The sequence below is a fragment of the Streptomyces sp. NPDC050549 genome (assembly GCF_040655035.1).
Classification (GTDB): Bacteria; Actinomycetota; Actinomycetes; order Streptomycetales; family Streptomycetaceae; genus Streptomyces.
The window spans coordinates 1-113526 of the sequence record NZ_JBFAJD010000018.1; the positions used below are offsets into that span (position 1 = coordinate 1).

The 113526-nt window shown below is 69.6% G+C and carries 103 protein-coding genes and 4 pseudogenes (1 of these 107 only partly in view); 65 read left to right on the top strand and 42 right to left on the bottom strand.

Going from position 1 to position 113526, the window contains the following annotated elements; translation table 11 throughout:
* Window positions 1–180: pseudogene (locus tag AB0I51_RS25165) on the top strand (glucose-6-phosphate isomerase); the annotation flags it as partial.
* Window positions 181–243: 63 nt separating this feature from the next.
* On the opposite strand, the gene pgl reads toward AB0I51_RS25165, so the two are convergent.
* Genes pgl through tkt form a run of 5 tightly spaced genes read right to left on the bottom strand, consistent with a single transcriptional unit; the run spans window position 244 to window position 6931 of the window.
* Window positions 244–1026, bottom strand: a complete 783-nt coding sequence (gene pgl / locus AB0I51_RS25170) for a 6-phosphogluconolactonase (RefSeq protein ID WP_362978686.1) — start codon at window positions 1024–1026, stop codon at window positions 244–246.
* A gap of 6 nt (window positions 1027–1032) precedes the next feature.
* Window positions 1033–2166, bottom strand: a complete 1134-nt coding sequence (gene opcA / locus AB0I51_RS25175; RefSeq protein ID WP_362978688.1) for a glucose-6-phosphate dehydrogenase assembly protein OpcA — start codon at window positions 2164–2166, stop codon at window positions 1033–1035.
* Window positions 2163–3686 (bottom strand): glucose-6-phosphate dehydrogenase, encoded by a 1524-nt coding sequence (zwf, locus tag AB0I51_RS25180; protein WP_362978690.1) that lies wholly within the window; start codon window positions 3684–3686, stop codon window positions 2163–2165. The genes opcA and zwf overlap by 4 nt, the downstream gene beginning before the upstream one ends.
* Window positions 3687–3690: 4 nt before the next feature.
* Window positions 3691–4809: a transaldolase gene (gene tal / locus AB0I51_RS25185; protein WP_362978692.1), complete on the bottom strand. Its 1119-nt coding sequence runs from the start codon at window positions 4807–4809 to the stop codon at window positions 3691–3693.
* Window positions 4810–4843: 34 nt separating this feature from the next.
* On the bottom strand, window positions 4844–6931 hold the full coding sequence (tkt, locus tag AB0I51_RS25190; RefSeq protein WP_362978694.1) for a transketolase: 2088 nt from the start codon (window positions 6929–6931) through the stop codon (window positions 4844–4846).
* A 356-nt stretch (window positions 6932–7287) separates the two neighbouring features.
* On the opposite strand from tkt, the gene AB0I51_RS25195 reads away from it, so the two are divergent.
* From AB0I51_RS25195 to AB0I51_RS25210, 4 genes are all read left to right on the top strand, one after another.
* Window positions 7288–8241 carry a heme o synthase gene (locus tag AB0I51_RS25195; RefSeq protein ID WP_200712143.1) on the top strand — a complete coding sequence of 318 codons (954 nt, stop codon included), beginning with the start codon at window positions 7288–7290 and terminating at the stop codon, window positions 8239–8241.
* A 78-nt stretch (window positions 8242–8319) separates the two neighbouring features.
* Window positions 8320–8652, top strand: coding sequence for a hypothetical protein (locus AB0I51_RS25200; RefSeq protein ID WP_362978696.1), 333 nt, complete (start codon window positions 8320–8322; stop codon window positions 8650–8652).
* 104 nt (window positions 8653–8756) lie between these two features.
* Window positions 8757–9863 (top strand): amidohydrolase family protein, encoded by a 1107-nt coding sequence (locus tag AB0I51_RS25205; RefSeq protein WP_362978698.1) that lies wholly within the window; start codon window positions 8757–8759, stop codon window positions 9861–9863.
* Window positions 9864–9881: 18 nt separating this feature from the next.
* A complete protein-coding gene (locus AB0I51_RS25210) occupies window positions 9882–10634 on the top strand; it encodes a nucleotidyltransferase domain-containing protein (RefSeq protein WP_362978700.1) in 753 nt (250 codons plus the stop codon).
* A gap of 1 nt (window position 10635) precedes the next feature.
* Here the strand turns inward: AB0I51_RS25210 and AB0I51_RS25215 are convergent, their stop codons facing one another.
* From AB0I51_RS25215 to AB0I51_RS25230, 4 genes are read right to left on the bottom strand one after another with little or no spacing between them, the layout of a single operon-like run.
* Window positions 10636–11646, bottom strand: coding sequence for a COX15/CtaA family protein (locus AB0I51_RS25215; RefSeq protein ID WP_362978702.1), 1011 nt, complete (start codon window positions 11644–11646; stop codon window positions 10636–10638).
* 46 nt (window positions 11647–11692) lie between these two features.
* Complete coding sequence (locus AB0I51_RS25220; protein WP_362979028.1) at window positions 11693–12409, bottom strand: ABC transporter permease; 717 nt, start codon at window positions 12407–12409, stop codon at window positions 11693–11695.
* A gap of 59 nt (window positions 12410–12468) precedes the next feature.
* Complete coding sequence (locus tag AB0I51_RS25225) at window positions 12469–13392, bottom strand: ABC transporter ATP-binding protein (RefSeq protein ID WP_362978704.1); 924 nt, start codon at window positions 13390–13392, stop codon at window positions 12469–12471.
* A gap of 30 nt (window positions 13393–13422) precedes the next feature.
* The gene (locus AB0I51_RS25230; protein ID WP_362978706.1) at window positions 13423–14271 is read right to left on the bottom strand and encodes an AAC(3) family N-acetyltransferase; all 849 of its coding nucleotides are present in this window, start codon (window positions 14269–14271) and stop codon (window positions 13423–13425) included.
* A 161-nt stretch (window positions 14272–14432) separates the two neighbouring features.
* Here AB0I51_RS25230 and AB0I51_RS25235 point away from each other — a divergent pair, with 161 nt between their 5' ends.
* The 9 genes from AB0I51_RS25235 to AB0I51_RS25275 are packed head-to-tail and all read left to right on the top strand — an operon-like array spanning window position 14433 to window position 21433.
* Window positions 14433–15146, top strand: a complete 714-nt coding sequence (locus AB0I51_RS25235) for a metalloregulator ArsR/SmtB family transcription factor (RefSeq protein WP_362978708.1) — start codon at window positions 14433–14435, stop codon at window positions 15144–15146.
* Window positions 15143–16567, top strand: coding sequence for a Fe-S cluster assembly protein SufB (gene sufB / locus AB0I51_RS25240; RefSeq protein WP_362978710.1), 1425 nt, complete (start codon window positions 15143–15145; stop codon window positions 16565–16567). Before AB0I51_RS25235 ends, sufB begins: the two co-directional genes overlap by 4 nt.
* 56 nt (window positions 16568–16623) lie before the next feature.
* Window positions 16624–17808: a Fe-S cluster assembly protein SufD gene (gene sufD, locus AB0I51_RS25245; protein WP_362978712.1), complete on the top strand. Its 1185-nt coding sequence runs from the start codon at window positions 16624–16626 to the stop codon at window positions 17806–17808.
* Window positions 17808–18143, top strand: a complete 336-nt coding sequence (locus tag AB0I51_RS25250) for a non-heme iron oxygenase ferredoxin subunit (RefSeq protein ID WP_362978714.1) — start codon at window positions 17808–17810, stop codon at window positions 18141–18143. Before sufD ends, AB0I51_RS25250 begins: the two co-directional genes overlap by 1 nt.
* 7 nt (window positions 18144–18150) lie before the next feature.
* Complete coding sequence (gene sufC / locus AB0I51_RS25255; protein WP_362978716.1) at window positions 18151–18918, top strand: Fe-S cluster assembly ATPase SufC; 768 nt, start codon at window positions 18151–18153, stop codon at window positions 18916–18918.
* Window positions 18915–20171, top strand: a complete 1257-nt coding sequence (locus AB0I51_RS25260) for a cysteine desulfurase (RefSeq protein ID WP_362978718.1) — start codon at window positions 18915–18917, stop codon at window positions 20169–20171. The genes sufC and AB0I51_RS25260 overlap by 4 nt, the downstream gene beginning before the upstream one ends.
* Window positions 20172–20189: 18 nt before the next feature.
* On the top strand, window positions 20190–20663 hold the full coding sequence (sufU, locus tag AB0I51_RS25265; protein ID WP_362978720.1) for a Fe-S cluster assembly sulfur transfer protein SufU: 474 nt from the start codon (window positions 20190–20192) through the stop codon (window positions 20661–20663).
* Entirely contained in the window at window positions 20660–20998 is a 339-nt protein-coding gene (locus AB0I51_RS25270) for a metal-sulfur cluster assembly factor (protein ID WP_280877144.1), read from the top strand. The genes sufU and AB0I51_RS25270 overlap by 4 nt, the downstream gene beginning before the upstream one ends.
* A 48-nt stretch (window positions 20999–21046) precedes the next feature.
* Entirely contained in the window at window positions 21047–21433 is a 387-nt protein-coding gene (locus AB0I51_RS25275) for a VOC family protein (protein WP_362978722.1), read from the top strand.
* On the opposite strand, the gene AB0I51_RS25280 is transcribed toward AB0I51_RS25275, so the two are convergent.
* A complete protein-coding gene (locus tag AB0I51_RS25280) occupies window positions 21426–22304 on the bottom strand; it encodes an AbfB domain-containing protein (protein ID WP_362978724.1) in 879 nt (292 codons plus the stop codon). The two genes, AB0I51_RS25275 and AB0I51_RS25280, sit on opposite strands and share 8 nt — an antisense overlap.
* A gap of 289 nt (window positions 22305–22593) precedes the next feature.
* Between AB0I51_RS25280 and AB0I51_RS25285 the strand changes: the two genes are divergently transcribed.
* From AB0I51_RS25285 to dapD, 3 genes are all read left to right on the top strand, one after another.
* Window positions 22594–22914 (top strand): multidrug efflux SMR transporter, encoded by a 321-nt coding sequence (locus tag AB0I51_RS25285; RefSeq protein ID WP_362978726.1) that lies wholly within the window; start codon window positions 22594–22596, stop codon window positions 22912–22914.
* Window positions 22914–23462, top strand: coding sequence for a TetR family transcriptional regulator (locus tag AB0I51_RS25290; RefSeq protein ID WP_362978727.1), 549 nt, complete (start codon window positions 22914–22916; stop codon window positions 23460–23462). Before AB0I51_RS25285 ends, AB0I51_RS25290 begins: the two co-directional genes overlap by 1 nt.
* Before the next feature lie 293 nt (window positions 23463–23755).
* Complete coding sequence (dapD, locus tag AB0I51_RS25295) at window positions 23756–24745, top strand: 2,3,4,5-tetrahydropyridine-2,6-dicarboxylate N-succinyltransferase (RefSeq protein ID WP_362978729.1); 990 nt, start codon at window positions 23756–23758, stop codon at window positions 24743–24745.
* 65 nt (window positions 24746–24810) lie between these two features.
* Here the strand turns inward: dapD and AB0I51_RS25300 are convergent, their stop codons facing one another.
* A complete protein-coding gene (locus AB0I51_RS25300) occupies window positions 24811–25317 on the bottom strand; it encodes a hypothetical protein (RefSeq protein WP_362978731.1) in 507 nt (168 codons plus the stop codon).
* A gap of 139 nt (window positions 25318–25456) precedes the next feature.
* Between AB0I51_RS25300 and AB0I51_RS25305 the strand changes: the two genes are divergently transcribed.
* Both AB0I51_RS25305 and AB0I51_RS25310 read left to right on the top strand, forming a co-directional pair.
* Entirely contained in the window at window positions 25457–26014 is a 558-nt protein-coding gene (locus tag AB0I51_RS25305) for a SigE family RNA polymerase sigma factor (RefSeq protein ID WP_362978733.1), read from the top strand.
* Window positions 26011–27243 (top strand): WD40 repeat domain-containing protein, encoded by a 1233-nt coding sequence (locus tag AB0I51_RS25310; RefSeq protein ID WP_362978735.1) that lies wholly within the window; start codon window positions 26011–26013, stop codon window positions 27241–27243. Before AB0I51_RS25305 ends, AB0I51_RS25310 begins: the two co-directional genes overlap by 4 nt.
* A 9-nt stretch (window positions 27244–27252) precedes the next feature.
* Here the strand turns inward: AB0I51_RS25310 and dapA are convergent, their stop codons facing one another.
* Window positions 27253–28158, bottom strand: a complete 906-nt coding sequence (gene dapA / locus AB0I51_RS25315; protein ID WP_362978737.1) for a 4-hydroxy-tetrahydrodipicolinate synthase — start codon at window positions 28156–28158, stop codon at window positions 27253–27255.
* Window positions 28159–28655: 497 nt separating this feature from the next.
* Between dapA and AB0I51_RS25320 the strand changes: the two genes are divergently transcribed.
* The 5 genes from AB0I51_RS25320 to AB0I51_RS25340 all read left to right on the top strand — a co-directional run bounded on the left by AB0I51_RS25320 (window position 28656) and on the right by AB0I51_RS25340 (window position 32197).
* Window positions 28656–28793 carry a hypothetical protein gene (locus AB0I51_RS25320; protein ID WP_362978739.1) on the top strand — a complete coding sequence of 46 codons (138 nt, stop codon included), beginning with the start codon at window positions 28656–28658 and terminating at the stop codon, window positions 28791–28793.
* Entirely contained in the window at window positions 28790–29470 is a 681-nt protein-coding gene (locus tag AB0I51_RS25325; RefSeq protein WP_362978741.1) for a hypothetical protein, read from the top strand. The genes AB0I51_RS25320 and AB0I51_RS25325 overlap by 4 nt, the downstream gene beginning before the upstream one ends.
* A gap of 78 nt (window positions 29471–29548) precedes the next feature.
* Complete coding sequence (locus AB0I51_RS25330; RefSeq protein ID WP_362978743.1) at window positions 29549–30262, top strand: antibiotic biosynthesis monooxygenase; 714 nt, start codon at window positions 29549–29551, stop codon at window positions 30260–30262.
* 575 nt (window positions 30263–30837) lie between these two features.
* Window positions 30838–31455 carry a helix-turn-helix domain-containing protein gene (locus AB0I51_RS25335; protein WP_362978745.1) on the top strand — a complete coding sequence of 206 codons (618 nt, stop codon included), beginning with the start codon at window positions 30838–30840 and terminating at the stop codon, window positions 31453–31455.
* 16 nt (window positions 31456–31471) lie between these two features.
* Window positions 31472–32197, top strand: a complete 726-nt coding sequence (locus AB0I51_RS25340) for an SRPBCC domain-containing protein (RefSeq protein WP_362978747.1) — start codon at window positions 31472–31474, stop codon at window positions 32195–32197.
* 48 nt (window positions 32198–32245) lie between these two features.
* On the opposite strand, the gene AB0I51_RS25345 is transcribed toward AB0I51_RS25340, so the two are convergent.
* The gene (locus tag AB0I51_RS25345; RefSeq protein ID WP_362978749.1) at window positions 32246–34069 is read right to left on the bottom strand and encodes an endonuclease/exonuclease/phosphatase family protein; all 1824 of its coding nucleotides are present in this window, start codon (window positions 34067–34069) and stop codon (window positions 32246–32248) included.
* A 312-nt stretch (window positions 34070–34381) separates the two neighbouring features.
* Between AB0I51_RS25345 and AB0I51_RS25350 the strand changes: the two genes are divergently transcribed.
* The 5 genes and pseudogenes from AB0I51_RS25350 (at window position 34382) to AB0I51_RS25370 (ending at window position 41124) form a co-directional block, all read left to right on the top strand.
* A complete protein-coding gene (locus tag AB0I51_RS25350; protein ID WP_362978751.1) occupies window positions 34382–35818 on the top strand; it encodes a hypothetical protein in 1437 nt (478 codons plus the stop codon).
* Between the two features lie 218 nt (window positions 35819–36036).
* Entirely contained in the window at window positions 36037–37491 is a 1455-nt protein-coding gene (locus AB0I51_RS25355) for an alkaline phosphatase PhoX (RefSeq protein ID WP_362978753.1), read from the top strand.
* 753 nt (window positions 37492–38244) lie between these two features.
* Window positions 38245–39414, top strand: a pseudogene (locus AB0I51_RS25360) (TROVE domain-containing protein); the annotation flags it as partial.
* Window positions 39415–39445: 31 nt separating this feature from the next.
* Window positions 39446–40093, top strand: coding sequence for a GntR family transcriptional regulator (locus AB0I51_RS25365; RefSeq protein WP_362978755.1), 648 nt, complete (start codon window positions 39446–39448; stop codon window positions 40091–40093).
* A gap of 14 nt (window positions 40094–40107) precedes the next feature.
* Entirely contained in the window at window positions 40108–41124 is a 1017-nt protein-coding gene (locus tag AB0I51_RS25370) for a 1-aminocyclopropane-1-carboxylate deaminase (protein WP_362978757.1), read from the top strand.
* 26 nt (window positions 41125–41150) lie between these two features.
* Here the strand turns inward: AB0I51_RS25370 and AB0I51_RS25375 are convergent, their stop codons facing one another.
* On the bottom strand, window positions 41151–42065 hold the full coding sequence (locus tag AB0I51_RS25375) for a LysR family transcriptional regulator (protein ID WP_362978759.1): 915 nt from the start codon (window positions 42063–42065) through the stop codon (window positions 41151–41153).
* Between the two features lie 90 nt (window positions 42066–42155).
* Here AB0I51_RS25375 and AB0I51_RS25380 point away from each other — a divergent pair, with 90 nt between their 5' ends.
* On the top strand, window positions 42156–43478 hold the full coding sequence (locus AB0I51_RS25380) for an aminotransferase class III-fold pyridoxal phosphate-dependent enzyme (protein WP_362978761.1): 1323 nt from the start codon (window positions 42156–42158) through the stop codon (window positions 43476–43478).
* Window positions 43479–43561: 83 nt separating this feature from the next.
* The gene (locus tag AB0I51_RS25385; RefSeq protein WP_362978763.1) at window positions 43562–45001 is read left to right on the top strand and encodes an APC family permease; all 1440 of its coding nucleotides are present in this window, start codon (window positions 43562–43564) and stop codon (window positions 44999–45001) included.
* Window positions 45002–45078: 77 nt separating this feature from the next.
* Here AB0I51_RS25385 and AB0I51_RS25390 read toward each other — a convergent pair.
* Window positions 45079–46137: pseudogene (locus AB0I51_RS25390) on the bottom strand (MFS transporter); the annotation flags it as partial.
* Between the two features lie 94 nt (window positions 46138–46231).
* On the opposite strand from AB0I51_RS25390, the gene AB0I51_RS25395 reads away from it, so the two are divergent.
* From AB0I51_RS25395 to AB0I51_RS25405, 3 genes are read left to right on the top strand one after another with little or no spacing between them, the layout of a single operon-like run.
* Window positions 46232–46978 carry a TnsA-like heteromeric transposase endonuclease subunit gene (locus tag AB0I51_RS25395; RefSeq protein ID WP_362978765.1) on the top strand — a complete coding sequence of 249 codons (747 nt, stop codon included), beginning with the start codon at window positions 46232–46234 and terminating at the stop codon, window positions 46976–46978.
* Window positions 46975–49056, top strand: coding sequence for a Mu transposase C-terminal domain-containing protein (locus tag AB0I51_RS25400; RefSeq protein ID WP_362978767.1), 2082 nt, complete (start codon window positions 46975–46977; stop codon window positions 49054–49056). The genes AB0I51_RS25395 and AB0I51_RS25400 overlap by 4 nt, the downstream gene beginning before the upstream one ends.
* Window positions 49053–50072, top strand: a complete 1020-nt coding sequence (locus tag AB0I51_RS25405; protein ID WP_362978769.1) for an ATP-binding protein — start codon at window positions 49053–49055, stop codon at window positions 50070–50072. The genes AB0I51_RS25400 and AB0I51_RS25405 overlap by 4 nt, the downstream gene beginning before the upstream one ends.
* A 1223-nt stretch (window positions 50073–51295) precedes the next feature.
* Here AB0I51_RS25405 and AB0I51_RS25410 read toward each other — a convergent pair.
* A complete protein-coding gene (locus AB0I51_RS25410; protein WP_362978771.1) occupies window positions 51296–51808 on the bottom strand; it encodes a MarR family transcriptional regulator in 513 nt (170 codons plus the stop codon).
* Window positions 51809–51925: 117 nt separating this feature from the next.
* Here AB0I51_RS25410 and AB0I51_RS25415 point away from each other — a divergent pair, with 117 nt between their 5' ends.
* Window positions 51926–52732, top strand: coding sequence for an oxidoreductase (locus AB0I51_RS25415; RefSeq protein ID WP_362978773.1), 807 nt, complete (start codon window positions 51926–51928; stop codon window positions 52730–52732).
* 212 nt (window positions 52733–52944) lie between these two features.
* On the opposite strand, the gene AB0I51_RS25420 is transcribed toward AB0I51_RS25415, so the two are convergent.
* From AB0I51_RS25420 to AB0I51_RS25455, 8 genes are all read right to left on the bottom strand, one after another.
* A complete protein-coding gene (locus AB0I51_RS25420; protein WP_362978775.1) occupies window positions 52945–53652 on the bottom strand; it encodes a hypothetical protein in 708 nt (235 codons plus the stop codon).
* A 297-nt stretch (window positions 53653–53949) separates the two neighbouring features.
* Window positions 53950–55146, bottom strand: a complete 1197-nt coding sequence (locus tag AB0I51_RS25425) for a TerD family protein (protein WP_362978777.1) — start codon at window positions 55144–55146, stop codon at window positions 53950–53952.
* A gap of 104 nt (window positions 55147–55250) precedes the next feature.
* Window positions 55251–56240, bottom strand: coding sequence for a zinc-dependent alcohol dehydrogenase family protein (locus AB0I51_RS25430; protein ID WP_362978779.1), 990 nt, complete (start codon window positions 56238–56240; stop codon window positions 55251–55253).
* Complete coding sequence (locus tag AB0I51_RS25435; RefSeq protein ID WP_362978781.1) at window positions 56237–57085, bottom strand: carbohydrate ABC transporter permease; 849 nt, start codon at window positions 57083–57085, stop codon at window positions 56237–56239. Before AB0I51_RS25435 ends, AB0I51_RS25430 begins: the two co-directional genes overlap by 4 nt.
* Complete coding sequence (locus AB0I51_RS25440) at window positions 57082–58020, bottom strand: sugar ABC transporter permease (protein ID WP_362978783.1); 939 nt, start codon at window positions 58018–58020, stop codon at window positions 57082–57084. Before AB0I51_RS25440 ends, AB0I51_RS25435 begins: the two co-directional genes overlap by 4 nt.
* Window positions 58017–59387: a sugar ABC transporter substrate-binding protein gene (locus AB0I51_RS25445; protein WP_362978785.1), complete on the bottom strand. Its 1371-nt coding sequence runs from the start codon at window positions 59385–59387 to the stop codon at window positions 58017–58019. Before AB0I51_RS25445 ends, AB0I51_RS25440 begins: the two co-directional genes overlap by 4 nt.
* Before the next feature lie 98 nt (window positions 59388–59485).
* Window positions 59486–60256, bottom strand: a complete 771-nt coding sequence (locus AB0I51_RS25450) for a DeoR/GlpR family DNA-binding transcription regulator (protein ID WP_362978787.1) — start codon at window positions 60254–60256, stop codon at window positions 59486–59488.
* Between the two features lie 301 nt (window positions 60257–60557).
* Entirely contained in the window at window positions 60558–61367 is an 810-nt protein-coding gene (locus tag AB0I51_RS25455) for an NAD(P)-dependent oxidoreductase (protein WP_362978789.1), read from the bottom strand.
* A 229-nt stretch (window positions 61368–61596) separates the two neighbouring features.
* Between AB0I51_RS25455 and AB0I51_RS25460 the strand changes: the two genes are divergently transcribed.
* On the top strand, window positions 61597–62574 hold the full coding sequence (locus AB0I51_RS25460) for a 5-dehydro-4-deoxyglucarate dehydratase (protein ID WP_362978791.1): 978 nt from the start codon (window positions 61597–61599) through the stop codon (window positions 62572–62574).
* Entirely contained in the window at window positions 62571–63734 is a 1164-nt protein-coding gene (locus AB0I51_RS25465; RefSeq protein WP_362978793.1) for a hypothetical protein, read from the top strand. The genes AB0I51_RS25460 and AB0I51_RS25465 overlap by 4 nt, the downstream gene beginning before the upstream one ends.
* Here AB0I51_RS25465 and AB0I51_RS25470 read toward each other — a convergent pair.
* Window positions 63671–64957, bottom strand: coding sequence for an MFS transporter (locus tag AB0I51_RS25470; RefSeq protein WP_362978795.1), 1287 nt, complete (start codon window positions 64955–64957; stop codon window positions 63671–63673). The genes AB0I51_RS25465 and AB0I51_RS25470 overlap by 64 nt on opposite strands.
* A 143-nt stretch (window positions 64958–65100) precedes the next feature.
* Between AB0I51_RS25470 and AB0I51_RS25475 the strand changes: the two are divergent.
* Window positions 65101–65520: pseudogene (locus tag AB0I51_RS25475) on the top strand (DUF6010 family protein).
* 24 nt (window positions 65521–65544) lie between these two features.
* Window positions 65545–66132, top strand: coding sequence for a TIGR03086 family metal-binding protein (locus AB0I51_RS25480; protein ID WP_362978797.1), 588 nt, complete (start codon window positions 65545–65547; stop codon window positions 66130–66132).
* A 10-nt stretch (window positions 66133–66142) separates the two neighbouring features.
* Here AB0I51_RS25480 and AB0I51_RS25485 read toward each other — a convergent pair whose 3' ends face one another.
* Window positions 66143–66736, bottom strand: a complete 594-nt coding sequence (locus tag AB0I51_RS25485; RefSeq protein ID WP_362979030.1) for an HD domain-containing protein — start codon at window positions 66734–66736, stop codon at window positions 66143–66145.
* A 114-nt stretch (window positions 66737–66850) separates the two neighbouring features.
* On the opposite strand from AB0I51_RS25485, the gene AB0I51_RS25490 reads away from it, so the two are divergent.
* The 15 genes from AB0I51_RS25490 to AB0I51_RS25560 all read left to right on the top strand — a co-directional run bounded on the left by AB0I51_RS25490 (window position 66851) and on the right by AB0I51_RS25560 (window position 83540).
* Window positions 66851–67600, top strand: a complete 750-nt coding sequence (locus AB0I51_RS25490; RefSeq protein WP_362978799.1) for an MBL fold metallo-hydrolase — start codon at window positions 66851–66853, stop codon at window positions 67598–67600.
* 119 nt (window positions 67601–67719) lie between these two features.
* The gene (locus AB0I51_RS25495) at window positions 67720–68388 is read left to right on the top strand and encodes a GntR family transcriptional regulator (RefSeq protein WP_362978801.1); all 669 of its coding nucleotides are present in this window, start codon (window positions 67720–67722) and stop codon (window positions 68386–68388) included.
* A complete protein-coding gene (locus AB0I51_RS25500) occupies window positions 68385–69293 on the top strand; it encodes a dihydrodipicolinate synthase family protein (protein WP_362978803.1) in 909 nt (302 codons plus the stop codon). Before AB0I51_RS25495 ends, AB0I51_RS25500 begins: the two co-directional genes overlap by 4 nt.
* On the top strand, window positions 69281–71011 hold the full coding sequence (araD, locus tag AB0I51_RS25505; RefSeq protein WP_362978805.1) for an L-arabinonate dehydratase: 1731 nt from the start codon (window positions 69281–69283) through the stop codon (window positions 71009–71011). Before AB0I51_RS25500 ends, araD begins: the two co-directional genes overlap by 13 nt.
* A 91-nt stretch (window positions 71012–71102) precedes the next feature.
* Complete coding sequence (locus AB0I51_RS25510; protein WP_362978807.1) at window positions 71103–72038, top strand: sugar ABC transporter permease; 936 nt, start codon at window positions 71103–71105, stop codon at window positions 72036–72038.
* Window positions 72035–72919 (top strand): carbohydrate ABC transporter permease, encoded by an 885-nt coding sequence (locus tag AB0I51_RS25515; protein ID WP_362978809.1) that lies wholly within the window; start codon window positions 72035–72037, stop codon window positions 72917–72919. Before AB0I51_RS25510 ends, AB0I51_RS25515 begins: the two co-directional genes overlap by 4 nt.
* Before the next feature lie 49 nt (window positions 72920–72968).
* A complete protein-coding gene (locus AB0I51_RS25520) occupies window positions 72969–74138 on the top strand; it encodes a Gfo/Idh/MocA family oxidoreductase (protein WP_362978811.1) in 1170 nt (389 codons plus the stop codon).
* Window positions 74138–74983 carry a PmoA family protein gene (locus AB0I51_RS25525; RefSeq protein WP_362978813.1) on the top strand — a complete coding sequence of 282 codons (846 nt, stop codon included), beginning with the start codon at window positions 74138–74140 and terminating at the stop codon, window positions 74981–74983. The genes AB0I51_RS25520 and AB0I51_RS25525 overlap by 1 nt, the downstream gene beginning before the upstream one ends.
* Entirely contained in the window at window positions 74980–76494 is a 1515-nt protein-coding gene (locus AB0I51_RS25530; RefSeq protein ID WP_362978815.1) for a family 43 glycosylhydrolase, read from the top strand. Before AB0I51_RS25525 ends, AB0I51_RS25530 begins: the two co-directional genes overlap by 4 nt.
* A gap of 117 nt (window positions 76495–76611) precedes the next feature.
* Window positions 76612–77949 (top strand): sugar ABC transporter substrate-binding protein, encoded by a 1338-nt coding sequence (locus AB0I51_RS25535; RefSeq protein WP_362978817.1) that lies wholly within the window; start codon window positions 76612–76614, stop codon window positions 77947–77949.
* Between the two features lie 106 nt (window positions 77950–78055).
* Window positions 78056–78841, top strand: coding sequence for a rhamnogalacturonan acetylesterase (locus AB0I51_RS25540; RefSeq protein ID WP_362978819.1), 786 nt, complete (start codon window positions 78056–78058; stop codon window positions 78839–78841).
* A gap of 17 nt (window positions 78842–78858) precedes the next feature.
* Complete coding sequence (locus tag AB0I51_RS25545; RefSeq protein ID WP_362978821.1) at window positions 78859–80169, top strand: pectate lyase; 1311 nt, start codon at window positions 78859–78861, stop codon at window positions 80167–80169.
* Window positions 80170–80201: 32 nt separating this feature from the next.
* The gene (locus AB0I51_RS25550) at window positions 80202–81368 is read left to right on the top strand and encodes a pectinesterase family protein (RefSeq protein ID WP_362978823.1); all 1167 of its coding nucleotides are present in this window, start codon (window positions 80202–80204) and stop codon (window positions 81366–81368) included.
* Window positions 81369–81370: 2 nt separating this feature from the next.
* Window positions 81371–82405 carry a pectinesterase family protein gene (locus tag AB0I51_RS25555; protein ID WP_362979032.1) on the top strand — a complete coding sequence of 345 codons (1035 nt, stop codon included), beginning with the start codon at window positions 81371–81373 and terminating at the stop codon, window positions 82403–82405.
* A 22-nt stretch (window positions 82406–82427) separates the two neighbouring features.
* Window positions 82428–83540, top strand: a complete 1113-nt coding sequence (locus AB0I51_RS25560; protein ID WP_362978825.1) for a chondroitinase-B domain-containing protein — start codon at window positions 82428–82430, stop codon at window positions 83538–83540.
* Between the two features lie 80 nt (window positions 83541–83620).
* Here AB0I51_RS25560 and AB0I51_RS25565 read toward each other — a convergent pair whose 3' ends face one another.
* The 3 genes from AB0I51_RS25565 to AB0I51_RS25575 are packed head-to-tail and all read right to left on the bottom strand — an operon-like array spanning window position 83621 to window position 89105.
* On the bottom strand, window positions 83621–84397 hold the full coding sequence (locus AB0I51_RS25565) for a hypothetical protein (RefSeq protein WP_362978827.1): 777 nt from the start codon (window positions 84395–84397) through the stop codon (window positions 83621–83623).
* A 9-nt stretch (window positions 84398–84406) separates the two neighbouring features.
* On the bottom strand, window positions 84407–88753 hold the full coding sequence (locus AB0I51_RS25570) for a DUF6531 domain-containing protein (RefSeq protein WP_362978828.1): 4347 nt from the start codon (window positions 88751–88753) through the stop codon (window positions 84407–84409).
* Window positions 88743–89105 carry a hypothetical protein gene (locus AB0I51_RS25575; RefSeq protein ID WP_362978830.1) on the bottom strand — a complete coding sequence of 121 codons (363 nt, stop codon included), beginning with the start codon at window positions 89103–89105 and terminating at the stop codon, window positions 88743–88745. Before AB0I51_RS25575 ends, AB0I51_RS25570 begins: the two co-directional genes overlap by 11 nt.
* Before the next feature lie 201 nt (window positions 89106–89306).
* Between AB0I51_RS25575 and AB0I51_RS25580 the strand changes: the two genes are divergently transcribed.
* On the top strand, window positions 89307–90098 hold the full coding sequence (locus tag AB0I51_RS25580) for an HAD family acid phosphatase (protein ID WP_362978832.1): 792 nt from the start codon (window positions 89307–89309) through the stop codon (window positions 90096–90098).
* On the opposite strand, the gene AB0I51_RS25585 is transcribed toward AB0I51_RS25580, so the two are convergent.
* Window positions 90091–92301 carry a family 43 glycosylhydrolase gene (locus AB0I51_RS25585; RefSeq protein WP_362978834.1) on the bottom strand — a complete coding sequence of 737 codons (2211 nt, stop codon included), beginning with the start codon at window positions 92299–92301 and terminating at the stop codon, window positions 90091–90093. The two genes, AB0I51_RS25580 and AB0I51_RS25585, sit on opposite strands and share 8 nt — an antisense overlap.
* A 237-nt stretch (window positions 92302–92538) precedes the next feature.
* On the opposite strand from AB0I51_RS25585, the gene AB0I51_RS25590 reads away from it, so the two are divergent.
* Window positions 92539–93693 carry a right-handed parallel beta-helix repeat-containing protein gene (locus AB0I51_RS25590; RefSeq protein WP_362978836.1) on the top strand — a complete coding sequence of 385 codons (1155 nt, stop codon included), beginning with the start codon at window positions 92539–92541 and terminating at the stop codon, window positions 93691–93693.
* 12 nt (window positions 93694–93705) lie between these two features.
* On the opposite strand, the gene AB0I51_RS25595 is transcribed toward AB0I51_RS25590, so the two are convergent.
* Window positions 93706–94092 carry a hypothetical protein gene (locus tag AB0I51_RS25595; RefSeq protein WP_362978838.1) on the bottom strand — a complete coding sequence of 129 codons (387 nt, stop codon included), beginning with the start codon at window positions 94090–94092 and terminating at the stop codon, window positions 93706–93708.
* 23 nt (window positions 94093–94115) lie between these two features.
* On the opposite strand from AB0I51_RS25595, the gene AB0I51_RS25600 reads away from it, so the two are divergent.
* The gene (locus AB0I51_RS25600) at window positions 94116–95054 is read left to right on the top strand and encodes a MerR family transcriptional regulator (RefSeq protein WP_362978840.1); all 939 of its coding nucleotides are present in this window, start codon (window positions 94116–94118) and stop codon (window positions 95052–95054) included.
* Window positions 95055–95125: 71 nt separating this feature from the next.
* Window positions 95126–95692: a GNAT family N-acetyltransferase gene (locus AB0I51_RS25605; protein WP_362978842.1), complete on the top strand. Its 567-nt coding sequence runs from the start codon at window positions 95126–95128 to the stop codon at window positions 95690–95692.
* Window positions 95693–95768: 76 nt separating this feature from the next.
* Here the strand turns inward: AB0I51_RS25605 and AB0I51_RS25610 are convergent, their stop codons facing one another.
* The 3 genes from AB0I51_RS25610 to AB0I51_RS25620 all read right to left on the bottom strand — a co-directional run bounded on the left by AB0I51_RS25610 (window position 95769) and on the right by AB0I51_RS25620 (window position 98975).
* A complete protein-coding gene (locus AB0I51_RS25610; protein WP_362978844.1) occupies window positions 95769–97451 on the bottom strand; it encodes a rhamnogalacturonan lyase B N-terminal domain-containing protein in 1683 nt (560 codons plus the stop codon).
* 106 nt (window positions 97452–97557) lie between these two features.
* A complete protein-coding gene (locus AB0I51_RS25615) occupies window positions 97558–98412 on the bottom strand; it encodes a hypothetical protein (protein WP_362978846.1) in 855 nt (284 codons plus the stop codon).
* On the bottom strand, window positions 98409–98975 hold the full coding sequence (locus AB0I51_RS25620) for a SigE family RNA polymerase sigma factor (RefSeq protein ID WP_362978848.1): 567 nt from the start codon (window positions 98973–98975) through the stop codon (window positions 98409–98411). The genes AB0I51_RS25615 and AB0I51_RS25620 overlap by 4 nt, the downstream gene beginning before the upstream one ends.
* A gap of 265 nt (window positions 98976–99240) precedes the next feature.
* Between AB0I51_RS25620 and AB0I51_RS25625 the strand changes: the two genes are divergently transcribed.
* On the top strand, window positions 99241–100692 hold the full coding sequence (locus AB0I51_RS25625) for an NCS2 family permease (protein ID WP_362978849.1): 1452 nt from the start codon (window positions 99241–99243) through the stop codon (window positions 100690–100692).
* Window positions 100693–100726: 34 nt separating this feature from the next.
* On the opposite strand, the gene AB0I51_RS25630 is transcribed toward AB0I51_RS25625, so the two are convergent.
* The 3 genes from AB0I51_RS25630 to AB0I51_RS25640 all read right to left on the bottom strand — a co-directional run bounded on the left by AB0I51_RS25630 (window position 100727) and on the right by AB0I51_RS25640 (window position 103526).
* On the bottom strand, window positions 100727–102187 hold the full coding sequence (locus tag AB0I51_RS25630) for a penicillin-binding transpeptidase domain-containing protein (protein ID WP_362978851.1): 1461 nt from the start codon (window positions 102185–102187) through the stop codon (window positions 100727–100729).
* 64 nt (window positions 102188–102251) lie between these two features.
* The gene (locus AB0I51_RS25635) at window positions 102252–102722 is read right to left on the bottom strand and encodes a GNAT family N-acetyltransferase (protein ID WP_362979034.1); all 471 of its coding nucleotides are present in this window, start codon (window positions 102720–102722) and stop codon (window positions 102252–102254) included.
* A gap of 30 nt (window positions 102723–102752) precedes the next feature.
* Window positions 102753–103526 carry an IclR family transcriptional regulator gene (locus AB0I51_RS25640; protein WP_019067473.1) on the bottom strand — a complete coding sequence of 258 codons (774 nt, stop codon included), beginning with the start codon at window positions 103524–103526 and terminating at the stop codon, window positions 102753–102755.
* A gap of 140 nt (window positions 103527–103666) precedes the next feature.
* Between AB0I51_RS25640 and AB0I51_RS25645 the strand changes: the two genes are divergently transcribed.
* Window positions 103667–105196, top strand: a complete 1530-nt coding sequence (locus AB0I51_RS25645) for an aldehyde dehydrogenase (NADP(+)) (protein WP_362978854.1) — start codon at window positions 103667–103669, stop codon at window positions 105194–105196.
* A gap of 105 nt (window positions 105197–105301) precedes the next feature.
* Entirely contained in the window at window positions 105302–105910 is a 609-nt protein-coding gene (locus AB0I51_RS25650) for a DUF1349 domain-containing protein (RefSeq protein WP_362978856.1), read from the top strand.
* Here the strand turns inward: AB0I51_RS25650 and AB0I51_RS25655 are convergent.
* On the bottom strand, window positions 105870–107240 hold the full coding sequence (locus AB0I51_RS25655; RefSeq protein ID WP_362978858.1) for an MFS transporter: 1371 nt from the start codon (window positions 107238–107240) through the stop codon (window positions 105870–105872). The two genes, AB0I51_RS25650 and AB0I51_RS25655, sit on opposite strands and share 41 nt — an antisense overlap.
* A gap of 70 nt (window positions 107241–107310) precedes the next feature.
* On the opposite strand from AB0I51_RS25655, the gene AB0I51_RS25660 reads away from it, so the two are divergent.
* The 4 genes from AB0I51_RS25660 to AB0I51_RS25675 all read left to right on the top strand — a co-directional run bounded on the left by AB0I51_RS25660 (window position 107311) and on the right by AB0I51_RS25675 (window position 110731).
* Window positions 107311–108306 (top strand): DJ-1/PfpI family protein, encoded by a 996-nt coding sequence (locus tag AB0I51_RS25660; RefSeq protein WP_362978860.1) that lies wholly within the window; start codon window positions 107311–107313, stop codon window positions 108304–108306.
* Entirely contained in the window at window positions 108303–108794 is a 492-nt protein-coding gene (locus AB0I51_RS25665) for a GNAT family N-acetyltransferase (RefSeq protein ID WP_362978862.1), read from the top strand. The genes AB0I51_RS25660 and AB0I51_RS25665 overlap by 4 nt, the downstream gene beginning before the upstream one ends.
* Before the next feature lie 77 nt (window positions 108795–108871).
* Window positions 108872–109585, top strand: coding sequence for a DsbA family oxidoreductase (locus AB0I51_RS25670; RefSeq protein ID WP_362978864.1), 714 nt, complete (start codon window positions 108872–108874; stop codon window positions 109583–109585).
* 96 nt (window positions 109586–109681) lie between these two features.
* Window positions 109682–110731: an aminotransferase class V-fold PLP-dependent enzyme gene (locus tag AB0I51_RS25675; protein ID WP_362978866.1), complete on the top strand. Its 1050-nt coding sequence runs from the start codon at window positions 109682–109684 to the stop codon at window positions 110729–110731.
* 31 nt (window positions 110732–110762) lie between these two features.
* Here AB0I51_RS25675 and thpD read toward each other — a convergent pair whose 3' ends face one another.
* The 4 genes from thpD to ectA all read right to left on the bottom strand — a co-directional run.
* A complete protein-coding gene (gene thpD, locus AB0I51_RS25680) occupies window positions 110763–111659 on the bottom strand; it encodes an ectoine hydroxylase (protein WP_362978868.1) in 897 nt (298 codons plus the stop codon).
* A gap of 5 nt (window positions 111660–111664) precedes the next feature.
* Complete coding sequence (locus AB0I51_RS25685) at window positions 111665–112069, bottom strand: ectoine synthase (RefSeq protein WP_362978870.1); 405 nt, start codon at window positions 112067–112069, stop codon at window positions 111665–111667.
* Between the two features lie 45 nt (window positions 112070–112114).
* Window positions 112115–113386, bottom strand: a complete 1272-nt coding sequence (ectB, locus tag AB0I51_RS25690) for a diaminobutyrate--2-oxoglutarate transaminase (protein ID WP_362978872.1) — start codon at window positions 113384–113386, stop codon at window positions 112115–112117.
* A gap of 64 nt (window positions 113387–113450) precedes the next feature.
* Window positions 113451–113526, bottom strand: the 3' end of a protein-coding gene (ectA, locus tag AB0I51_RS25695; protein ID WP_362978874.1) for a diaminobutyrate acetyltransferase. Its footprint extends 431 nt past the window's final position; 76 of the gene's 507 nt are visible here — the last part of the coding sequence; its start codon lies beyond the right edge, outside the window; it ends in the stop codon at window positions 113451–113453.

Here is a 113526-nt window from a genome sequence, read left to right on the forward strand (position 1 = left end):
AAGGTGTTCGTGCAGGGAGCGGTCTGGAACATCGACTCCTTCGACCAGTGGGGCGTCGAGCTGGGCAAGGTCCTCGCCAAGCGCGTGGAACCCGCTCTGACCGAAGGCGCCGACGTGCCGGGCCTGGACGCGTCGACGACGGCCCTGGTCGCCAAGTACCGCGAGCTGCGCGGGCGTTGAGACGGCGAAGAGCCCGTACGACAGACGTGACGTCGTACGGGCTCTTCGACAGGTTGCCGGTTGTCAGGCCGAAGCCGGCGGATACAGCGCGCGGGGCAGCTGCGAGGCCGCCGCCGCGTCCAGCAGCCACAGGGTGCGGGCGCGGCCCTGGGCACCGGCGGCCGGTGCCTGGATCTCGCCCGCGCCGGAGAGCGCGATCGCCGCCGCCTCCGCCTTGTCCACGCCCGCCGCGAGCAGCCACACCTCACGAGCGGAGCGGATCGCAGGCAGGGTCAGGGTGACCCGGGTCGGCGGCGGCTTGGGTGCGCCGTGCACGCCGACCACCGTGCGCTCGGTCTCTCGTACAGCGGGCAGCTCCGGGAAGAGCGACGCCACATGGGTGTCCGGGCCGACGCCCAGCATCAGGACGTCGAAGGTCGGCACGGCGCCGTGGTTCTCGGGACCGGCGGACCGGGCGAGTTCCTCGGCGTAACCGGCCGCCGCAGCGTCCACGTCGGCGCCGTAGAGACCGTCCGACGCGGGCATGGCGTGCACGCGCTTCGGGTCCAGCGGCACCGCGTCGAGCAGCGCCTCGCGGGCCTGGGTGACATTGCGTTCCGGGTCGCCCTCGGGCAGGAACCGCTCGTCGCCCCACCACAGGTCCAGCCGGCCCCAGTCGATGGCGTCCCGGGCGGGCTGTTCCGCGAGAGCCGCCAGCAGACCGTTGCCGTTGCGGCCACCGGTGAGCACGATCGAGGCGTTGCCGCGCGAGGCCTGCGCGTCCACGATCTTCGTGATCAGCCGGGCCGCGGCGGCCTGGGCCATCAGTTCCTTGTCGCGGTGGACGACGAGTTGGGGAGTGCTCACTGCGGATCAGCCTTCTTGCTTCTTGACCGGGGGCATCTTCGCGGGGGTCGGCCGGTCGGCGTCACTCTCGACCGCCGAAGCGGAAGCCGATGCCGGAGCCGACTTGGCAGCCGCTGCCGGAACCGACGCGGGCGCCGCCTCCGGTACCGCGCGCACCGGCAGCGCCGGCACGGGCTGGTCGGCAGCCGCCTCGGCCCGTTCCGCCGCCGACTGGATCCCGCCCAGCCGGTCCACGCCGAACCGCAGCGCGGACGCGTAGGTGTCGTCCGGGTCGAGCCTGCGCAGCTCCTCCGCGAGCAGCTCGGACGTCTCGCGGCGCTTGAGGGCCACCGCGCGGTCCGGCTGGCCGGGAAGCGCCAGCGTGGCCATCGCCCCGTCCGACCGGTGCAGCGTGATGGGGCCGCCGGTCGTCTCCAGGCGGACCTGGGTCAGACCGGGACCGGCCGAGATCGCCCGCCGGACATGCACATGGAGCCGGTCGGCGAGCCACATCGCGAGCAGTTCGACGCTCGGGTTGGACTCCTCGCCCGCCACCTCGACGGAGACGATCTCCGTGGAGACCTGGTCGAGTGCGGCGGCCAGCATCGAACGCCACGGGGTGATCCGGGCCCAGGCCAGGTCGGTGTCGCCCGGTTCGTAGCTCTCGGCGCGGGACCGCAGCTCATCGACGGGCTTCTCCGCCGCGTAGCTGTCGGTGACCCGGCGCTGGCTCAGGGCGCCCAGCGGGTCGTTCGCCGGGTCGCGGGGCGCGTCCACCGACCACCAGACGACCACCGGCGCGTCCGGCAGCAGCAGCGGCAGCACCACGGACTGGGCGTGGTCGGAGACCTCGCCGTACAGCCGCAGGACGACCGTCTCTCCGCTGCCCGCGTCCGTGCCCACCCGTACCTCGGCGTCGAGGCGGGACTGGGTGCGGTCCCGGGGCGAGCGCGAGACGCGCTTGATGACGACGAGCGTGCGCGAAGGGTGCTCGCGCGACGCGTCGTTCGCGGCCTTCAGAGCGTCGTAGGCGTTCTCCTCGTCCGTGACGACGACGAGGGTGAGCACCATGCCGACGGCCGGGGTGCCGATGGCACGGCGGGCCTTCACCAGCCCCTTGTTGATCTTGCTGGCAGTGGTGTCGGTGAGGTCTATCTTCATGGCCGGCGCCAGCTCCGTCCCTCTCGTGCGAGCATTTCGTCCGCCTCGACCGGACCCCAGGTGCCGGACTGGTACTGCGCGGGCTTGCCGTGCTTGTCCCAGTACTGCTCGATCGGGTCGAGGATCTTCCAGGACAGCTCGACCTCCTCGGTGCGCGGGAAGAGGTTCGAGTCGCCCAGGAGGACGTCGAGGATGAGGCGCTCGTACGCCTCCGGGCTGGACTCCGTGAACGACTCGCCGTAGGCGAAGTCCATGGAGACGTCCCGGATCTCCATCGAGGTGCCGGGGACCTTGGAGCCGAAGCGGACCGTGACGCCCTCGTCGGGCTGGACGCGGAAGACGATCGCGTTCTGGCCCAGCTCCTCCGTCGCCGTATGGTCGAAGGGGGAGTGCGGGGCGCGCTGGAAGACGACCGCGATCTCGGTGACGCGGCGGCCCAGGCGCTTGCCGGTGCGCAGGTAGAAGGGGACGCCCGCCCAGCGGCGGTTGTCGACCTCGACCTTGATGGCGGCGTAGGTGTCGGTCTTCGACTGCGGGTCGATGCCGTCTTCCTGGAGGTAGCCGACGGCCTTCTCGCCGCCCTGCCAGCCCTCGGCGTACTGCCCGCGGACCGTGTTCTTGCCCAGGTCCTTCGGCAGGCGTACCGCGCCGAGCACCTTCTCCTTCTCGGCGGCCAGCGCGTCGGCGGAGAAGGAGGACGGCTCCTCCATCGCGGTCAGCGCCATCAGCTGGAGCAGGTGGTTCTGGATGACGTCACGGGCGGCGCCGATGCCGTCGTAGTAGCCGGCCCGACCGCCGATGCCGATGTCCTCGGCCATGGTGATCTGCACGTGGTCCACGAAGGACCGGTTCCAGATCGGCTCGAACATCGTGTTGGCGAAGCGGAGCGCCAGGATGTTCTGGACGGTCTCCTTGCCGAGGTAGTGGTCGATGCGGAAGACCTGGTCGGCGGCGAAGACCTCGTGCACGACCTTGTTGAGGTCCTCGGCCGACTTGAGGTCGTGGCCGAAGGGCTTCTCGATGACCGCGCGGCGCCAGGAACCGTTGTCCTGGTCGGCGAGACCGTGCTTCTTCAGCTGCTGGATGACGACCGGGAAGGAGCGCGGCGGTACCGACAGGTAGAAGGCGAAGTTGCCGCCTGTGCCCTGGGCCTTGTCCAGTTCGTCGATCGTGGAGCGCAGCCGCTCGAACGCGTCGTCGTCGTCGAAGGTGCCCTGGACGAAGCGCATCCCCTGGACGAGCTGCTGCCAGACCTCCTCACGGAACGGCGTACGGGCGTGCTCCTTGACCGCGTCGTGGACCTCCTGCGCGAAGTCCTCGTGGGCCCACTCGCGCCGGGCGAAGCCGACGAGCGAGAAACCCGGCGGCAGCAGACCCCGGTTCGCGAGGTCGTACACGGCGGGCATCAGCTTTTTGCGTGACAAATCGCCTGTGACGCCGAAGATGACCAGGCCCGACGGCCCCGCGATACGCGGGAGCCGTCGGTCGGCGGGGTCACGCAGCGGGTTGCTGCTCGACAAGGTTTCAGCCCTCCGAGGGGGCGAGGCGGGAGAGCTCCGCCTCGGTCGACTTGAGCAGGTCGGTCCAGGCCGCCTCGAACTTCTCGACGCCCTCGTCCTCCAGCAGCTGCACCACCTCGTCGTAAGAGATCCCGAGCGCCTCTACGGCGTCGAGCTCGGCGCGCGACTGCTCGTATGTGCCGGCGATGGTGTTGCCGATGATCTGACCGTGGTCCTCGGTGGCCTCGAGAGTGGCCTCCGGCATGGTGTTCACCGTGTTCGGCGCCACCAGGTCGTCCACGTACAGGGTGTCCTTGTACGCCTTGTCCTTGACACCGGTCGAGGCCCACAGCGGACGCTGCTTGTTGGCCTGTGCCTTGTCCAGGGCCAGCCAGCGGTCGGAGGAGAAGACCTCCTCGTACGCCTGGTAGGCGAGCCGCGCGTTGGCGAGACCGGCCTTGCCGCGGGCGGCCTTGGCCGCGTCGGTGCCAAGTGCGTCGATCCGCTTGTCGATCTCGGTGTCCACGCGGGACACGAAGAAGGACGCCACCGAGTGGATCTTGGAGAGGTCCAGGCCGCGCTCCTTGGCCTTCTCCAGGCCGGTGATGAACGCGTCCATGACCTCGCGGTAACGCTCCAGCGAGAAGATCAGGGTGACGTTGACGCTGATACCGAGGCCGATGGTCTCGGTGATCGCCGGGAGGCCCGCCCTGGTGGCCGGGATCTTGATGAGGGTGTTGGGACGGTCCACCAGCCAGGCGAGCTGCTTGGCCTCGGCGATGGTCGCCGCCGTGTTGTGGGCCAGCCGCGGGTCGACCTCGATCGACACGCGTCCGTCCTGGCCGCCGCTCGCGTCGTAGACCGGGCGCAGGATGTCGGCGGCGTCACGGACGTCCGCCGTCGTGATCATGCGGATCGCCTCTTCGACGGTGACCTTGCGGGCGGCGAGGTCGGTGAGCTGCTGCTCGTAACCGTCGCCCGACGAGATGGCCTTCTGGAAGATCGACGGGTTGGTGGTGACGCCCACGACGTGCTGCTGGTCGATCAGTTCGGCGAGGTTGCCGGACGTGATCCGCTTGCGCGACAGGTCGTCCAGCCAGATCGCGACGCCTTCCTCGGAGAGGCGCTTGAGTGCGTCTGTCATGGAAAATGCATCTCCTACGTGTCGTTTGTCAGCGTCAGCTCTGGGCGGCGGCGATGGATTCCCGGGCCTTGGCGGCCACGTTCTCGGCAGTGAAGCCGAACTCCTGGAAGAGCACCTTGCCGTCGGCGGAAGCCCCGAAGTGCTCCAGGGAAACGATGCGGCCGGCGTCCCCGACGAACCGGTACCAGGTCAGACCGATGCCGGCCTCGACCGCGACCCGCGCCTTGACCGACGGCGGCAGCACGCTGTCCCGGTACTCCTGGTCCTGTGCCTCGAACCACTCCACACAGGGCATGGACACGACCCGCGTCGGCACCCCGGAGGCCTCCAGCTGCTCGCGCGCCTCGACGGCGAGGTGGACCTCGGAACCGGTACCGATGAGGATCACCTCGGGCGTACCCGTGGACGCCTCGAACAGGACGTAACCGCCCTTGGCGGTGCCCTCGTTGGCCTCGTACGTCGGCACACCCTGACGCGTCAGCGCGAAGCCGTGCGGGGCGCCCTTGCCGTAGACCTTGGTGTAGCGGCGCAGGACCTCGCGCCAGGCGATCGCGGTCTCGTTGGCGTCGGCCGGGCGGATCACGTTCAGGCCCGGGATGGCGCGCAGCGAGGCCAGGTGCTCGACCGGCTGGTGGGTCGGGCCGTCCTCGCCCAGACCGATGGAGTCGTGCGTCCACACGTACGTCACCGGCACGTGCATCAGCGCGGAGAGCCGCACGGCGTTGCGCATGTAGTCGGAGAAGACGAGGAACGTACCGCCGTAGACACGGGTGTTGCCGTGCAGCGTGATGCCGTTCATCTCCGCGGCCATGGAGTGCTCGCGGATGCCGAAGTGGATCGTGCGGCCGTACGGGTTCGCCTCCGGCAGCGGGTTGTCCGCCGGGAGGAACGACGAGGTCTTGTCGATCGTCGTGTTGTTCGAGCCCGCGAGGTCGGCCGAGCCGCCCCACAGCTCGGGGATGACCGCGCCGAGCGCCTGGAGCACCTTGCCTGACGCGGCACGGGTGGCGACCCCCTTGCCCGCCTCGAACACCGGGAGCTTGTCCTCCCAGCCGGCCGGCAGCTCGCCCGCGGAGATGCGGTCGTACTCGGCGGCGCGCTCCGGGTTGTTGGTCCGCCACTCCTGGTACGACGGCTCCCACGCGGCCTTCGCCTCGCGGCCCCGCTCCAGCGCCTGACGGGTGTGCTTGAGGACGTCGTCGGAGACGTCGAAGGACTTCTCCGGGTCGAAGCCGAGGACGCGCTTGGTGGCCGCGACCTCTTCGGCACCGAGCGCCGAGCCGTGCGCGGCCTCGGTGTTCTGCGCGTTCGGCGCGGGCCAGGCGATGATCGAGCGCATCGCGATGAACGACGGCTTGTTCGTCACCTTCTTCGCGGCCTCGATGGCGTTGTAGATGGCGTGCGGGTCCAGGTCGCCGTCCGGCTTCGGGGCGACGCGCTGGACGTGCCAGCCGTACGCCTCGTAGCGCTTGACGGTGTCCTCGGAGACCGCGGTCTCGGTGTCGCCCTCGATGGAGATGTGGTTGTCGTCCCACAGGAGGATCAGGTTGCCGAGCTCCTGGTGGCCGGCGAGCGAGGACGCCTCTCCGGAGATGCCCTCCTGGAGACAGCCGTCACCGGCGATCGCGAAGATGTAGTGGTCGAAGGGGGACTCGCCCTGCGGGGCGTCCGGGTCGAACAGACCGCGCTCGTAGCGGGCGGCCATGGCCATGCCCACGGCGTTGGCGACACCCTGGCCCAGCGGGCCGGTGGTGGTCTCCACTCCGGTCGTGTGGCCGTACTCGGGGTGCCCCGGAGTCTTCGAGCCCCAGGTGCGGAACGCTTCCAGGTCGGCCAGCTCCAGGCCGAAACCGGCCAGATAGAGCTGCGTGTAGAGAGTCAGGGACGAGTGGCCGGCGGACAGCACGAACCGGTCGCGCCCCACCCAGTCGGCGTCGGCGGGGTCGTGCCGCATCACCTTCTGGAAGAGGGTGTAGGCGGCGGGCGCGAGGCTCATGGCCGTACCGGGATGGCCGTTACCGACCTTCTGTACGGCATCGGCGGCCAGGACGCGGGCGGTGTCCACGGCCCGCTGGTCCAACTCGGTCCACTCGAGGTCTGTGGTGGTCGGCTTGGTGCTCACCCTGAGTCAGGGCTCCTCTCCACATGTCACGCATGTCGGATGCCGGTGCACTTGGCGCCCACCGGCCGTTGTCGAGCCTACCCCCGTGAGAACGTGCATTTTTTCGAGTCATTCCAGACTGCCGGGACTCTCGGGGATCCGCCTCCCGACTGGCTCGTTTCGTATTCGGCAACTGAATACGGAGGTGCTCGTTCGAGTGCTCAACAGAGTGCTGATCAGCTCTTCCGGGGGCGGTGCCCAACACGACCCCACCCCCGCGAATGTCCGGGTCTGGGCAACGTCTACAGTGGCGTGGTACGCGCGAGCCTTTACGGGGAGTTCACACCCGGAGGCTTGCTGGGATGTCTCTGTCAGGGGTGTGCGTGACGGCCGTTGAATCCCGTCCAGCGGGGATTGTCGGGGCGAGTCAGAGCCCGAGCCGGCGGCCGATCGGGGCCCGGGTCATGGCGTTCGTGGCGCTGACCAAGCCGCGGATCATCGAGCTGTTGCTGATCACCACCGTTCCGGTGATGTTCCTGGCCCAGCAGGGTGTGCCCGACCTCAAACTGGTCCTTCTCACCTGCCTCGGCGGCTATCTCTCCGCCGGTGGCGCGAACGCGCTCAACATGTACATCGACCGCGACATCGACGCGCTCATGGACCGCACCTCGCAGCGCCCCCTCGTCACCGGGATGGTCAGCCCCCGCGAGTGCCTCGCCTTCGGCATCACCCTCGCCGTCGTCTCGACACTCCTCTTCGGCCTGACCGTCAACTGGCTGTCCGCGTGGCTCGCGCTCGGAGCGCTCCTCTTCTACGTCGTCGTCTACACGATGATCCTCAAACGACGTACCTCGCAGAACATCGTGTGGGGCGGAATCGCCGGCTGCCTCCCGGTCCTCATCGGCTGGTCCGCGGTCAAGGACTCCATGTCCTGGGCCCCCATCATTCTTTTCCTCGTCATGTTCTTCTGGACGCCGCCGCACTACTGGCCGCTCTCCATGAAGGTCAGGGACGACTACGCGCGCGTGGGCGTGCCGATGCTCCCGGTCGTCGCCTCCAACAAGGTGGTCGCCCGGCAGATCGTGATCTACAGCTGGGTCATGGTCGCGGTCTCCCTGCTCCTCACGCCCCTCGGCTACACGGGCTGGTTCTACACCCTGGTCGCCCTGCTGGCCGGAGGCTTCTGGCTGTGGGAGGCGCACGGCCTCCAGAACCGCGCCAAGGCCGAGGTGACCGGCGGCAAGCTCAAGGAGATGCGCCTCTTCCACTGGTCGATCACCTATGTGTCGATCCTCTTCGTGGCGATCGCGGTGGACCCCTTCCTCAGGTAGTGCACCAGCTCCTCCTGAGGCAGGAGTCACTCCCCCCGCCCGTCGCCGTTCGACCTACCCGTCGGTAGCATCCTGGCCATGGCAGACACGCAGCAGGTTGACGCGAAGGCCGAGCGCCAGGTGGCCCGCCTCGCCAAGCAGATCGGCACCTTCTCCAAGGCGCACGGCGGGGCCGAGGGCCAGGTCGCGTACATCGGGGAACGCGGCGCCCGCATCGTCCTCGTGGGCGAGGACGGCGGCTGGGGCGACCTGGTGGCCACGACCTACGAGATCGCCCAGCAGGCCGTCGAGAAGTCCGGGATCACCGTCCACGAGGCCTTCGACGGCGAGTTCGCGGCGAAGGTGACCACCGGTCGGTACGAGTGGACCCGCATGGCGGGCATCCAGGTCGGCGGCCCGAGCAACGGTTGACGACCGGGGCCCCCTCACACGGGGTGCGTACGAGCAACACCTCACCCCCGTTTCACCCGTTAGGCCCCGTACAAGCGACGCAGTCACCGCCACGGGGAGCCCGGATGATCGAAACGCCGTCCCTCGTGGACCAGTACTGCCACGGCGTACTGAGAACGGAGCTGGGCCTCGGCACCTTCGAGGCCCAACTCGCCCGCACCGAGGGCCCACCCGCCCCCGGCACCACCCTCTTCGACACCCAGACCGGATTCGCCGTACGACGATGGTGCCCGCCCCTGCTCGGCCTGGAGCCGCACTGTCCGCCCGCCCGCTATCTCGCCCGGCGCCGTGAACTCGGCGTACTGGAAGCGGGCCGCAGGCTGCTGCGCGGCAGTGGCATCACCACGTATCTGATCGACACGGGCCTGCCCGGCGACCTCACCGGGCCCGCCGAGATGGCGACGGCCGGTCAGGCGGACGCGCGGGAGATCGTCCGCCTCGAACTCCTCGCCGAACAGGTCGCCGACACCTCCGGCACCGTCGAGTCCTTCCTCGCCAACCTCGCCGAGTCGGTGCACGGCGCCGCGGTCGGCGCGGTGGCCTTCACCTCAGTGGCGGGCGTACGGCACGGTCTCGCGCTCGCGCCCGAACCCCCCGGCCCGGGCGAGGTCAGGGGCGCGGCGGGCCGCTGGCTGGCCGGGCGAAGGGTCGGCGGGGCGCTGAGCGACCCCGTGCTCCTGCGACACCTGCTGTGGATCGCCGTGGCGTCCGGGCTACCCCTCCAACTCCACGCCGGACTGGGTGAACCGGGCCTGCGTATCGACCGCACCGACCCCGTCCTGCTCACCGACTTCGTGCGCGCGACCGCCGGGCTCGGCACCGACCTCGTGCTGCTGCACAGCTACCCGTACCACCGGCACGCGGCCCACCTCGCGGGCGTCTTCCCGCACGTCTACGCCGACTCCGGCGCCGCCCTCGTCCGCACCGGCGCTCGCGCGGCGACCGTGCTCGCCGAGATCCTGGAGCTGGCCCCCTTCGGCAAGATCCTGTTCTCCAGCGGGGCCCACGGGCTGCCCGAACTGCACGTCGTGGGCGCCCGGTTGTTCCGCGAGGCGCTCGGGCGGGTGCTCGGCAACTGGGTCGCCGAGGGGGCGTGGTCGCCGGCCGACGCGCAGCGGGTCGCGGGACTGATCGCGGTCGGCAACGCGAAACGGGTGTACGGGCTGGAGTGAGCTGTACAGACTGGGCCAATGCCGACCGACGCGTTGCTCGCCCGCTTCCTGAACGAACTGGCCCCTCTGAAGCCCGTCGCCGTGTGGGCCCACGGTTCGCTCGCCGGGGGCGATTACCAGGAGGGGCGCAGCGACCTGGACCTGATAGCCATCCTGGACCATCCCCTCAAGCCGAGCACCGCCCGCCAACTCGTCGCTCTGCACCGGGGGTTGCGCACCGACCCCCTCGCCACCCACCTGCACTGCAGCTACCTCGCCCCCGGTACCCAGGACGCCCCGAACCAACGGCACCTCACCTGGGCCCACGACCACGTCACCCGCCGGCCCGTCACGCCCGTCACCCGGCGTGAACTGCACGACTTCGGGCGGGTGTTGCAGGGCGGATCACCGAAGCAGCTGCTGCCGGCCGTGACGGACCAGGAGCTGGGCGAGTTCGTCGTACGGGACCAGCGGGAGTTCTGGCGGCCGGCCGTCGACAAGGCGGACCTCTGGCACCAGGACATCTGGGTCGACCTCGGCCTGACCACCTTCGCCCGCGCGACCGTCACCCGACGGGATGGCCGGCTCATCACCAAGCGCGAGGCGCTCGACGTACTGCCCGGCCTCGGGGCCCCGGTGGAGGTAGTGGAGGACGTCGTACGGCGGCGCTACGACGATCCGGTACCGTCCTCGGCCGGCTCCGGAGAGGGCGACCGGCTCGACCGCCGGGCGGAGCTGACCCGGGCCTATCTCGGCCCGGCGATAGACGAGTTGGTCACCCGCTACGGGTGACTCACGCGCGCGTGGGCAGCGACTGCTCCACCGACGGCCCCGGCAGGTCCGCCACGACCGCCGGCCGCTCGCGCAGCGACAGCAGCACCCGCAGCACCCCGATCCACACCAGGCAGGAGCCGAGCATGTGGACGGCGACCAGGGCCTCGGGGAGGTTCGTGAAGTACTGGACGTAACCGATGACGCCCTGGGAGAGCAGGATCAGGAACAGCTCGCGGGTGCGGTCCAGGGGGCCCTTGGGGGCGTCGACCGCCTTGAGGACGAACCACAGGGCGAACGTCAGCGTGACCACGATCCAGGCGAGCACCGCGTGCAGCTTGGCGACCGTCTCCCAGTCGATCGGGATCCGCTCGACCTCCTTGGAGTCGCCCGCGTGCGGGCCCGCGCCGGTCACCACCGTGCCGACCGCGATCAGCAGCACGGAGGCCGTGACCAGGAACCACACCAGTTGCTGCACGGCCTTGCCGACCAGCGGCTTGGGCTCGCCGTCGCCCTCCCGGCTGCGCTGCCACATCAGCGTCGCGACCGCGATCAGCGCCGAGGAGAGCAGGAAGTGGGCCGCGACCGTGTACGGGTTGAGGCCGACCAGCACCACGATCCCACCGAGGATCGCGTTGCTCATCACGATCCAGAACTGCGCCCAGCCCAGCCGGGTGAGACCGCGGCGGTACGGCTTCTCCGAGCGCGCGGCGATGATCGCCCAGCCGACGGCGGCGCACAGCACGTACGTCAGCATCCGGTTGCCGAACTCGATGGCACCGTGGAAGCCCATCGCGCTGGTCGTGGTCAGCGAGTCGTCCGTGCACTTGGGCCAGGTCGGGCAGCCGAGCCCCGACCCCGTCAGCCGCACGGCACCGCCGGTGACCACGATGACCACCGACATCACGAGCGCGGCGAGAGCCGCCCGCCGAACCGTCCGGGGATCCGGGGTCCAGCGCGCGGCGATGAAGGCGAGGGGGTTGCGCACGGCGGCTACGGCGTCGGCGTGGGTCACGTTTGGCACGGGGACCATCGTAGGGGGGTGCTTGTGCACGCTTTCACGAGGGTCCGGCTCAGGCCTACTCCCAGCGGAAGAACGCCCCCGCCGCCCCCAGCCCCACGACCGCCCACACACCCAGGATCCCCAGGTCGCCCCAAGGCATCCCGGCCCCGTGCTGCAACACATCCCGCAGCCCGTCCGAAAGTGCCGAGATCGGCAGCAGCCCCAGCACGTCCTGGACCCCCGACGGGTACTTGTCCATCGGCACGATCACCCCGCCGCCGACCAGGAGCAGCAGGAACACCAGGTTGGCGGCGGCGAGGGTGGCCTCCGCCTTCAGGGTGCCCGCCATCAGGAGGCCGAGGCCGGAGAAGGCCCCCGTGCCGAGGATCAGGAGGAGGAGTACGGCGAAGGGGTTGCCGTGCGGGGACCAGCCCAGTGCGAAGGCGATCGCCGTCAGCAGGATGATCTGGAGGATCTCCGTGACCAGGACCGACGCCGTCTTCGCGGTCATCAGGCCCCAGCGGGGGAGCGGGGAGGACGCGAGGCGCTTCAGGACGCCGTAGCGGCGCTCGAAGCCCGTCGCGATGGCCTGGCCCGTGAACGCCGTCGACATCACGGCGAGCGCGAGGATCCCGGGGGCGAGGAAGTCGACGGACTTGCCCTTGCCGGTGTCGACGATGTCCACCGAGCTGAAGAGGACCAGCAGGAGGGTGGGGATGACCACCGTGAGGAGGAGCTGTTCGCCGTTGCGCAGGAGCATCTTCGTTTCGAGGAGCGCCTGTGCCGCGATCATGCGAGGGAGGGGGGCCGCCCCCGGTGCCGGGGTGTACGTCCCCGGGTCGGTGGTCGTCGTCACGAGCGCAGCTCCTTGCCGGTGAGTCCCAGGAACACGTCCTCCAGGGTGTGCCGTTCGACCGAGATCTTCTCCGGCATCACCCCGTGCTGCGCGCACCACGAGGTGACCGTGGCGAGCAGTTGCGGGTCGACCTTGCCGCCGACGCGGTAGGAGCCCGGGGTCAGTTCGGCGGCCGTGGAGTCGGCCGGGAGGGCCTTCAGCAGGGAGCCGACGTCGAGGCCGGGGCGGCCGGTGAAGCGGAGGGTGTTCTCGGCGCCGCCCCGGCACAGTTCCTCGGGGGAGCCGTGCGCGATGACCTTGCCGGCGTCGATGATCGCGACGTCGTCGGCGAGTTGCTCGGCCTCGTCCATGTGGTGGGTCGTGAGGACGACGGAGACGCCGTCCGCGCGGAGGTCGCGGATCAGGTCCCAGGTGGCGCGGCGGGCCTGCGGGTCGAGGCCCGCGGTCGGCTCGTCCAGGAAGACCAGTTCGGGGCGGCCCACGACGGCCATCGCGAGCGCGAGGCGCTGCTGCTGGCCGCCGGAGAGACGGCGGTACGTCGTACGGCCGCAACTGCCGAGCCCCAGGCGCTCGATGAGCGCGTCCACGTCCAGCGGGTGCGCGTGCAGCTTGGCCACATGGCGGAGCATCTCGTCGGCGCGGGCGCCCGAGTAGACCCCGCCGGACTGGAGCATCACGCCGATTCTGGGGCGCAGTGCCGCGGACTCGCGGACCGGGTCGAGGCCCAGGACGCGCACCGTGCCGGAGTCCGGCTTCCGGTACCCCTCGCAGGTCTCGACCGTGGTCGTCTTGCCCGCCCCGTTGGGACCCAGTACCGCGGTGACACCCGCATCGGCCTCCAGGTCGAGGCCGTTCACCGCGGTCTTCGTGCCGTACCGCTTCACCAGGGCCTGGACCTGGAGCACGGGCTCGCTTCGCATGGGCCCGAGTCTAGGTAGGCCGGCCTCGCCTCAGAGATGGGGGTCCCCCCGCTCGAACGAAGTTGAGAGTGGGGGAGGGGGCAGGATCTCCTCCTCACGGGGGCGGTGCAGGGGCAGCCACCGCTCGGCGTAGGCCACGGCGTCGCCCACCGGGAACAGCCGCACGTCGGCCGCGCCCGCCTTTCCGCGGACGACGGGACGGTCCCGTTCGAAGTCGTGGCCCAGTTCGTCGAAGCGGTCGGAGGAGATCGACACCTCGGTCACCGTCTCCCAGCCGTCCGGGCCGGGCCGGCCGACCGCGACCAGCGGGGACGGGATGCGGTACTCGGCCAGGTGGAAGCTCGTGCAGGTGTCGTAGCCCGCGCCGAGCAGCAGCACGCGCGCGTGGAGGCCCTCCAGGCGGGCCAGCGGGCTGCGCTCGCCGAGCCGGCAGTCGGTGGCGTGGCCGTCGAGGATCTCGGCGGCGTGCGGACCGATCGCCGCGAACGAGGTCTGCGGGTGCGCGGAGCGCCGGGCGCCGGGCCAGGTGCGGACGGTCTCCGGGACGACGCCCACGCCGCGCGAGGGCGTGACGAGGGGGTCGTAGGAGGGCATGGAGGTGCGGATGGTGTCCCACCATTCGCGGGGGACCGGCGGATTTACCCAGAGCGCCGGGTCCGAGAGGTCGCCGGTCTGGGTGGGGACCACCAGCGTGCCGGTCGGGCCGATGGCGTCGAGGAGGCCCTGGACGACCGAAACGGCGCCTCCGCAGACCCATCCGAGGGAGCTCAGGGAGGTGTGTACGAGGAGGATCTCGCCGGGGCGCACGCCTGCCTCGCGCAGGTCGGCGGCGAGCGTGTCCCGAGTGGCAAGTGGGCCGGTGGGAGGGGGTGTGGACATGGGTGGGGAGTCTCCCGGAAGGGGGTCGGCGGCGCCACCCGATTGATCGATCAAAGATCGTTTCCGCAGGTCGGATTAGGTATACCTAAGTGACGCACCGCACCGCCGGGTGGCCGGGACGCGGGTTGCCTGCCTCTGAGGAATTACGCAACAATGGCGTTGTGAAAAACGTTGGCGAGGCTCCGCAGGAGGAACTCGCGACCGGTGAGCGGTCCACCCGCAACCGTGTCGCGCGCTCCATCCTGGACCACGGCCCGTCGACCGTGGCCGACCTCGCCGGCCGGCTGGGGCTGACCCAGGCCGCCGTACGCCGTCATCTCGACGCACTCGTCGCCGACGACGTCGTGGAAGCACGTGAGCAGCGGGTCTACGGAGCGCGCACGCGCGGCCGGCCCGCCAAGGTGTTCGCCCTGACCGACTGCGGCCGGGACGCCTTCGACCAGTCCTACGACAAGCTCGCCGCGGACGCGCTGCGCTGGATCGCGGCGCGCGAGGGCGGGGACGAGGCCGTCGTCGCCTTCGCCCGCGACCGGATGGCCGCCCAGGCCATCGCCTACCGCAAGGTCGTCGAGGCCGCCGCTCCCGAGAACCGCGCGGAAGCGCTGGCCAAGGCCCTGAGCGCGGACGGGTACGCTGCTACGGCGCGTAGCGCACCGGTCGGTGAGCAGCTCTGCCAGCACCACTGCCCGGTCGCCCATGTCGCCGAGCAGTTCCCGCAACTGTGCGAGGCGGAGACAGAGCTCTTCTCCCAGTTGCTCGGCACCCATGTCCAGCGACTGGCGACCATCGCCCACGGCGACGGTGTGTGCACCACGTTTATCCCTAAGACCACACATAACGCATCTGCAAGTACCGCCGGGAGGAACCCCGCATGACGCTCCCCATCGAGGAGACTGCCCACCCCGAGCTCGAGGGTCTGGGCACGTACGAATACGGCTGGGCCGACTCCGACGTGGCCGGTGCCTCCGCCAAGCGCGGCATCAACGAGGACGTCGTCCGGGACATCTCCGGCAAGAAGAACGAGCCGGAGTGGATGACCAAGCTCCGTCTCAAGGGCCTGCGCCTGTTCGAGAAGAAGCCCATGCCGAACTGGGGCTCCGACCTCTCCGGCATCGACTTCGACAACATCAAGTACTTCGTGCGCTCCACGGAGAAGCAGGCGGAGTCCTGGGAGGACCTGCCCGAGGACATCAAGAACACGTACGACAAGCTCGGCATCCCCGAGGCGGAGAAGCAGCGCCTCGTCGCCGGTGTCGCCGCGCAGTACGAGTCCGAGGTCGTCTACCACCAGATCCGTGAGGACCTGGAGGAGCAGGGCGTCATCTTCCTCGACACCGACACCGCGCTGAAGGAGCACCCGGAGCTCTTCAAGGAGTACTTCGGCACCGTCATCCCGGTCGGCGACAACAAGTTCGCGTCGCTGAACAGCGCCGTGTGGTCCGGCGGTTCCTTCATCTACGTGCCCAAGGGCGTGCAGGTCGAGATCCCGCTCCAGGCCTACTTCCGTATCAACACGGAGAACATGGGCCAGTTCGAGCGGACCCTGATCATCGTCGACGAGGGTGCCTACGTGCACTACGTCGAGGGCTGTACGGCGCCGATCTACAAGTCGGACTCGCTGCACAGCGCGGTCGTCGAGATCATCGTCAAGAAGAACGCCCGCTGCCGCTACACGACCATCCAGAACTGGTCGAACAACGTCTACAACCTGGTCACCAAGCGCGCCGTCGCCTACGAGGGCGCGACCATGGAGTGGATCGACGGCAACATCGGCTCCAAGGTGACGATGAAGTACCCGGCCGTCTACCTGATGGGCGAGCACGCCAAGGGCGAGACCCTCTCCATCGCCTTCGCGGGCGAGGGCCAGCACCAGGACGCCGGCTCCAAGATGGTCCACATGGCGCCGAACACCTCCTCCAACATCGTCTCCAAGTCGGTGGCGCGCGGCGGCGGTCGTACGTCCTACCGCGGTCTCGTCGAGATCGGCGAGGGCGCCCACGGCTCCAAGTCGAACGTGCTGTGCGACGCGCTGCTCGTCGACACCATCTCCCGCTCCGACACGTACCCGTACGTGGACGTCCGCGAGGACGACGTGTCCATGGGCCACGAGGCGACCGTCTCCAAGGTCTCCGAGGACCAGCTCTTCTACCTGATGAGCCGCGGTCTGACCGAGTTCGAGGCGATGGCGATGATCGTGCGCGGCTTCGTCGAGCCGATCGCCAAGGAGCTGCCGATGGAGTACGCGCTGGAACTCAACCGGCTGATCGAGCTCCAGATGGAAGGCTCGGTCGGCTGATTCCGACCGCCGGCCAGCACACTTCTTGACTTCAGAAAGCGAGCACTACGACAGCCATGGCTGAGGCTCAGAACTCCACGGTGGGGTCCTCCACCACCGCCGGATCGATCGCGGTGGCCGCCGAGTCGACCGTCGCCACGCGCATGAGCGCGCCCCCGTCCTTCGACGTGGCGGACTTCCCGGTCCCCCACGGCCGCGAGGAGGAGTGGCGGTTCACCCCGCTGGAGCGCCTGCGCGGGCTGCACGACGGCACCGCGGTCGCCGACGGCGGGGGCGTGAAGGTCGCCATCGGAGCCCCCGAGGGGGTCACCGTGGAGACCGTCGGCCGTGACGACGCGCGGCTCGGCAAGGCCGGCACCCCGGTGGACCGGGTGGCCGCGCAGGCCTACTCGTCCTTCGAGAAGGCCTCGGTCGTCACCGTCCCCAAGGAGACGGTCCTGACCGAGCCGATCCGCATCGTCGTGCACGGAGAGGGCGGCGTCGCCTACGGCCACCAGGTCATCGAGCTGGGAGCCTTCGCCGAGGCCGTCGTCGTCATCGACCACACCGGTGACGCGGTCCTCGCCGCCAACGTCGACTACGTCCTCGGCGACGGCGCCAAGCTGACCGTCGTCTCCGTCCAGGACTGGGACGACAAGGCCGTGCACGTCGGCCAGCACAACGCCCTGATCGGCCGCGACGCCACCTTCAAGTCGTTCGTCGTCACCTTCGGCGGCGACCTCGTACGACTGCACCCGCGCGTGACCTACGCCGGACCCGGTGGCGAGGCCGAGCTGTTCGGCCTGTACTTCACGGACGCCGGCCAGCACCAGGAGCACCGCCTCCTGGTCGACCACAACGTCCCGCACTGCAAGTCCAACGCCATCTACAAGGGCGCGCTCCAGGGCGAGGGTGCCCACGCGGTGTGGATCGGCGACGTCCTCATCGAGGCCAAGGCCGAGGGCACCGACACGTACGAGATGAACCGCAACCTCGTGCTGACCGACGGCGCCCGCGTCGACTCCGTGCCGAACCTGGAGATCGAGACCGGCGAGATCGTCGGCGCCGGACACGCCTCCGCGACCGGCCGCTTCGACGACGAGCAGCTCTTCTACCTGATGGCCCGCGGCATCCCCGCCGACGACGCCCGACGTCTGGTGGTCCGCGGCTTCTTCGCCGAACTGGTCCAGCAGATCGGTGTCGCCGACATCCAGGAGCGGCTGCTGGAGAAGATCGACGCGGAGCTGGAGGCGTCGGTCTGATGTCGGCCTTCCACGCTGCTCAATTTCTTCGGGCCTGCGGGCTGAGCGAGCTGGAGGAGGACACCCCGAAGCGGGTGGAACTCGACGGCACGCCGGTCTCGGTCGTGAAGACCGAGGGGGAGGTGTTCGCGATCAACGACATCTGCTCGCACGCGAACGTCTCGCTCTCCGAGGGCGAGGTCGAGGACTGCCAGATCGAGTGCTGGCTGCACGGCTCAGCGTTCGACCTGCGCACCGGCAAGCCGTCCGGCCTCCCCGCCACCCGCCCCGTACCCGTATACCCCGTAAAGATCGAAGGGGACGACGTGCTCGTCTCCCTCACCCAGGAGTCCTGAGGAACCCATGGCAACGCTTGAAATCCACGACCTGCACGTCACCGTCGAGGCCGACAACGCCACGAAGGAGATCCTCAAGGGCGTCGACCTCACCGTGAAGCAGGGCGAGACCCACGCCATCATGGGCCCGAACGGCTCCGGCAAGTCGACCCTCGCCTACTCGCTCGCGGGCCACCCCAAGTACACGATCACCGGCGGCACCGTCACCCTCGACGGCGAGGACGTCCTGGAGATGTCCGTCGACGAGCGCGCCCGCGCCGGCCTGTTCCTCGCGATGCAGTACCCGGTCGAGGTCCCCGGTGTCTCCGTCTCCAACTTCCTTCGTACGTCCGCCACCGCCGTCCGCGGTGAGGCGCCGAAGCTGCGTACCTGGGTGAAGGAGGTCAAGGAGACCATGGCGCGTCTTCACATGGACCCGGCCTTCGCCGAGCGCAACGTCAACGAGGGCTTCTCCGGCGGTGAGAAGAAGCGCCACGAGATCCTTCAGCTGGAGCTGCTCAAGCCGAAGATCGCGATCCTCGACGAGACCGACTCCGGCCTGGACGTCGACGCCCTGCGCGTCGTCTCCGAGGGCGTCAACCGCGTCCGCGAGACCGGTGAGGTCGGCACCCTGCTGATCACGCACTACACGCGCATCCTGCGCTACATCAAGCCCGACTTCGTGCACGTCTTCTCCGGCGGCCGGATCGTCGAGTCCGGCGGCGCCGAGCTCGCCGACAAGCTGGAGAACGAGGGCTACGAGGCCTACACCGCGAAGGGTGGCGTATCCGCGTGACGCAACTGCCGGGCCTCCTCGACACAGAGGCGATCCGCAAGGACTTCCCCATCCTGGACCGCACGGTCCACGACGGTAAGAAGCTCGTGTACCTGGACAACGCGGCGACCTCGCAGAAGCCGCGCCAGGTCCTCGACGCCCTGAACGAGTACTACGAGCGCTACAACGCCAACGTCCACCGCGGTGTGCATGTGCTCGCCGAGGAGGCCACGGCGCTGTACGAGGGCGCGCGGGACAAGGTCGCCGCGTTCATCAACGCGCCCTCCCGCGACGAGGTGATCTTCACCAAGAACGCCTCCGAGTCGCTGAACCTCGTCGCGAACATGCTGGGCTGGGCCGACGAGCCCTACCGCGTGGACCACGAGACCGAGATCGTCATCACGGAGATGGAGCACCACTCCAACATCGTGCCGTGGCAGCTGCTCTCGCAGCGCACGGGCGCGAAGCTGAAGTGGTTCGGCCTCACGGACGACGGCCGGCTGGACCTGTCGAACATAGACGAAGTGATCACCGAGAAGACGAAGATCGTCTCCTTCGTGCTGGTCTCCAACATCCTCGGCACCGTCAACCCGGTCGAGAAGATCGTGCGCCGTGCGCAGGAGGTCGGGGCCCTGGTCCTGATCGACGCCTCGCAGGCCGCACCGCACATGCCGCTGGACGTCCAGGCCCTCCAGGCCGACTTCGTGGCCTTCACCGGCCACAAGATGTGCGGCCCGACCGGCATCGGCGTCCTCTGGGGCCGCCAGGAGCTCCTTGAGGACCTCCCGCCGTTCCTCGGCGGCGGCGAGATGATCGAGACCGTGTCGATGCACTCGTCGACGTACGCTCCCGCCCCGCACAAGTTCGAGGCGGGCACCCCGCCGATCGCGCAGGCGGTCGGTTTCGGGGCTGCGATCGACTACCTGTCGGCGATCGGCATGGACAAGATCCTCGCCCATGAGCACGCGCTGACCGAGTATGCGGTGAAGCGCCTGCTGGACGTCCCCGACCTGAAGATCATCGGCCCCACCACGGCCGAGGACCGGGGCGCGGCGATCTCCTTCACGCTCGGCGACATCCACCCGCACGACGTGGGCCAGGTCCTCGACGAGGAGGGCATCGCGGTCCGGGTCGGACACCACTGCGCACGGCCCGTCTGCCTGCGCTACGGAATTCCTGCGACCACGCGAGCGTCGTTCTATCTGTACTCCACGCCGGCCGAGATCGACGCACTGGTCGACGGCTTGGAGCACGTACGGAACTTCTTCGGTTAAGGGACGTGAGCTGAGACCGTGAAGCTTGATTCGATGTACCAGGAAGTCATCCTGGACCACTACAAGCACCCGCACGGGCGGGGCTTGCGGGATGGCGATGCCGAGGTGCACCACGTCAACCCGACGTGCGGCGACGAGATCACGCTGCGCGTGAAGTACGACGGCGAGCAGATCACCGACATCTCCTACGAGGGTCAGGGCTGCTCCATCAGCCAGGCCTCGGCCTCCGTACTGAACGACCTCCTCGTCGGCAAGGAGCTGTCCGAGGCGCGGAAGATCCAGGAGACTTTCCTGGAGCTGATGCAGTCCAAGGGCCGGATCGAGCCCGACGACGACATGGAAGAGGTGCTGGAGGACGCGGTCGCGTTCGCCGGTGTCTCCAAGTACCCGGCACGGGTGAAGTGCGCCCTCCTCAGCTGGATGGCGTGGAAGGACGCGACGGCCCAGGCCCTGGGCGGAGCCGACGCCGACGCGGAAAGGAAGACGGCATGAGCGACACCGAGACCATGGAGATCAAGCCCGCCTCCGAGGAGGAGGTCCGCGAGGCCCTGCTCGATGTCGTCGACCCCGAACTGGGCATCGACGTCGTCAATCTCGGCCTCATCTACGGCGTGCACATCGACGACGCGAACATCGCGACCATCGACATGACGCTGACCTCGGCGGCCTGCCCGCTGACGGACGTCATCGAGGACCAGGCCAAGTCCGCCACGGACGGCCTCGTCAACGAGCTCCGCATCAACTGGGTCTGGATGCCGCCGTGGGGCCCGGACAAGATCACGGACGACGGTCGCGAGCAGCTCCGGGCGCTGGGCTTCAACGTCTGAGCCTGCTGGTTCTTCTGGGTTCACGGGAAACGGCCATACCTTTCGGGTATGGCCGTTTCGCTGCATCACATAGTCATCGACACGCACGATCTTCCGGGCCTCGCCCGCTTCTGGTGCGGGGTGCTGGACTGGCGGATCCTGTCCGAGAAGGAACGCGAAGTCGTCATCGGGCCGGGGGAGTTCGCGGAGACCGGCATCTGCTTCATGCCGGTGAGCGGGCCGAAGGCAGTCAAGAACCGGCTGCACTTCGACCTCGCCCCCGACGACCGGGACGCCGAGGTGGAGCGGATCCTCGCGCTGGGTGCGCGACGGGTCGACATCGGACAGAGCGAGACCGTGGGCTGGGTGGTCCTCGCCGACCCGGAGGGCAACGAGTTCTGCGTACTACGGCCCAAGGCCTCGCTGATCGCCTTTCGTGACGGGACTGCTAGCTGAGCCCGGCCACCAGCCGGAACGCCGAGTCCGCCCGGTACAGGCTGCTGTTCTGGTACTGGTCCAGCTTGAGCTGGAAGTTCTGGTGACGCAGATAGCGGCCCGGGTAGTTGACCGACTCCAGCATCACCGCGCCGGAGTAGGACGAGGTGCGGGGGCAGAAGGTGGCGTCCTGCTTGAAGAGGGACGAGCCGTCGTTGCGTTCCGCCCGGAGGATGAAGTTGCGGTGGCGGAGATAGCTGCCGTCGGCCGTCGCGAACGAGTAACAGGAGCTCTTGGCAAGGCCCTTGACCACTTTGAAGGTCGAGGCGCGGCGGGCAGCGGTGGAACCGGCCGGGTTGAGCTTCACGTAGTCGCCGCTCACCTGCCAGTACCGGTCCGGGTAGTTGACCGAGCGGACCGACTTCCAGGCGGACGAGGAAGTCGACGAGCCGCCCGACCCGGACGATCCCCCCGAGCCCGAGGAGGACGAACCGCCGTGGGACGACGCCGACTTGGACGGTGCGGGCGCCTTCGCGGAGGGCGTGGAGCTGTGCTCCGCGGCGGTGGCCGGCGCGGAGGGTGACTTCGTGGCGGCCGGTGTGTGGGCGTCGGGCGTGGGCGGGTCCTTCTTCGACGGCGAGGCGAACGAGAGCAGCCCGGGACCGTCCGCTCCGACCGACGACGGGTCCGTCGCCGCCTTGGTACGTGCTGTGTCGTCAGGTTGCTTGTCCGTGAGGACGATCGCCGTGGCGCACACGGCAATCGTGGTGAGGGCGAGGGCCCCGGCCAGCCAGAGTCGGCGGGTTCCGGGGGCCCGGGAACTGTCGGGGGTCCAGCCGTTCTCCCAAGAGGAGTGGTGCGGGGGAGGGTGCTGGGACGTGTTGTCTGGCATGCGCTGTTCCTCCAGCGGCGCCCATGGCGACGGCCGTGGCCGTGAAAACCAGGTGAGTGAACGGTGAAACAGTAGTGGAGCGGGAGGCCTGTGAGCAGCCGTTTCGGTGAGCGGTTTCTACGAGTTCCGGGGCAGGCGGCCGACGTATGGGACGTCACCTCTCATTCCCCGTGCTCTTTTGTCAACGCCGTGCGGAACGCTGCTGCTTGCGCGAGGTCCGTACCCCGGTCGAATGGACGCCGCCATCGCGGACCGCCCGCGCCGCCCGCCGTTATGTACACTCGTACACATGGGATTCCTGATGCTCCTCACGGCGATCGCCGCGGAGGTGGGCGGCACCACCGCCATGAAGTTCAGCCACGGCTTCAGCCGGCTGTGGCCGTCGGTCCTCACGGTCGTCGGATACGTGCTCTCCTTCGCCCTGCTCGCGCAGACCCTGAAATCCATGTCCGTCGGTACGGCCTACGCGATCTGGGCCGGCCTCGGCACCGCCGCCGTCGTGGGCATCGGCACGGTGTTCCTGGGCGAGGGGATGACCTTCGCGAAGGCCGCCGGTATCGCGCTGATCATCATCGGGGTGGTCGTCCTCAACCTGGGCGGTGCGCACTGATGGCCCGGCGCTACGACCCCGAGCGGCGTCAGCGGATCATCGACGCGGCGATCCGGGTCGTAGGACAGAAGGGCATCGCGGGACTCAGCCACCGCTCCGTCGCCGCCGAGGCCGATGTGCCGCTCGGCTCGACGACGTACCACTTCACGACCCTCGACGAACTGATGGTCGCGGCGCTGCGCCAGGCCAACGAGGGCTTCGCCAAGGTGATCGCGGCGCGCGGCGGCCTGGAGGACCCGTGCACCGACCTGGCCGGGGAGCTGGCCGGCTGGATGGGCGAGTGGCTCGCCGGCGACCGCACGGGCGTCGAGCTGGAGTACGAGCTGTACCTCGCCGCCCTGCGCCGCCCCGCCCTGCGCCCCGTCGCCGACGAGTGGGCCCGCGACCTCGCCGAGCGCCTGTCCCGCCGGACGGATCCGGTGACCGCGCGGGCGCTGGTCGCGCTGATGGACGGGATCTGTCTACAGGTGCTGCTGACGGACGCGGCGTACGACGAGGGGTATGCCCGGGAGGTGTTGGGGCGGGTGATCCCCTGCCGGGAGGTGTGAGGCGGCGAGGCGGGCGCACGGCGACCGGTGGCCGGTGACTGCCGTGCGGCGGCCTGTGGCCGTCGGCCCGAGACCTGCGTGTGGCCCGTGACCTGTTGCCGTGACATACCGCGACCCGCGACCCGCGACCCGCTTTCCGCGTGCCCCGGGCCGACCCGCGCCCTGCGTACTCCCCGTCAGCCGCTTTCGTTGACCGTGGCACGGGGCCGTGGCGCGGGCCCGTGCGTGTCGTTCCCTGAGACGCCCCGTGGACGAGTTGGTCCCCGCCGCCCCCTCCAGGTTAGGTTTCCCTCATGACCGACACGACCGCACCTCGCACCACCGGCGCCGTTGCCGCCGGCCTCGCCACCGTCACCGCCGACGGAACCGTCCTCGACACCTGGTTCCCCGCGCCCGGACTGTCCGCCGAACCCGGCCCCGCCGGTACCGAGCGGCTGTCCGCCGAGCGCGCCGTGGAACTGCTCGGCGAGGGTGCGGCGAAGGCGATCGGTCCGGACGCCCGCCGAGGCGTCGAAGTGATCGCGGTCCGCACGGTCATCGCCTCCCTCGACGACAAGCCGCTCGACGCGCACGACGTCTATCTGCGCCTGCACCTCCTCTCGCACCGCCTGGTCCAGCCGCACGGCCAGAGCCTGGACGGCATGTTCGGCTTCCTCGCCAACGTCGCCTGGACCTCGCTCGGCCCGGTCGCGGTCGACGACGTGGAGAAGGCGCGGCTCAACGCCCGCGCCGAGGGCCTTCACCTTCAGGTGACGTCGATCGACAAGTTCCCGCGCATGACGGACTACGTGGCCCCGAAGGGCGTCCGCATCGCCGACGCCGACCGGGTCCGGCTGGGCGCGCACCTCGCCGAGGGCACGACGGTCATGCACGAGGGCTTCGTGAACTTCAACGCCGGCACGCTCGGCACGTCGATGGTCGAGGGCCGGATCTCCGCCGGTGTCGTGGTCGGCGACGGCTCGGACATCGGCGGCGGCGCGTCCACCATGGGCACGCTGTCCGGCGGCGGCAACGTCCGCATCACCATCGGCGAGCGCTGCCTGATCGGCGCCGAGGCCGGCGTCGGCATCGCGCTCGGCGACGAATGCGTCGTGGAGGCCGGCCTCTACGTCACCGCCGGCACCCGCGTCACGATGCCCGACGGTCAGATCGTCAAGGCCCGCGAACTCTCCGGCGCCTCCAACATCCTCTTCCGCCGCAACTCGGTCACCGGCACGGTCGAGGCCCGCCCGAACAACGCGGTCTGGGGCGGCCTGAACGAAATCCTGCACAGCCACAACTAGCAGTGCGGTGACCTGAGTCGAGCGCCCTTCCGGCCGACGGGAGGGCGCTCGACCCGTATCGGGGCTCAGGTCCGTACGGCCGCCGCGAAGCCCGCCAGTTCCGTGAAATCGCCCTCGCGCAGCCCGAGTCGGGGGTTCACGTGGTGCAGCAGCGCCGGGCCCGGGTGATGGGCAGTCACGAAGTCGCCGTCCAGCGCGCTCTGTTCGTCGTCCACCCAGGCGAAGGGGCGGCCCTCGGCGTACGCGACGATCGCCTCCGTCTTCCAGTGGACCCCGTCGGGCCGCTCGGCGAACAGGGCGTCGCCGAAGTCGACGTACGGCAGCTCGGGCAGGCCGACGACCGGGGCGATCCAGCGGTTCGCGGCGGCCATCCACGTGGTCGCCCAGCACAGGTCGTAGCCGAGACCCAGGAGCGCCGGTCCGTGTGCGGGGTTCAGCCAGACCCGGAGCGGGCGGCCCGGGCGCACGGCGGCCCTGATCGTCGTGAAGCCCTCGGGGCGGCGCTCCGGCTGGGCGGCGTACGGATTGAGGGGGCCGTCGACGTCGAGGAAGAGCAGGGGGCGGTGGCTCATGTGGTCACCGTAGGGGGGTGGTTGGGCGGGGCGGTCGAATTTTCTCGGGGCGGCAGGCATAGCGGGCGCTGTCCGCACGCGTCCCAGGGATCACAGGGCGGGGCATCGGGTGCCGTCGGGGAAGTGAGTGAAGGTGACGATGGATGCCGAAGAGCTGGAAGGCTTCCGGGACTTCGTGGACAACAGGTCGTCGGCGCTGCTGAGGACCGCCGTGCTGCTCAGCGGGGGAGACCGGCACGCCGGTGAGGATCTGCTGCAGAACGCCCTGGCCAAGGCGGCCGGGCGCTGGGAGCGGATCGACGAACCCGAGGCCTATGTACGGCAGATCCTCTACCGCCAGCAGATCGGCCGGTGGCGGCTGAAGTGGCGAAGACGCGAACTGACCGTCGCCGAACCGCCGGAGACCCGTACGGCCCCGGACACCTCGTCCGCCGCCGAGCTGCGCGTCGTGATGCGCGAGGCGCTGTCCAGGCTCACCGCCCGCCAGCGCACCGTGCTCGTGCTGCGTTACTTCGAGGACCTGCCGGAGGCCGAAGTGGCGCGGCTGCTGGGCTGTTCCGTCGGCACCGTACGGTCCACCACCCACCGTTCCCTAGCCCGGCTGCGCGTCCTGGCGCCCGAACTGGTCGCCCTGGGCCCGGCCGACACCGAATTCCGGTCGTCCGGTGACCAGTTGCCCGTGGAGGTGCGTCCGTGAACGTCGACGATCTCGTACGCGAGGCCCTGCGTGAACAGGCCGCCGAACAGCCCCCGGCGGGACCGGGGTTCGCCGACCGGGTGTTCGCCGTCCGCCGGCGCCGCCGCACCCGAAGGCTGGTGACCGTAGCAGCCGTCACGGTCGCGGTGGTCGCCGTCGCCGTGGGTGTGCCGCTGCTCGACTCGGGGAAGAGCGACGTCCGTCCGGCGAACGTCGTGGACCCGGACAAGGTGAGCGGCCACCCGAGCCAGTCGCCGCCGCACGAGCTGATCGCCGCCGGCCATGCGGCCCTTGCCGCCTACTACATCCCGACCACCGTCAAGAAGTCGGCCACGGAATCCGTCTCCGAGCGCACCTACTGGCTGCTCGACCAGAAGACCGGCACCTATGTGAAGGCCCCCAAGTGGTCGTTCGTCGCCGTCGCCCCGGGCATGAAGACCGCCGCCGTCCTGGAACGGACCCTGCCCGCCTCCCGGATCGGCCTGCTCGACCTGGCCACCGGCGAGGTGCGGCGGTGGATCCAGGTCGATCACAAGGTCGGTGGTCTGTCGTTCTCGGCCGACGGCCGGAAACTGGTCGCGACGACCTACACCTACAACCCCGACGCGGATTTCCACCCGGCGGACCCGAACTCCAATGTCGGGGAACCCGCACGACCGTCGGTCCGCTCCGGTTTCTACGTCTTCGACGTGGCCTCCGGCAAGGGACCCTGGGCCCCGGTCGACGTCGGCGACGGCACGCGGGCGGACGGCCGGAACGGCATGATCAACAACCGCCAGGACTTCGCCCTCACCCGCGACGGCGGACATGTCTGGGGCGGCGTCCCCTCGGACGACATCGGCAAGCTGTTCTACGACTTCAAGGGCAACGAGGTCCCCGCACCGACGGCCGCCGACAAGTACCGCGCCTGGTACCCCCAGGCGGGGGTGTCCCCCGGCGGCAAGCTCGTCGCCGGCGACTTCGCGGGCAGGACATGGCACACCTCGTCCTACGTCACCGACTCCGACACCGGCGCGAAGACCGAGGTCCACGGACAGGAACTGCTCGCCTGGGCCGACGACAGGACCCTCATCGCCTGGGACATCGGGAAGGACGCGGGGGAGAGCGAGTATCACCAGCGGCTGGTGCTGGTCACCATCGGCAGCGACAAGGAGGTACCGCTGAGCGGCTTCCGCAAGGGCACCGACGTCAGCGCCGGACGCTGGCAGCCGGTGTTCGCGCAGCGCTGAGCACTTCGGTCAGCCGGCCACGAACTCCTCGTACGCCGCGAGCAGTTCGCGGGTCGCCTCGCGGCCGGCGGGCCGCAGCGGAGCCCGCACCGAACCACCGGGCAGGCCCAGGGAGTTGAGGAGTGCCTTGACGGTGACGGTGCCGGGCAGTCCCGCCGCCATCATCAACTCGATGAGGGGCGTGGCGCGTTGCTGGAGGCGGGCGGACACGGGGGTGTCGCCCGCCTCGAACGCGTCGAGGATCGCGCGCAGTTGGGCCGGTACGACGTTGGCGACGGTGCTCACATACCCCGTGGCCCCCACCGCGTACAGCGCCAGAATGTGTTCGTCGCAGCCCGCGTAGTACGCCAAGTCGGTGCGGTCCAGCACCTTTTGGGTGCCGAGGAAGTCGTAGGAGCAGTCCTTGACCGCGACGATCCGGGGATGCTCGGCGAGCCGGATCATGGTCTCCGGTTCGATACGGGTGCCGGTGCGGCCCGGGATGTCGTAGAGCATGACCGGCAGTCCGGAGGCATCGGCGACCTCGCGGAAGTGTGCCTCCAGGGCGTCCTGCGGCGGCCTGCTGTAGTACGGCGAGACCACCAACACCCCGTCAGCGCCCGCCTTTTCGGCCTGCAGGGCGAGTTCCACGGTGTGCCGGGTGTCGAAGGTGCCCACGCCCGAGACGAGCGGGACGCGGTCGCCGACGGCCTCGCGGACGGCGGTGACGAGCGCCGCCTTCTCCGCGTCCGACGTGGTCGGCGACTCACCGGTCGTCCCGGACAGCACCAGCCCGTCGCACCCCTCCGACACCAGCCGTACGGCGAGGAGTCGGGCGCCGTCGAGGTCGAGCGCCCCCGACCCGGTGAAGGGGGTGATCATCGCGCAGAGGGCGCGGCCGAAAGGGGACGGGGCGGAGGTCGCGGCGTTCGTCATGGGAGTAGTCTCGGCAGAGCGACAGTGAAGCTCCACTTAAATTTCCTACAGGGTATCGATAAGGAATGCTGCGGAATGGGTGAAGTGGGCAGGCCGGGCAGCCGCCTCCGCCCCGACCTCCGCCGCCAGGGCGGTCCGGTGGGCCGGGGTTCGACGGCGTATGTCGCGGGTTCCATCAGCGGAGGGTGGAGTTCCTCCCACCGGCCGTGGTGGACGTGGACGGGCAGGGCGACGCGGGACAGCGGCGCCGTGAGTTCCGTACCGCACCGGGCACACACGAACACGTCCAAAAAGCTCAACAAGCTTCCCCTCGCCCCGAATCCACGGGGATTGTGTCCGGCCCGCGGCGGAGATTCCACCGGAATTCGGAGCGCCCCAGGTCGCGTCGCGTCCCTCGGACCGAGGCCCTATGTCCAATTGGCCCCTTCATGGGTCACCATGGCCAGGAAGGTCACCGGCGTGGGACGTTCATCCACCCCCTGGTCACGGGAGGCGTCATGAAGCTCGGCAAGGCACTGGCCACCGGAGTCGCCGAAGAGCGGCCGCAGATCCACCACGAGGAACTCGAACTCCCCGAGAACATCGTGGAGTTCACGCAGGAGAAGGCGTCCGAAGAGGTTCCGGCCGCCCGATGAGACTGCGGCTCCCCGAGGAACGCCCGACGGAGCCGCCGACCGGATTCAAGATCGCCCACCCGGTGCTGTCCCAGGACGGCACCAGGGCCGGGTTCACCGGTGTGTCGCTGGGCGGTGCGCTGCCGTACGGAGTCGTGGCCGACGCGTCCTGCGTCTACGGCCGGCGGCACCGGGCACCCGCGCGCCGCTGCGACTGCGGCTTCCACTGTGTGCACGAACGGACGGCGGCGGAAGCCCTGTTGTGCACCGCCGAGCACCGCGAGGCGGTCCTCCTCGACATCACTGTCCTCGGCCGCTACATCCGCTTCGAGCGTGGCTTCCGCTACGCCCGCCAGCGTGTTCGTACCGCCACCGTCGGGCCCTGCGCCTGCGGCGCCCGGGCCGTCGCGCTCGCCGACGCGGGCTGGGGCAGGCCGGGTTGGCGCGCCCTCGCCGCCGCGTGCGCGGGGTGCGTGCGTGGTCGTACGTCCGTCCCGCTCGCGGGGTTCGCGCGGCTGGCGGGGGACGGACTGCGGGTGCTGGCGGCGAGCGGCGGAGCGACGGCTGTCGCCGACCCCGGACCGCCCGAGGGACTCGGCGTCCCCGAACTCGTCGCGGAGGCAGCCCTGTTGCAGGCCCGGCTCGACTGGTTCCAGAGTCGGCTGGCGCGGCTGGAAGGGGGTACGGCACAGCAGTAGCCCGGGCCTTGACCTCAACTTTGGTCGAGGTTGAAGGCTGGTCGGCGTACCCACCCGTGCCGATCAGCGGAGGCCCGAATGACCCGTCGTACCGACTCGCACCCCGACCTCGCCGACCCCCGTGTCGGCGCCCCCTTCTTCAGCACCTGGCGCGTCGGCACACCGCTGCGCCGGCGGCAGACCGTCGAGGCGGTCGCCGTCGCCTGGGAGCGCCGGCCGTGGCCCGCCGACGACCTCCTCGGCTATCACCTCTACACCGGGCACGACACCTCCACCCTGCTGCACTACTCGCAGTGGGCGAGCGAACAGGCCTACGAGGCCTTCGTCAGGACCCGCCGCCAGGAGCGCGTCGACGAGATCGACACCGCCGTGCCGGGCATCGAGCGGCTCGGCCTCGGCCGCTACCGGCACTACCGCAGCGGCGGCCCGGCGGACCGGGGCGGACGCGGCGGCCGGGTACCGGGGTGTGTCGTGATCGTCGACGTCGAGTTCGAGGGACCCGACCCCGACCGCCAACGGGCCTGGGTGGACGCGGTGTTCGAGGCGCTGGAGAACGAGCCCGCGCCGCACCCCGGCGGTATCGCCGCCCACTTCCACCTCTCCACCGACGGCACCCGCGTCCTCAACTACGCCGAGTGGGAGAGCGCCCAGGCCCACCTGGAAGCCCTCGCGGCCCCCGGCGACGGCATCGGCTCCGCCACCGCCCTCTGGGAACGCGTCCAGACCTGGCCCGGCCTCAAGAGCACCACGGTCAGCCGCTACGACCACGCGCTCGGGCTCGTCCGCGAGTGATCGCTGTGCTCACGGCCGTGCGGCCTTCCGGAGGCCGGCCTCGGCAACGTACCGCTGATACTCGGCCTCGGCAGCGGCGTCCAGGAAGGACACCTGCCGCCGGCGGGCCCGGTCGTGGCCGTGGCTCTCGCGCCAGATCTGAACGATGCCGCCAGAGTTGGTTCCAGTACTCCCTGATCATGGTGAGTCGCTGCTTCTCCTTGGCGATCCGCTCGCTCTCCGTCGGCGCGGGGAGGGGAGCGGGCGGCCGGGCCGAGGATCTGGCGAGACGCGGTCTCATGGGGCCACGGATTTCACGTTCGATCTCCAGGACGAGGGCCGACACCGCCTCGGTGAGAGCCGCGGCGGTGCGGCGCTCCTCTGTGCCGTCGCCGTGAGTGCGTTGCAGCGATTCGAGGCGCGGCACCAGAAAGTCGTAGATCGCCCAGGCGTCGTCCACGGTGATGTCCGTGGCGCGGAGCGGCTTGTGCTCCGGATCGGCGCTCATCAGTCAAGAATGACGCACTCCACCGGCGACTCCCACCGACAACCTCAGTCCCCTGGACAAAAAAAGTGTTCGGTGGGACGGTGGACGCATGCTGGACGTCACCGTGATCGAGGACCCCGAGGCCGCAGCCGTCTCGCTGGACCCCATAAGGGCCCGGCTGCTCGCCGAGCTGGGGGCGGGACCCGCGTCCGCCGCCATGCTGGCCGGCAAGGTCGGACTGCCCCGGCAGAAGGTGAACTACCACCTCAAGGCGCTGGAGCGGCACGGCCTGGTCGAGCTGGCGGGGGAGCGGCGCAAGGGCAATGTCACCGAGCGGCTGATGCGCGCGACCGCCGCGTCGTACGTCATCTCGCCGCTCGCGCTCGCCGCCGTGCAGCCGGACCCGGACCGTTTCCGCGACCAGCTCTCCGCGCGCTGGCTGCTGGCGCTCGGCGCCCGGTTGGTGCGCGACGTCGGCTCGCTGATCACCGGCGCGGCCAAGGCCCACCAGCGGCTCGCGACCTACGCGCTGGACGGCGAGGTGCGCTTCGCGTCCGCCGCCGACCGGGCCGCGTTCATCCAGGAACTGACCGCCGGGGTGAGCGCACTCATCCGCAAGTACGACGCGGGTGAGGCGGAGGAGGGCCGCGACCACCGGATCGTGGTCGCCGTCCATCCCACGGTCAAGAAGCCGTCCACCCCGCAACTGGACCAACAGAACCAGTAGTACTCAGGAGTCAGCCATGTCCAAGGAATTCGAGATCGTCTACGAGTTTGAGGTCGACGCCACTCCGGAGGAGGTGTGGGCGGCCATCACCGACGGCACCGGCGGCTGGCTGTGGCCGATGGAGTTCGACGGCGAGAAGCGCGTCGGGCCCTTCGGGTCGACCCTCACGAACTTCGACCCGCCGCACCGGATCACCGCCCGCACCGAGGACGTCGGCTTCCCGACCCAGAGCCTCAACCAGATCGACGAGACCATCGAGCCCCGCGACGGCGGGCGGCGGGCCTGGGTGCGGTACGTGCACAGCGGGATCTTCACCGACGACTGGGACAACCAGTACGACGGCGCGCGCAAGCACAACGCGTTCTATCTGCACACGCTGCGGGAGTATGTCACCCACTTCGCGGGCCGGCCGGTCGCGTTCGCGACGCTCAACGGGCCCGACGCCTCAACCGCCGCCGACGCCTTCGGAGTTGTCGGCCGGGCGCTCGGCCTCGCGGACGACGTCGAGCAGGGGGCACGGGTCCAGGCCCGCGGGGCCGAGGGCCAACTCCTGGACGCCGTACTGGACTTCCGCGACCCGTACTTCATCGGACTGCGCACCGACAGCGCGCTGATCCGCTTCTTCGGGCGCAACCACTGGGGTGCCCCGGTCGGCATCAGCGTCCACGACTTCGCCCCGGACGCCGACGCCGAGGCGAACGAACTCGCCTGGCAGAACTGGCTGGACGGGGCCTTCGCCTGACCTGGTGCAAGCCGGCGAGACCCCGTCCACCCCCCGTCCCCGTAGGTGCTACGGCTGGAAGCGCAGCACCTGCGGGTCGTGGTCGCTGATCTGGTCGTTGAACTCCGAGTTGATGTGGACGCTGTCGTACTCGAAGCAGTCCTTGCGGATCGACGGGCTGATCAGGATCTGGTCCAGGACCTGCTGGTTGCCCTGGTAGTCGTACGTGTAACGCTCGTTCTTCGGCAGGGACTTGATCGCCGAGTACAGCTCGCCCTTGCCTTCGAGGATCTTCGCGGTGTCGGAGAACTCGAAGTCGTTCATGTCGCCGAGCGTGATCACGTCCGCGTTCTTCTGGGCCGCGAGGATCTCGTTGACGAAGGCGTTGACCGCCGTCGCCTGCGCGTGGCGCTGGGTCTCCGAGCTGCGGGTGACCGGCTGGTACTGCGCGGTCAGCGGCTGGTCGCCACCCTTGGAGATCAGGTGGTTGGCGATCACGAAGACGGTCTTGCCCTTGAAGACGAACTCGCCCGCGAGCGGCTTGCGGCTCGCGGTCCAGGCCGCGTTGGCCGGGTCGATCCGGCCGGGGGAGACGGTCAGCTGGGCCTTTCCGCGCACCTTGGTGACGCCGACGGCCGTCGTGGAGTCGCCGCCCGCGCGGTCGGTGAAGGAGACCCGCTCCGGGTTGAACAGGAAGACCTGGCGGATGTTGCCGCCGGGCTCGCCGCCGTCCTTGTCGTTGACCGGGTTGATCGAGCGCCAGTCGTACTTCGGGCCGCCCGCCGCGACGATCGCGTCGATCAGCTTGTTGACCGTGACGCTCGCGTCGACCGTACCGTCGTCCGTGGCACCGTTGTTGTCCTGGATCTCCTCCAGAGACACGATGTCGGGGGACTGCAGGTTGTTCACGATCGCGGCGGCGTGCGCGGCGAAGGTGCCGTCCGACGGGTCGAGGTTCTCGACGTTGTACGTCGCGACCGCGAGCTGGTTCCGCGACTGCTTCTCCGTCGTCTCGCGCTGCAGGCCGCCGCTCTTCACGGTGCCGATCTCGTTCGCGACGAGGGTGTAGCCGCCGTACTGGTTGAAGTCCAGCGGTCCGGCCGTGGTGCCGGTGAGCTTGTCGCCGACGTTGACGACCGGGAAGTCCGCCGTCGCGCCCAGGGACTGGATCTGCAGGCGCCCGCCGTTCTGCGAGTCGTAGGACCCGTAGACCGTGCCGCCGCGCGGGGTGGCGTTCTGGTGCGGCTTCACCGTGACCCAGAGCTCCGAGTACGGGTCGGTCGCGGTGACCACGCGCACGTCGGAGACCTGGACGTTCATGCCCTCGAGGGACTCGTAGTAGTCCAGGGCGTACTTCTTCGGCTGGAGCGTCAGCGCGTTGATCGAGTTGCTCGCGGCGGTGTCGCCGGCCGGCGTGTACGCGCTCGGCACGGATCGGGAGTCGATCACCACGGGGGCCGGTACGGCGTTGCCGCTGGAGACGACGGTGACCGTCGGCTTGGTGATCTCGGTCAGCGACTGGTTGCCCGTGGCGGCGCCGCCCGGGACGTACTCGGAGACCGTGCCGGAGACGGTGACCGAGTCGCCGACCGCGACCTTCGGGGTCGAGCTGGTGAAGACGAACACGCCCTCACTGGTGGCCGGGTTGTCGTCCGGGGTCGCGTCCTGGAGCCAGAAACCCTTGGACGAGCCGTACGTGCGTACGCCCGTGACGATGCCCGGTACGTCCGCGACCTTCTGGCCGGCGTACGGCGACACCCGGGTGGTGCCCTGGATGTCGTGGATGCGGACGCCGTCGGCGTGCGCGGGCGAGGTGAGAACGATCGCGGACGCCACGGAACAGACGGCGGCGACGGTGAGCGCGGCGAGACGCGCGGAGGACTTGCTCGGCAACGGGATCCCTCCGGGGACATGCATGAGTGCCGGGACGAGGGTGGACGGAGCTGTGCAGCGGCGGTGGGAGCCGCGACCGGTGGGGCGGTAGCGACGCGCGTAGAAGATACCTGGACTAGGTGTCCATGACATTTCTACGCGCGTCAATCTCATTGCGGGGCCGCCCAGTTGTCAAGGTTTCAGCCATGTACACCTCGTGGCCGGGACATGAACCGGGCGGCATGGGTCGAAATCCGTCTAGGCTGAGCGGCTGAGTCGTGTGTCGTGTACGGCCGTCGTACGGCCTTCGAGGCGCCCTAGGAGAACCCACCGATGTCAGACAGCTCCCCCCTGCCGCCGGTGCGGCTGCACTCCGAAGCGGAGCTGGCGCGTGACGCGCTGTCCACACCCCTGCTCGCCCGCGCTGCCCGGCTCGCCCGCTGGGCCGGCCCCGACACCCGCGTCGACGCCGGTGGCGGCCTTGTCGACGAGCAACTGCCCGCCGCCGCCGAGCTGCTCGGCCTGACCGGCGACGACGCGGCGGCCGACGCGAGCGAGGCCTGGCGGGTCGCGGTCGACACCGGGCTCGTCGAGATCGTCGAAGAGGACGAGGGCACCGTGGCCGCCGGCGAGGAGCTGGCGCTGCTCACCTCCGGCTCGCCGCACGACGTCCTCGCGGTCTGGCTCGGCGCCCTCGACACCCTTCTCGCGGACGCGAGCGTGCCCGATCTGGACGGTCTTGTCGACGCCGTCGGCGAGGGCGGCGAGGTCGATTTCTCGTCACTCGACTGGGACCCCGAGGCGGAGGCCGAGTTCCTCGACGGCGTCCTCGCCAACCTCTACCTGCTGACCGTCAACGAGGACGGTCCCGGCGACGGCCCCGTCCCGCTGCCCGCGCTGGCCGCGTCGATGATCGTGCCCAGCGACATGGGGGAGCCCACCAACGACGTACTGGAACAGGTCTCCGACGCGATGATGCGTCTCGACGACCAGTTCCGGCTGCTCGCACCGGTCGGGATCGTCGAGTACCAGCCCGTGGACGAGGCCCTGATGGCCGACTTCGACGAACCGGCCGACGGATCCGCGCCGTCCGTCGACGAGACCGACGTCACCCGCTACGGCATGGTGCGGCTCACCCCGCTCGGCCTCTACGGCCTGCGGGCCCGCCTCCAGGAGGCCGGCTTCGTGGCGCCCGCCGTCGGAGACCTGGCCGACAAGGGCGCGGACGCGCTCCTCGACGGTACGTCGACCTTCCCGCAGAAGGCCGCGCGGGCCGAGACCGAACAGTGGCTGGCCAACCGCCAACCCCTCGCCGCAGCAAGGGAGTTGCTGGCGGCGGCCCGCGGCGCCGACCCCGGCGCACCGCTGCGCCGGCTGCTCTGCCAGCAGGCACTCTCCCTCGTCGGCGGGGAGGCGGAGCCCGCGCTGCGCGAGGTGCTCGACGACCCCGAACTCGGAGGTCTCGCCCGGGTCTGGCTGAGCGAATACGGCGCGAGCGACGTCCCCGCGCCCTCCGAGGACCTGGTCTTCTGGCTGACCGTCGACACGGTCGCCGCGCAACTGGCCGCCGAGGGCAACTCCGAGGAGTTGCAGGCCCTGGTCGAGGGCCTGGCCCAGCAGCACAACGGCTTCTTCGCGGCGGCCTGGCGGGTCGACCACCCCGCGACCGCCGACGTCCTGGAGGCGATGGGCCGACTGCACCCCGACAAGCGGATCGCGAAGGAAGCCCGCAAGGCGGCCTTCAAGGCGCGCTCCCAGCAAGGGAGTTGAGCCGATGCGACGCCGACGGTTTTTGAGTCCCATGGGTGACGGCATACGACTTCCTGGCTGATCGCAGAGGGATCCATGGCCGATTGCATACGGATTCATGGAAGAAGGCCCGGCGAAGTCGACCGGTGTTCAACTCGTGTTCAGACATGGGCGGAAGCGTGGCGCCGACCGAGGTCCGCCACCCTCCACGGCACACCCACCGTCACAGGAGACACACCATGTCGCTCACCCGCAGAGACTTCGCCGCGAAATCCGCGATCACCGGTGCCGGGGTCGCCCTGGCGGGCAGCGTCGGCGCCCTCGCCACCGCCCCCAACGCCCTCGCCGCCACCGACACCGAGACCGCGGCCGAGGAGTCGGCGACCGGCCACGGCCACGGCCATGCCGGCGTCGGCTACGGACCGCTGATCGCCGACCCGGACGGCCTCCTCGCCCTCCCCGCCGGCTTCAAGTACCGCGTCATCACCTACAGCGGCAGGACCAAGCTGGAGTCGGGCGAGTTCACCCCCTCCAACCACGACGGCACGTCCACCTTCGACGGCCCGCGCGGCGCCACCCTCCTCGTCAACAACCACGAACTGGCCGGCCCCCGCGCCAACTGGCCCCACCCCGTCCCGCTCACCGAGGGCCTCGTCTACGACCCCGCCGCGGCCGGTGGCTGCACGGTCGTCGAGGTCCGCCGCGACCACGTCGCGGAGTGGGTCGGCATCGCCGGCACCGCCACCAACTGCGCGGGCGGCAACACCCCTTGGGACACCTGGCTCACCTGCGAGGAGACCGAGGACAAGGCCGGCACCAACGGCTTCACCAAGGACCACGGTTACGTCTTCGAGGTCGACCCCGCCGACCGGCGCGCCAACCGAAACCCCAAGCCCATCAAGGCACTTGGCCGCTACGCCCACGAGGCGGTGGTCGTCGACCCCAAGCGCGGCCACCTCTACCTGACCGAGGACGCGGCCAACCCCAACGGCCTCCTCTACCGCTGGACCCCGCCCGAGCACTTCCACCACGGCCGCGGCAGGCTCCGCACCCTCGCCGACGACGCGGGCGTCCTTGAGGCATTCAAGTGCTTCGACTCCGGCGGCAAGTTCGTCGACGACCTCTCCCGCGCCACGAAGATCGGCACGGTCTACGGCGTCGACTGGGTGACCGTCCCCGACCGCGACGCGAAGTCGGTGTCGGTCCGCAAGCAGTTCGCGGTCGGTGAGATCACCCGCGCCCGCAAGCTGGAGGGCATGTGGTGGGGCGACGGCGGCACCTACATCGTCTCCTCGTTCGCCCGCACGGAGAGCCCCGTCCAGCACGACGGCGCCGTCTGGTTCTACGACCCCAAGCGCCGCACCCTCACCCTCAAGGTCCTCCTGGGCGTCAACCCGGACCCGTCCGTGGACGGCGCGTTCGACGGCCCCGACAACATCACCGTCTCCCCCTACGGCGGCCTCGTCATCGCCGAGGACGGCGAGGGCATCCAGCACCTGTTCGGCGCGACGGAAAGCGGCCGCACGTATCCGATCGCCCGCAACGAACTGAACATCGGCACCGAAGCGGAGCCGGAGTACAGCGAGTTCACGGGCGTCACCTTCTCGCCCGACGGAAAGACGCTGTTCGCGAACATCCAGACGCCGGGGATCATGCTGGCGATCACGGGGCCGTGGAAGCGGCAGCAGCGATAACGGTCCACCACTCGAATGGGTGACCTTGTCTGATTCTGTGATTGATGGACGGTGCTGGACATAGCGTTCCTTTATGTCCAATTCGTGCGGGCGGTGCGGTGCTCCGGTGAAGTCGAAGCGTCGGCGCTACTGCGGCAATCGTTGCAGCCTCCAGGGGACTGCGCTGCAGCGGTCTGGGTCAAAGCGAAGGCCCAAGCCGTCGTGCCCTCAGTGCGGCAAACCCGTTCTGACTCGCGGTGCGGTCCGTTGCAGTCGGATCTGTGCGAATGTGACGCGCCGCCAGGAGACGGAGGCACGGCGTGGAGAGCCCGCGCCGTGCCTCCGCTGCGGGTCGACCGAGCGGCGCCCCCGTTGCGATGGACCGTACTGCTCGTGGGACTGCTTCAACGAGGACCGCTACGAACGGACCGGCACTTTCGCGCGATGGTTCGCTGCGTGGCAAGCGGGCGAGATCAGTGGAACGAGGGAAGACGGCAGCCCGGACTGGCGGGTTCGGCAGGCCCTGGTGCTGCTCAGAGGCCAGCGCTGTGAGGAGTGCGGCTGGGCCGAGGTCAACCCTGTCTCCGGGCGCGTTCCCCTGCACATCGACCATGTCCACGGAGACCGGACGAAGAACCGTCCGGAAGACGTCCGCCTGTTGTGTCCGAACTGTCATGCGCTGACGCCCAACTATCAGCACCTGAACAATCCCCGCGTCCAGCCGGTGCGCCAGAAGCAGAGCCGCCGATACCAGGAGGTCTGGCTCGGCCAAGGTTCGGCCGTGGCGTCCCTCAGCCCGTCAAACGCGGCATCGCCGACGCCGTGCGACCCCTCTACGGCGGCACGTCGCTGCTGAAGTACGACACCGCGTCCAAGGGATACCGCTTCGGAGACATCCTCAACCTGGTGCACGCGGCGCCGGACCCGGACAAGGCGTGGCAGGGCGAGCTGTTCCAGTACGCCCTGGACCGCCGGCACCACCCGGACACCGCCGTACCGCCCGCGTCGAACCGTGTGCTGACCGCGCACCGCGACCTGATGGCGCTGACGGTCGCAGAGCGGCGCGCGGTCGTCACGGCGGCCGACGGCGCCGAGCGGCTCGCGGCGGCCGGGATGACCTGGGAAGCGCTGGCCGGCTGGCTGCAGGGCCCGATGGACAAGGCGGCCCGGGAGGCGGTCATTCCGTCCATGGGGTCGATGGCTCTCGTGCGCAACCTGCGGAACTTCGACGAGGCCGGGGTCTCCGACGAGGTCGCGGCCCGGGTCGCGGCGAAGATCAGCGACCCGGCGGAGGTCGCGCGCTCGCGGCAGTTCCCCTTCCGGTACCTCGCTGCGTACCAGCACGCGCCCTCGCTGCGCTGGGCGTACCCGCTGGAGCGGGCGCTCGGCCACTCGCTGGCCAACGTGCCCGCGCTGCCGGGCCGCACGCTGGTGCTCGTGGACCGCTCGGGCTCGATGTTCTACTCGCGGCTGTCCGACCGCTCCGAGCTCAATCGGGCCGACGCGGCGGCGATCTTCGGCACGGCGCTCGCGCTGCGGGCGGCGGACGCGGACCTCGTCGAGTTCGGCACCACGAGCAAGCGCCCGGACGTCGGTGCGGGCGAGTCGGTGCTCAAGGCCCTGGGCCGCTTCGGCGACCTGGGCGGCACCAACACCACGTCCGCGGTCCGCTCGCACTACCGGGGCCAGGACCGGGTGCTGATCATCACCGACGAGCAGGCCGCGTACAGCCACTACGGCGACCCGACCGAGCAGGTCCCGGCCCACGTGCCGGTCTACACCTGGAACCTCGCCGGGTACCGGGCGGGCCACGGTCCGTCCGGCAAGGCCAACCGGCACACCTTCGGCGGGCTCTCGGACGCGGCCTTCCGGATGGTGCCGCTGCTGGAGGCGGCCCGGGACGCGGACTGGCCCTGGGCTGTCCGAGACACCGGGAGGCATTGACATCTAACATTTCAGTTCTAGCATTGCGGCCATGGAAGCCCTACGGCCCGTCCGCCGCACCCTGCTCAGGGACCGCGCCTATGAAGCGATCCGTGACGCCATCGTCGCCGGGGAGATCGAACCCGGCGCGGTGGTGCGCGACGCCGAGCTGGCCGAGCGGCTCGGGCTGTCGCGGGCGCCGGTGCGGGAGGCGTTCTCGCGGCTCGTGGACGACGGACTCCTGGAGAGCAAGCCGCAGAGCTACACCCGGGTGACCCCGGTGGTGGCCGCCGACGTACGGGACGCGGCGGCCGTCGTCGGTGCCCTGCACGAGTTGGTGACGCGGATCGCCGTACCCCTGTTGCGGGAAGCGGAGGTCGACGTGATGCGCGCGGCCAACGACCGGTTCGCCGCCGCCGTGCGCGCCGGGGACGTGGACGCGGCGCTGCGCGCCGACGACGAACTGCACGACGTCCTGGTCCGGGTGAGCGGCAACCGCGCCGCCGCGGCCACCGTCGCCCGCTACACCCCCCTCATCCGCCGCCTGGAGCGACGGCGCTTCGGCGAGGGCGGCAACTGCCGTTCGGCAGGACTGCACGAGCGGCTCATCGAGGCCTGCTCCGACGGTGACGTGGACGACGCGGTCCGCGTGACGGCCGAGATCTGGCGGGGTCTCGAAAGCCTCGCCGACACCGACTGACCCGGGAGAACCCCATGTCCCTTTCCTCGTACGACCGTTACCCCCTCCTCTTCGGCCCCTCGCCCGTCCACCCGCTGGAGCGCCTTACCGCCCACCTCGGCGGCGCCGCCCTGTGGGCCAAGCGGGAGGACTGCAACTCCGGTGTGGCGTACGGCGGCAACAAGACGCGCAAGCTGGAGTACCTCGTCGCCGACGCCCTCGCGAAGGGCTGTGACACGCTCGTCTCCATCGGCGGTGTGCAGTCCAACCACACCCGTCAGGTCGCCGCCTGTGCCGCCCGCGCCGGGCTCAAGTGCGTGCTGATCCAGGAGAGTTGGGTGGAGTGGCCCGACTCCGTCTACGACAAGGTCGGCAACATCCTGATCAGCCGGCTCGCCGGAGCGGACGTACGCCTGGTCAAGGCCGGGTTCGGCATCGGCTTCAAGGAGAGCTGGGAGCAGGCGCTGCGCGAGGTCGAGGAGAGCGGCGGCAAGCCGTACGCCATCCCGGCCGGCGCCTCCGACCACCCGCTCGGCGGCCTCGGCTTCGCCAACTGGTCCCACGAAGTCGCCGAACAGGAGCGGGAGTTGGGCGTCTTCTTCGACACCGTGGTGGTGTGCTCGGTGACCGGTTCCACGCAGGCCGGCATGGTCGCCGGGTTCCGGGCACTGGAGGAAGCGGGCGGGCGTGAACGGCGCGTGCTCGGCATCGACGCGTCGGCCAAGCCCGCCGAGACCCGTGAGCAGGTGGCCCGTATCGCGCGCGGCACCGGCCAACTGATCGGCGTCAAGCAGGAGTTGACCGTCGACGACGTCGAACTCGACGACCGCTACCACGCCGGCGTCTACGGCATCCCGGACGAGACCACCCTGGAGGCGATGCGCCTCGCCGCCCGTACCGAGGGCATGGTCACCGACCCTGTGTACGAGGGCAAGTCGATGGCCGGGATGATCGACCTCGTCGCACGCGGGGAGATCGCCGCCGACTCCACCGTGCTCTACGCCCACCTCGGCGGACAGCCCGCGCTGAACGCGTACAGCGCGCTGTTCTGACCGGGAGCGGGTCGCGGCGGACGGGGTCAGCGGCGTAGGCCCGGGCCGCTTCCCGCCGCTGTGACCCGGGCGGCGATCCGGGCGAAGTTGGCGGCGGACCTGGGTGCGTCCGCGCGGTGGACGACGGCCACCTCGCAGTCGTCCATGCCCTCGATGGGGACGTAGCGGACGCCCTGTCGGCCGTAGAGGCGGGCGACGGACTCGGGGACCACGGAGAGGCCGCGGCCGATGGCCACGGACCGCAACTCGGCCTCGAAGGTGGCCGCTTCATGGGTGATGTTCGCCGGGGTGCTGCGATGGGAGGCGAGGATCCAGTAGTCCCGCCAGGCGTTGTCGCCGGGCGCCGCGACGATGGGCTCGGCCAGCACCTGTGCGACGGTCACCCGGGGCAGTTCCGCTAAGGGGTGCAGCGCGGACACGCAGGCCACGCACCGCTCGCGGAGCAGGGTGGTGGTCACCGCGTCCGGCACCCCGGCCAGCGGCGGGCGGACCAGGGCGACGTCCGTTTCCCCGCTGTCCAGGCCTCCGTTGGGGGAGGCGAAGTCGTACTCGGTGAGTTCGAGGGCGACATCGGGGTACTGCTCGGCGAACGCCCGCAGGATCGCGGGCACATGATCGACTGCGGCTCCGATCAGATAGCCGACGCGCAGTCGGCCGAGTTCACCGCCGGCCATCCGTGAGGCCTGTTCCATGGCCGCGTCGAAGCGGTCGAGGACGGCCTGCGCCTCGACGAGGAAGCGCTCGCCGTCCTGCGTGAGGGCGGTGGAGCGCGTCGTCCGTGCGAACAGCCGGACGCCGAGCGCGGTCTCCAACTGGCGGATGGTGTGGCTCAGTGAAGGTTGCGCGATGTGCAACTGCTCGGCGGCCCGCGTGAAGTTCACCGTACGGGCGACGGCGACGAACGCCCGCAGATGCCGAAGCTCCACATTCATAGACGCCATCTATGAAGTCTACGGAATTCGGTCTTCCACAGCAGCCCGATGCCGCTCCTAGCCTGCGGAGACACAGCTCACACCCGAGACGGAGTCGCCGTGACAGACACTCTCATCCATCAGGCACAGGCCCACGCCCGGGGCCGGGAAGTCCTGCTGCACGAGCCGGCGGGCGGCGATCCGGACAAGCTCACCCTCGTCAAGGCGCGCGGCTCGTTGGTGTGGGACGAGGCAGGCAAGGAGTACATCGACTGCACCGCACAGGCCTGGTCGAACAACCTCGGCGCCAACGACCCGCGCGTCATTGAGGCGGCGATCGAGCAGACCCGGCAGATCACCCATGCCCGGCCGACGTTCCACACCCCGGCCCTGCTGGAACTCGCCGAACTGCTCGTGTCGATAGCCCCCGACGGTCTGGACCGCGTCGGCTTCACCCTGCACGGCTCGATGGCGGTGGAGACGGCGCTCAAGCTCGCCCTGCGCAACCGCCCGGACGCCCGGCACGACGCCTACCACGGCCGCTCGATCACCACCATGGCGGCGAGCTGGCCGCACCCTGGCAACGCCTTCGGGGTGCTCCAGCCGCAGTTCCTCCGGCTCCCGCGCCCCGACCTGTACCGGCCGCGCCCCGGCCTGACCGCGGACCAGGACACCGAACTGACGCTCAAGGTCGTCCGCGACATCCTCACCAAGGGCACCGAAGGCCCCGTGGCCGCGCTGATCTACGAACCCATCCAGGGCAACGGCGGTCACAACGGGTTCTCCGAGCGCTGGCACCGCGACATCCGCGAGATCTGCGACGAGCTCGGCATCATGCTGATCATCGACGAGGTGCAGACCGGCCTCGGCCGCACCGGCCGCATGTGGGCCAGCGACTACTACGGCATCGAGCCGGCCGTCCTCGTCTTCGGCAAGGGCGTCGGCGGCGGTTTCCCCCTCGCCGGAGTCCTGGCGAAGAACCGCTTCGCCGCCTTCCTGCCCGGCGACGACCAGCTCACCTTCGGCCAGTTCCCCGTCTCCGTCGCCGCCGGCCTGGCCGCCGTCCGGGCGATCATCGACGACGGCCTGTGCGAGCGCGCGACCGCGCACGGCGAGTACGCCACCGAACGGCTGCGCGAGATGCAGACCCGCCATCCGCTCATCGGCGACGTACGCTCACCAGGACTGATGGTGTCGATCGAGCTGGTCCGCGACCGGGTCACCAAGGAGCCGGCCACCGCCGAGGTGCACGCCGTGTTCGAGCTGGCGCAGGAGCGCGGCGTCATCTTCGGCGAGAGCCGCTACGCCGGACTCGGCAACCTGATCAAGGTCAAGCCGCCGCTCGACATCAGCCGGGACCACCTGGCCACCGCACTCGACGTCCTGGACGAGGTGCTGACCGAGGTCGAGAAGACCACCGGGACCGCAGGAGGGCTGTCATGACCGCTGCCGAAGACCTGCCGGCGAGAACCACCGACGCCGAGGACCTCGCCGCGCTGGGCTACGGCCAGTAGCTGAACCGGTCGATGAGTTCCTTCACCGCGTTCGCGCTCGCCTTCTCGATGGTCTCGATCAACACCGGCATAGTCACCCTGTTCACCGACCCGTTCTCGCGGGTCGGCGGCGCCGCGGTGCTGCTGTGGCTGCTCGTCCTGCCCATGGTGCTCACCCTGGTCGCGGTCTACGCCCACCTGTCCGGACGGATGCCGATCACCGGCTACGCCTACCAGTGGTCCAGTCGGCTGGTGGGGCCGCACTTCGGCTCGTTCACCGGCTGGATCGCGCTGGTCTCCTTCCTCGCGGGCACCGCCGGGACCGCCGCCGCGGTCGGCACGGTCTTCGCCCCCGAGATCTGGCAGCACCCCACCACCCACCAGATCCAGGCGTTGTCGATCGGCTGCACGCTCGTCGCCGCGGTGCTCAACATCATCGGGGTCAAGGTCGCGACCCGGATCAACAACATCGGTGCGTCGATCGAGCTGATCGGCACGTTCGTCCTGGTGCTGGTCCTGGCCGCGGGTGTCCTGGTGTTCTTCAAGCACACCCAGGGACTGTCGATCCTCGCCGACGCCAGGCCGCTGACCGGGAAGCCGGTCACGCTGACGAGCGTCGCGCTGGCCGGTCTGCTGCCGGTCTACGTGCTGCTCGGGTGGGAGGGCGCGGCGGACCTCGCCGAGGAGACGGTCGACCCGCGCAGGGCGGCGCCACGCGCCATGTTCCGCTCGGTCGTCGTCTCCGGGATCATCGGCTTCGTGGTCTTCGTCCTGCTGGCGATGGCCATGCCGAACAGTCCCGCGGCCTTCCTGACCGGGTCGGAGAACCCGGTGCTGAAGCTGATCTCGCAGCAGGTCGGGCCGTTCGCCCGGGCACTGATGATCATGGTGGCCTTCGCCTCGATCTTCGCCTGCCTCATCGCCAACATGGCGGTCGCCACCCGGATGATCTTCGCGCTCTCCCGCGACAACATGCTTCCCGCGTCGAAGGGCCTGCAGAGCGTCGGGCGGCGCAGCAAGGCACCCGTCCCGGCCATCGTCGTCACCGTCGTGGCCGTCGTGCTCAACCTTCTCAACTCCGGTCTTGTGGGCAAGATCTACGCGATGGTCGGGCTCACCTACTACCTGACCTACGCGCTGACGATGACCGCCACGGCGGTCGCCGAACGGCGCGGCACCATTCCGGCGGCCACCAAAGGGGTCTTCGACCTCGGCCGCTGGCTGAACCCCGTCGTCGGGTTCGCACTCCTGTGGTGCGGCGTCGTCATCGCCGTGCTCACGATCCCCGCGGAGAACAACCAGAACGCCGTGACGGTGTCGGTCGTCCTGGTCGTCGGCTCCCTGTGGTGGGCACTCGTCCTGCGACGCCGTCTGAACGCAGGCACGGCCGGGCCTCCGGGCGCATCCCGGACGCTCACGGGCGCGAGCACGCGACCGGCCGAGCAGAACACCGGTCCACCCCCGGCGCACTGAACGGAATCATGTGCTCCGGGTGCGCGGGTGACGACGGTCCCCGCGCGCCCGGGGCTCCGATCCGTCCGGCGAACCCGTCAGGAAGACCTGCTCCGGGCGGCCTCCTCGGCCTTCCTGCCGGTGATCACGAACGCCGACACCAGCAGCGCGGTCAGGGCGATCAGCGCGCCGACGGCGAACGCGCGGGCCGAGCCGTGGACGAGGATGTCGGTCGGCGATCCGGTCGCGTGCCGGGTCGCCGTGCCGAAGACGGTGACCAGGACGGACAGTCCGAGGGTGCCGCCGAGCCACTGGAGGGTCTGCAGGAGGCCGGAAGCGGAGCCCGCCTCGCGAGGCTGGATGCCCGCGAGGATCGTCGCGTTGAGCGGCATGAAGCTGAGGCCGACGCCCACGCCCATCAGGAGGAGCGGACCGAGGAGACCGGTCAAGTAGCCGTCGTCGGGGCCGAGTTGCGAGAGCCAGGCCGCCGATGCGACGAGCAGGGCCATGCCGGTGAGCAGGACCGGTTTCGCACCGAGCCGGGCGAGCAGGCGCGGTACGAAACGCACGACCGTGAACATCGCCAGGGTCAGCGGCAGGAAGGCGAAGCCCGCGCGCAACGGGCTGTAGTCCAGGACCCGTTGGCTGATCAGGGTGAGGAAGTAGAACGCGCCGAACATGCCCGCCGGCAGCAGCAGGACACCCACGTAGCCGCCCGCGCGGTTGCGGCTCGCGAACAGCCGTAGCGGCATGATGGGTTGGTCGGCGCGGGACTCGACCAGGGTGAAGCCCACCAGCAGTGCCGCCGCCGCGCTGAAGCCCAACTGCGCCTGGAGATCGCCCCAGCCGTCCGAGGAGACCCGGATGAACGCGTACACCAGCGAGGTCATCCCGGCGGTGCCGGTGAGCGCGCCCGCCGCGTCGAACCGGCCCGCGTGGCGCGGGGTTTCGCCGACGAAACGGGGCAGCGCCAGGGCCACGGCCGCGCCGATCGGCACGTTGATCAGCAGGGACCAGCGCCAGGACGCCCACGAGGTGAGCATGCCGCCGATGACGAGACCTATCGAGGCGCCGATGCCCGCCATGGAGGTGTAGATGCCGAGCGCGTGGTGACGGCGCGGCCCTTCGGGGAAGTTGGTGGTGATCAGGGCGAGGGTGTCCTCTGACGCTGAACCTGGACCGACTGCCAGGGAAGTTGGACAACCACTACGTTCCTGCCATTGATGTTGGACCGAGAGGGCTGGGGGCAGGGTGGGGGTACCGGCTCTTGTGTACGGGGACGCCGCGTTATCGGCCTTTGAGCTGGACTTTCTTGAGCATGGGCGTCGGCGCCGGCAGCCCTTGGGTCAGGGGTGGAGGACGCCGTTCGAGGCGGTGGAGCCGGTCCGGGACTTCCGCTGGACCAAGGGGGTCGAGAGCTTCGCGGGCTGGTACTACTGCGCGACGTCCCGGGATCACGTCGGCTACGAGTCGTGGCTGGAGCGGGACCAGCTCATCTTGATGGACCGCGATCCGCAGGTGGTGGGGATCGCCTCGCAGCCGTTTTGGCTGCACTGGCACGACGGCATCCGCCGGCGGCGGCACGCGCCGGACTACTTCGCGCGGCTCGCTGACGGCCGTGGCCGCGTAGTGGATGTGCGGGCCGATGACCGGGTCGATGACGCTGCGGCCGAGTCGTTCGAGGCGACGGAGCTGGCCTGCCGGGCTGTGGGCTGGGAGTTCGTCCGGGCCGGGACCCCTGAGCCGGTCTTCATGGCGAACGTGCGGTGGCTGGCCCGCTACCGGCGGCGCCGGTGTCTGCGATGGTTGATCACGGCACGTCTACTGGAGGCCTTCGAGGAGCCCGCGCCGCTGGTGGAGGGCGTGTTGGCGGCGGGCGACCGGCTGGCGGTGTTGCCGGTGCTGTTCCACCTGATGTGGTCCGGCGTCCTGACCGCCGATCTGCGGGGCGAGTTGCTGCACGACCACAGCACCGTCTGGAAGGAACGGAGCCGGTGAGCGCGATGCGACGACCGGCGGGCATTGAAGTCGGGGCCTGGGTCCGCTTCGACGGGCAGGTCCGCGCGGTGACTGCGGTGACCACGACGACGGTCACGCTGACCGAAACGGACGGGCCGGCGGTCGCCGTCGAGCTGGACGCGCTTCTGCGGGAAGACGACTTCGCGGTCGTCGACGTCCCGGTGCGCCAGCCGCTGCCGGCGGCATCGCTGCTGGAGACATTCCCGAAGACGGTGAGGGAGAAGGCCCTGTGGTGGGAGGGGCACATCCTGGAGGTCCTGCACGGGCTGCCGCCCGGCGCCGAGCCGGGGACATCGCCGCGACCCGAGTACGGGCCGGACCGCTCGCTGACGGCCCGGCAGCGGGCCAAGGCCGCCGAGCTGACCGCTGCCGGGCACAAAGTCGCTGCTCAGACGGTCGCGAACTACCGGCGCCGCTACCAGGCCGACGGGGTCGTCGGGCTCGCGGACCATCGTCCGGTCCGCAAGAAGCGCGAGTTCGGGTCCGTGGACGATGCCGTGGTCGCGGCCATGCGGCAGGCGATCGCGGAGGCGACGGACGCCTCGACCCGGCGGGGGACGTTCCTGCTCTGGCGGACCGGCGAGATCCTCCGGCAGACGTCCGCCGGCCGGGCGGTCAAGCTGCCGTCCGAGCGGACCCTCTACCGGCTGCTGGACAAGCTAACCGGGAACACGCACACCTTCGGTTCGGCCACGACCCGAAGGTCCCGGGCCAACGGGGCGAGCGGTGAGTTCGGCGAGCTACAGGTGTTCGCGCCGGGCGAGGTGATGCAGATCGACTCCACCCCGCTCGACGTCCTGGTTCTCCTGGACAACGGGGTGGTGGGCAAGGTCGAGCTCACGGCCATGATCGATGTCGCGACGAGGTCGCTGACCGCGGCGGTGCTGCGGCCCACGACGAAGTCGGTCGACGCCAGCGTGCTGCTGGCCCGCACCGTCACCCCGGAGCCGATGCGGCCGGGCTGGGTGGACGCGCTGAAGATGTCCCGGTCGGTGCTGCCGCACCGCCGCCTGCTGACGCTGGACGAACGCCTCGAGCACGCCGCCGCCCGGCCCGTGATCGTCCCGGAGACGATCGTCTGCGACCACGGCAAGGTCTTCATCTCGCGGAACTTTAAGTCGTCCTGCCGCTTCCTGGAGATCGACTTCCTGCCCACTCACAAGGGCTCGCCGTTCGAGAAGGGGCACATCGAGCGGATGCTCGGCTCGGTGGCCTCGCTGTTCGCCCAGTTCCTGCCCACCTACACCGGCCGCAGCCCCGAACACCGCGGCCGGAACCTTGACCAGGGCCGGGCCTGGTCTCTCCTTGAGCTCCAGGACCTGCTGGACGAGTGGATCGTCGCCCGCTGGCAGAACCGTCCGCACGACGGGCTGCGCGACCCGTCCCACCCGGGCCGGCTGTTCACGCCGAACGAGAAGTACGCCGCCCTCGTCGAGGCCTGCGGCTACGTCCCGGTCGCCCTGGGCGGCAACGACTACATCGAGCTGCTGCCCGCCGAGTGGCGGGTCGTCAACGACTACGGCATCAAGATCAAGAACCGCACCTACAACAGCGCCGACCTCGGGCCGATGCGGCGCCAGAACTCCGGCGTCACGGCGAAGAGGGGGCTGTGGGAGGTTCACCGCGACCCCTACGACGTCTCCCGGATCTGGGTACGCAACCACCGCGGCCGGGGCGAGTGGGTGCCGGCCTTCTGGAAGCATCTGAACCGAGTCCCGGTGCCCTTCGGCGAGCTGGCCTGGGACCACGAAGCCCGCAAGCTGCCCGGAGCCACCGAAGCCGAGATCGCCGACGCGGTCGCCGCACTGCTGACCCGGGCCCACGCCGGGCCTGAGAAGACGCAGAAGGCCAAGAGCTCGAAGAAGGACCGCCGGGTCGCGGCCCGGACCAGGGCCGCCCGTCCCTCGACGCCGCTGCCGTTGCCTGCACCGGACCCGGAGCCCGAACCGCGGGACAGGCCCTCCGGGCAGGAGCCGTCTGAGGCGGAGGAGCCTCTGGCAGACGTGATTCCCCTGGGCCTGTTCGACCCCCGCGAGAACCCCTGGAAGCGCACATGAAGACGTCGCAGACCCTGGCCACCGACACGGAGCGGCACCTGAGCACGCGGGCGGGCTGGCAGGAGTTCACGCAGGACCCGCCGACGCCGCCGGTCCTGCTGTCGGCAGGCGAGTACGCGGCGCTCGACGACGCGGACCGCGAACACTACGACGAGGCGCGTCTGGACCATCACGCCCGCCTGCGAGTGGTGGCCACCTCCACGGTCCGCCACACCGTTACCAGCGGACGCCGGCTCATCCTGCTGAACCGTCACGCCATTAGCGCCCGTCGCGGGCTGATGGTGTCGGGCCCGGCCGGCACCGGAAAGACCATCGCTATCACCCAGCTCGGACTTGCCCACGAACTGTCGGACAGGGCCCGCCACCCTGACTCGCCCGACCGGATTGCGGTCCTCTACGTCACCGTCCCACCGGCCGCCACACCCCGCATGATCGCAGCCGAGTTCGCACGCTTCCTGGGGCTGCCCACGACCCGCCAGTTCAACATCACCGACATCATCGAGGCCGTCGTCGGGGTCTGCACCAAGGCCCGCACCGGCCTGGTCCTGGTCGACGAGCTCCACAACAACTCGCTCACCACCCGGCACGGCGCCGAGGTCGCCGACACGCTCAAGTACTTCTCCGAGCGCATCCCGGCCACATTCATCTACGCGGGAATCGACATCGAGCACAGCACCCTGCTCTCCGGCACCCGAGGCGCCCAGATCGCCGGGCGCTTCACCCTCATCCCCTCCCACCCCTTCCCCTACAACAACGAATGGAAATGCCTGGTCAAGACGCTGGAAAGCACTCTGCTGCTGCACCAGCACGAACCCGGAACCTTGGCCAAGCTCGACCGCTTCCTCCACGACCAGACCGGGGGAATGATCGGAGCGCTCTCCCACCAGATCCGCGGCGCCGCAATCGACGCGATCCTCGACGGCAGTGAGAAGATCACGAAACGCGGACTGCAGGCCATCCCGCTCGACGCCGCCGCTCAGTTCTCCCGCCCCCTGCCGGCGACGACCGACCGGTGACCCGCAGCAAGCCCACGCTGCCAGCAGCCGAGCTGACCATTCTCCCGTTCCAGGTCCGACCCGTTGCGGGCGAGGGCCGCGAATCGTTCATCGAACGGCTCGCGGAGGCGAACTTCCTCAAGACCGACTACCTGCGCCGCGTTCTGCGGGAGCCGCCTTGGCACCGCGGCGAGCCCCAATGGGAACGGCTGGCCGCCGCAACCGGCCGAGACGTGGCCGGGCTGCGGGGCATCCTCGGGCATGGCCGCTGCAAGGAGTGCGGTTCTCCCATATCCATCGAGAGCAGCAATCAGCGTCGCACCTGCTCAGCTGCCTGCCACACGAAGAGCTACCGCAGAAGACTTCCCGAGAAGCCCGAACCGCGGCGCAGCATCTCCTGCGCCCACTGCGAGCGAAGCCTCTCCGTCGGAGCCTCGGAACTACGTCGCTACTGTTCACACGCATGTCGTGAGGCCGCCTACAGGAAACGACGACGCGAGCGAGAAGCCATCCCCCTCGCCAACTGCGAGGCTTGCCAGAAACCCATCGGCCGAGTCATCAACAGGCGCTGCTGTTCCGAGCGTTGCAGCGACTGGGCATGGAGGAAGCGGCAAGGGCACACCACCGCGCTGGCACCAGATGGCCCCTATCCAGGCCAGCCGAAGACCTGCGCCGGATGCGGCGATCCGCTCGAACCAGGCAGCCGACAAGTGCGCCTGACGTGCTCACCGACCTGCAAGGCACGAGCCTCTCGCCGTCGACGAGCGGCGCGACTCGCTGCAGACTCGCCAGCTCCCTGATGCAACTTCACTGTCAGAGGACTGGCGAAGCTGCTCAAGACGCTCTGACAGGCGCGCTCCTCATCCTCGAGGCCCCTCCGGCAGGTTCAGGTCAGGGAGCCGAGCCGGTTGCGATGGCATAGCCGATCGCGGCGGCTGCGTCGGCTGGCTCTGTTCACGAGTTCCGACAGCGGATGTACGTGACTTCGGGCAGCGCCCCGGCAGGGCCGTGTTCGATGTTCACGAGAAGCGACAGCACCCACATCGGCTCCTCGTCGGTAGCCGCAGGGGGCGAGCCGGGGGGCGCGTTCGCCGTGCCCTGCGCTGTTCTTGGGGGTGAGCCGCCGATCGCGACGAGGGCCTCGTGGTCTCGCGGAGTTGCCTGGCCGAATCGAGCAACCAAGAGGGCCCCGTCGTCGGCCGGGCCCGAAAACGCTTCGGGCTCCTAGCCCCCCCCTCACGGCTTTACGACGTCTTCCTGTCGAGAGAGGTCGGGGTGCCGCAGTGCTCGTTGCCGTCGGTCAGATCGTCGCGCACCAGGACAAGGAGTTGTGCCAACTGCGAGCGTTGAGTGCCGGTCAGCGAGCGGAAGAGGCCGTCTTCCACCTCCTGCTGCGCGGCTGCCGCGTCTTGCAGCCGCTGCTGTCCCGCCTCCGTCAGCACGACCAGGTGGCGGCGCCGATCGCGAGGGTCACGCGTGCGCGTCACCAGTCCCTCGTCCTCCAGAGGATTGAGCTGCGTGACGAGCACGCTGGCCGCGGTATCTGTCTCGGCGGCCAGGTCGGTCTGCGCCAACGGACCGCGATCGTGGAGCAGCCCGAGGATATGGAACTGCCGCGGCGTGAGGTTATTGGCGGTGTGCGCATCCCTCAGACGACGCATGGCCTCGTGCCCCAGAAGGGCGAGCATGAGGCCTGGGCTGTTGCGGTGCTCGTCGAGCAGCGCCGGGCCGGAGGCGGTGGAGGTAGCCGAGGTCACCCGTTCACTTTATCTCACATGATCGTGTAGGTTCCTACATTAATAATGCACCTGCACGATTAATGAACCGAAAGCATTTCCGCCTCCGTACCGCCCCCCCTTCACCCGAGGAGCGCCATGTCGCCCACCCGTCCGACCCTGCTCCCCGATCCGAGTGCGGATCTGGGCCTGCACGGAACACGCGCCGTCGTCACCGGGGGAACCCGCGGCATCGGCGCCGCCACGGTGCGCCGTCTGGTCACGGCCGGCGCGCACGTGGTCGCCGTCGCCCGCAACCGAGCCGAAGTCCCCACCGGGGTACAAGTGGTGACCGCCGATCTGAACACCTCCGACGGGGCCGAGCAGGCGGCAGCCGCAGCGCTCGACCTTCTGGGCGGCATCGACGTACTCGTCGACAACGCCGGACGCAACACCCAGGTACCCGACGGCGTCCTCACTGCGACCGACGAGGACTGGCTGGCCAACCTCGAAGCCAACCTGCTGTCCGCCGTCCGCCTCGACCGCCTCCTCGTCCCGCATATGACGGCACAGGGCCACGGGGCAGTCGTCCACGTGTCATCGAACGCCGCCCGTTACCCTCAGCCCAACGGTGCCCCGTACGCCGCCGCCAAAGCCGCCCTCAACGCCTACAGCAAGAGCCTCGCGACCGCCTGCGGCCCACACGGCGTGCGCGTCACCGCGGTCATGCCTGGAGTCATCGAGACCGACGCCGTCGAAGCAAGCCTGCGGCAGGCGGCAGAACGCACCGGCCGCGACCTGGACATCATCCGCAAGGAGTTCCACCAGCGCCTCGCCACCCCGCTCGGCCGCCCCGGACAGCCCGAAGAAGCCGCAGAGGTGATCGTCTTCCTCGCTTCCCCACGCGCCTCCTACCTCACCGGCATCACCATTTCGGTCGACGGAGGCATCCTCCCCACCCTCTGACGAACCGTCGAAGATCTCCTTGGGCACCAGCAGCTCATTCCCTTCCCGCGCAACGGAAGACGGTTACGGCTGGCGTCGGCGGCTGACCGCAGATCAGGAACTGGGGGCGCAACTCGTGCCCACCGGGCCTTCGGCGCAGGAATCCCCGGCGGTCAACCTGCCCCATTTGGATCCGAGCGAGGCCCTTCGCCGCGAACGGGTGCTGTCGAATCTCATGAACAGTTCGATATGCCCTGATGATGCGGGTGCCTCCCAAACTCGCGTACAGGTGCTGTCGCAACTCGTGAACAGAGCCAGTCGGCAATGCCGGCCAGGGATGCCTTGTCGTTCAATGCGGTGACCACGTCATGGGTCAGTGGCCGAAGGGCATATACGTGGCGCACCGCGTGGATGTCGACCGGGATCTCGTAGTAGTCCTCCGCGAACTTCTGAAATGCCTCCGGCGATGGGTCGACCAGCAGGTGGAACAGCCAACCAGAACCGTCGGGGTCGGCGTTGTCTTCAGGGAAGTCAATTTCTCCTGCCTGCCAGTGCTCGCTTCCCGCCTCACGCCACATGCAAGCCGTCACCCTGGGCATTCCGTCGTCTGTGAAGGCCGCCTCTTCGACGCAACTGCGGAACACCTCGTGGACCGAGTCCACTACGCCTGGCCAGGGTGCGTCGTCGACATATGGGCTCATCTCCGACTCGTGGTCGAATCCTCGGACATACGCGCCCGCCGGCGAGAAGATGATGTCGAACTCGTCCCCCGAGCCGTTGCGCATGGAGGCGATCTCCTCCGTCTCGGACCAGGCCCGGCTGAATGAGTAGTAGCGCTCACCGTCAGGGTTCAGCACAGCCTCCAGCATGGCTATCGACCGACACCGATCCCGCAGCGTCGCGATATCAGGAAGAGCCTCGGCAACGTCGTGAACAGTCATGCGGCCTATCCAAGCGCACGCCACTGACAACAGATCGCGCGTTCGCCAAGCGGCAGACCTTACTGCCCAGCCGAGGTGAGGTTCATCCCGAAGAGTCGCAGATGATCGACAACGACAGATGGCAGAAACCGGGACCAGGTAACACCCATCGCGTCACGACACACCACCGTCCGACCAGTCCAACTTCGATGGCAAACGATCCAACTTCGATGTCAGAGGACACGGGGGGAATGAACAACGCCGGGCGCCCCTCGAACAGGGGCGCCCGCAGCGGTCGTAGGACTGTCTCTGTGGTGGTTACAGTGCCTGGGCCGCCGGCTTCACCATGCCGCGCACCGTGCGGGACTTCACGAAGTCGCCCATCGCGGTCATGTCCCATTCGCCGGAGAACTGCTTGACGAGCTTGGCCATCATGACGCCGGTCTGGGCCTCGGCGTTGGTGAGGTCGAAGCGGACCAGTTCCTCGCCGGTCGCGGCGTCCAGGAGGCGGCAGTAGGCCTTGGCGACCTCGGTGAACTTCTGGCCGGAGAAGGAGTTGACCGTGAAGACCAGGCCGGTGACCTCCTGGGGGATGCGGCCGAGGTCGACCACGATCACCTCGTCGTCACCGCCGCCCTCGCCGGTGAGGTTGTCCCCGGAGTGCTTGATCGCGCCGTTCAGGATCGACAGTTTGCCGAAGTAGCAGCTGTCGACGTGGTTGCGCTGCGGGCCGTAGGCGATGACCGAGGCGTCCAGGTCGATGTCCTTGCCGCGGAACGCGGGCTCCCAGCCGAGGCCCATCTTGACCTGGGAGAGGAACGGCCGGCCGCCCTTGACCAGGGACACCGTCTGGTTCTTCTGGAGGCTGACGCGGCCCTTGTCGAGGTTGATCTTGCCGGCGCCGAGCGGCGGAGCGGCGGGCGGGGCCGGGGGAGCGGCGGGCACCGGAGGCGCCATGGGGACCTGCGTGGCAGGGGCGGGCGGAGGCATCGGGGCCGGCGGAGCGACCGGCGCCGCGGCGGGTTCCTCCACCGAGACGCCGAAGTCCGTGGCGATGCCCGCCAGGCCGTCGGCGTATCCCTGGCCGACCGCGCGGGCCTTCCAGACGCCGTTGCGCAGATAGATCTCGACGACCACGAGTGCCGTCTCGGCGCCGAGCTGCGGGGGTGTGAAGGTGGCCAGCACCGAGCCGTCGTCCGCGCTGCGGATCGTCGCCGTGGGCTCGATGCCCTGGAAGGTCTGCCCCGCGGCGTCGGGGCTCGCCGTGACGACGATCTTCTCGATCCCGGGCGGCACCGCGGCCGTGTCGACGGTGATCGCGTCCGGGGACGTACCGCCGCCGGAGCGGTACGTCACACCCGGGCCGTTCGGCTGGTTGTAGAAGATGAAGTCGTCGTCCGAGCGCACCTTGCCGTCGCCGGTGAGCAGCAGGCTCGACACGTCGAGCCGCACGGGGGCGGCGACATCGACCGCCACCCGGGAGACCGGAAGAGGGATGTTCGAGCCAGGGGTCATAGCTGTCATGCCTCGTGAACGACCGAGACCATTTTGCCGTTCCCTTACCAAGTGACCAATTGGCCAAGCTTTGGAAGTACTGGCTCGAATCCCCGTCGATTCGCTCAGGGAATCACCACGATCTTCCGCCCCACCCCCGCCGCGAACTGCTCCAGCGCCTCCGGGTACCGCTCCAGCTCGATCCGGTCGCTGATGAAGATCCCGGGGTCGAGCACCCCGTTCGCGAACAGCTCCGCCGCGCGCTCGAAGCTGTGCAGCACGGCCATGGAGCCGGTGATGGTGATCTCCTGGTTGTAGATGCGGTACGGGTCGATCGACACCCGGGTCGCGTAGTCGGCCACCCCGAACTGAAGGAACGTGCCCGCCTTCGCCACCCGGTCCAGGCCGTCCTGGATCGCCGCCGCGTTGCCGGTCGCGTCGATCACGAGGTCCCAGCCCTGCGGCCTCTGAAGCTCGTCCGCGTTCGCCGCCGACCCGGAGACACCGAGCGTGCGGGCCGTCTCCAGACGGGCCGGGTTCAGGTCCACGATGTCCACGCTCGCCGCGCCGGTCCGCTTGGCCAGCTCCAGCATCATCAGGCCCATGGTCCCGGAGCCGTAGATCAGGACATGCGCGCCGAGGCGGGACTGGAGGACGTCGTACCCGCGCACCGCGCAGGAGAGCGGTTCTATCAGGGCCGCGTCCTCGGTGCGTACGTGCTCGGGCAGCTTCACGCAGTTCGCCACCGGGGCCAGCGCGTACTGGGCCGCGCCGCCCGCCGTGGTGACGCCGATCGCGGCCCAGCGTTCGCAGAGGTTGTTGTGGCCGTTGCGGCACTGCCGGCACTCGTGGCAGTACAGCGACGGGTCCACGGCCACCTGGTCGCCGACCGAGACCTCGGTGACCTGGGTGCCGACCGCGACGATCTCGCCGGCGAACTCGTGGCCCGGCACGATCGGCAGCTTGGGCGCGAACTCGCCCTGGAGGATGTGCAGATCGGTACCGCAGAGGCCGCACGCGGCGACCTCGACGACGACCTCGCGGGGACCCGGCGTCGGGTCCGGGACCTCGGTGACGACGGCGCGGCCCACGGACTCGATGACGGCGGCCTTCATTTGACGGCTCCCAGGGAGAGGCCCTGGACCAGCTTGTCCTGGGCGGCGAACCCCGCGGCGAGCACCGGCAGGGAGATGACGAGCGACGCGGCGCACACCTTCGCCAGGAACAGGCCCTGGCTGGTGATGAAGCCGGTCAGGAACACGGGCGCGGTCTCGGCTACGACCCCCGTGAGGACCCGGGCGAACAGCAGCTCGTTCCAGCTGAAGATGAAGCAGATGAGGGCGGTCGCCGCGATACCGGGGAGGGCGATCGGGGCCACCACGCGCGCGAGGATCGTCGGCAGCCGGGCGCCGTCGATCTGCGCCGCCTCGATGACGGCCAGCGGGACCTCGGCGAGGAAGGACTGCATCATCCACACCGCGATCGGCAGATTCATGGAGGTGTAGAGGATGACCAGGAGCCAGATGTTGTCCAGCATCCCGGCGTTCTTCGCGAACAGGTAGATCGGCAGCAGGCCCGCCACCACGGGAAGCATCTTCGTGGACAGGAAGAAGAACAGGACGTCCGTCCACTTCTTCACCGGCCGGATCGACAGCGCGTAGGCCGCCGGGAACGCCAGCAGCAGCACGAAGAGCGTCGAAGCCACCGACGCCACAAGGGAGTTGACCAGCGCGGGCCAGGGGCTCGCGCCGCCGCCCGTCCCGAAGAACTCCCGGTAGCCGTCCAGGGTGAGGGCGGCCCCGAAGGACGGCGGATTGGTTGCCGCGTCGGCCTCCGAGTGGAAGGACGTCAGCGCCATCCAGGCGATGGGCAGGAAGAACACGATGCCCAGGAGCCAGGCCACCAGGCCGAGGCCCGAGCCTTTGCGGCGGGCACGCGCGCGTACGGCGATGCTGCTCATGCGTGCGACGCCTCCTCTCGGAACAGGGACGACACGACCCGCAGGGCGAAGGTCGCGATGATGATCGAGCCGATGACGACCAGGACGCCGGCCGCCGAGGCGAGGCCGTTCTCGTGGGCCTGGTAGAAGCTCTGGTAGACGGTGTAGGGCAGGTTGGCGGTGCCCAGGCCGCCGGACGTGATCGTGAAGACCGCGTCGAAGTTCTGGACGATGTAGATCGAGCCGAGCAGGGCGCCGAGTTCGAGATAGCGGCGCAGATGCGGCAGCGTCAGATAGCGGAAGACCTGCCAGTCGCTGGCGCCGTCCACCTTCGCGGCCTCGATCTGCTGGTGGTCGCGGCTCTGCAGCCCGGCCAGCAGGATCAGCATCATGAACGGCGTCCACTGCCACACCAGCGATGCCTCCACCGCGAGCAGCGGGGTGTTGGAGATCCAGTCCGGCTGTGGGCCGCCCACATAGTGCAACAGCCCGTTGAGCAGGCCGTATTCAGGGTTGTAGAGCACATGCTTCCAGAGCAGGGCCGCGGCCACCGGCACCACCAGGAACGGGGCGATCAGCAGGGTGCGGACGAATCCCCGGCCGCGGAACCTGCGGTCCAGGAGCAGTGCGAGAAGCAGGCCGAAGACCAGGCTGGCCAGCACGACCGCCACGGTGAGCAGGACGGTCGTCCACACCGAGTGGCGCAGGTCGGCGTTGCTGAGGACCTGCTGGTAGTTGTCGAAACCGGTGAAGTGCCGGGCCTTCGGATAGAGCGCGTTCCAGTCGAAGAAGGAGATCACCAGCGTGGCCACGAACGGGAGCTGGGTCACGACGATCATGAAGACCAGGGCGGGGAGCAGCGGGGCACGGGTGGCCCAGGAGCGCAGCTTGTCCGAGGGCTGCCGCGCGGTACGGGTCGGGCTGGCGGCCAGAGGGGCCGTTGTCGTGGCGGTCATCGTCCCTCGTACTCCTTGGAGATCTTCTCGGCGAGCTTCTGGGACTTCTTCAGGGCCGAGTCGACGGACTGCCGTCCGGCGATGGCCGAACTGATCTCCTGGGAGACCTTCGTACCGAGGTCGGTGAACTCGGGGATGTCGACGAACTGGATGCCGGGCGCGGGCCGCGGCTGCACACCCGGGTCGTTGGGCTTGGCGCCCTCGATGGCCTCCTTCGTCTGCTCCTGGAAGGCGGCGGCCTCCTTCACGTACTCGGGGTTCGTGTACGTCGAGGCGCGCTTGCCGGCCGGCACGTTGGACCAGCCGTCCGTCTCGCCGACCAGTTGCTCGTACTCCTTGCCGGACGCCCAGGACACGAACTTCCAGGCCTTGTCGGAGTTGTGGGACGCCTTCTGGATGCCCCAGGCCCAGGTGTAGAGCCAGCCGGAGGAGTCGGTCTTCTCGACGGGCGCGGGGACGTAGCCGATCTTGCCCTTCACCGGAGAGCCCTTGGCCTCCAGCGAGCCCGCCGCCGAGGTGGCGTCGTACCACATGGCGACCTTGCTCTGGGTGATGTTGTTGAGGCACTCGGCGAAGCCGGACTGGGCCGCGCCGGACTCGCCGTGCTTGCGGACGAGGTCGACATAGAACTTCGTCGCCTGCTCGAACGCGGGGGAGTCGAGCTGCGCCTTCCAGTCCTTGGTGAACCAGGTGCCGCCGAAGGTGTTCACGACGGTCGTCAGCGGCGCCATCAGCTCGCCCCAACCGGGCAGCCCGCGCAGACAGATGCCCTTCATGCCCGACTTCGCGCCGTCGACCTTGGCGGCGATGTCGGCCACCTGGGTCCAGGTCGGGTGTGCGGGCATGGTGAGGCCCTTCTCGGCCAGCACGTCCTTGCGGTACATCAGGAAGGACGACTCGCCGTAGAACGGCTGCCCGTAGAGCTTGCCGTCGTCGGCGGTCAGGGACTCCCGCATCGGCTTGAGGACGTCCTGCTCGTCGTAGGCGGGGTCCTTGGCGACGTACGAGTCCATCTCGTGCAGCCAGCCGTTGCGGGCGTAGATCGGGATCTCGTAGTTGGAGAGGGTCGCCACGTCGTACTGGCCGGCCTGGTTGGCGAAGTCCTGGCTGATCTTGTCGCGGACGTCGTTCTCGGGCAGCACCGTGAAGTTGACCTTGATGCCGGTCTCCTTCGTGAAGTGCGGGGCCAGTTTCTGGAGTTCGACCATCTGGGGGTTGTTGACCATCAGGACGTTGATCGAGTTGCCGCCTGATCCGGCGCCGCCCGCTCCGACCCAGCAGCCGGAGAGCAGCGGGGCGAGCAGCGTCCCTGCGGCGGCCAGGGCGAGCTTGGCTCGCGGCGGCCGTCGTCGGCTCTGGGTTCGCATGGATCGCTCCTGCACGTATGGGGAGAAAAGGGGTGCGCGCGGGAATGGCACACCCCTGGTGGGTGAGTTGGGTTTTCAAACCTTGCGTCGGCGGAGTGCTAGACGCGGATGACCTGTGGCCCCAGCAGTGAATAGCGGTGGGCTTCGGCCGACGGGAGCAGCGTGCTCGTGACGATCGTCTCCAGGGCGCCGATCTCGGCGAACCTGCAGAAGCTGACCGCCCCGAACTTGGTGTGCACGCCCGCGAACACGGTGCGCCGGGCGGCGCGGATGGCCTGTGCCTTCACCTCGCTGACGGCGGGATCGGGCGTGGTCAGGCCGTGTTCGCGGGAGATGCCGTTGGCGCCGATGAAGGCGAGGTCGAGGACGAAGCCGGCGAGCATCTTCGTCGTCCAGTGGTCCACGGTCGCCAAGGTGCCGTGCCGGACCCGGCCGCCGAGCAGCAGTACCGAGGTGTTCTCGGACTCGGCGAGCACGCCCGCGACCGGCAGGGACGCGGTGACCACGGTCAGCGGCCGGTCCCTGGGCAGCGCCTCGGCGATGAGCTGGGGGGTGAAGCCCTCGTCGACGAAGACCGTCTCGGCGTCCCCGAGCAGCTCGGCCGCGGCGACCGCGATCCGGCGCTTCTCCGGGACATGGCTGGTGGCTCGGAAGGCGAGTGTCGTCTCGAAACCGGCGCTCTCCACGGGGTAGGCCCCGCCATGGGTCCTGCGGATCAGCCCGTGGTCCTCCAGGGCGCGCAGATCGCGCCGTACGGTCTCCTTGGCCACGCCCAGCTCGGAGGCGAGCGCGGTGACGTCGACCGAGCCGGTGCGGCGCGCGGCGCGGACGATCTCCCGCTGACGTTCTTCCGCCGAACTCGTCCCCATGGCCGACACCGCCTTCCCGCTCACCCGGAGTACTGCCCGTTCGGGCCCGGTGGGGCCCTTGGGGGAAGTTCTACAGCGGGTGCGCGGCACTGACCAGGCCTGTTGCACGCCCGATGCTGCCCGTGTGTGACCGTTTACCGCGTGCTGTGCCCGTCGCGGACCTGCGCCGCTGTGCGCCGGGGCGTGAGATCGGGCAGCGCCCGTGCCCGAACACGCCGGCGGGCGGGCCCGTTCGGTGCCCGCCCGCCGCCACGAAGGTGTGTTTTCCGTCAGTGCGGCCGATGCTGCTACGGCTCGACCGTCAGTACGGCCAGATCGGCGGGTCGTTCACGAAGTGACCGCCCAGATACGCGTGCGCCTCGACGCCCGGCTCCAGCTCGCCCTGCTCGGCGATCAGCTTCTCGGCGTACGGCTCGGAGTCGTCCTGCGGCTCGTAACCGAGCGCCCGCGCGGACGACAGGTCCCACCACAGGCGGGTGTTGGCCGAGGAGCCGTAGACGACGGTGTGCCGTACGTCCTCGGCGGTCAGGGCCGCGTGGAAGAGGCGGGCGCCGTCGGCGGGGCTCATCCAGATCGACAGCATGCGCACACTGCTGGGCTCAGGGAAGCAGGAGCCGATGCGGACGGAGACGGTCTCCAGGCCGTGCTTGTCCCAGTAGAGCTGCGCCAGGTCCTCGCCGAAGGACTTGGACAGGCCGTAGAAGGTGTCGGGGCGGTGCGGGGTGTCGATCGGGATGAGCGGGTCGTCGCCCTGGGGGCGCGGGGTGTAGCCCACCGCGTGGTTGGAGGAGGCGAAGACGACGCGGGCGACGCCCTCCTCGCGGGCGGCCTCGTAGAGGTTGTAGGTGCCCTGGATGTTCGACGCGAGGATCTTGTCGAAGGAGGCTTCCAGGGAGATGCCCGCGAGATGGATGATCGCGTCGACGCCGCGCACGGCCTCGCGGAGCGCCGCCCGGTCGGAGAGGTCGGCGGTGATCGCGTCCGGCTCGCCCTCGATCGGGCGCAGATCCAGCAGCCGCAGGTCGTAGCCGTAGGAGGGGAGCAGGTCCCGCATCAGGGTGCCGAGCCCGCCTGCGGCGCCGGTGAGCAGAACGGTGCGGGGAGCGGGCATCCTCGGTCTCCTAGGATCAGTGGCCTCATGCGTGAACGTTATTCACATGCATGGACAAGCTAAGGATCGGTCACCATGCCCGTCAAGTGTGGCGCGGACCTGGGAAATCCGCCTCCTTCTCGCTCAATTGCCTGCTTGACCCGCCCTGAGGCAGATCCTTAGGGTGGCACTGTTCAGAAATGTAGACGTTGATCAGAAGAACGCACGCGTCTGTTTCAAGGGAGAGCCCGTGACGCCAGCCCCTCTCGCCGATCGGCTCACTGTCCCCAGCGGGCCGCTGTTCTTCCCCGTCACCGCGTACGGCCCCGACGGCGCCGTCGATCTCGACGCGTACCGCACGCACGTCCGCCAGGGCGTCGAGGCCGGCGCCGCCGCCGTGTTCGCGTGCTGCGGCACCGGGGAGTTCCACGCGCTGCTGCCCGAGGAGTTCGAGGCGTGTGTGCGGGCCGCCGTGGAGGCGACCGGGGGCCGGGTGCCGGTGGTCGCGGGCGCGGGCTACGGCACCGCGCTCGCCGTACGGTACGCACGGCTCGCGGAGGCCGCCGGGGCGGACGGGCTGCTCGCCATGCCGCCGTACCTGGTCGTCGCCGGCCAGGAGGGACTGCTGCGGCACTACCGGGAGGTGGCCGCGGCGACCGCGCTGCCCGTCATCGTCTACCAGCGCGACAACGCCGTGTTCACCCCGTCCACGGTCGTCGAACTCGCCCGCACCGAGGGCGTCATCGGCTTCAAGGACGGCCTGGGCGACCTCGACCTGATGCAGCGGATCGTGAGCACCGTACGCAGCGAAGTCCCCGGCGACTTCCTGTACTTCAACGGCCTGCCCACCGCAGAACAGACCCAGCTCGCCTACCGGGGCATCGGCATCACCCTCTACTCTTCCGCCGTGTTCTGCTTCGTCCCCGAGATCGCGCTCGCCTTCCACCGGGCTCTCGCGACCGGCGACGACACCACGGCGAACCGCCTCCTGGACGGCTTCTACCGGCCGTTCGTCGAACTGCGCGCCCAGGGACGCGGTTACGCGGTCTCGCTGGTCAAGGCTGGCGTACGGATGCGAGGTCTGGACGTCGGAGAGGTCCGCCCGCCGCTGACGGAACCGACCGAGGACCATGTCAAACAACTGGCCCAACTCATCGAGCGCGGCTACACGTTGATCGAGGCGCAGATGGACTCGCAGATGGACTCGCAGATGGAGGAGGACGCGTGAAGGCATCGGCATTCGTCTACCCCTGGGACGTCAACGGCGACCCCGGGGCGGCCGAGAGGATCGCCGGGCTCGGTGTCCGGCAGGCGACCCTCGCCTCCGCATACCACTCCACGCGCGCGCTGACCCCCCGTCACCCGCGCCACCGCGTGGTCACCGCCGAGCACGCGGCCGTCCTGTACCCGCCGGACTCCCGTTGGCAGGGGCGGGAGTTGAGGCCGTACGCGGCCGGTGACTGGGCGCCCGGCGACGCCTACGGGGAGGCCGCCGCCGCCCTCGCGGACGCGGGCCTGGAGGTGCACACCTGGGTGGTACTCGCCCACAACTCCCGCCTGGGCGCGGAACATCCGGACACCTCGGTGGTCAACGCCTACGGCGACCGCTACCCCTGGGCACCCTGTATCGCCCAGCCCGCCACGCGCGCGTACCTCGTCGACCTCGCCGCCGAAGCGGCCGTCCGCCCCGGCGCGCACGGCACCGAACTGGAGTCCCTGGGCTGGTACGGCCTCGCCCATCTGCACGCCCACGACAAGACCGGCGGAGTGCCACTCGGGGACGCGGGTCAGTACCTGATGTCCCTGTGCTTCTGCCCGGCCTGCCGGGAGGGCTACGGCGAACAGGGCCTCGACGCCGAGGAGTTGGCGGCGGTGGTGCGGGCCGGGCTGGAACCGGTGTGGCAGGGGGCGCCCTCCGACGGCGGCTGGGCGGGGGTCGAGAAACTTCTTGGTGAGGCGAACGCGACGGCCACGTGCGCATGGCGCGACGACAGGGCCCGCACACTCCAGGAGACGGCGGTCGCCGCGGTGCGGGCCGCCGCACCCGCCGACTTCCAGGTCCTGCTGCACGCGGACCCTGAGTCGTACCACTGCGGCGCCAACGCGGGCGTGGACCCCGGACACATCCTCTCGGTGGCCGACGGTGTGGTGGTCCCCTGCACGGGCGGCGCGGGCCTGCTGACCCCGTTCGCCGAACAGGGCCTGGACGGTGGGGTGTTGGCGGCCAACTTCACGGTGGTCTCCGGGATGGGCGGACGCCCGGGGGCACTCGCGGCGGACGCGGCACGGGCGCGGGGCCTCGGGGCGACGGAACTGCGGCTGTATCACGCGGGGTTGGCGTCGGACGGGGACTTGGCGGAGGTGCGGTCGGCGCTGACCGGGCTCTGATCCGAGCCGGACTTCCTCCCGAAAAGTGCCGGGATCGCGCCCGTCCCAACCAGCCCCAGCCACGTCCCCGTTGCGATCAGCGCCAGCCCGACCAGGCTCAACAGCAGCCGGAAGTCGACCAGTTCGACCAGCGCCGCGCCCGCCGCCAGTCCGAACACGTTCGGTGTGAAGATCAGGGTGTTGGCGGTGGCGGTCGCCCGGCCCAGCAGCGGACCCGGCAACTCCCGCTGTACGGCGGTGAACGCGGCGATCAGTACACACGGGAGCCCCAGACCGACCGCCGCGCCGCCCGCCAGGACCACCGGGTCGGACGGCACGGCCCGCGCGGCCACCCCGACCGCCGCGAGGGCGATCCCGGCCGCCCCGAACCGGCGCTCGCCGAGCCGTCGCAGCGCGGGCCCGGAGACCAGCCCGACCGCGACCGAGCCGAGGCCCTGGGCCACGTAGAGCACCCCCGTGTAGGCGGGAGCGTGCCCCAGGGCCTCGACGATCGCGTAGTTCGTCGAACTGCTCAGGGAGGCGAGGAACATCATGGTCCCGCCCGCCAGGACCAGTGGGCGCAGCCGGGGATGTCCCCACAACTCGCGGACGCCCTCGGCGGTTTGGGCCCGCCAGTCGCCGGCGGGGCGCCGGGGCCGTTCCTCGTGTGCGCGCACGAACAGCCACAGGCCCGCCGCCAGCGCGAACGTCACCGCGTCGAGACAGGCCACCACGGGCCCGCCGAACGCGGCGTACAGACCCGCGCCCGTCAGCGGCGCGACCAGTTTCATGCCCTCCACCGCGGTCGTCCGCAGCCCGTTGAAGTCGCCGAGGAGATCCCGGTCCACCACGGCGGTTACGAGAGCCGACTCGGCGGGGTCCTGGACGACGACGACGGTGCCGTAGACGAGCAGGACGGTGAACAGGAGCCACAGGTCGGCGCGCGAGTCGACGGCGAAGAGGGTGAGGAGGAGGGCGGCCAGGCCGAGGTTCGTGCGGATCAGCAGGGGCTTGCGGCGGACGCGGTCGGCGATCGTGCCGAGGGCCGGGCCGGCCAGGGTCGGCGCCCAGACCGCGAACATGCACAGCGCGGCCAGACCGTTCGAGCCGCTGAGGTCCTTCACCCACACGCCGGCCGCCAGCCCCAGCGCGGACGTGCCGAAGGCGGACACCACCAGCCCCGTGAAATACAGCCCCGCGTCGCGGTCCCGCAGGATGCGGGTCACCGTCCAGTTCTTCGTCATGCCTGGTCATCGTGGGTCTAAGGCCGGGGGTGCGGCATCGGGCAGGTGCCCTAGAAACGCGCCGCGCGGCGCGGGCGGGAACCCGTCGCAAGCTGTCGGCAACACCCCTGGGGCGGCGGGCGGGACGGTTCTGACGTCGGCGCATGCGCCACCTCATGCCGATCGTCGTCGGCCTTCTCTACGTGCTGCTCATGTCCCTCGTCCCCGAAGCGCACCGGCGGCGCCTCAACGCCGTGACGGCAGCGGGGGCGGCGTATCTCAGCGGAGGCGGCCTGGGCGGCTGGGAGTTCGTGTTCACCGCGGTCGCCACCTGTGTCGCCTACCGCGACCTGGAATCGTGCACCTGGATCGGCGTCGGCTGACTGCTGTACACCGGGTGGGACATCGTGCACCACCTCAAGGGGCACCCGATCGTCCCGTTCGCCCGCGACCCCTCGCTGGGCTGTGCGAGCTGCGACCCGGTGATCGCGCTGTGGTGTCTGCGCCGGGGACCGTCCGCGCGGGAACCGATCCGGGGCCGGGCGATGAGTTCCCGGGCCGCCGTCGGTCTACCCCCTGAGTGAGACCGATCCCCGGGAGGGAAGCGCATGACCGACAGCATCTTCGACCTCGGCCCGCAGACCCGTGTCGTCGCCCGGCTGGTGGAGGGCGTCACCGACGAGCAGCTCAGAGACGTGACCCCGTGTCCCGGCACCGCCGTACGCAACATGCTGGGACACCTTCTCGGCCTGTCCGTGGCCTTCCGCGACGCCGCGCGCAAGGACCTGGGCGTCATGACGGACACCGCGCCGGACGTCACCGCCTCGGACATCGGCCCCGGCTGGCGCGAGGAGTTCCCCAAGATCCTCGACGGACTCGCCGAGGCCTGGCGCGACCCGGCCGCCTGGACCGGCATGACCCGCGCGGGCGGCATCGACCTCCCCGGCGAGATCGCCGCCGCCGTCGTGGCCGACGAACTGGTCGTCCACGGCTGGGACTTGGCCGTGGCCACCGGCCAGCCCTACGACCCCGACCCGACCGCGCTCCAGGCCTCGTACACCTTCCTGCTGGCGGCGGCCGAGGACCCGACCGGCGGCGGAGGCATCTTCGGGCCGGTGGTGCCGGTACCGGCGGACGCACCGCTCCTCGACCGGGCGGTGGGGCTGAGCGGACGGGATCCGGGCTGGAAGCCGTAGGCCCGGCGCCTCAGGAGTGGACCGGGAACGACGCCTGGAACGCCAGCCGCTCGTCCGCCCCGTCGCCGATGCGGGCGAGGACCTCGTCGAGCGCCATGAACTCCTCCCACACCGCCCGGCCGCTCGCCCCGGCCAGCCGGGCCACGACGAGATCCTCCAGCCCGGGTACCCGCTTGTTCTTCCACACCTTGTCGGCGAGGCTCACCAGGAGGTCCTCCGGACCGACTCCCGGCCGCGCCCACGAGGCGTGCGTCGCGGCGAAGCGGGCCAGTTCCGGGCCGACGCCGTGGCCCAGCAGCAGAGTGCGTCCCGCCTCCTCGTGCGCGGCCCCGGGCCCGGAGAGTTCGGAGACGTGCACCGTCTTCCCCACGTCGTGCGTCGCCGCCCCGAAGAGCACCGCCCCGCGGTCGAGGGACAGGGCCGGGCAGTGCCGCTCGGCCCAGTCGACCAGCTGATGCGCGACGTCGTGGACGGCTCGCAGATGAGCGGCCAGCCGCGGCGGGCTGCCCAGCTCCGACAGGAGTCCGACGACACGGTCCGGCAGAGGCAGCAGCGGCGGGTCGACGGCACCGGTCATCGCCCTCGACAGGAGAGTGTCGGCCATCATCGCGTCAGGGTACTGACCGCGGTGCCCAGGCGTGGGCGGTCCGAGACCGAGCACCACGGAACGCCCTGAAATGTGAGTACCGCGGGCCCCGGAACCGTACTCTTCCCCACCATGCCTCTCAGTCTCACCATCCTCGGCACCGCCTCCCCGCATCCACGCCCCGGCCGCCCCTGCTCCGGGTACCTGCTGCGCGGCGGCGGCGCCGAGGTGTGGGTGGACGCGGGCACCGGAACGTTCGCGGAGTTGCAGCGGCACACCGACCCGGCGCGGCTCACCGCGATCTGGATCTCGCATCTGCACGCCGACCACAGCGCAGATCTCCTCGCGGCGGCCTACGCGTTCGCCTTCGGCGGGATGACCCCGGCCGCCCCGATACCGGTCTACGCCCCGCAGGACTGCGCCCGCCGACTCGCCGGCTTCTTCGGACAGCCGGACGTCCGGTTCCTGAGCGGCGTCCTAGACTTCCGCCCGCTCTACGACGGCCACGCCGTCCGGCACTGGAACCTCCGCCTCGCCGCACGCGCCGTCGCCCACGACAGCGAGGCGTACGGGCTGCGCGCCGAGTGCCAGGGGAGTGTCCTCGGCTACTCCGGGGACAGTGGACCCTGCGAGGCGCTGTCCGAACTCGCGGGCGGCGCCGACGTGTTCCTCTGCGAGGCCGACATCGACCGGCATCGCGAAGGCGAACGGCAGGTCCACCTCACGCCCGAGGACGCCGGCGCCTGCGCCAAGGGCGCGCGCGAACTCCTCATCACCCACGTGGGACCCACCCTCACCAGGGAGGCGGCACTGGAGCGCGCCGCCGCGATCTTCCCCGGCCGGACCTCCGCCGCGCTCGAAGGCGTCACCAAGACCATGTGAAGCGCTTTCTCGTTCCTTTGTCAGAAGCATTGACGAAACACAGGGCCGCTCCTACCTTCAACGCGTCGTACTTCGTACGTCATATATGAGACGCGATATGTGAGATCCGAGAGGCGCGCATGACCTCTGTGCCCACGCCGATCCCCTCCCGCACGCAGTTCGTGCTGGAAGGGATCAAACACCGCATCCTCACCGGGCAGTTGACGCCGGGTCGGCCACTGGTCGAGACCGAACTCGCCGCACAGTTCGGGGTGTCCAAGACCCCGGTGCGCGAGGCCCTCAAGACCCTGGCCGGCACCGGGCTCGTCGTGATGAACCAGTACAAGGGCGTCACGGTGCGCATGGTGGACGCGGACATGGCGCGCGAGGTGTACGACGTCCGGCTGCTCCTCGAACCCGAGGCGCTACGGCGGGCCGTACGGCTGGGCGCCTCCCTGGACGCCGCACGCGAGGCGCTGACCCGCGCCGACGAGGCCACCGACACCGCCGAACGCTCCCTCGCCAACCGGGAGTTCCACCGCGCCCTGTACCTGCCGTGCGGCAACCCGCTGCTCGGCCGGATGCTCGACGAGGTCCGCGACCAGGCAGCCCTGGTCTCCGCCGTCGCCTGGGCCGCCTCGCCCTCCTGGGAACGGGAGGCCGGCGAACACCGCGAGATCCTGCGGCTCGCCCTCGACGGCGACGCGGACGCCGCGGCGACCGCGCTGCACGCCCACATCGCGTCGTTCGTCCAACGGGCCTTCCCCGGCACCGAGTTGGGAACCCAGGGAGAGGAAGGTCAGGCATGACAGCGGCGTTCGAGGCCCAACGGGCCGCCCTGGCCGACGTGGTGGCGATCCCGGTGACCCCGTTCGCCGCGGACGGCAGCGTCGACCAGGACACCCACCGGGCCCTGCTGCGCCGCCTGCTCGACGGCGGGATCGGCATCCTCACGCCGAACGGGAACACCGGCGAGTTCTACGCCCTGACCCCCCAGGAGCGGCGGCTCGTCACGGAGTTGACCGTCGACGAGGCGGGGGAGCGGGCCGCGATCCTCGTCGGGGTCGGGCACGACGTGCCGACCGCCATCGCCTCCGCCCGGCACGCCCGTGAGCTGGGCGCGCAGATGGTGATGGTCCATCAGCCCGTCCACCCCTACGTCTCGCAGGGCGGCTGGGTCGACTACCACCGCGCCATCGCCGAGGCCGTGCCCGACCTGGGTGTCGTCCCGTACATCCGCAACGCCCAACTCCTCGGCGCCCGCCTCGCCGAACTCGCCGACGACTGCCCGAACGTCATCGGCGTCAAGTACGCCGTCCCGGACGCGGCCCGCTTCGCCGCCTTCGCGCGGGACGCGGGGCTCGAACGCTTCGTGTGGGTCGCCGGTCTCGCCGAACCGTACGCGCCCTCCTACTTCTCGGCGGGCGCCACCGGCTTCACCTCGGGACTCGTGAACGTCTCCCCCTCCGTTTCGCTGAACATGATCGAAGCGCTTCGATCGGGCGACTATCCGGGCGCGATGAAGGTGTGGGAACAGATCCGCCGATTCGAGGAGCTAAGGGCGGCAAACGGCTCCGCGAACAACGTCACGATCGTGAAGGAAGCGCTTGCGTCACTCGGCCTGTGCCGTCGGGACGTACGGCCGCCCAGCAGGTCCCTGCCCGAGAGCGAGCGCGCCGAGGTCGCCGCGATAGCCGCCGGATGGTCCATATGAAGGCACCGGAAGAGCTCAGAAGCCACCAGTGGTACGGCACCGACGGGCTGCGCTCCTTCAGCCACCGGGCCCGCACCCGCCAGCTCGGCTATCTCCCCGAGGAACACCTCGGCAAGCCCGTCATCGCGATCCTCAACACCTGGTCGGACATCAACCCCTGTCATGTGCACCTCCGTGACCGCGCCCAGGCGGTCAAGCGGGGCGTGTGGCAGGCGGGCGGCTTCCCGCTGGAGTTCCCCGTCTCGACGCTGAGCGAGACCTTCCAGAAGCCGACCCCGATGCTCTACCGCAACCTCCTCGCGATGGAGACAGAGGAGTTGTTGCGGTCCTACCCGGTCGACGGCGCCGTCCTGATGGGCGGCTGCGACAAGTCGACCCCCGCCCTCCTCATGGGCGCCGCGAGCGTCGACCTGCCCACCGTCTTCGTCCCCGCCGGACCGATGCTGCCGGGCCACTGGCGCAACGAGGTCCTCGGCTCCGGCACCGACATGTGGAAGTACTGGGACGACAAGCGCGCCGGCCTCATCGGCGACTGCGAGCTGACCGAACTGGAGAGCGGCCTCGCGCGCTCGCCCGGGCACTGCATGACCATGGGGACCGCGTCCACGCTGACGGCGGCGGCGGAGGCGCTGGGTGTGACCGTTCCGGGTGCGTCGAGCATTCCCGCCGTGGACTCGGGGCACGATCGGATGGCCGCGCAATCCGGCATGAGGATCGTTGAACAAGTCCACAAGGGGCGTGTTCTCTCGTCGATCCTCACCCAGGACGCCTTCGAGGACGCGGTCACCACCGTCCTCGGCCTCGGCGGCTCCACCAACGCCGTCATCCACCTGATCGCCATGGCGGGCCGCGCGGGCGTCCACCTCACGCTCGACGACTTCGACCGCATCGCCCGCACGGTCCCGGTCCTCGCGAACGTACGGCCCGGCGGACGGACGTACCTCATGGAGGACTTCCACTTCGCGGGCGGCCTGCCCGGGTTCCTCTCCCGGATCACGGACCTGCTCCACCTCGACCGCCCGACCGTCTCCCACGACACCCTGCGTGAGCAGCTCGCCGGCGCGCGGGTCCACAACGACGACGTGATACGACCCCGCGACAACCCGGTGGCGAGCGAAGGCGGAGTCGCCGTCCTGCGCGGCAACCTCTGCCCGGACGGCGCCGTCATCAAGCACATCGCCGCCGAGCCGCACCTGCTCAAGCACACCGGCCCCGCGGTCGTCTTCGACGACTACCGGACCATGCAACGCACCATCAACGACCCGGAGTTGGACATCACCGCCGACAGCGTGCTGGTGCTGCGCAACGCGGGCCCCAAGGGCGGACCGGGCATGCCCGAGTACGGCATGCTCCCGCTCCCCGACCACCTCCTCAAGCAGGGCGTGCGGGACATGGTCCGGATCTCCGACGCCCGTATGAGCGGCACGAGTTACGGCGCGTGCGTGCTGCACATCGCACCCGAGTCGTACGTCGGCGGACCACTGGCGCTTGTGCGGACCGGGGACACCATCACCCTGGACGTCGAGGCACGCACCCTCCAACTCAACGTGGACGACGAGGAGTTGGAACGACGCAGGGCGGAGTGGACACCGCCGCCCGCACGGTACGAGCGCGGCTACGGCGCGCTCTACAACGACCAGATCACCCAGGCGGACACCGGCTGCGACTTCGAGTTCCTGGCCCGGCCGGGCAAGGTGCCGGACCCGTACGCCGGTTGAGCACCTTCCGCATACCCGTCGAGCAAGCGCTTCCTGCACCAGAACCGCACCCGCACCTGCTGCACCCGCCCCACTGGAACGGAGAACAGTCATGGCCCAAGCCGCAGCCGTGGCGAAACCGCCGACGCCACCCCGGCGGCGCCGTGCCTCCGCGACCCCGCGCAGGCTCCCGTATCTACTGATCGCCCCGGCCGCGCTGCTCATGCTGGGCTTCATCGCCTACCCGGTCATCAGCGTCTTCTACTACAGCCTGCAGAACTACAACCCCACCAAACCGTGGCGCAACGGCTTCGCGGGCCTCGACAACTTCACCCACGCCTTCACCAACGACCCCCAGTTCTGGGACACGTTGACCTTCAGCGCCAAGTGGGTCGTCGTCGAGGTCGGCCTCCAACTCCTCTTCGGACTGGCCCTCGCACTCATCGTCAACCAGACCTTCGTGGGCCGGTCCGTCGGCCGCGCGCTGGTGTTCTCCCCGTGGGCCGTGTCCGGCGTACTGACCTCCGCGATCTGGGTGCTGCTCTACAACTCCCAGACGGGCGTGACCCGTTACCTCGCGGACATGGGAATCGGCCAGTACGGCACGAGTTGGCTCTCCGACCCCTCAACGGTCTTCTCCGCAGCGGTCGTCGCGGACCTCTGGCGAGGCGTCCCCTTCTTCGCGATCCTCATCCTCGCCGACCTCCAGTCCGTGTCGAAGGACCTCTACGAGGCCGCAGAGGTGGACGGCGCGAGCCGCTTCAAGCAATTCCTCCACATCACCCTGCCGCACCTCAAGGACGCGATCGTCCTGTCCACACTGCTGCGCGCGGTGTGGGAGTTCAACAACGTCGACCTCCTCTACACCCTGACCGGCGGCGGCCCGGCCGGCGAGACGACCACGCTTCCGCTCTACGTCGCCAACACCAGCGTCGAAGCACACAACTTCGGCTACGCGTCGGCCCTCACCACGGTCGCCTTCGTCATCCTTCTCTTCTTCTCGATCGTCTATCTGCGCCTGAGCAAGTTCGGAGGCGGCGACAAGTGATCACCGAGATCGCCCCGGCCCGCGAGCGGGAGTCCGCCGCACCGCAACAGCCGCGCAAGGTCCGCCGCGCCTGGGACGAGGTGCCGCGCTGGCAGATCTACGTCCCGCTCGGCATCTACCTCGTCTTCACCCTGATCCCCTTCTACTGGATCCTGCTCTTCGCGTTCCGCCCGGCCGGCTCGACCTCCCTGGTGCCCTGGCCGATGACCCTCGACCACTTCCAGAAGGTGTGGACCGAGCGCAGCTTCGGCGTCTACTTCCAGAACAGCGTCTACGTCGGCGTCGCGACCCTGGTCCTCACCACGGTCGTCGCCCTGGCCGGCGGCTACGCGCTTGCCCGCTTCGAGTTCAGGATCAAGCGCACCTTCATGCTGGCCCTGCTCTGCTCCCAATTCGTGCCGGGCGCCCTGCTGTTGGTCCCGCTGTTCCAGATCTTCGCCAAGCTCCAGATGATCAACTCGCTCGGCAGTGTCATCCTCGCGGAGACCGTCTTCCAGCTCCCGCTGTCGATGATCCTGATCAGCGGCTTCATCCGGAACGTCCCGCAGTCCCTGGAGGAGGCCGCCTGGGTCGACGGCTGCAACCGCTTCGCCGCGTTCCGCATCGTCGTCCTCCCGCTGCTGCGGCCCGGCCTGATCGCCGTCGGCTCCTTCGCCTTCGTGCACGCCTGGAACCACTTCCTCTTCGCCCTGATGTTCCTCTCCGACCAGAGCAAGCAGACCATCCCGGTCGGCCTCAACACCCTGATGAGCGCGGACAGCGTCGACCTCGGCGCACTTGCCGCGGGCGGCATCGTCGCGGCCGTACCCGTGGTGATCGTCTTCGCCTTCATCCAGAAGTGGCTGATCACCGGCTTCAGCGCGGGGGCGGTGAAGGGATGAGGCAACCGCTTACCCTGCTGGCGAAGATCGTCGACGCAGGGAGAATCCCATGACCCGTATGAACGGTGCCACGACCGTTTCCACACCCGTCCCCGTCGTCCTCGCGGGCGCGCGCGGCCACGGCCGCTGGCACGTCGAGAACATCCGCCGGCTCCAGGACAAGGGCCTCGTACGACTCGTCGGAATCTGTGAGCTGACCCCGCTGACCGAGGAGGAGTTCGGCGGCGAACTCCCGGCGCAGTCACCGGACTTCGGTGAACTCCTCGACTCCACCGGCGCCCGGGTGGCCGTGGTCTGCACCCCGATCCCGACCCACACGGACCTCGCCCTGGCCGCCGCGAAGCGGGGCGTGCACCTGCTGCTGGAGAAGCCGCCCGCGCCGTCGTACGCCGAGTTCCGCCGGATGGCCGACGGGGTGGCCGCGGCCGGAGTGGTCTGCCAGATCGGCTTCCAGTCGCTCGGCTCGCACGCCGTACCCGCGATCCGCGAACTCATCGCCAAGGGCGCCATCGGCACCGTGACCGGGGTCGGCGGGGCCGGTGCCTGGGCACGCGACGAGGCGTACTACCGGCGTGCCCCCTGGGCGGGCAAGCGGCGCCTCAACGGCGTCGACGTGATCGACGGCGCGCTGACGAACCCCCTCGCGCACGCCGTCGCCACCGCCCTCGCCCTCAACGGCACGACCCGCGCCGAGGACGTCGCCCGCATCGAGACCGAACTCCTGCGCGCCAACGACATCGAGTCCGACGACACCTCCTGCGTCCGCGTCAGCACCGTCCAGGGCCGCCCGGTCACTGTCGCGGTGACCCTGTGCGCCGAACACCCCGGCGATCCCTATGTGTTGGTGCACGGCAGCGAAGGCCGGATCACCTACTGGTACAAGCAGGACCGCGTCCTGCTCCAGCGGGCGGGCCACGGCCCGGAGGAGTTCGAGTACGGCAGCACCGACCTGCTGGAGAACCTGGTCGCCCATCTCGCCGACGGCGAAGCCCTGTTGGTCGAACCGGACTCGACAGGCGCCTTCATGAAGGTGGTCGAAGCGATCCGCCAGGCCCCCGACCCGGCCCAACTCCCCACCGACGCCTGGCACTTGCTGACCACCGAGAACCGCCGGGTCGTCCCCGGCATCGACGCCCTGGTCACGGCGGCGGCCGACACCCTCGCCCTCTACTCAGAGCTGGGCGCCCCCTGGGCCCCACCGAAAGAGGTGAGCCCTTGATGATCACCCACGACACGCCGGTGCTGCGCGTCGCGGGCCGCCCGGTCGCCCGGTACGTCACCCGGCCCGAGCTGCCCCCCCGGCTCTCCCCGCGCCCCTACCTGCACCCCGTCACCACCCTGGCCGGCACGGCGGTCACCGAGTTGAGCCCCGTCGACCACACCCACCACCTCGGCGTCGGTGTCGCCGTTCCCGACGTCGAGGGGCACAACTTCTGGGGCGGGCGCACCTACGTCCGCGACCAGGGCCCCACGGAACTGGACAACCACGGCGCCCAACGCCACTCCGCCTTCCAGCTCCGCGACCCCGACGGCTTCGTCGAGGAACTGCGCTGGGTGGCGTCGGGCGCCGAGCTGCTGCGTGAGCGCCGTACCGTCGCTGCCACCGAACTCACCGACACCGCCTGGGCGTTGGACTTCACCTTCTCCCTCACCAATGTGACGCCGGACCCCCTGTCGATCGGCAGCCCCGCCACCAACGGCCGCCCCGGAGCCGCGTACGGCGGCTTCTTCTGGCGGGCCCGCAAGGAGGCGGAGACCCCGCGCGTCTTCACCGCAGACCGCGAGGGCGAACCGGCCGTCCACGGCACCCGCGCCGACTGGCTGGCCCTCGCCGGAACCGGCTGGACGCTGGTCTTCGCCGGAGCCACGGACCGCTCCCGCCAGGACCCGTGGTTCGTCCGCACCGCCGAATACCCGGGCGTGGGCTCGTCGTTGGCATCGGACGAACGGCTGCCGATCCCGCCCGGCGACACGGTCGTACGACGCATCGTCACCGTCGTCGCGGACGGCGGCCTGGGCCGGGGCGAGGCGGCGGTGCTGGTGCGGAAGGCGGTCGGCCAGTGATCCCCGAGACGTACACCAATCCCGTCCTGAACGCCGACTGGTCCGACCCCGACGTCATCCGGGTCGGCGACGACTTCTACCTCACCGCGTCCAGCTTCGGCCGCGTACCGGGCCTGCCGCTGCTGCACTCCCGCGACCTGGTGAACTGGACCCTGGTCGGCCACGCCCTCCAACGCCTCGAACCGGCAGGGGAGTTCAGGACCCCCCGGCACGACTGCGCTGTCTGGGCACCCGCGTTGAGGTACCACGACGAACGCTTCTGGATCTTCTGGGGCGACCCCGACCAGGGCATCTTCCAGATCAACGCCCCCGAGATACGCGGCCCTTGGACCCGCCCCCACCTCCTCAAGGAGGGCAAGGGCCTGATCGACCCGTGCCCCCTGTGGGACGACGAGAACGATGGCGAGGCCTACCTCGTCCACGCCTGGGCCAAGTCCCGCGCGGGCATCAACAACCGCCTCACCGGCCACCGTATGCACCCCGACGCCACGACCCTGCTCGACGACGGCAAGGTGATCGTCGACGCGGACCACATCCCCGGCTGGTTCACCCTGGAGGGTCCCAAGGTCCACCGGCACGACGGCTGGTTCTGGATCCTCGCGCCCGCAGGGGGAGTCGGGACCGGCTGGCAGGGCGCGTTCCGCTCCCGCGGCTTCTTCGGGCCGTACGAGGAGCAGGTCGTCCTGGAGCAACGGGACACCGACGTCAACGGCCCGCACCAGGGCGCGTGGGTGCGCACCCCGTCCGGCGAGGACTGGTTCCTGCACTTCCAACAGCGCGGCCCCTACGGCCGAGTCGTGCACCTCCAGCCGATGCGCTGGGGCGACGACGGCCGGCCGGTCATCGGCGACGCGGGCGCCCCCGTAGCCGTACACCGGAAACCGGATCTCCCGCCGCAGCCGCCCGCAGAGCCCGCCACCGACGACGACTTCCCCGGCGGGCGGTACGGCCGCCAGTGGCAGTGGACGGCGAACCCGCAGGACGGCTGGGCCACCCACCATTCGGGCGACGGCCTACGACTGGCCTGCGCACGCTCCGCCGACGCGCACGACCTGCGCAGGCTCCCGAGCCTCCTCACCCAGCGCCTTCCCGGCACGCCCGTAGGCGTCGAGGTCGAACTACGGCTGCACAGTCAGGAGTTGGGTTCGAGGGCCGGACTGGCCGTGCTCGGCGACGCGTACAGCTGGATCGGGCTCCAGCGGGGCGCGGACGGCGAGGCGCGGTTCGTGCACCGCTTCGCCGAGCCCGTCGCCGAGCGTGAACGGGACGCGGGGGAGTCCTGTCCCGCACCCGAGGGCCGGGTCCGGCTGCGGATCGAGATCGGCGCCGGGGCGCGGTGCCGCTTCTTCTACGACGTCGGGGACGGGCGGCGTCCGAGCGGCCAGGTCTTCGCCGCCACCCCTTGGCGCTGGGTCGGTGCCCTGCTCGGGCTCTTCGCGCTCGCGCCCGTCGGCACGGGACATGCCGGCGCGGCGGTGTTCACGCGGTTCCGGATCAGTTCTCTCCACTAACTCGCCCTGCCCGTACGCCTGTTGGGAGTCGCAATGACGCACCTCCGTAGCAAGCGCTTGCCAGCCCCTGGCCGTGACCTCATCACCCCGTTGGATCCACAAGAAGAGAGCCGACCTATGAAGACCAGCATCCGCAGAAGCCGGCGGGCCGCGATGGCCGTCGCCCTGGGCTCCGTGCTCGCGCTGACCGCCACCGCCTGCGGCGACGACGGCAGTGGCGGCGCGGGGGACAAGGGCGACGAGGGCTCCGGCAAGGGCACGATCACCTTCTGGGACAACAACGGCGGTGTCCGTACCGACATCTGGAAGCAGATCATCGCGGACTTCGAGAAGAAGAACCCCGACATCAAGGTCAAGTACGTCGGGATACCGGCGGCGAGCGCCCAGTCCAAGTACGACACCGCGATCCAGGGCGGCGGCCTGCCCGACGTCGGCGGGGTGGGGACCGCGGTGCTCGCCGAGGTCGCCGTGCAGGGGGCGTTGGAGCCGTTGGACAGCCGGCTCAAGTCGAGTTCGCTGAACGGCAGGTTGAGCCAGAACCTGCTCGACGTCAGCAAGTCCGCCGGCGGCGGGGACACCCTGTACCAGATCCCGACCTCCGCCAACAACGGCACGCTGTGGTACCGCACCGACCTGTTCAAGGCGGCCGGTCTGGACGCGCCGACCACCTGGTCGAAGTTCTACGCCGCCGCCGACAAGCTCACCGACAAGGCCAAGAACAAGTTCGGCTTCACGATCCGGGGCGGCGAGGGGTCCATCGCCCCGGCCCTCGACGCGGTGTACGGGCAGACCGGGATCACCTCGTTCTGGAACGGCGACAAGACGACGGTCAACGACCCCAAGAACGTTGCCGCGTTGGCGAAGTACGTCGGCTTGTTCAAGAAGGACACTCCGTCCGCCGACCTCAACAACGACTTCACCAAGATGGTCGCGCAGTGGGACAGCGGCACGATCGGAATGCTCAGTCACAACCTCGGTTCGTATCAGGATCATCTGAAGGCGCTGGGCGCGGACAAGTTCAAGGGCATTCCCAATCCGACACTGGACGACGGCACGCGCGTACAGATCTCCAACCCCGTCGACGGGCTGAGCCTGTTCAAGTCCAGCAAGAACAAAGAAGCGGCCTGGAAGTTCATCGAGTTCGCGGTTTCCGCGGCCGAGAACTCCAAGTTCAACGAGTCGGCGGGGCAGGTTCCGGCGAACACGGATGCGGCGGGCGCCGCGTGGATCCAGAAGTCCGAGCCCACGAAGTTGGCGGCTGCGGCACTGAACGGGGCCGACACGAAGATCGTGCAGTTGCCGTACTACCTGCCGGACTGGAACACGATTTCCAAGGCGGACAACGAGCCGAACTTCCAGAAGCTGTTGCTCGGGAAGATGACGGCGAAGGCGTTTCTGGACACGCTTGCGGACCAGTTGAACAAGGCGCAGGCGGACTGGAAGCAGAACCACTGAGCTCGGGTGGTTTCGGTTTGTGGGGGGCTGCGGGCCGGTGGGGGCTGGTCGCGCAGTTCCCCGCGCCCCCAAAAAGCAGAAGACGAAGTCGGAAGGTGGACCGATCGTGTCCGTTACCCGTAGGCAAGTCGCGTTAGGTGCTCTCGCTGCCGTTCCCTTGCGAGCTGGTCGGCGAGATCGCACTCTCTACATCGCCGGTGATTCCACCGCGGCCCAGAAGTACTCCACCGAAGCGCCCGAGACCGGGTGGGGAATGGCTCTTCCCTTCTTTCTGCGGCGGGGAGTGAGAGTCGCCAACCATGCCGTGAACGGCCGGAGTTCGAAGAGTTTCGTCGACGAAGGGCGGCTGGACGCGATCCTCGCCGCCATTCGCCCCGGTGATCTTCTTCTCGTCCAGTTCGCGCACAACGACGAGAAGATCGCCGACCCGACCCGCTACACCGAGCCCTGGACGACGTACCAGGACTATCTGCGGCTCTACATCGAAGGAGCCAGGGCTCATGGCGCCCGGCCCGTCCTCGCGACCCCTGTCGAGCGCCGCAGGTTCGACGCCGACGGCAACGCCGTCCCGACCCACGGCGACTACCCGGCGGCGATGCGCGCGCTCGCCCGGCAGGAGCGGGTCGCACTGCTCGACATCGAGGCGCTGTCGCTGGCGTTGTGGCAGCGGCTCGGGGTCGAGGAGACGAAGGTCTACTTCAACTGGACCGACACCGAGCAGGACAACACGCACTTCAATCCGCCCGGTGCGATCGCCGTGGCGCGGCTCGTGGCACGGGAGTCGGCGCGTACCCGGGTGCTCGCGCCGGGTGATGTCGTCCGGCTGCGCGACGAGATTCCCACGTCCTGGATCACCTGGCCCGAGGCGACGGACGCCTCGGACGTCCTCTGAGCAAGGAGACCCGCACAGTGCGCACACTTGTATGTCATGGCCGCGTCATAGCTTCGCTGGTGGGGTGCACGGCGCTGGCTCTCGCCCTCACCGGCACCACCGCCCAGGCCCATCCGCGCAGTCTCGCCCGCGAGACCCTCGGCGCCGGTGACGGCTGGGCCTCCTACGGCACCGGCACCGCCGGCGGTGCCGCCGCCACCCCCGACCACGTCTACACCGTCTCCGACTGGGCGGATTTCAAAGCCGCGTTGGCCGCCGCCGGCAGCGCGCCGAAGATCATCAGGGTCAGGGGGACCATCGACGCCAACGCCGAGGGCTGCGACTCCTTCGCCGCGCCCGGCTACGACTTCGCGCAGTACCTCGCCACCTACGACCCCGCCGTCTGGGGCTACGACCAGAACCTCGACAACGAGCCGGCCGACAGCCCCGAGGGCCTGCGCCGGGTCTCCGCCGCCAACCAGAACACCGCCATCAAGGCGTTCGTGCCCGCCAACACCACCATCATCGGCATCGGCAAGAACGCCGGGTTCAAGGGTGCCAGCCTGCAGATCACCGCCGTGGACAACGTCGTCGTCCGCAACCTCGCCTTCGAGAGCCCCCTCGACTGCTTCCCGCAGTGGGACCCGACCGACGGCGACACCGGCAACTGGAACTCCGAGTACGACAGCGCCGTCATCTACGGCTCCACCCATGTGTGGCTGGACCACAACACGTTCACCGACGGCGACCACCCGGACAGCTCACTGCCCACCTACTACGGGCGCATCTTCGAACAGCACGACGGCGAACTCGACATCGTCAAGGGCGCCGACTACGTCACCGCCTCCTGGAACGTCTTCAGCGACCACGACAAGACGATCCTCATCGGCAACAGCGACAGCGCCTCCACCGCCGCCATCGACCGGGGCCACCTGAAGGTCACGCTCCACCACAACCTGTTCTCCAACCTCGTCGAGCGCGCGCCCCGTGTCCGCTTCGGACAGGTCGACTCCTACAACAACCACTTCGTCGCCGAGCCCGGATACGGCTACAGCTACGGCATCGGCAAGGAGTCCCAACTCGTCGCCGAGCACAACGCGTTCACGGTCCCGGCCGGCATCTCCGAGGCGACCGTCCTCAAGAAGTGGTCCGAGGCGCCGCTCACCGCCGACGACAACTACGTCAACGGCGAGCTCACCGACCTGATCGCCGTCCACAACGCCGGTGTCCCCACCGAGATCCTCCAGTCCGGTGCGGGCTGGACGCCGACCCTGCGCACCAAGATCGACCCCGCGAGGGCCGTGCCGTACGTCGTCGACCACAACGCCGGTGCGGGCCACCTGCGCTGACGCCTCGTCATCTCGTCATAAGGAGCACCCGCATGCCCTTGCACGAGCACCTCCAGCGCCCCTTGTCCAGACGGGGGTTCCTCGCGGCGGGCACCCTCGCCACCGCCGGTGCCCTGCTCGGCCCCGCCCAGGTCCCTGCCCGGGCCGCCACCCGGCCCCGCCCGTTCGGCCGCTACGGTTCACCGGCCGCCCGCCTCACCCCGCTCACCCTGTACGTCGACCCGTGCGGCCGGGGCGACTTCACGACCGTCCAGGCCGCCGTCACCGCCGCGACCGGCGCCGGGTACACCCTGGTCATCGCGCCCGGCGTCTACCGCGAGACGGTCACCGCCGGGGTCACCGACCCGGCGACCGGCCGACTCACCGATGCCGCAAGCGAGATGACCTGGCTCGGCGCCGGTGAGGACCCGCGTGCCGTCGTCATCGTGTACGACAACGCCAACGGCACGCAGAAGCCCGACGGTTCGGGCACCTACGGCACCTCCGGCTCGGCCACCACCCTCATCCGCACCGACGGCTTCACCGCACGCCGGATCACCTTCGCCAACGACTGGCTGCGCGCCGAGCACCCCGGCATCACCGGCACGCAGGCGGTCGCGATCAAGGTGCAGGGCGACCGCTCGGCGTTCTTCGACTGCCACTTCCTCGGACACCAGGACACCCTCTACGCCGACTCGCCGGCACTTGGTGTCTTCGCCCGGCAGTACTACGCGGGCTGCTACATCGAGGGAGACGTCGACTTCGTCTTCGGGCGGGCGACGGCCGTCTACGACCACTGCCACTTCCGGACCCTGAACCGCACCGACCTGGCGACGGCACCGTACGGCTTCGTCTTCGCGCCCTCCACGGCGGTCGCCAACCCGCGTGGATACCTGGTGACACACAGCCGCGTGAGCAGCGGGGCCCCGGACGGCTACTACAAGTTGGCCCGCCCCTGGGTGCCCGGCTCGGACACCACCGCCCGCCCGATGCTCACCGTGCGGGAGACGGCGCTCGGTGCGGGGATCGACGCGGTGGCGCCGTACACCAACATGTCGGACGCCTACCCCTGGCAGAGCCAGCGGTTCGCCGAGTACCGCAACACGGGCCCCGGTGCCGTGATCGCTGTCCCGGAGAACCGGCCCCAACTCACCGCAGAGCAGGCCGAGTCGGCGACGAGAGACGTCTACCTCGGCGACTGGAAACCGGGGTGGAGATGACCCTGCGCAGACGCACACTCCTGGCGGGGATCGCCGGGGGACTGGTAGCCGCCGGTGCGGAACCGGCTTTCGCCTTCGACCGTCGTCGTGTGCTGCACGTCCGGCCCGGGGAGTCGGTGCAGGCAGCCGTGGACGCGGTGGAGGGCAGCGGCTGGACGATCGTCGTGCACCCGGGGACGTATCGCGAAGTCGTCAACGTCCCCGCAGGGGCTGGTGAGTTGACCTTGCGAGGTGCCACCGGTGATCCGTGTGACGTCGTCATCGTCCACGACAACGCCAACGGGACGCAGAAGCCGGACGGTTCGGGGACGTACGGCACGGCGGGTTCCGCGACCTTCACCTCGGGGGCGCCGGGGCTGACCGTCCGCGATCTCACGCTCGCCAACGACTGGCTGCGCGCCGACCATCCGGAGATCACCGGCACCCAGGCGGTTGCGGCGTATGTGACGGGCGACCGTTCGCGGTTCTCGCACGTCCGGCTGCTGGCGCACCAGGACACGCTGTTCGTCGACACCTCGGCGCTGGACGCCTTCGACCGGCAGTACTTCTCCCACTGCTACATCGAGGGTGACGTCGACTTCGTCTTCGGGCGGGCCACCGCCGTCTTCGCGGACTGCCACTTCCACACCCTCCAACGGGACGTTGCCTTCACGCCCAAGGGCATGGTCTTCGCCCCCTCCACCGCCCGCGCCAACCCGCACGGCATCCTCGCGGTCCGCTCCCGGATCACCTCCGGCGCCGAGGACGCCGCGTACAAGCTGGCCCGCCCGTGGGTCCCGTCGTACGAGACGACGGCCTGGCCGTCCCTCGTCGTGCGGGACACCCGGATCGGGCCCGGCATCGACCCGGTCGCGCCCTACACGAACATGCGCGACGCCTACCCCTGGCAGTCGATGCGCTTCCACGAGTACCGCAACACGGGACCGGGCTCCGTGATCACCGTCCCGGAGAACCGGCCCCAACTCACCTCCACCGAGGCCCAGTTGCACACCCCCGCGACCTACCTCGGTGACTGGGAACCCGTCCGCTCGCTCTGATCGACGAAAGGACCCGCACGTCATGCGTCGTATCAGCACCTTCACCGCGCTCGCCGTGACCACGGCATCGCTCGGGCTCGCCGTGATCGCCACTCCGGCGCACGCCGCGACCGTTGTGGTCAGCAACTCCACCGACCTGTCCAACGCCATCAAGAACGCCACCGCCGGTACGGTCATCCAGGTCCGGGCCGGCACCTATTACCCGACGGCCACCCTCCAGTCGACGGCCAACGGGACCTCCTCCGCGCCGATCACGCTCACCGCGTACGGCTCGGAGACCGTCAAGATCGACGGGTCGTCGCTGCCGTCCGGCTCCTGGATCTTCAAGCTGACCGCCGACTACTGGAACGTCTCCAACCTGACCTTCCAGAACTCCCCGGACAGCGCGGTCGTCTGCCAGTCCTGCACCGGCACCAACTGGAACAACGTCAAGACCATCAACGGTGGCGACTCCGGCTTCACGCTCACCGGCGACGGCACGGTGAACAACACCGTGAAGAACCTGGACAGTTACGGCAACTACGACGCCGCCACGCACGGCCAGAACGCGGACGGGGTCGCCATCAAGTTCGGCTCCGGCACCGGCAACCTCGTCACCGGCGCCCGCCTGTACAACAACTCGGACGACGGCATCGACCTCTGGTCCTTCTCGTCGCCGGTCACCATCGAGCACAGCTGGTCCTTCGGCAACGGGGTCAACCGCTGGGGAGACTCCGCCTTCGAGGGCAACGGCAACGGCTACAAGCTGGGCGGCAACGGCGTCACCGTCGCCCACGTCATCAACAACTCGGCGGCCTGGGGCAACGCGGGCAACGGGTTCACCGAGAACTCCAACACCGGCGCCCTCGTCATCAACCGCACCACCGCGTACGCCAACAGCAAGTGGGGCTACTACTTCGCCACCAGCTCCGCCAAGCTCGGCAAGAACCTCGCGGTGAGCAACGGCAGCGGCTCGGTCACCAAGGGCTCCGCGGTCACCTCGGCCGGCAACAACTGGGACTCCGGCATCTCCACCCCGTCCTTCGTCTCCACGGACGCGTCGACGACGTACAACGCCCGTTCGTCCAGCGGCACGTTGCCGGCGACGACGTTCCTCACGACAGGGAGTACGACGATCGGGGCGACGATGAACTGACCCGGCGCGTGGGCCCGGCCGAGGTGTGGTGACACCGAGGCCGGGCCCGGTCGCCGGGACGAACTTCCTGTGCCGACGCTCTACTCGAACCAGTTCTCGCGGAATTCGGCCACCCGATCCCGCAGGACCGAGCCCCTGGGATCGCCGGTCAGCGGTTCGAGCCCGGCCAGCAGCGCGTCGAGCTCCCCGAGCAGCTCCGGGTCACCGTCCTGCATACGGTCGATCCCGGGCTCCACGAACAGGCCGAAGAAGACGCGCAGCGCCTGGACCAGCTCCGCCGACGGTTCGTGCTCGGCGGGTGTCTCACCCGGGCGGGCGAGATGAGCGGCCGGGTGCGCGAGCATCCAGCCCGCGTAACTCCCGTCGGCGAAGACCAGGTCCAGATCACGGGCGACGCGGAGCCGGAGCAGTTCCCGGGGGGCGGTGGACGCGTCGTCGTAGGCGCACAGCAGAAGATCACCGCTGGGGCTGGTCCAGCGCAGACCGGCGGGCGGTGCGTCGAAGTTCTCGGGCACGAGGGAGCGCAGGCCTCCCTCGACGGGTGGTGCGTCGAGCCACGTCACAGGGGCCCGGGACGCGGCGAACGCCTCGTCGGGGACGTGCAGGGTGACCCCCTTCAACTCCTCGTCGGCCTTGCCGAACCGGAACTCGTCGTTGGCGGACGACAGCCAGTCGACGCTGCCGAAGGTCTCCGACAGCAGCGACTCGTGGCTGCGCTGATCCGTGTGGGGGGAGACCGACACGATCCCGCCCAGCGGCGTGAAGCGCGGCCGGTAGGGGAGGGGTGCCCCCGAAACGGCGACCGGATGGCGGTCGGTCAGCAGGAGGTCGGTCCGGGCGGCCGGCGTGGATCCCATGGGTATTCCTTAGCGCAGCGGTGTCGCGGGAGGCAGTGTGCCTCCCTTCGGGGTCGGGATTTTCCCTTCGACGATCATCTCCTTGGTGACGGCCGGTCCGGGGTCGTCCGGCGAGCCGCCCCAGGCGGCGGCCCCGCTGTCGTTCTTGGGACCCGAGGGCCCATAGCTCGTGATCACGTTTCCGCCGCCTCCGCCCTTGCTCTCCGTCACGACGATGTCCTCGCCCTGATGGAAGATGAGCCGCTCGGCGCCACCCTGCGAAATGTAGACGCCGTCCGGGTTGGAGAGGATTTCCAGCTCCCGTTCGGCCGAGAGGTGGCCGTGGTAGCCGGTCGCCGTGCTCCGCCGCCCTCCGGTGGCTCGTTGGAGGACCTTGTCGATGACCTTGTTCACCTTGGTGCAGTCGTACAGCCCCAGCGGGTCCATGCCGCACAGCGGGTGACTCACGTAGGCGACGGGATTGGGTGCTGCCGCCATGCCCAGCGGATCCGGGCTGATGTACTGGGCCGTCTCCGGATCGTAGTAGCGGAAGAAGTTGTAGTGCAGTCCGGTTTCGGTATCGGCGTACTGGCCGGGGAAACGCAGCGGGCAGTCCTCGGCGGACGCGTCGGCGGCGGACGGGAAGGGCGTGCCCCACAGCGTCGTGCGGCGTTGCCACACCACCTGGCCCTCCGGCGTGACCAGCTCGGTCGGTGTGCCCACGCCGTCCGTGACGACCGCCCGGTAGCGGGTGTCGCGGTCGCCGGTGGTGGACTCCGCCAGCTTCGCGAGGAAGGAGCCGCCGGGCACACGGGGCCGCGGTCGGTGATCGGTCTGGGTCAGCGGCCGGTGCGATCCGGGCGCGTAGTCCCAGGTGGTGACCCCGCCGTCCGGGCCGGTCCGCTCGGCCAGGCGGGTGTCGTCCCACGAGAACTCCGTGCGGTCGGCGACGGAACCGTCCCCGGCCAGGCGGTGCTTGGAGATGCGGCGGCCGAGCGGATCGTAGGCGTACCGCCAGCGCTCGCCGTCCGGGGTGACCGCCTCGGTCAGCCGGTCCTCGGCGTTCCACGCGTAGGTCCAGGTGCGCTTTCGGCCGTCCAGGAGCCGGTGCGTCCTGCGGACGAGCCGTCCCTGACCGTCGTGCTCGTACGTGGTGCGGCCCGCGCGGCGCAGGAGCATGCCGTCGAACTCGCGCTCCTGTGACGCCTCGTGCCCCGGTGCGTCGGCCCGGACCACGTTGCCCGTCGCGTCGTAGGCGTAGGTCTCGGTCCAGCCGTGGGCCCGGACGCCGGTGACACGGCCCGTACCGTCGAGGTCGAATCGGCGTGTCCCGGACGTGAGTTCGCGGATCTCGGTGAGGCAGCCGTCGGCCCGGTAGGCGTAGTCGCGGTGCTGAAGGAGACGGTCCGCGGCCGACGTCAGGGACTGCGCGGTCAGCCTTCCGACCGGACTCCAGGTCTGGGTGAGCACCGTGTCCGGACCGATCCGCCGCTCCGTCTCACGGCCCGCCGCGTCGTAGTGGAACGTCAAGGAGCCCGCGGGTGAGCTCAGTTCGGCGGGGCGTCCCACCGGATCGAAGGCCCATTCGGACACGAGACCGGACGGAGTCACCCGGCGGGTGCGGTGTCCGAGCGCGTCGTACGCGAACCTGGTGGTCCGCCCGGCCGTCGTCTCCGACAGGACACGGCCCCGGAGGTCCCGCTCGAGTACGACCTCGGCGTCCGCGTTGGCCGCCCGCGACATCCTGCCGTCGGGACCGTACGCGATCGTCGACACGTCACCGGTGTCCGACCGCTGTTCCACCACCCGCCCTCGCGCGTCCCGTACGAGGAACAGCGACTCCCCGGCCCCGTTGGTTCGGCTGCTCAGCCGTCCCGCCGCGTCGTGCGCGTACGTCAGCGTCCGCCCGTTGAAGTCGGTCTCCGCGGTCAGCCGCCCGGAGTCGTCGTACGTGTACGACCAGGTCCGCCCCTGCGGGCCGGTGACGCCCGTCAGCCGCAGTTCGGTGTCGTACGCGAACTCGTAGCGCGCCCCGTCCGGTTCGACCCGCGTGGCCGGCATGTCGAAGTGGGTCGAGGAGCACTGCGTGACGTTGCCCGCGGCGTCCGTGTGGACGAGCAGGTTGCCCTCCGCGTCCCACGTCCACGACTCCCGTGCCCCGTCCGGCAGTTCGCGCCAGGACGGCTTGCCTTCGGAGGTCCACCCCATGCGGGTGGTGTGGCCCAGCGGGTCGGTCACCACGGTGATCCGGCCGAAGGAGTCGCGGTGGAGCGTCGTCGTGCAGCCCGACTCGTCCGTCAGGGACACCGGCAGACCGGCCGCGTCGTAGGCCACCGTGCGGGTGTGGCCGAGCGCGTTCGTGATCGCCGTCGGCCGGCCCGAGGCGTCGTACCCGTAGCGGGTCTCGGCACCGGTCGGGTCGGCCGTCGTCAGCAGGTTGCCCCGCTCGTCGTACGTGTGCCGCCATACGGCCCCGCCCGGCTCCACGACCTCCGTCGGCAGGCCGAGCGCGCTGTAGGCCGCCCGTGCCGACGACCCGTCGGGCAGCGTGAGTTCGGTGAGGTTGCCGGCGTCGTCGTACTCGTACCGGGTCGTGTGCCCCAGCGGGTCCGTGACCGTGACGGGCCGGGAACCGTACGCGTCCCACCGGGTGCGGGTGACATTGCCGAGCGGGTCGGTCTCCTCCTCGACCTGGCCCTCCGCGGTGTGCCGGTGCGTGGAGACGCGACCCTGCGAGTCCGTGTACGTCGTCGTGCGGGTGGTGTCGTCGTACGTCAGGGTGCCGGACAGGACGCCGTCCACGCCCTCGGTGCGGACGACCCGGCCGCGCTCGTCGTAGACGTAGGCGAACCAAGTGCCGTTGCGGTCGGTCCACTTGGTGACCCGGTCCTGCTCGTCGTACGCGAACCGCATCGGTTCGCCGCTGGAGTTGACGACCTCCGTCAGACGGCCGGCACCGTCATAGCCGTAGCGCATGACGACCGTGCCCTCGCCCACCGGGCCCTCGGGGCCGTAGCGGGACGGCGGTTCGTCGAGCAGGCGCAGGGCGGTGATGCGGGGGCCGGTCGTGTCGACGGCGACGTAGTAGCCGCCGGAGTGGCGGAGGCCGAACGGCACGCCTTCGTCGTCGCGTTCGACGTCGATGCGGTTGCCGTTGCGGTCGCTCCAGGAATCCAGCGCCAGGTGGAAGACGCCGAAGGTCGGGGAGGGGACGGGGGCGGCGAAGGTGCGGACGACTCCGGTCGCCGGGTCGGTGACGGTCATCGCGCTGTCCGGCTTGCCGTCCCATTCCAGGGGCCAGCGCAAGCCCTTCACCGGCATCGTCGGGACACCCGGTTCGGGCACCGGGTAGACCAGGCGCATGCCGTCCGCCGCCGCGAACACCACGCCCTCACCGTCGATCTGGAGGCACTCGTCGAGAGTGGAGATCCAGGTCGGGCCGAAGCGGACACCGCCGCGGTAGGAGGAGAGGTGGGTGCGGGTGAACTCCAGGGGGAGCGCGGCCGGCAGTGCCAGGTCCGTCTGCGTCATCAGCATCGCGCCGGTCGCCACGTCGATCGGCTCGCCGACGCAGGGTGTGCGTTCCGCGTTGCGGGCGGCCGGGCCGAGTTCGACCAGGTCGGGGCGGAGCGAGGGCGGTCGTAGCAACAGTGGTGTGGTGTCGCTGAACGCGCCCTCGATGCCCGCCTTGACGACCCCGCCGCCCGCGCCCAGCGCGCCGCCGAAGATCATGCCGTCCTTGGCGGCCTGGTTGACCTCGTCGAGGCTGAAGCCCTGCTGCAGGCCCGTCGCCATCTTCAGCGGCTGGGCCACGGCCAGGTCGACGGTGACCGACTCGATCCCGCCGAACGCGGCGGCGACCAGTGTGCCCCCGGCGATCTCGGCGATCGTCGTGGAGACCGCGACCCCCAGCCCGGCACCGAACTCGATGACCAGGTCGGCCGCCGCGACCGCCGCGCCGGAGGCCAGGCCCGCGGTGAAGAACGCCAGCGCCACCCCGCCCGCGATCACGGCCGCGTCGATGCCGATCTGCGTCCAGAGCTTGTTGATGGCGTCGTCGATCGCGTCGGCGAACTTGTCGAGCGCGGTGGCCATGTCACGCCCGGAGTCGGCCAGGTCCTTCAGCCAGCCGCTGTCCTTGCCCTTGGCGCTCTGCGCGTAGCGGCCCCAGAACTTGTCGAACGCCTCGATCGACTCACCGGTGTTGTTGTGGATGATCGACGACGCGCTCTGCTGGACCGGGCCCCGCAGATCGTCGACGGCTGTCGCGAAGGTGCGCCAGGCCGTCGCCGCCGACCGCAGCTTCCCCGAGTCGGCCTCCGGCCACCACATGCCCAGATCCAGCAGGATTTTCCGGGCCTCGTCCTCAACGCTCACCGGCACCGTCCGACTTGGTGACCTTCACTTCGGTGAACATCCCGGCGATCAACTCGTCGTTGTCCACATGACCGTCCGCCATGTCCACCATGGCCTCGTGAATGCTCGTCAGCCCGAGCACCAGCGTGCCCGCCGCGCTCTCGATCTTCTTCTGCAACGGCTTGTAGGAGTCCCCGAACTCCTTGCCCTGCTTGTCGTTTCCCCAGGGTTCACCCAAACCGTCGAGGGATTTCACGAGCGCGGTCAGCGCCTTGCCCAGATCAACTGCCGCCGTCTGGAAGTCCGGTGCCGCCCTCTTCAGATCGGCCGTCTTGATGTCGAGGACCTTGGCCGGGTCCTTTCCGTCGCCCATCGCGCATTCCCCCGTTCGCAGTCGCGTCCACGACCCTAGGAGAAGTCGGCCAAGAGAAGGTCAAGTGCGTCCCATGCGCGGGCAATTCCCCGGCCTGTGTGTTGTGTATCGATCGGATAAAGGTCCTCGCGCACCAGGGCGTGATGCGCGTAGACAGTCTCCGACCTGGTGCATCACCCATCAACCAGATCCGGAGATCCCATGCGGAAGTCCCTCAGAGCGGCCGCCGTCGGCGCCGCCTGTGTCGTCGCCGGTGCCGCCCTGTACGGCACGGGCGTCGCCACCGCCGGCCAGTCGACGGCCAACTCGACCCACGAGCCCTACAACATCGGGCTGTTGACGAAGGACATCGACACCTACTACGGCACCACGCTCGACAGCAACGGCGTGTACCAGGCCTCGGCGACCAGCCCCTACGCCAAGGACCTGGCGCGCATCGACGCGTCCGCCAAGAAGTACATCGACGAGGCCGTCCACAAGCACCACAAGGGTGCCAAGCCGGCGGTCGTCTTCGACATCGACGACACGCTGCTGCTCAGCCTGGATTACGAGAAGAAGAACAACTACGGCTACAGCTCGGCCACTTGGGCCGCGTACGTCGCCCAGGCCAACCGCCCGGAGGTCTTCGGCACCCCCGAGCTGGTCAAGTACGCCGCGTCCAAGGGCGTCACGGTCTTCTACAACTCGGGTCTGAAGGAGTCGCAGCGCACCTACGCGGTCGACAACCTGAAGAAGGTCGGCGCCGACGTCAACCTCGACGCCGACCACATGTTCCTGAAGGACGCGGACAACCCGCCGTCCTACCTGAGCGCTTGCGCCACGCCGGGCACCTGGACCTGCACCACCGTGCAGTACAAGTCCGGCACCCGGAAGCACATCGAGGACCTCGGGTACGACATCATCGCCAACTTCGGCGACCAGTACTCGGACCTCGACGGAGGCTACGCCGACAAGACGTACAAGATCCCGAACCCGACGTACTTCGTCAGCTGATCCGTACCGGACCGACTGACCCGAGGGTGGGCACCACCGGCTGAATCGTTCCGTCCGCCGCGAACCGCAGGCGGTCGATCGTGGTCTCCCGGTGGGTGCCGTCCCCACCAGGCTTTCCTGGCCCGTTCAGGGCGAACCGGTGGTAGACGATGTACCAGTCGTCGGTCCCCGGGACGTTCACCACGGAGTGGTGGCCGGTGCCCAGGATCCCGTACTCGGGGTTCTTCGACAGGATCGTGCCCCGCTTGGTCCACGGACCGAGCGGGGACGGTCCCGTCGCGTACGCCACGTGGTAGTTCTCGCTGCGGGTGTCGTCCTCGGACCACATGAAGTAGTACGTGCCCTTGCGCTTCACCACGAAGGACCCCTCACGGAAGTCGCCCGTCGTGATGTCCTTCACCTTCGTCGCGTCGTACGAGGTCATGTCGGCGTTCAGCGGCACGACGTACGCGTGCCCGTTGCCCCAGTAGAGATACGACTGCCCGTCGTCGTCCGAGAAGACGGCCGGGTCGATCATCTGGCCACTCAGCGAACCCCCCTTCGCCACAAGGGGTTTGCCGAGCGCGTCCTTGAACGGGCCGGCAGGCGAGTCCGCCACCGCGACCCCGATCTGCTGCTCAGCGCAGAAGTAGAAGTAGTACTTCCCGTCGCGCTCCGCGATCGCCGGCGCCCACGCGTTCTTGTCGGCCCAGGAGACGTCGGGGCCCAGGTCGAAGACGACTCCATGGTCCTGCCAGTGGACCAAGTCCCTTGAGGAGTACGCCTTGAAGCTCGTCCCGCCCCAGTTCGCGTAGCCGTCGCTCGTCGGGTAGATCCAGTACTGGCCGTCGAGATAGTGCACGTCCGGGTCTGCGGTCAGCCCCGGCAGCACGGGACTTCGGGTCGGCACCGCATCCACCGTCCAGGTGCGGCTTCTCCCGTCCGCCGCCGTCACCGTGTACGTCTGCGGCTTGCGGAAGTCCCGTCGCGTACCGGACGGCGGACTCACCGTGGCACCCTGGCCGATCGCCAGCGACGGCGCCAAGTGCCGTAGATCCGCGGCGGGTTGCATGGGCAGCACGACCTTCGACGAGGCCTCCGTGACGATCGCGTACCCCTTCTGCCCGTGCGCCGTCGCGTCCACGACCGATGCCGGGGTCGCCGGATACGCGGCCAGCAGCCGGTCGTACTCGGCCTGCGTCACCGGAAGTACCGTGCCGTGCCGGGGACTTGCCGGCAGCTGGTAGTCCGTGGACGGGGTCCACCGGCCGGAGTCGAGGTCGGTGGTCTCGAAGGGGACGTAGCCGCGCAGCCCGTACTCGTCGACGAACAGGTACCACTTCTTCTCGGTGTTGGACTTGAACACCGTCGGCCCTTCGCCCCGCTCGATCGCACCGCTGCCGATGCACTCGGAGACGAAGTCGTACGACGTGGAGGTCAGTGAGGTCGACTTCTCGCCGGTGATGAACTTCGAGCAGGGGGAGCTGGAGGACGGGTCGCGCTCGTCCTTGGTGTAGCGGTAGTAAGTGTCCTTGTACTTCACGACGGTCGAGTCGATGACCGAGTAGCCGGGGTCGTCCCAGACCTTCGGATCGCTGAAGGTGCGGAAGTCCCTCGTCGTCGCGTACATCATGCGGTTGTACGTCGAGCCGGTGTGGTCGGGGTCGTCGTCGGCGTACAGCTTCGACGCCCAGAAGACGACGTACTCACCGAGCGAGTCGTCCCAATAGGCCTCCGGCGCCCAGGTGTTGCCCGCGTTGTCCGGGGCCACCTTCACCAGCCGCTGGTCGGTCCAGTGGACCAGGTCGGTCGACTCCCAGATCATCACGGACTTGCTGCCGTGCCGCTGGACGTAGTCCCAACTGCCGCTGCTGTTCCGGTACATCCGCAGGTCGGTGGCGATGAGGTAGAACTTGTCGCCCTTGGGGGAGCGGATCACGAACGGATCGCGCAGCCCCTTCTCGCCGATCGTCGACGTCAGGACCGGCTTGCCCTGGTTCAACTCCCGCCAGTGCAACGGGTCGTTGCCGCGGCTGAGGGCGTAGCGGATCTGCTCGCCGTCGGCGGTGCCCTCGCCGGTGAAGTAGGCGAAGAGATAGCCGGCGTACTTGGGGTGGGTCACGGGCGGTGCTCCTGAGTGCGCGGTACTGGGCGGGGCGGCGAGCAGGCTGAGAAGGAGGGCCAGGAGGGGGAGCAGGAGGGTGCGGGCGGTGCGGGGACGCATGGCACATCCTGTGGGGGTGTGGGGGATTCTGTTGAATGGTTGTGCCTTCGGAGTGTCACCAGCGGGGTGCGGTGCGTCAATCGGTGCGGGTGGGGCCGGGCGGATCGAAAGTTTCGGTCCTCTTCCCGTGGACCGGGGCAACCTTTCCGGTCACGGCGGCGACCAGGAACCAGAAACGGGCCGGGGCGGCCCCTTCGGCCCGTTTCGTCCTCGTCATCCAGGAAAGGAACCAACGCCGTGCGTACGAGCACCGGACGCCACCGCAGGACCCGCACCCTCTCGATCGCCGCCGCGGTGGCCCTCGCCGCAGGGGCGGGCGGCGTCTACCTCGGCCTCAACAGCGGTGGCGCGCAAGCCTCTTCGTCGACGGTCACCGTATCCACCACCGCCCAGCTGGAGTCGGCCGTCGCCAACGCCACGGCGGGGACGGTCATCCAGGTCAGGGCGGGCACCTACACCCCGGCCGCGACCCTCAAGTCCACGGCGAACGGCACCCGTTCGGCCCGGATCACGCTGAAGGCCTACGGCACGGAGAAGGTGAAGATCGACGGCTCCAAGCTGCCCGCGGGCCAGTGGCTGGCCGGTATCTACGGCGACTACTGGACGGTCCAGAACCTGATCTTCCAGAACTCCCCGGCCCAGGGCTTCGTAGCCACCTCGTCGGTCGGCGGCATCTTCAAGAACCTGGTCACGGCGAACAACGGTGACTCGGGTTTCACCCTGCGCGGCGACGGCACGACGAACAACCTCGTGCAGAACCTGGACAGTTACGGCAACTACGACGCCGCCGGGCACGGCCAGAACGCCGACGGCATCGCCATCAAGTTCGGCTCCGGCACCGGGAACAAGGTCACCGGCGCCCGCCTCTACAACAACTCCGACGACGGCCTAGACCTGTGGCAGTTCTCCTCGCCGGTCACCATCGAGCACTCCTGGGCCTTCGGCAACGGCAAGAACCGCTGGAACGACTCCGCCTTCGAGGGCAACGGCAACGGCTTCAAGCTCGGCGGCGGAGGCGTCGCGGTCGCCCACGTCGTCAACGACAACGCGGCCTGGGACAACAGCCTCAACGGCTTCACCGAGAACTCCAACACCGGCGCGATCGTCCTCAACCGCAACACCGCGTACTCCAACACGGCGGCGGGCTTCTTCTTCGCCACGAGCAAGTCCCGCCTCGCCCGCAACCTCGCCGTCGCCAACAAGGGCGGCCTGGACAAGCTCGGTTCGGCCACGGTCTCCGCGGCCAACAACTGGGACAGCGGCGTCACGACCCCGTCCTTCAAGTCCATGGACGCGACGACGGCGTACGGGGCGCGTTCGGCGAGCGGCACGCTGCCGGCGACGACGTTCCTGACGACGGGGTCTACGGCGATCGGCGCGACGATGGACTGAGGCGCCCCTGACTCAGGCTCCGGTCGATGCGAGTCGACCGGAGCGTGAGCGATCTGGTGGCCAGAGGTGGTGGACGTCGTGGACGTCGGGGCCGGAGACGGCGGCTTCGGCGAACAGCCGCCGATAGAAGGGGCCGAGGCCGTCGGGGACGGTGACGGACCGGAACACCTCCTCCGCCGGCAGAAGACGACGGTGGGTCATCTCGAACCGTGGGTCCCACGGAGCCAGACGCACCTCTGCTCGCCACATCGACCGGACCAGCACCAGCCCTTCCTCCGGGCCGCGCACGCAGACGCCCCGGCTCAACCCGAGGAGTCGGCAGCGTTCCACAGCGCCGTCCGCGCGCACACCCATCAGGATCAGTACCGCCCCCACCCCGTTCACTTGAGTCTCCAGCAAGGGGAGACGCAAAGGTGGGCGGCATGGACGGCGACACCCTCTACTCGATCGGCGACCTGGCTCGGCGGAGCGGGCTCACGGTCAAGACCATCCGGTTCTACTCCGATCGCGGGATCGTGGCGCCGGCGGACCGTACCCCGGCCGGCTACCGCCTGTACGGCATCGACGCCGTCGCACGCCTGGACCTCGTAAGGACCCTGCGGGAGTTGGGACTTGACCTCTCGACGATCCGGAAGGTCGTGGACCGGGAGCTCTCGCTGCCCGAGGTCGCCGCGGCGCACGCCGAAGCACTGGCCGTGCAGATTCGCGTCCTGCGTCTGCGGCATGCGGTGCTGGCGGCGGTGGCCGAGCGCGGGTCGACACCTGAGGAGACGGAACTCATGCACCGGCTGGCCCAACTCTCCGAGGACGAACGCCGACGTCTCGTCGGCGAGTTTCTCGACGCAGTCTTCGGCGGCCTTGACGCCGCCACCCCCGCTTTCGCCGGGGTCATGCGCTCGATGACCCCCGAGTTGCCCGACAACCCGGATGCGGAACAGGTTCAGGCGTGGGTGGAGTTGGCCGAACTGTCCCTGGATCCTGAATTCCGCGCCTCCGTGCGGCAGTTGGCCGAGGAGCAGGCCGCCGAGCAGGTTCGGAGTGAGGCGGCGGGCCCGCGCCGCGATATTGCCGCAGCTGTGTGTGACCAGGTCGGGCCTGTCCTCGCCGCCGGTGTCGAACCGGCCTCGCCTCAGGCCGATCCGGTCGTCGCGGCCTTCACGGCGAACTACGCGCACCTCGTCGACCGCCCCGACGACGTCGAGCTCCGCCGCCGGCTGGCGGCTCGGCTGGAGCGCGTGAACGACCCCCGCAGGGAGCGGTATCTCCAACTGCTCGCGGTGGTCAACGGTTGGCCCGCCCCGGAGAGTCTGGCTCCGGTGCTCGACTGGTCCGTGCAGGCTCTGCGCGTCCGGACACCGTGACGACTGGGCAGATGCGAGACACCGGGTGCGAGTGGCGGCAGGGTGAAATCGGCGTCGCACATAATCAGTTCATGACTGCTCCCGTCGTACTTCACGTGGCCGCGACGCCGACCGCACCCGCTCTCGTTCTTCGGCCCTGGCGCCTCGCGGACGTTCCCGCGCTGGTCGAGGCGGGCCGGGATCCCGTCTTGCGCCAGTGGATAACTTCCATCGTCGACAACGAGGTTGACGGGGCGCGGTGGGTGCGGGAGCAGGAGCGGGGTTGGGCAGCGTGGGAGCGGTTCGCGTTCGCCGTTCTTGAGGCCCAATCCGGTTCAGATCAGGAGCAGTTGGTGGGCAACATGGTTCTCAAGGAGGTCACCCCCGGCAAGTCGGCCGCCGAAGTGGGCTATTGGACCGCCGCACATGCTCGCGGGCGGGGAGTAGCACCCCGCGCGCTCGACGCAGTCAGCGACTGGGCCTTCGACACCTTGGCCGCCGACGGGCTGGAGCGGCTCGAACTTCTGCACCAGGTGGACAACTTGGCCTCGTGCCGGGTCGCGGAGAAGGGTCGGTACGAGTTCGACAGCGTTCTGCCCGCGGTGCCGCCTGCCTTTCCCCGTGACGGCCACCTGCACATACGGCGCATGAACGTCTGAGACCTCCCGCTCCGGATGGACAACGCCCCCGCCGGTCGTCACCGGCGGGGGCGTTGCTCTGCTGACCGAGGGGGGCTCAGGTCAGCAGGTCGATGCAGTCGAACGACGCACCCGGGCTGAGGAAGGCCGAGCCGGTCGAACCACTGACCACGTTGATCTTCAGGACGTTGTACTTCGTCGCGTCCGAACTCCACGCACTGGAAGGGACGTTGAAAACGAACGTGTGGTTGTTTCCGCGGTAGGAACCCGTGGTGAGATCGCGCGTCGAGGGCTGCGTGGGAGGCGTGGGGATGGCGGAGACCCAGTCGTTCACGGTGACTTGGGGGCGGGCGTTGATGTACGCCGTCGTTACCCCGACCCGCAGTGTGTGAGCTGCCGCCGCCTGCGCCCCGGTCAGTTTGAAGTAGACCAGGATGCCGTCGTTGACGTCCTTCCAGATGTATGCCGGGAAGGACTCGGCCTCGCTTCCGCTCCCGATCGTGACGTTCCCCGTCCACTTCGCCGCCCGGGCGTCGGAGGGATGCGCGTACGTCATCAGCCCGGCGTTCTTGAACTCCCCCGGTGTGCCGTCCCAGTTGCCCAGGCGCCACACCGCCGCCGCGGTGGACGGGTCACCCGTGATGCTCAGGGTGTGCAGCGACGTCGTACCGCCCGCCGTCACCGCCACCGACCCTGTGTGCACCGCGAGTTCGCCCTTGAAGACGGTCAGCGTGTACGTCCCGGGCAGCATCCCCTTGCAGGAGAAGGCGCCGGTGCCGGCCGCGGCCTTCGCCCAGTACTGCGCCTCGGCGTTGGAAAAGCCCACGGTGTACGGGTACTTGGCGTCCATACCCTTCAGCCCGACCCCCGCCACCTTCCCGCGCCCCGCCTTGCCCACCCAGCCCGTGATGCCCAGCGAGTCCACCCACGACGTGTCGAGGTTCGCTGCGAAGAGGGAGGACGAAGGTGTGCCGCCGTCCGTGAAGGCCACCACGAACGGGCCCTGCAGACCGAAGCGTTCGGGCTCCGTCTGGGCCTCGTTGTAGTGCAGGATCTCGTACAGGCCCGCGCCGCCCTCGTTCGAGTGGCGCAGCAGGGAGCGGTAGAAGGGGCCGCCGGACGCCTTCTCGTGGTTGGAGCGGACCAGGTACAGGCCGACCGAGCCGGTGGTGAGGCCGACGTGGTCGTAGTCGATGGTCCGCTTGCCCGAGTAGTGCTTGGAGCGGGTCGTGCCGTCGGGGTGCTTCCAGACGTCACCCGCCTCGATGATCGTGTCCGTGGTCGAATCCCACGCGTCCGAACCGGAGTTGGGGAACACTCCCGGCTTCAGCCGCACGATGTAGCGGGTCGCGGTGAAGGAGGCGTCGGCCTTGTTCGTCCACAGGTAGACGTTGTTCTCGCCACTGCGGGCCGCGTACCACTGGGTGATCGGCCCGTGCACGACCTTCACCAGGATCGTCGACCCCGACTGCTTGATGGTGACCGCGGAGGCACCGAGCCCGGACTCGACGTGCGAGTGCTTGCCGCCGTAGCCCTCGTACTCCTTGCCCTTGTAGGCGAGGGACGTGAGGTCACCCGTCGACTTGGAGACCTTGAACACGAGCGAAGCGCCCGTGGTGATCACATAGTTGGAGCCGTCGTCGGTGTATCCGAAGGCGGCGGCGGAGGCGGACGGGAGGAGACCGGTGCCGCCCGCGACGGCCGCGCCGGTGGCGGCGACGCCGATCGCGGAGGCCCCGAGCACCCGCCTGCGGGTGAGGTGCTTCTTGTGCGTGCTCAAGCGACTTGCTCCGTGTGACTCCGTGCGAGAGGAACCTTGCGCTTCCTGGTCGCCACCGGAGGAGAAAGGGTTGCCGCCCGTCCGGGATTTCTTCTGCGACCGGCGGCTACGACTTCTGCGCCGCGAAGTCGCCCTTCACGGACAGCTGCCGGCCGCCCGCCGTGCCCGCCGCCGAGTAGCTGTCGTCCTTGGCGTCCCGGCCGCCGCGCTCATGGTTGTACTGCCCGGCGAAGACCCACTCGCCGACCGCGACCGTACGGCCCTGCTTGAGCACCCAGGTGTAGACCAGGAACCCGTCCTGCTCGGCCACCGTCAGCGTGAAGTCGTCCGCGGGCAGTGAGCGCCAGGCGCCCGTCGAGGTGACTCCGCCGGTCTGCTTGACCTTCAACTGGACGGTGAGTGAGGTGAGTTTCCTGGTCGTCTTCAGGGTGACGTCGCTCTGCGCCCAGAAGTCGTTGCTGCCCGGGTCGATCGAGCCGTCCGACCACAGCGGGCCGTCCTGGGTACCGGAGGCCGGCGGCAGCACGGGCGTGGACGGCGAGGCGGGCGCGGACGTCGTCGGGGAGGTGCTGGCCCTGGACGAGCTGTGCGAGCTGCCGGAACCCGAACTCGGCTTCGGGGCAACCGGTTTGACTGGCGTACGGCTCGTCGCGTCCGGGGACGGCGTGGGTGTCGGGGTCGGCGAGACGGACACCGTCTGCTCGGCGGGGGAGTTGCCCTTCACCGCGGCCGCCACCGCGTAGCCGCCGATCGCGAGGACGCTCGCGACCGCCGCCGTCGCGCTGACGACCCGCACCCAGCCGAACACGGGCGGCCGGGTGGCCCGGTGGTCGGGACGCGACTGTGCGGCCATGCCGCGTTCGAGCCGCGCCAGGATGCGCGCCCGGTCGGGCTCGTGGGCCTCGGCCGCCTCGTGCAGCCGGGCGCTCAGCTCGTCGTCGTGGACGTCCTGGTGCCTCATCGGTTCCTCCCTCCGGTCTCGCCGCCGCGCGCCATCGCCGCGTGCATTCGCAGCGGGGGGCTCTGGGGGCCGAGCAGACGCTGCAACTCGGCCATGCCCTTCGACGTCTGGCTCTTAACCGTACCGACGGAAACACCGAGGGCGAGCGCGGTGTCCTTCTCCGACAGGTCGAAGGCGTGCCGCAGCACCACACAGGCCCGCTTGCGGAACGGCAGTCTGCGCAGGGCTTCTTGGACGTCGACCACGCCGGCCACGTCCGGGTTCTCGGTCTTCTCCTCGCGCTGCGACCAGAACAGGGCGACCCGTCGCCGCTCGCGCACCGCGCTGCGGATCCGGGTGCGGGCCAGGTTGGCGACGACGCCACGGGCGTAGGCCGCGGGATGGTCGGCGGCGCGCACCCGGTCCCAGCGGTGCCAGAGCGCGAGCAGCGCGTCGGCCGCGAGATCGTCGGCGGCGTCCGCCTCGCCCGTCAACAGGTGGGCGAGGCGTGACAGTTCGGCGTAGTGGCGTTCGAAGAAGGCGTGGAACTCCACGGAGGCGGCGTCGTCGACGACTGTGCCCACGGCGGACCTCTCCTCGCTGCGTGGTTGTGTGTGTCATGTAGATGACATGTGATCATCCGGGGATGACCCCGACGAGATCCGGAAGCGTAGCAGTGATCAACTGGCCGGATTGGTACAGGCCTTCGAACGGCGTCTGACAGGTCGACCACGGACTGGCGCGTCGACCCTGATTCCGTAACACGGGGAAAACCTGAAACAGGTTCAACGCGGGAACAATCCAGCCAGCATCCGCGCACCGATCACTGAGGCAACGAGGAGTACCCGCATGTCAGAGTCACAGAAGGTGGCTGACCGGCCAAGTGCCGAACCACCGGCGGCGAACAGCGTCGACCGGTACTTCAAGATCTCCGAACGGGGGTCCACCTTCGGCCGTGAGATACGCGGCGGCTTCGCCACGTTCTTCACGATGGCCTACATCCTCGTTCTGAACCCGATCATCCTGGGCAGCGCCAAGGACAAGTTCGGGCACTCGCTCGACACCGGCCAACTGGTCACCGCCACCGCCCTGGTGGCCTGCGTGATGACGGTCGTCATGGGCGTCGGCGGCAACCTGCCCCTCGCCATTGCCGCGGGCCTCGGCCTCAACGCCGTCGTCGCCTTCCAGCTCGCGCCGCTGATGAGCTGGCCGGACGCGATGGGCCTGGTCGTCATCGAGGGCGTCCTGATCTGCGTCCTGGTCCTCACCGGACTGCGCGAGGCGATCATGAACGCGATCCCGCAACAGCTCAAGCAGGCCATCGGTGTCGGCATCGGCCTGTTCATCGCGTTCATCGGCTTCGTCGACGCGGGCTTCGTCAGTCGTATACCGGACGCCGCGCAGACCACGGTCCCCGTACAGCTCGGCGCCGTCGGCCGGCTGACCGGCTGGCCCGTCCTGGTCTTCTGTCTCGGCGTACTGCTGACCATCGCGCTGGTCGCCCGCAAGGTGAAGGGCGCGATCCTGATCAGCATCGTCACGATGACCGTCGTCGCGATCATCATCAACTCCGCCGCCGACATCAAGAGTTGGGGCCTGATGACCCCCAAGGTGCCGGACAAGATCGTGGCCCCGCCCGACTTCGGGCTCATCGGTCACTTCAGTCTGTTCGGAGCCTTCGGCGAGACCAGCGCGATCACCGTGATCCTGCTGATCTTCACCCTGATCCTGTCGGACTTCTTCGACGCCATGGGCACGATCGTGGGTATCAGTGCGGAGGCCGGTCTCCTGGACGACGACGGACAGGTGCCGAACATCGGTCGCGTCCTGTTCATCGACGGCGCCGCGGCCGTAGCCGGCGGCATCGGGTCCGCTTCCTCCAACACCGCCTACATCGAGTCGGCTTCGGGGGTCGGTGAGGGGTCGCGCACCGGGTTCTCGAACCTGGTCACCGGCGGTCTTTTCGGGCTCGCGCTGTTCCTCACCCCGCTGCTGACGATCGTCCCGCTGCAGGCCGCCGCGCCCGCGCTGATCGCCGTCGGGTTCCTGATGATGACCCACGTCAAGCACATCGACTGGGACAAGTACGAGATCGCCATCCCGGCGTTCCTCACCATCGCCGTGATGCCGTTCACGTACTCGATCACCGACGGCATCGGCGCCGGGTTCATCTCCTATGTCGTGATCAAGGCGGTGCTGGGCAAGGCGAAGGAGGTCAACTGGCTGCTGTGGGGTGTGTCCGCGCTGTTCCTGGTGTACTTCGCGATTGACCCGGTGGAGCAGATCCTGGGCGTCAAGTGAACGACGGCCCCGGCCACCCGGCCGGGGCCGCTCGCTAACTCTTCAGTGCCGCCTTCATCATCGCCTTGGCCACCGGGGCCGCCAGGCCGTTGCCGCTGATCTCGGACCTCGCCGCGTCCGACTGCTCGACCACCACCGCCACCGCGACCTCCTTGCCGGTCGAGTCGGACTTGCCGTAGGACGTGAACCAGGCGTACGGGGACTGGTCGTTGTTCTCGCCGTGCTGGGCAGTGCCCGTCTTGCCGCCCACGGTCACGCCCGCGATCCGGGCGTTCGTACCGGTGCCGTCGGTGACGACCGTCTGCATCGCCGACTGGAGCTGCTGGGCGGTGTGCGAGCTGACGATCTCCTTCGTCGTCGTGCTGTCGTCGTAGTTGTGGACCACATCGCCGCCGCTGTCGGTGGTCTCCGACACCATGTGCGGAGAGACCAGCTTGCCGTCGTTGGCTATGGCGGCCGACACCATGGCCATCTGGAGCGGGGTGGCGGTCACGTCGTACTGGCCGATGCCGGTCAGGGCCGTGGACGACTGGTTCATGTTCGACGGGTAGACGCTGGGGTACGCCCGCACCGGGATGTCCAGCTTGTCGTCGTTGAAGCCGAACTTCTCGGCCATCGCCTTGACCTTGTCCTGCCCCAGGTCGACGGCCATCTTGGCGAACACGGTGTTGCACGAGTACTGGAGCGCGACCCGGATCGAGGCGTTGGTGCAGGGCGCGGAGGAACTCTCGTTCTTCAGTGGGGTGACCGTGCCCGGCAGGGTGTACGGCGAGGGGCTGGTCGTCTTCTCGTCCACCGAGGAGTAGAGCCCGTCCTCCAGGGCGGCTGCCGCCACGACCAGCTTGAACGTGGAGCCCGGCGGCAGCGGCTGGCGCAGCGCGCGATTGGTCAGCGGCTTGTCGGGGTCGGCGTTGAGCTGCTTCCAGGCAGCGGCGGCGGTGTTCGCGTCGGTCAGCGACGAGGGGTCGTAGGACGGCGTCGAGACGACCGCGAGGATCTTGCCGGTCGTCGGATCGATCGCGACCGCGGCACCCTTCTTGTCGCCCAGCGCTTCGTACGCGGCCTTCTGCACATCCGGGTCGATGGTCGTGACCACGTTGCCCGGGGCCGCCCGCTCCCCGGTGACCGTGTCCATGACGGTCTTCAGGCCGCTGTCCGTGCCGTCGAGGAGGTTCGCGTAGATCCCCTCCAGCTGCGTCGGCGCGTAGCTCTGCGAGGCGTAGCCCGTCACCGCCGCGTACAGCTTGCCGTCCGTGTAGGTGCGTTTGTACGCGAGGTCGCTGCTGTCCCCTGTCCGCGCCGAGCCGGTGATCGCGTTCCCGGCCACGATGATGTTTCCGAGCGGGTCCGCGTACGTCGCGATCGCGTTGCGCCGGTTGTCCTTGTCGTCCGCGAGTGCCTGGCCGTCGTAGAACTGCACCCAGGTCGCCCTCACCAGGAGGGCGAGCACCAGGAACAGCGCGAAGACGGAGGCGCGCCTGATCGTCTTGTTCATCCCGCATGGAGGACGAGCGGGCGGAACGGAGTCGTTCCCTTACGCGGCTTTTCTCATCGAGTGCTCATGAACCCAGCGTCAGCACCAGCTCGTCGATCTCCGCGCCGCGCGCGTTCGCGAACCCCCGGGCGTGGGCGACGACCACGAACCCGCATTTCTCCAGCACGCGCCGGGACGCCGGGTTGTCGGCCGCCACGCGCGCGTAGAGCGGGCGTTCGGGCACCTCGGCCAGCAGGTCGCGCAGCGCGGCCGTCGCGATGCCCTTGCCCCAGTAGGCGCGGTCGATCCAGTACGTCACCTCGCGCTCGCCCGGCTCTCCGTAGAGCGCGGCACTGCCCACCACGTCACCGTCGACGAGTACCGTGCGCACCACGTCCGACGAGGCCCGGACGCGCTTCCAGTGGGCGTCGAAGGCGTCCCGGTCGGCCGGGTCCTTGGGTGCGAAGGCGGCCATCCGGAGCGACTCGGGGTCGTTCATCTGCCGGAAGAAGACCGGCAGGTCGCTGTCGTGGACCGGGCGGAGAGCGACCTCCATGGGTACCTCCATCATGCGGAGCTCCATGCGTCAGAGCCTCCGGGTGGCGAGGGTGAGCCGGTCGCGGGCGTCGAACAGGGCGTCCTTCACCATCTGCTCGTGCGCGGGCGTCAGCCGCGCCACCGGCACCGAGCAGCTGATCGCGTCGCGGGCCGGGGTGCGGTAGGGGATCGCGACGCCGAAGCAGCGCAGGCCCAGCGTGTTCTCCTCGCGGTCCACGGCGAAGCCCTGCTCCCGAACCTGGTGCAGTTCCTCGATGAGCTTCTCGCGGTCGGTGATCGTGTGCTCGGTGAGCGCGGGCAGTGTCTCCGGGAGCATCTTGCGGACCTGCTCGTCCGAGTAGGTGCTCAGCAGCGCCTTGCCCAGCGAGGTCGAGTGCGCCGGGAGGCGGCGGCCGACGCGGGTGAAGGGCCGCAGATAGTGCTGGGACTGGCGGGTGGCCAGATAGACCACGTTCGTGCCGTCGAGGCGGGCGAGGTGGATGGTCTCCGTGGTGTCGTCGGAGAGCCGGTCCAGGGTGGGGCGGGCCGCCGCGACCACCTCGTCGCCGTCGATGTACGACGTGCCGACCAGCAGCGCCCGTACGCCGATGCCGTAGCGCGTGCCCGTGGCGTCCGTCTCCACCCAGCCCAGCTCCACCAGTGTGCGCAGCAGCATGTAGAGGCTGGACTTGGGGTAACCGACGGCCTCCTGGACCGCCGCGAGGGAGTGCATACCGGGCCGGCCCGCGAAGTATTCGAGCAGCTCCACCGTCCGCACCGCGGACTTGACCTGTGCCCCGCCGCCTGTCTCGCCTGCCGACATCGCCCTTGACCCCTTCGTTCGACGAGAACCTTGAGTTATCGTCTCCACGAGCATATTCATCATCAGAGACAGCGTTCAGCATATCGAACGAGCCTGGTGAATGACCCAGAACTGCGGCATTACATGTGGAGGGACCCGCGGTGGCAGCAGCACCAGTCTGGAGTGTCGACCCCCGAACCGGGAAGCAGCGGGAACAGGTTGCGGTGGAGGCCACAGCCCAGGAGGTGGACGCCGCCGTCCGCGCCGCCCACGCCGCCCGGGGTTCCCTCGCCGACCGCACGGTCCGCGCGGCCTTCCTGCGCGGCGCGGCCGACCAGCTCGAAGCGGCCAAGAACCAGCTGGTCGAGGTCGCCGACGCGGAGACCGCGCTCGGCCCGGTCCGGCTCAACGGCGAACTCGCCCGCACCTGCTACCAGTTGCGCGCCTTCGCGGACATCGTCGACGAGGGCGCCTTCCTCGACGTCGTCATCAACCACCCCGACGACACGGCCACCCCGCCGATCCCGGACCTGCGCCGCTACAAGGTGCCGCTGGGCGTCGTCGCCGTCTACTCGGCCTCCAACTTCCCCTTCGCCTTCTCCGTCCCCGGCGGCGACACCGCGAGCGCGCTGGCCGCCGGCTGCCCGGTCGTCGTCAAGGCCCACCCCGACCACCCCGGCCTGTCCGAGCTGGTCGCCAAGGTGCTGCGCCGGGCCGCCGCCGAGCAGGGCATCCCGGACGGCGTCCTCGGCCTGGTGCACGGCTTCGAGGCGGGCGTCGAACTGGTCAAGCACCCGCTGGTCTCGGCGGCCGGCTTCACCGGTTCCGTACGCGGCGGCCGCGCCCTCTTCGACGCGGCCGCGTCCCGTCCCGTCCCGATCCCCTTCCACGGCGAACTGGGCTCCCTCAACCCGGTCGTGATCACCGAGGCGGCGGCGGCCGAGCGGGCCGAGGCGATCGGCACGGGCCTCGCCGGGTCGATGACCCTCGGCGTCGGCCAGTTCTGTGTGAAGCCCGGTCTGGTCCTGGTGCCGTCCGGCTCCGCCGGGGACGGGCTGGTCAAGTCCCTCACCGACGCCGTCAGCGACACGGACGCCGGGGTACTGCTGGACCACCGGATGCGGGACAACTTCCTCGCGGGGGTCACCGAGCGGGCCGGGCTCCCCGATGTGGACTCGCCGGTGACGCCCGGCGCGGGCAGCGAGCACACCGTGAGCCCGGGGTTCCTGACGGTACCGGCGCAGAAGCTCGCCTCCGAAGGGGCGTACGACCTGCTGCTCGAAGAGTGCTTCGGGCCGGTCACCGTGGTGGCCCGCTACGACGACGACGCGCAGGCGAATGCCGTGCTGTCACGGCTGCCGGGGAACCTTACGGCGACGGTTCATCTGTCGGCGCAGGAAGCGGCCGGGGAGGGACGCGGGGCCGAGATCCTGGCCGAACTCACGCCGCTCGCCGGGCGGGTGTTGGTGAACGCGTGGCCCACGGGGGTCGCCGTCGCGCCGGCCCAGCATCACGGAGGGCCGTACCCGGCGACCACGTCCACGTCGACTTCCGTCGGCGGTACGGCTATTGAGCGGTGGCTGCGGCCGGTCGCTTACCAGAACACCCCTGAGGCGTTGCTGCCGTTGGAGCTGCGGGACGACAATCCCCTTGGGCTGCCGCGGCGTTATGACGGGCGTTTGGAGCGGTAGCGCCGTTGGGGGTGCGGTTGATTGCGGAGTGCCGGTCCGTTGTGGCTGGTCGCGCAGTTCCCCGCGCCCCTGAAAGGCGATCGCCCGCCCTGAGATAGTTGGTGGATGGACTTGGAACTTCCCGAACTGCCCTTCCCCCTCCGAACTTATGGTCCTGACGGGCATTGGTCCCACGAGGACGGGGTGCTCACCGGGTGGGCCGGGCCCCGGCAGGACAGGTTCGTGCCGCCCACCGGGGAGGGGCTGGACCCCGCCTCGGACGCGCCCCGGTTGCTCGGGGCGCCGCATGGGGACTTTCAGCTGATCGCGCGGGTGACCGTGGGGTTCGCCGGGTCGTTCGACGCCGGGGTGCTCTACGTCCATGTCGGGGAGCGGGCTTGGGCCAAGTTGTGCCTGGAGTACTCGCCGGACGTGCCCACTGTCTGCACGGTGGTCACCCGGGGGCACTCCGACGACGCCAACTCCTTCACCGTGGAAGGGAGTTCGGTGTGGCTGCGGGTCAGTCGCACCGGGCGGGCCTTCGCCTTCCACGCCTCCCGTGACGGCAAGCGCTGGACCTTCGTCCGGCTCTTCACCCTCGGCGACGAGAAGGAGACGGACGCCGCCCTGGTCGGCTTCATGACGCAGTCGCCGATGGGGGAGGGGTGTGTCGTGACGTACGACCACCTTGAGTTCAGGCCGAGTTGGCCGGACGACCTGAGAGACGGAAGCTGAGTGGGGCCGTCACCGCGAAGAGGGCCGCGCTGATCGCGAGGCTCTCCCGCAGCCCCGCCGTGAACCCGCCCGAGACCAGTGCCCCGAACACGGCGATCCCCAGCCCACCGGCCACCTGCCGCGCCGAGTTGAGCACCCCGGCCGCCAGCCCCGCCCGCTCGGCCGGTACCGCGTCCATCATCACGATGGTCAGCGGCGGTACCGTCAGGGCGCAGCCGACGGCCATCGGCACGAGCAGTACGGCCACCAGGAGCGGGGGCGTGCGCTCGTCGACGAAGAACAGGCCGAGGGTGCCCGCCGTGGCCAGCAACTGTCCTGTCAGCATGGGCAGCCGGGCGCCGTAGCGGCCCGCCAGCTTGCCCGACACGATGTTCGTCACCGAGATCAGGGCGGCCATCGGCAGGAACATCAGCCCGGCGTACAGCGCCGAACGGCCCTGCACCTGCTGGAAGAAGAGCGAGAAGAGGAAGACCACGCCGTAGAAGGCGACACTGCACGCCGCACCCGCCGCGACCGCCACGGACACCGTACGGCTGCGGAACAGGCCGAGCGGCACCACGGGATGTGTCTGTCGGAGTTCGACCCGGACGAAGGCGGCGCCCGCGACGAGGGCGACCAGCGAGGCCGCAACTCCCGTTGTTCCGCCCTCGATCACCGCGAAGGTCACGGCGGTGAGTGCCACCACCGCCAGCATCTGGCCCGGCAGGTCGAGCGGCGCGGGGCGGCGTTCCGAGCGAGGTGACCGGACCAGCAGTATCAGCGCCACCGCGCCCAGCGGCAGATTGATGAAGAAGATGCCGCGCCAGTTCCAGACAGTGGTCAGTGCACCCCCGGCCACCGGGCCGAGCGCCACCGCGATCGCGCCGCCCGCTGCCCAGGTGGCCACCGCCCGGGCCCGTTCGGCCGGTTCGGGGTAGGCCTGCCGGACGAGGGACAGGGAGGCCGGGAGGACGATTGCGGCCGCCACGCCCTGGAGCACGCGGGCGGCGATCAGCGTGGGCAGGTTCGGGGCCAGGCCGCAGGCCGCCGAGGCGGCGGTGAACACGGCGATGCCGATCGCGTACGCCCGGCTCGCCCCGGCCCGGTCCGCGAAGGCGCCGGTGGTCAGCATCAGGGCGGCGAAGGAGAGGGTGTAGGCGTCCACCACCCACTGCAGGCCCGACATCCCGCCGCCGAGCGCCTGTCCGATCGACGGCAGCGCCACGTTCACCACGGACGCGTCGAGGGTGATCAGCGCGAAGCCGAGGAGAGCGGCGGTGAGGGTGAGAGCGGGGGAGGGCGGGGTCAAAGCGCCGGTGCGGGGCTTGAGTCGAGTGGTGGTGGTTGGCATGTACCCATGCTGCGGAACCACGACGGCATAGAGTAGTGGCCGGAACGCCATACAACCGGAGGTTCTGGCCATGCCGAGGAAACGGCCCCCGCACCGCGTCGCGATCGTCGCGCCGTCCCCCGTCTCCATGTTCAACCTGGCCATCCCGGAGATGCTCTTCGCCAAGGTCGAGGTCGACGGCGCCCCCGGCTACGAGGTGACGATCTGCAGTTCGGACGGCGGCCCGGTGGTGACGACCGGCGGTCTGGACCTCCAGGTTGGCCGGGGCCTCGACGTCCTGCGCACCGCCGACACCGTGGTGCTCGCGGGCACCGGCCGGCGGTACGAACCCGACCCGGTCGCGGTCGCCGCCGTCCGCGAGGCCGCCGCCGCGGGCAAACGCGTCGCCTCCATCTGCAGTGGCGCCTTCCTGCTCGCCGAGGCCGGGCTGCTCGACGGCCGCAGTGCCACCACGTACTGGGGAATGGCGGACGAGCTGCGCGAGCGCTATCCCGCCCTCGACCTCAGGGGCGACGTCCTCTACGTCCAGGACGGGCAGGTCCTCACCTCCTCCGGTTACGCCGCCGGCATCGACCTCTGCCTCCACATCATCCGCACCGACTACGGCGCCGCCGTCGCCAACGAGGTCGCCAGGCTCGCCCTCGTCGCACCCGTGAGGCCGGGCGGCCAGACCCAGTTCACCCAGACCCCGCTGCCGCCCGAACGCGGCACCGCCTGCGCCGACACCCGGGGCTGGGCCATGCGCAACCTCGACAAGCCGCTCACCCTCACCGACCTGGCCCGGCACGCGGGCGTGAGCGTCCGCACCCTCACCCGCCGCTTCCACGTGGAGAGCGGGGTGAGCCCTCTGCAGTGGCTGCTCCACCAACGCGTCGAGCGCGCCAAGGAGCTCCTGGAGACCACCACCCTCCCCATGGACCAGGTGGCCCGCGCCTGCGGCCTGGGCACGGCGGACTCGCTGCGCGGCCACCTGGTCCGCCGCACCGGGCTGACACCGAGCGCCTACCGGACGCAGTTCAGCCGCCTGGGAGCCGGAGCGGCGGAGGTCACGTCATCGGTCGCATGACGAGTGATCACGCCACCGACACCCTGATGATCCGTACGGCCCTGCCCGTCGACGCCGAGGCCATCGCCGACCTGCACTTCCGCGCCCGCTCGACCTACTATCCCGACGGTCTCCCGCCGTCCGACTCCGACTGGCGGGCCGCCTGGCTGGGCTCCATCGAACGCCCCGACGCCCATGTGCTGTGCGCGGTCGAGGACGGCCGTGTCGTCGCCGTCGCCTCCTTCCGTACCCCGGACGGCGGCCCCGCGGACACGGTCAAGCTCTTCCAGCTCCACGTCGACCCCGACCGCTGGCGCGCCGGCCTCGGCACCGCCCTGCACGCGGCCTGCGTCGAGCAGTGGCGGGCCGACGCCCGGCGGACCGCCGTACTCGACGTGCATGTCGCCAACGGACGGGCACAGGCCTTCTACGTCCGTCAGGGCTGGGTCGCCGATCCGGCCGACGGCGATCACCATCTGGGGATGAACCTGGCCGTCGCCGGGGAATGAAGTGGGCGGGCGGAACGTTCACGGGGGAAACGGAGGGAGTCTCCGTCAACCGCACCCGTCCTGGAGAGCCGAAGAAGATGCGCGTCGAAATTTGGTCCGACATAGCGTGCCCCTGGTGCTATGTCGGAAAGGCCCGCTTCGAGAAGGCCCTCGACGCCTTCCCGCACCGTGACGGTGTCGAGGTCGTCCACCGGTCCTTCGAACTCGACCCGGGCCGCGCCAAGGGCGACATCCAGCCCGTGCTGAAGATGCTCACCAAGAAGTACGGCATGAGCGAGGCGCAGGCGCAGGCGGGCGAGGACAACCTCGGCGCGCAGGCCGCGGCCGAGGGCCTGGACTACCGCACCCACGACCGCGACCACGGCAACACCTTCGACATGCACCGCCTGCTCCACTTCGCCAAGGAGCAGGGCCGCCAGGACGAGCTGATCCAGGCGCTGTACAAGGCGAACTTCGCCGAGGAGCGGTCCGTCTTCGGCGACGACGAGCGCCTCGTCGAACTGGCCGCGGGCGTCGGCCTCGACGCGGAAGCCGCCCGCAAGGTGCTGGCCGACCCCACCGCGTACGCCGACGACGTCCGCGCCGACGAGCGCGAGGCCGCCGAACTGGGCGCGAACGGCGTGCCCTTCTTCGTCCTCGACCGCAAGTACGGCGTCTCGGGCGCACAGCCCGCCGAGGTCTTCGCCCAGGCACTGGCCCAGGCGTGGGGCGAGCACGCACCGCTCAAGCTGATCGACAACGGTGACGCGGATGCCTGCGGTCCCGACGGGTGCGCGGTGCCGCAGGCCTGAAAGTCGCAGGTCAGGGGCGACGCATAAGCATCGCTTAGAGGATTCACGCAAAAACGCGCAATGGACGAGGGGCACACGGCACCGCAGAGTGGAGCCATGGAGACCTTCGAGAGCCTCGTCCGCGCCGAGTTCGCCCCGAAGAACACCTACCTCAACACGGCGAGCACCGGGCTCCTTCCGAGGCGCACCGTCACCGCCATGCACACCGCCGTCGAGGCGGCCTCGGTCGGCACCCCGACCGACATGTTCGGCGACGTCGAGGCCTCCCGCGCCGCCTTCGCCCGTCTGTCGCGGGTGCCGGTCGGCCGGGTGGCGGCGGGAGCCTCGGTGGCGGTCTACAGCGGACTGATCGCCTCCTCGCTCCCGCCCGGCGCCGAAGTCCTCACCGCCGAGGCCGACTTCAGCTCGGTGGTCAACCCCTTCCACATGCGCGCCGACCTCAAGGTGCGGGCCGTCCCGCTGGAGCGCATCGCCGAGTCGGTGCGCCCCGGCACCGCGCTCGTCGCGGTCAGCGCCGCGCAGTCGGCCGACGGCCGGATCGCCGACCTGCCCGCGCTCCGGGCGGCGGCACACGAACACGGGGCGCGTACGTACGTCGACGCCTCCCAGGCCGTCGGCTGGCTGGACCTCGACGCGGACGCCTACGACTATGTCGCCGCCGTCGGCTTCAAGTGGCTCTTCTGCCCGCGCGGGGTCGCCTTCCTGGTCACTCCGGAGGACCTCGGCGGCCTCAACCCGGTCTTCGCCGGCTGGGTCGCGGGCGAGGCCCCGTGGGACAGCTGCTACGGCCCGGTCGCCGAACTGGCCCACTCCGCCCGCCGGTTCGACGAGAGCCCGGCCCTCTTCTCCTACGCCGGCGCCCGCCACTCCCTCGCGCTGCTGGAGGAGCTGGGTGTGGCCGCCGTACGCACCCACGACCTCGACCTGGCCGACCGCTTCCGCGCGGGCCTCGACGTCCTCGGCCACGAGCCGATCCCGTCCCCCGGCTCCCCGATCGTCTCCGTCCCCGGACTCGGCCACTGGCAGGGCGAGTTGAGCGCGGCCGGAGTCGAGGTCTCCGACCGCGCCGGGAACCTGCGCGCCGCGTTCCACCTCTACAACACCCCCGAGGACGTCGACCGCCTCCTGGACGTCCTCGCCGGCTGACGCGCGGGGCGGGGCACGGGGGGCGGCCGGGTCACCGCACCGGAGTGAAGTCCCTGGCGCCGATGAACTCGGGGCGGCGGATCGGGGCCGCGAAGGGCTCCACCGCCTTGTTCTCCACACTGTTGAAGACGATGAAGACGTTGCTGCGCGGGAACGGGGTGATGTTGTCGCCGGAGCCGTGCATGCAGTTGCAGTCGAACCAGGTGGCCGAACCCGCCCTGCCCGTGAACAGCTTGATGCCGTACCGGGAGGCCATGTCGGTCAGCGCCTCGTCGGAGGGGGTGCCCGCGTCCTGCATCTGGAGCGACTGGCGGTAGTTGTCCTCGGGCGTCGCGCCCGCGCAGCCGAGGAACGTGCGGTGCGAACCCGGCATGATCATGAGGCCGCCGTTGGTGTCGTGGTTCTCGGTGAGCGCGATCGACACGGACACGGTGCGCATGTTCGGCAGACCGTCCTCGGCGTGCCAGGTCTCGAAGTCCGAGTGCCAGTAGAAGCCGCTCGCGCCGAAGCCCGGCTTCACGTTGATCCGGGACTGGTGGACGTACACGTCCGAACCGAGGATCTGCCGCGCCCGACCTGCGACCCGCTCGTCCCGCACCAGCCGTGCGAACACCTCGCTGATCCGGTGCACCTCGAAGACGGACCGGATCTCCTTCGACTTCGGCTCGACGATTGACCGCTCGTCGGCCCGGATCGCGGGGTCGACTACCAGGCGTTCCAACTCCCGCCGGTAGACGTCGACTTCGTCGTCCCGCAGGAGTTCGGGCATGGCGAGGAAGCCGTCGCGCTCGAAGGACTGGAGGTCGGCCGTCGGGATCGGTCCCGGGGTGTCGGGGGAGCCCCAGACGACGGGGTCCTTGCGCGGGACGGACACCTCGGTGGTGCCGCGGCTGGGGTACAGGTCGGTGATGTCGGTGACGGTGGTCATGCTCGTCACACCTCCTCGGGTTCGGTCAGCAGCGGGTATACGCCGTTCTCGTCGTGGTCCTCCCGTCCGGTGACGGGCGGGTTGAAGACACAGATGCAGCGGAAGTCCTCCTTGATCCGCATCGTGTGCCGCTCGTGTCCGTCGAGGAGGTACATGGTCCCGGGCGTGATCGTGTACGTCTGCCCGGTCTCGTTGTCGGTGAGTTCGGCCTCGCCCTCGACACAGACGACGGCCTCGATGTGGTTCGCGTACCACATCGACGTCTCGGTCCCCGCGTAGAGGACGGTCTCGTGGACCGAGAAGCCGACCCGCTCCTTCGCGAGGACGATGCGCTTGCTCTCCCAGGTGCCGGACGCGGACTTGATGTGCCGGTCGGTGCCTTCGAGTTCCTTGAACGAACGGACAATCACGGTGTGGTGACGCCTCCTTGACGTGGTGTCGGACGGTCGGGTTGCTCAGACGGTTTCCCGTACGGCGCGGGCGAGGACGGTGAGGCCCTCGTCCAGTTCCTCGGGGGTGATGGTCAGCGCGGGCAGCAGTTTCACGACCTCGCCCTGCGGGCCCGACGTCTCGACCAGCAGACCGAGTTCGAAGGCACGGGCGCAGATCCGCCCGGCGCGCTCGGGGTCCTTGAACTCGATGCCCCAGACCAGTCCGCGGCCCCGGTACTCCTTGACGTCGGCGAGGTTCTCCTCGGTGATGGAGATCAGCCCCTGCTCGACCTGTTCGCCGCGGGTGCGGGTCTGCTTCTCCATCGCGGAGCCGTCGGCCCAGTACGTCTCCAGGGCGGCGGTGGCCGTGACGAACGCCGGGTTGTTGCCGCGGAACGTGCCGTTGTGCTCGCCCGGCTCCCAGATGTCCAGCTCCGGCTTGAACAGGCACAGCGACATCGGAAGGCCGTAGCCGCTGATGGACTTGGAGACGGTGACGATGTCGGGGACGATCCCCGACTCCTCGAAGGAGAAGAACGCGCCGGTGCGTCCGCAGCCCATCTGGATGTCGTCGACGATGAGAAGCATGTCCTGGCGCTCGCACAACTCGGCGAGCGCGCGCAGCCATTCGGGGCGGGCGACGTTGATGCCGCCCTCGCCCTGCACGGACTCGACGATCACCGCGGCCGGCTTGTTGAGACCGGAGCCCTGGTCCTCCAGCAGCCGCTCGAACCACAGGAAGTCGGGGACCTGGCCGTCGAAGTAGTTGTCGAAGGGCATCGGCGTGCCGTGCACCAGCGGGATACCGGCACCGGCCCGCTTGAAGGCGTTGCCGGTCACGGCGAGTGAGCCCAGCGACATCCCGTGGAAGGCGTTGGTGAACGACACGATCGACTCGCGGCCCTTCACCTTCCGTGCCAGCTTCAGCGCGGATTCAACGGCGTTGGTGCCGGTCGGGCCCGGGAACATCACCTTGTACGGCAGGTCGCGCGGGCGCAGCACCAGGTCCTGGAAGGTCTGCAGGAACGCGCGCTTGGCGCTGGTCGACATGTCGAGCCCGTGGGTGACGCCGTCGCGCTCCAGGTAGTCGATCAACGCCCGTTTCAGGACAGGGTTGTTGTGCCCGTAGTTGAGCGAGCCGGCGCCCGCGAAGAAGTCGAGGTAGGCGTGGCCGTCCTCGTCGTACATACGGCTGCCCCGGGCCCGGTCGAAGACGGTGGGCCAGCCGCGGCAGTAGCTGCGGACCTCGGACTCCAGGGTCTCGAAGACGCTGAGATCGGGCTGGGTGATGGTCACGCGAATCGCTCCTAAGAGGGGGTGTGGGGGTGCCGGGGCGGGCGGAGTCTCAGAGGCTGGGGCCTCAGAGACTCAACGGGCCGATCCGGTACAGCACTTCGGGGTCGTGCGGTCCGTCCGGAAAGTCACCGGCCTCGAAG

Coding starts and splice junctions, on each gene's coding strand:
- opcA (WP_362978688.1), bottom strand. CDS start 2,166: ATGAAGATAGACCTCACCGACACCACTGCCAGCAAGATCAACAAGGGG.
- tal (WP_362978692.1), bottom strand. CDS start 4,809: ATGACAGACGCACTCAAGCGCCTCTCCGAGGAAGGCGTCGCGATCTGG.
- AB0I51_RS25200 (WP_362978696.1), top strand. CDS start 8,320: ATGGCAGACACGCAGCAGGTTGACGCGAAGGCCGAGCGCCAGGTGGCC.
- AB0I51_RS25205 (WP_362978698.1), top strand. CDS start 8,757: ATGATCGAAACGCCGTCCCTCGTGGACCAGTACTGCCACGGCGTACTG.
- AB0I51_RS25210 (WP_362978700.1), top strand. CDS start 9,882: ATGCCGACCGACGCGTTGCTCGCCCGCTTCCTGAACGAACTGGCCCCT.
- AB0I51_RS25215 (WP_362978702.1), bottom strand. CDS start 11,646: ATGGTCCCCGTGCCAAACGTGACCCACGCCGACGCCGTAGCCGCCGTG.
- AB0I51_RS25220 (WP_362979028.1), bottom strand. CDS start 12,409: ATGATCGCGGCACAGGCGCTCCTCGAAACGAAGATGCTCCTGCGCAAC.
- AB0I51_RS25225 (WP_362978704.1), bottom strand. CDS start 13,392: ATGCGAAGCGAGCCCGTGCTCCAGGTCCAGGCCCTGGTGAAGCGGTAC.
- AB0I51_RS25230 (WP_362978706.1), bottom strand. CDS start 14,271: ATGTCCACACCCCCTCCCACCGGCCCACTTGCCACTCGGGACACGCTC.
- sufB (WP_362978710.1), top strand. CDS start 15,143: ATGACGCTCCCCATCGAGGAGACTGCCCACCCCGAGCTCGAGGGTCTG.
- sufD (WP_362978712.1), top strand. CDS start 16,624: ATGGCTGAGGCTCAGAACTCCACGGTGGGGTCCTCCACCACCGCCGGA.
- AB0I51_RS25250 (WP_362978714.1), top strand. CDS start 17,808: ATGTCGGCCTTCCACGCTGCTCAATTTCTTCGGGCCTGCGGGCTGAGC.
- sufC (WP_362978716.1), top strand. CDS start 18,151: ATGGCAACGCTTGAAATCCACGACCTGCACGTCACCGTCGAGGCCGAC.
- AB0I51_RS25270 (WP_280877144.1), top strand. CDS start 20,660: ATGAGCGACACCGAGACCATGGAGATCAAGCCCGCCTCCGAGGAGGAG.
- AB0I51_RS25275 (WP_362978722.1), top strand. CDS start 21,047: ATGGCCGTTTCGCTGCATCACATAGTCATCGACACGCACGATCTTCCG.
- AB0I51_RS25280 (WP_362978724.1), bottom strand. CDS start 22,304: ATGCCAGACAACACGTCCCAGCACCCTCCCCCGCACCACTCCTCTTGG.
- AB0I51_RS25285 (WP_362978726.1), top strand. CDS start 22,594: ATGGGATTCCTGATGCTCCTCACGGCGATCGCCGCGGAGGTGGGCGGC.
- AB0I51_RS25290 (WP_362978727.1), top strand. CDS start 22,914: ATGGCCCGGCGCTACGACCCCGAGCGGCGTCAGCGGATCATCGACGCG.
- dapD (WP_362978729.1), top strand. CDS start 23,756: ATGACCGACACGACCGCACCTCGCACCACCGGCGCCGTTGCCGCCGGC.
- AB0I51_RS25300 (WP_362978731.1), bottom strand. CDS start 25,317: ATGAGCCACCGCCCCCTGCTCTTCCTCGACGTCGACGGCCCCCTCAAT.
- AB0I51_RS25305 (WP_362978733.1), top strand. CDS start 25,457: ATGGATGCCGAAGAGCTGGAAGGCTTCCGGGACTTCGTGGACAACAGG.
- dapA (WP_362978737.1), bottom strand. CDS start 28,158: ATGACGAACGCCGCGACCTCCGCCCCGTCCCCTTTCGGCCGCGCCCTC.
- AB0I51_RS25320 (WP_362978739.1), top strand. CDS start 28,656: ATGAAGCTCGGCAAGGCACTGGCCACCGGAGTCGCCGAAGAGCGGCCG.
- AB0I51_RS25325 (WP_362978741.1), top strand. CDS start 28,790: ATGAGACTGCGGCTCCCCGAGGAACGCCCGACGGAGCCGCCGACCGGA.
- AB0I51_RS25330 (WP_362978743.1), top strand. CDS start 29,549: ATGACCCGTCGTACCGACTCGCACCCCGACCTCGCCGACCCCCGTGTC.
- AB0I51_RS25335 (WP_362978745.1), top strand. CDS start 30,838: ATGCTGGACGTCACCGTGATCGAGGACCCCGAGGCCGCAGCCGTCTCG.
- AB0I51_RS25340 (WP_362978747.1), top strand. CDS start 31,472: ATGTCCAAGGAATTCGAGATCGTCTACGAGTTTGAGGTCGACGCCACT.
- AB0I51_RS25350 (WP_362978751.1), top strand. CDS start 34,382: ATGTCAGACAGCTCCCCCCTGCCGCCGGTGCGGCTGCACTCCGAAGCG.
- AB0I51_RS25355 (WP_362978753.1), top strand. CDS start 36,037: ATGTCGCTCACCCGCAGAGACTTCGCCGCGAAATCCGCGATCACCGGT.
- AB0I51_RS25365 (WP_362978755.1), top strand. CDS start 39,446: ATGGAAGCCCTACGGCCCGTCCGCCGCACCCTGCTCAGGGACCGCGCC.
- AB0I51_RS25370 (WP_362978757.1), top strand. CDS start 40,108: ATGTCCCTTTCCTCGTACGACCGTTACCCCCTCCTCTTCGGCCCCTCG.
- AB0I51_RS25375 (WP_362978759.1), bottom strand. CDS start 42,065: ATGGCGTCTATGAATGTGGAGCTTCGGCATCTGCGGGCGTTCGTCGCC.
- AB0I51_RS25385 (WP_362978763.1), top strand. CDS start 43,562: ATGAGTTCCTTCACCGCGTTCGCGCTCGCCTTCTCGATGGTCTCGATC.
- AB0I51_RS25405 (WP_362978769.1), top strand. CDS start 49,053: ATGAAGACGTCGCAGACCCTGGCCACCGACACGGAGCGGCACCTGAGC.
- AB0I51_RS25415 (WP_362978773.1), top strand. CDS start 51,926: ATGTCGCCCACCCGTCCGACCCTGCTCCCCGATCCGAGTGCGGATCTG.
- AB0I51_RS25420 (WP_362978775.1), bottom strand. CDS start 53,652: ATGACTGTTCACGACGTTGCCGAGGCTCTTCCTGATATCGCGACGCTG.
- AB0I51_RS25425 (WP_362978777.1), bottom strand. CDS start 55,146: ATGACCCCTGGCTCGAACATCCCTCTTCCGGTCTCCCGGGTGGCGGTC.
- AB0I51_RS25430 (WP_362978779.1), bottom strand. CDS start 56,240: ATGAAGGCCGCCGTCATCGAGTCCGTGGGCCGCGCCGTCGTCACCGAG.
- AB0I51_RS25435 (WP_362978781.1), bottom strand. CDS start 57,085: ATGAGCAGCATCGCCGTACGCGCGCGTGCCCGCCGCAAAGGCTCGGGC.
- AB0I51_RS25440 (WP_362978783.1), bottom strand. CDS start 58,020: ATGACCGCCACGACAACGGCCCCTCTGGCCGCCAGCCCGACCCGTACC.
- AB0I51_RS25445 (WP_362978785.1), bottom strand. CDS start 59,387: ATGCGAACCCAGAGCCGACGACGGCCGCCGCGAGCCAAGCTCGCCCTG.
- AB0I51_RS25450 (WP_362978787.1), bottom strand. CDS start 60,256: ATGGGGACGAGTTCGGCGGAAGAACGTCAGCGGGAGATCGTCCGCGCC.
- AB0I51_RS25455 (WP_362978789.1), bottom strand. CDS start 61,367: ATGCCCGCTCCCCGCACCGTTCTGCTCACCGGCGCCGCAGGCGGGCTC.
- AB0I51_RS25470 (WP_362978795.1), bottom strand. CDS start 64,957: ATGACGAAGAACTGGACGGTGACCCGCATCCTGCGGGACCGCGACGCG.
- AB0I51_RS25480 (WP_362978797.1), top strand. CDS start 65,545: ATGACCGACAGCATCTTCGACCTCGGCCCGCAGACCCGTGTCGTCGCC.
- AB0I51_RS25485 (WP_362979030.1), bottom strand. CDS start 66,736: ATGGCCGACACTCTCCTGTCGAGGGCGATGACCGGTGCCGTCGACCCG.
- AB0I51_RS25490 (WP_362978799.1), top strand. CDS start 66,851: ATGCCTCTCAGTCTCACCATCCTCGGCACCGCCTCCCCGCATCCACGC.
- AB0I51_RS25495 (WP_362978801.1), top strand. CDS start 67,720: ATGACCTCTGTGCCCACGCCGATCCCCTCCCGCACGCAGTTCGTGCTG.
- AB0I51_RS25500 (WP_362978803.1), top strand. CDS start 68,385: ATGACAGCGGCGTTCGAGGCCCAACGGGCCGCCCTGGCCGACGTGGTG.
- araD (WP_362978805.1), top strand. CDS start 69,281: ATGGTCCATATGAAGGCACCGGAAGAGCTCAGAAGCCACCAGTGGTAC.
- AB0I51_RS25510 (WP_362978807.1), top strand. CDS start 71,103: ATGGCCCAAGCCGCAGCCGTGGCGAAACCGCCGACGCCACCCCGGCGG.
- AB0I51_RS25520 (WP_362978811.1), top strand. CDS start 72,969: ATGACCCGTATGAACGGTGCCACGACCGTTTCCACACCCGTCCCCGTC.
- AB0I51_RS25525 (WP_362978813.1), top strand. CDS start 74,138: ATGATCACCCACGACACGCCGGTGCTGCGCGTCGCGGGCCGCCCGGTC.
- AB0I51_RS25535 (WP_362978817.1), top strand. CDS start 76,612: ATGAAGACCAGCATCCGCAGAAGCCGGCGGGCCGCGATGGCCGTCGCC.
- AB0I51_RS25550 (WP_362978823.1), top strand. CDS start 80,202: ATGCCCTTGCACGAGCACCTCCAGCGCCCCTTGTCCAGACGGGGGTTC.
- AB0I51_RS25560 (WP_362978825.1), top strand. CDS start 82,428: ATGCGTCGTATCAGCACCTTCACCGCGCTCGCCGTGACCACGGCATCG.
- AB0I51_RS25565 (WP_362978827.1), bottom strand. CDS start 84,397: ATGGGATCCACGCCGGCCGCCCGGACCGACCTCCTGCTGACCGACCGC.
- AB0I51_RS25575 (WP_362978830.1), bottom strand. CDS start 89,105: ATGGGCGACGGAAAGGACCCGGCCAAGGTCCTCGACATCAAGACGGCC.
- AB0I51_RS25580 (WP_362978832.1), top strand. CDS start 89,307: ATGCGGAAGTCCCTCAGAGCGGCCGCCGTCGGCGCCGCCTGTGTCGTC.
- AB0I51_RS25585 (WP_362978834.1), bottom strand. CDS start 92,301: ATGCGTCCCCGCACCGCCCGCACCCTCCTGCTCCCCCTCCTGGCCCTC.
- AB0I51_RS25600 (WP_362978840.1), top strand. CDS start 94,116: ATGGACGGCGACACCCTCTACTCGATCGGCGACCTGGCTCGGCGGAGC.
- AB0I51_RS25605 (WP_362978842.1), top strand. CDS start 95,126: ATGACTGCTCCCGTCGTACTTCACGTGGCCGCGACGCCGACCGCACCC.
- AB0I51_RS25615 (WP_362978846.1), bottom strand. CDS start 98,412: ATGAGGCACCAGGACGTCCACGACGACGAGCTGAGCGCCCGGCTGCAC.
- AB0I51_RS25625 (WP_362978849.1), top strand. CDS start 99,241: ATGTCAGAGTCACAGAAGGTGGCTGACCGGCCAAGTGCCGAACCACCG.
- AB0I51_RS25630 (WP_362978851.1), bottom strand. CDS start 102,187: ATGAACAAGACGATCAGGCGCGCCTCCGTCTTCGCGCTGTTCCTGGTG.
- AB0I51_RS25635 (WP_362979034.1), bottom strand. CDS start 102,722: ATGGAGGTCGCTCTCCGCCCGGTCCACGACAGCGACCTGCCGGTCTTC.
- AB0I51_RS25640 (WP_019067473.1), bottom strand. CDS start 103,526: ATGTCGGCAGGCGAGACAGGCGGCGGGGCACAGGTCAAGTCCGCGGTG.
- AB0I51_RS25650 (WP_362978856.1), top strand. CDS start 105,302: ATGGACTTGGAACTTCCCGAACTGCCCTTCCCCCTCCGAACTTATGGT.
- AB0I51_RS25655 (WP_362978858.1), bottom strand. CDS start 107,240: ATGCCAACCACCACCACTCGACTCAAGCCCCGCACCGGCGCTTTGACC.
- AB0I51_RS25660 (WP_362978860.1), top strand. CDS start 107,311: ATGCCGAGGAAACGGCCCCCGCACCGCGTCGCGATCGTCGCGCCGTCC.
- AB0I51_RS25665 (WP_362978862.1), top strand. CDS start 108,303: ATGACGAGTGATCACGCCACCGACACCCTGATGATCCGTACGGCCCTG.
- AB0I51_RS25670 (WP_362978864.1), top strand. CDS start 108,872: ATGCGCGTCGAAATTTGGTCCGACATAGCGTGCCCCTGGTGCTATGTC.
- AB0I51_RS25675 (WP_362978866.1), top strand. CDS start 109,682: ATGGAGACCTTCGAGAGCCTCGTCCGCGCCGAGTTCGCCCCGAAGAAC.
- thpD (WP_362978868.1), bottom strand. CDS start 111,659: ATGACCACCGTCACCGACATCACCGACCTGTACCCCAGCCGCGGCACC.